122 protein-coding genes (2 of these 122 cut by a window edge) are annotated in these 109,867 nt (G+C 58.4%); 70 read left to right on the top strand and 52 right to left on the bottom strand.

The features are described from left to right. Both MJP36_RS18025 and MJP36_RS18020 read right to left on the bottom strand, forming a co-directional pair. A protein-coding gene (locus MJP36_RS18025; RefSeq protein ID WP_060757013.1) for a DUF1289 domain-containing protein crosses the window boundary here: on the bottom strand, positions 1-241 show its beginning. Its footprint begins 248 nt before the window's first position; 241 of the gene's 489 nt are visible here — the first part of the coding sequence; it begins with the start codon at positions 239-241; its stop codon lies off the left edge, out of view. Positions 242-250: 9 nt separating this feature from the next. After that, the gene (locus tag MJP36_RS18020; RefSeq protein WP_090371331.1) at positions 251-1,501 is read right to left on the bottom strand and encodes a ribonucleotide-diphosphate reductase subunit beta; all 1,251 of its coding nucleotides are present in this window, start codon (positions 1,499-1,501) and stop codon (positions 251-253) included. A 301-nt stretch (positions 1,502-1,802) separates the two neighbouring features. Here MJP36_RS18020 and fae point away from each other — a divergent pair, with 301 nt between their 5' ends. The 4 genes from fae (at position 1,803) to MJP36_RS18000 (ending at position 6,233) form a co-directional block, all read left to right on the top strand. Further along, a complete protein-coding gene (gene fae / locus MJP36_RS18015) occupies positions 1,803-2,315 on the top strand; it encodes a formaldehyde-activating enzyme (protein WP_060752763.1) in 513 nt (170 codons plus the stop codon). A 10-nt stretch (positions 2,316-2,325) separates the two neighbouring features. Next, positions 2,326-3,360 (top strand): aldo/keto reductase, encoded by a 1,035-nt coding sequence (locus tag MJP36_RS18010; protein WP_060752764.1) that lies wholly within the window; start codon positions 2,326-2,328, stop codon positions 3,358-3,360. Next, positions 3,357-4,790 (top strand): NAD-dependent succinate-semialdehyde dehydrogenase, encoded by a 1,434-nt coding sequence (locus MJP36_RS18005; protein WP_244383672.1) that lies wholly within the window; start codon positions 3,357-3,359, stop codon positions 4,788-4,790. Before MJP36_RS18010 ends, MJP36_RS18005 begins: the two co-directional genes overlap by 4 nt. A 72-nt stretch (positions 4,791-4,862) precedes the next feature. Further along, positions 4,863-6,233 (top strand): MFS transporter, encoded by a 1,371-nt coding sequence (locus tag MJP36_RS18000; RefSeq protein ID WP_244383671.1) that lies wholly within the window; start codon positions 4,863-4,865, stop codon positions 6,231-6,233. Positions 6,234-6,259: 26 nt separating this feature from the next. Here MJP36_RS18000 and MJP36_RS17995 read toward each other — a convergent pair whose 3' ends face one another. From MJP36_RS17995 to MJP36_RS17960, 8 genes are all read right to left on the bottom strand, one after another. After that, positions 6,260-7,135 carry a LysR substrate-binding domain-containing protein gene (locus tag MJP36_RS17995; protein WP_244383670.1) on the bottom strand — a complete coding sequence of 292 codons (876 nt, stop codon included), beginning with the start codon at positions 7,133-7,135 and terminating at the stop codon, positions 6,260-6,262. A gap of 140 nt (positions 7,136-7,275) precedes the next feature. Further along, positions 7,276-8,445 carry a hypothetical protein gene (locus MJP36_RS17990; protein WP_060752768.1) on the bottom strand — a complete coding sequence of 390 codons (1,170 nt, stop codon included), beginning with the start codon at positions 8,443-8,445 and terminating at the stop codon, positions 7,276-7,278. Positions 8,446-8,531: 86 nt separating this feature from the next. After that, positions 8,532-10,169 (bottom strand): dipeptide ABC transporter ATP-binding protein, encoded by a 1,638-nt coding sequence (locus MJP36_RS17985; protein ID WP_060752769.1) that lies wholly within the window; start codon positions 10,167-10,169, stop codon positions 8,532-8,534. Between the two features lie 2 nt (positions 10,170-10,171). Next, entirely contained in the window at positions 10,172-11,008 is an 837-nt protein-coding gene (locus MJP36_RS17980) for an ABC transporter permease (protein WP_244383669.1), read from the bottom strand. Then, positions 11,005-11,958 carry an ABC transporter permease gene (locus MJP36_RS17975; RefSeq protein WP_060752771.1) on the bottom strand — a complete coding sequence of 318 codons (954 nt, stop codon included), beginning with the start codon at positions 11,956-11,958 and terminating at the stop codon, positions 11,005-11,007. Before MJP36_RS17975 ends, MJP36_RS17980 begins: the two co-directional genes overlap by 4 nt. Positions 11,959-12,015: 57 nt before the next feature. Further along, complete coding sequence (locus MJP36_RS17970) at positions 12,016-13,650, bottom strand: ABC transporter substrate-binding protein (protein WP_244383668.1); 1,635 nt, start codon at positions 13,648-13,650, stop codon at positions 12,016-12,018. A gap of 293 nt (positions 13,651-13,943) precedes the next feature. Next, a complete protein-coding gene (locus MJP36_RS17965; protein ID WP_244383667.1) occupies positions 13,944-15,170 on the bottom strand; it encodes a M24 family metallopeptidase in 1,227 nt (408 codons plus the stop codon). A gap of 51 nt (positions 15,171-15,221) precedes the next feature. Then, complete coding sequence (locus MJP36_RS17960; RefSeq protein ID WP_060752774.1) at positions 15,222-16,103, bottom strand: HalD/BesD family halogenase; 882 nt, start codon at positions 16,101-16,103, stop codon at positions 15,222-15,224. 105 nt (positions 16,104-16,208) lie between these two features. Between MJP36_RS17960 and MJP36_RS17955 the strand changes: the two genes are divergently transcribed. After that, a complete protein-coding gene (locus tag MJP36_RS17955; RefSeq protein WP_244383666.1) occupies positions 16,209-17,123 on the top strand; it encodes a LysR family transcriptional regulator in 915 nt (304 codons plus the stop codon). Here the strand turns inward: MJP36_RS17955 and MJP36_RS17950 are convergent. Next, positions 17,061-18,293, bottom strand: coding sequence for an MFS transporter (locus tag MJP36_RS17950; RefSeq protein WP_104993528.1), 1,233 nt, complete (start codon positions 18,291-18,293; stop codon positions 17,061-17,063). The genes MJP36_RS17955 and MJP36_RS17950 overlap by 63 nt on opposite strands. Before the next feature lie 284 nt (positions 18,294-18,577). Here MJP36_RS17950 and MJP36_RS17945 point away from each other — a divergent pair, with 284 nt between their 5' ends. From MJP36_RS17945 to MJP36_RS17925, 5 genes are all read left to right on the top strand, one after another. Further along, positions 18,578-19,507, top strand: a complete 930-nt coding sequence (locus MJP36_RS17945) for a LysR substrate-binding domain-containing protein (protein WP_081086943.1) — start codon at positions 18,578-18,580, stop codon at positions 19,505-19,507. A 115-nt stretch (positions 19,508-19,622) separates the two neighbouring features. Next, positions 19,623-21,047 (top strand): aldehyde dehydrogenase, encoded by a 1,425-nt coding sequence (aldA, locus tag MJP36_RS17940; protein ID WP_244385643.1) that lies wholly within the window; start codon positions 19,623-19,625, stop codon positions 21,045-21,047. A gap of 75 nt (positions 21,048-21,122) precedes the next feature. After that, complete coding sequence (locus MJP36_RS17935) at positions 21,123-22,433, top strand: MFS transporter (RefSeq protein ID WP_104993530.1); 1,311 nt, start codon at positions 21,123-21,125, stop codon at positions 22,431-22,433. A gap of 1 nt (position 22,434) precedes the next feature. Continuing rightward, positions 22,435-23,652: a mandelate racemase/muconate lactonizing enzyme family protein gene (locus MJP36_RS17930; RefSeq protein ID WP_244383665.1), complete on the top strand. Its 1,218-nt coding sequence runs from the start codon at positions 22,435-22,437 to the stop codon at positions 23,650-23,652. Between the two features lie 25 nt (positions 23,653-23,677). After that, the gene (locus tag MJP36_RS17925; RefSeq protein ID WP_244383664.1) at positions 23,678-25,288 is read left to right on the top strand and encodes a GMC family oxidoreductase; all 1,611 of its coding nucleotides are present in this window, start codon (positions 23,678-23,680) and stop codon (positions 25,286-25,288) included. Positions 25,289-25,386: 98 nt separating this feature from the next. On the opposite strand, the gene MJP36_RS17920 is transcribed toward MJP36_RS17925, so the two are convergent. From MJP36_RS17920 to MJP36_RS17910, 3 genes are read right to left on the bottom strand one after another with little or no spacing between them, the layout of a single operon-like run. Next, positions 25,387-26,079, bottom strand: coding sequence for an ABC transporter ATP-binding protein (locus MJP36_RS17920; protein ID WP_412046863.1), 693 nt, complete (start codon positions 26,077-26,079; stop codon positions 25,387-25,389). Between the two features lie 20 nt (positions 26,080-26,099). Beyond that, complete coding sequence (locus tag MJP36_RS17915; protein WP_090371297.1) at positions 26,100-26,927, bottom strand: ABC transporter permease; 828 nt, start codon at positions 26,925-26,927, stop codon at positions 26,100-26,102. Between the two features lie 10 nt (positions 26,928-26,937). Then, a complete protein-coding gene (locus MJP36_RS17910; protein WP_244383663.1) occupies positions 26,938-27,894 on the bottom strand; it encodes an aliphatic sulfonate ABC transporter substrate-binding protein in 957 nt (318 codons plus the stop codon). Between the two features lie 315 nt (positions 27,895-28,209). On the opposite strand from MJP36_RS17910, the gene MJP36_RS17905 reads away from it, so the two are divergent. Further along, entirely contained in the window at positions 28,210-28,425 is a 216-nt protein-coding gene (locus tag MJP36_RS17905; protein ID WP_060752785.1) for a TOBE domain-containing protein, read from the top strand. 50 nt (positions 28,426-28,475) lie between these two features. Here MJP36_RS17905 and MJP36_RS17900 read toward each other — a convergent pair whose 3' ends face one another. The 4 genes from MJP36_RS17900 to MJP36_RS17885 are packed head-to-tail and all read right to left on the bottom strand — an operon-like array spanning position 28,476 to position 31,179. Beyond that, positions 28,476-29,621 carry a MalY/PatB family protein gene (locus MJP36_RS17900; protein ID WP_244383662.1) on the bottom strand — a complete coding sequence of 382 codons (1,146 nt, stop codon included), beginning with the start codon at positions 29,619-29,621 and terminating at the stop codon, positions 28,476-28,478. Between the two features lie 58 nt (positions 29,622-29,679). Then, positions 29,680-30,273 carry an FMN-dependent NADH-azoreductase gene (locus MJP36_RS17895; RefSeq protein ID WP_244383661.1) on the bottom strand — a complete coding sequence of 198 codons (594 nt, stop codon included), beginning with the start codon at positions 30,271-30,273 and terminating at the stop codon, positions 29,680-29,682. Next, the gene (locus MJP36_RS17890) at positions 30,270-30,710 is read right to left on the bottom strand and encodes a GNAT family N-acetyltransferase (RefSeq protein WP_090371290.1); all 441 of its coding nucleotides are present in this window, start codon (positions 30,708-30,710) and stop codon (positions 30,270-30,272) included. The genes MJP36_RS17895 and MJP36_RS17890 overlap by 4 nt, the downstream gene beginning before the upstream one ends. Further along, a complete protein-coding gene (locus MJP36_RS17885) occupies positions 30,703-31,179 on the bottom strand; it encodes a carboxymuconolactone decarboxylase family protein (RefSeq protein WP_060752789.1) in 477 nt (158 codons plus the stop codon). Before MJP36_RS17885 ends, MJP36_RS17890 begins: the two co-directional genes overlap by 8 nt. Before the next feature lie 131 nt (positions 31,180-31,310). Here MJP36_RS17885 and pdxR point away from each other — a divergent pair, with 131 nt between their 5' ends. Together pdxR and ggt are read left to right on the top strand one after the other, a co-directional pair. Beyond that, the gene (gene pdxR / locus MJP36_RS17880) at positions 31,311-32,696 is read left to right on the top strand and encodes a MocR-like pyridoxine biosynthesis transcription factor PdxR (protein WP_244385642.1); all 1,386 of its coding nucleotides are present in this window, start codon (positions 31,311-31,313) and stop codon (positions 32,694-32,696) included. 76 nt (positions 32,697-32,772) lie between these two features. Then, the gene (gene ggt, locus MJP36_RS17875) at positions 32,773-34,497 is read left to right on the top strand and encodes a gamma-glutamyltransferase (RefSeq protein WP_198762963.1); all 1,725 of its coding nucleotides are present in this window, start codon (positions 32,773-32,775) and stop codon (positions 34,495-34,497) included. 387 nt (positions 34,498-34,884) lie between these two features. Here the strand turns inward: ggt and MJP36_RS17870 are convergent, their stop codons facing one another. From MJP36_RS17870 to MJP36_RS17860, 3 genes are all read right to left on the bottom strand, one after another. Continuing rightward, complete coding sequence (locus tag MJP36_RS17870; protein ID WP_244385641.1) at positions 34,885-35,403, bottom strand: AAA family ATPase; 519 nt, start codon at positions 35,401-35,403, stop codon at positions 34,885-34,887. Further along, positions 35,400-35,963: a nicotinamide riboside transporter PnuC gene (pnuC, locus tag MJP36_RS17865; protein ID WP_060752793.1), complete on the bottom strand. Its 564-nt coding sequence runs from the start codon at positions 35,961-35,963 to the stop codon at positions 35,400-35,402. Before pnuC ends, MJP36_RS17870 begins: the two co-directional genes overlap by 4 nt. A gap of 162 nt (positions 35,964-36,125) precedes the next feature. Beyond that, a complete protein-coding gene (locus MJP36_RS17860; protein WP_060752794.1) occupies positions 36,126-37,760 on the bottom strand; it encodes a methyl-accepting chemotaxis protein in 1,635 nt (544 codons plus the stop codon). Between the two features lie 228 nt (positions 37,761-37,988). On the opposite strand from MJP36_RS17860, the gene MJP36_RS17855 reads away from it, so the two are divergent. Further along, complete coding sequence (locus MJP36_RS17855; protein ID WP_244383660.1) at positions 37,989-38,819, top strand: undecaprenyl-diphosphate phosphatase; 831 nt, start codon at positions 37,989-37,991, stop codon at positions 38,817-38,819. Next, complete coding sequence (locus tag MJP36_RS17850; RefSeq protein WP_060752796.1) at positions 38,816-39,199, top strand: DUF1294 domain-containing protein; 384 nt, start codon at positions 38,816-38,818, stop codon at positions 39,197-39,199. The genes MJP36_RS17855 and MJP36_RS17850 overlap by 4 nt, the downstream gene beginning before the upstream one ends. Here the strand turns inward: MJP36_RS17850 and MJP36_RS17845 are convergent. From MJP36_RS17845 to MJP36_RS17835, 3 genes are read right to left on the bottom strand one after another with little or no spacing between them, the layout of a single operon-like run. Continuing rightward, entirely contained in the window at positions 39,188-39,544 is a 357-nt protein-coding gene (locus tag MJP36_RS17845) for an MmcQ/YjbR family DNA-binding protein (RefSeq protein ID WP_060752797.1), read from the bottom strand. The two genes, MJP36_RS17850 and MJP36_RS17845, sit on opposite strands and share 12 nt — an antisense overlap. Continuing rightward, complete coding sequence (locus MJP36_RS17840) at positions 39,541-40,449, bottom strand: LysR substrate-binding domain-containing protein (protein WP_060752900.1); 909 nt, start codon at positions 40,447-40,449, stop codon at positions 39,541-39,543. Before MJP36_RS17840 ends, MJP36_RS17845 begins: the two co-directional genes overlap by 4 nt. 59 nt (positions 40,450-40,508) lie before the next feature. After that, a complete protein-coding gene (locus MJP36_RS17835; protein ID WP_244383659.1) occupies positions 40,509-41,888 on the bottom strand; it encodes an NAD-dependent succinate-semialdehyde dehydrogenase in 1,380 nt (459 codons plus the stop codon). A gap of 159 nt (positions 41,889-42,047) precedes the next feature. On the opposite strand from MJP36_RS17835, the gene MJP36_RS17830 reads away from it, so the two are divergent. The 3 genes from MJP36_RS17830 to MJP36_RS17820 all read left to right on the top strand — a co-directional run bounded on the left by MJP36_RS17830 (position 42,048) and on the right by MJP36_RS17820 (position 44,946). Continuing rightward, positions 42,048-42,974: an AraC family transcriptional regulator gene (locus MJP36_RS17830; RefSeq protein WP_244383658.1), complete on the top strand. Its 927-nt coding sequence runs from the start codon at positions 42,048-42,050 to the stop codon at positions 42,972-42,974. Between the two features lie 104 nt (positions 42,975-43,078). Then, positions 43,079-43,690 carry an FMN-dependent NADH-azoreductase gene (locus MJP36_RS17825; protein WP_090371274.1) on the top strand — a complete coding sequence of 204 codons (612 nt, stop codon included), beginning with the start codon at positions 43,079-43,081 and terminating at the stop codon, positions 43,688-43,690. A 206-nt stretch (positions 43,691-43,896) separates the two neighbouring features. Further along, entirely contained in the window at positions 43,897-44,946 is a 1,050-nt protein-coding gene (locus MJP36_RS17820) for an alpha/beta hydrolase family protein (protein ID WP_090371272.1), read from the top strand. Here MJP36_RS17820 and MJP36_RS17815 read toward each other — a convergent pair. The 3 genes from MJP36_RS17815 to MJP36_RS17805 form a co-directional block, all read right to left on the bottom strand. Then, positions 44,940-46,115 (bottom strand): MFS transporter, encoded by a 1,176-nt coding sequence (locus MJP36_RS17815; RefSeq protein WP_060752802.1) that lies wholly within the window; start codon positions 46,113-46,115, stop codon positions 44,940-44,942. The two genes, MJP36_RS17820 and MJP36_RS17815, sit on opposite strands and share 7 nt — an antisense overlap. A gap of 285 nt (positions 46,116-46,400) precedes the next feature. Further along, complete coding sequence (locus MJP36_RS17810; RefSeq protein ID WP_081086944.1) at positions 46,401-47,987, bottom strand: ABC-F family ATPase; 1,587 nt, start codon at positions 47,985-47,987, stop codon at positions 46,401-46,403. A gap of 20 nt (positions 47,988-48,007) precedes the next feature. Continuing rightward, the gene (locus MJP36_RS17805) at positions 48,008-49,201 is read right to left on the bottom strand and encodes a tyrosine-type recombinase/integrase (RefSeq protein WP_244383657.1); all 1,194 of its coding nucleotides are present in this window, start codon (positions 49,199-49,201) and stop codon (positions 48,008-48,010) included. Between the two features lie 314 nt (positions 49,202-49,515). On the opposite strand from MJP36_RS17805, the gene MJP36_RS17800 reads away from it, so the two are divergent. After that, on the top strand, positions 49,516-49,761 hold the full coding sequence (locus MJP36_RS17800) for a hypothetical protein (RefSeq protein WP_244383656.1): 246 nt from the start codon (positions 49,516-49,518) through the stop codon (positions 49,759-49,761). Positions 49,762-50,289: 528 nt separating this feature from the next. Here the strand turns inward: MJP36_RS17800 and MJP36_RS17795 are convergent. Continuing rightward, positions 50,290-51,105 (bottom strand): hypothetical protein, encoded by an 816-nt coding sequence (locus MJP36_RS17795; protein WP_244383655.1) that lies wholly within the window; start codon positions 51,103-51,105, stop codon positions 50,290-50,292. Between the two features lie 126 nt (positions 51,106-51,231). Here MJP36_RS17795 and MJP36_RS17790 point away from each other — a divergent pair, with 126 nt between their 5' ends. Together MJP36_RS17790 and MJP36_RS17785 are read left to right on the top strand one after the other, a co-directional pair. After that, entirely contained in the window at positions 51,232-51,564 is a 333-nt protein-coding gene (locus tag MJP36_RS17790) for a hypothetical protein (RefSeq protein WP_244385640.1), read from the top strand. Between the two features lie 100 nt (positions 51,565-51,664). Further along, on the top strand, positions 51,665-51,850 hold the full coding sequence (locus tag MJP36_RS17785; RefSeq protein WP_244383654.1) for a hypothetical protein: 186 nt from the start codon (positions 51,665-51,667) through the stop codon (positions 51,848-51,850). A gap of 578 nt (positions 51,851-52,428) precedes the next feature. On the opposite strand, the gene MJP36_RS17780 is transcribed toward MJP36_RS17785, so the two are convergent. From MJP36_RS17780 to MJP36_RS17765, 4 genes are read right to left on the bottom strand one after another with little or no spacing between them, the layout of a single operon-like run. Beyond that, positions 52,429-52,794, bottom strand: coding sequence for a DUF4406 domain-containing protein (locus tag MJP36_RS17780; protein WP_244383653.1), 366 nt, complete (start codon positions 52,792-52,794; stop codon positions 52,429-52,431). Further along, positions 52,791-53,102 carry a hypothetical protein gene (locus tag MJP36_RS17775; protein ID WP_244383652.1) on the bottom strand — a complete coding sequence of 104 codons (312 nt, stop codon included), beginning with the start codon at positions 53,100-53,102 and terminating at the stop codon, positions 52,791-52,793. The genes MJP36_RS17780 and MJP36_RS17775 overlap by 4 nt, the downstream gene beginning before the upstream one ends. A gap of 44 nt (positions 53,103-53,146) precedes the next feature. Beyond that, positions 53,147-53,515, bottom strand: coding sequence for a hypothetical protein (locus MJP36_RS17770; RefSeq protein ID WP_244383651.1), 369 nt, complete (start codon positions 53,513-53,515; stop codon positions 53,147-53,149). A 60-nt stretch (positions 53,516-53,575) separates the two neighbouring features. Further along, positions 53,576-54,328: an adenine nucleotide alpha hydrolase family protein gene (locus MJP36_RS17765; protein WP_244383650.1), complete on the bottom strand. Its 753-nt coding sequence runs from the start codon at positions 54,326-54,328 to the stop codon at positions 53,576-53,578. 75 nt (positions 54,329-54,403) lie between these two features. Here MJP36_RS17765 and MJP36_RS17760 point away from each other — a divergent pair, with 75 nt between their 5' ends. After that, positions 54,404-54,811: a hypothetical protein gene (locus MJP36_RS17760; protein ID WP_244383649.1), complete on the top strand. Its 408-nt coding sequence runs from the start codon at positions 54,404-54,406 to the stop codon at positions 54,809-54,811. Positions 54,812-55,409: 598 nt separating this feature from the next. Then, the gene (locus tag MJP36_RS17755) at positions 55,410-55,586 is read left to right on the top strand and encodes a hypothetical protein (RefSeq protein ID WP_244383648.1); all 177 of its coding nucleotides are present in this window, start codon (positions 55,410-55,412) and stop codon (positions 55,584-55,586) included. A gap of 32 nt (positions 55,587-55,618) precedes the next feature. Here MJP36_RS17755 and MJP36_RS17750 read toward each other — a convergent pair whose 3' ends face one another. The 9 genes from MJP36_RS17750 to MJP36_RS17710 form a co-directional block, all read right to left on the bottom strand. Further along, the gene (locus tag MJP36_RS17750) at positions 55,619-56,098 is read right to left on the bottom strand and encodes a hypothetical protein (protein ID WP_244383647.1); all 480 of its coding nucleotides are present in this window, start codon (positions 56,096-56,098) and stop codon (positions 55,619-55,621) included. 69 nt (positions 56,099-56,167) lie between these two features. Then, positions 56,168-56,761: a hypothetical protein gene (locus MJP36_RS17745; RefSeq protein ID WP_244383646.1), complete on the bottom strand. Its 594-nt coding sequence runs from the start codon at positions 56,759-56,761 to the stop codon at positions 56,168-56,170. Continuing rightward, positions 56,758-58,386: a YqaJ viral recombinase family protein gene (locus MJP36_RS17740; RefSeq protein WP_244383645.1), complete on the bottom strand. Its 1,629-nt coding sequence runs from the start codon at positions 58,384-58,386 to the stop codon at positions 56,758-56,760. Before MJP36_RS17740 ends, MJP36_RS17745 begins: the two co-directional genes overlap by 4 nt. Further along, positions 58,383-59,189 (bottom strand): phage recombination protein Bet, encoded by an 807-nt coding sequence (gene bet / locus MJP36_RS17735; RefSeq protein WP_244385639.1) that lies wholly within the window; start codon positions 59,187-59,189, stop codon positions 58,383-58,385. The genes MJP36_RS17740 and bet overlap by 4 nt, the downstream gene beginning before the upstream one ends. Before the next feature lie 94 nt (positions 59,190-59,283). Continuing rightward, positions 59,284-59,733: a hypothetical protein gene (locus MJP36_RS17730; protein ID WP_244383644.1), complete on the bottom strand. Its 450-nt coding sequence runs from the start codon at positions 59,731-59,733 to the stop codon at positions 59,284-59,286. Then, entirely contained in the window at positions 59,730-60,029 is a 300-nt protein-coding gene (locus MJP36_RS17725; protein WP_244383643.1) for a hypothetical protein, read from the bottom strand. The genes MJP36_RS17730 and MJP36_RS17725 overlap by 4 nt, the downstream gene beginning before the upstream one ends. A 478-nt stretch (positions 60,030-60,507) precedes the next feature. After that, on the bottom strand, positions 60,508-60,999 hold the full coding sequence (locus MJP36_RS17720) for an HNH endonuclease (protein ID WP_244383642.1): 492 nt from the start codon (positions 60,997-60,999) through the stop codon (positions 60,508-60,510). Between the two features lie 36 nt (positions 61,000-61,035). Then, complete coding sequence (locus tag MJP36_RS17715) at positions 61,036-61,821, bottom strand: hypothetical protein (protein WP_244383641.1); 786 nt, start codon at positions 61,819-61,821, stop codon at positions 61,036-61,038. Between the two features lie 557 nt (positions 61,822-62,378). Beyond that, positions 62,379-62,957 (bottom strand): hypothetical protein, encoded by a 579-nt coding sequence (locus MJP36_RS17710; protein ID WP_244383640.1) that lies wholly within the window; start codon positions 62,955-62,957, stop codon positions 62,379-62,381. 228 nt (positions 62,958-63,185) lie between these two features. On the opposite strand from MJP36_RS17710, the gene MJP36_RS17705 reads away from it, so the two are divergent. Next, complete coding sequence (locus tag MJP36_RS17705; RefSeq protein WP_244383639.1) at positions 63,186-63,383, top strand: hypothetical protein; 198 nt, start codon at positions 63,186-63,188, stop codon at positions 63,381-63,383. A gap of 382 nt (positions 63,384-63,765) precedes the next feature. Here the strand turns inward: MJP36_RS17705 and MJP36_RS17700 are convergent, their stop codons facing one another. The 6 genes from MJP36_RS17700 to MJP36_RS17675 all read right to left on the bottom strand — a co-directional run bounded on the left by MJP36_RS17700 (position 63,766) and on the right by MJP36_RS17675 (position 68,571). Further along, the gene (locus tag MJP36_RS17700) at positions 63,766-64,014 is read right to left on the bottom strand and encodes a hypothetical protein (RefSeq protein WP_244383638.1); all 249 of its coding nucleotides are present in this window, start codon (positions 64,012-64,014) and stop codon (positions 63,766-63,768) included. 211 nt (positions 64,015-64,225) lie between these two features. Continuing rightward, complete coding sequence (locus MJP36_RS17695) at positions 64,226-65,104, bottom strand: DNA adenine methylase (protein WP_244383637.1); 879 nt, start codon at positions 65,102-65,104, stop codon at positions 64,226-64,228. Positions 65,105-65,168: 64 nt separating this feature from the next. Further along, positions 65,169-66,914: an ATP-dependent nuclease gene (locus MJP36_RS17690; RefSeq protein ID WP_244383636.1), complete on the bottom strand. Its 1,746-nt coding sequence runs from the start codon at positions 66,912-66,914 to the stop codon at positions 65,169-65,171. 64 nt (positions 66,915-66,978) lie between these two features. After that, positions 66,979-67,224 (bottom strand): hypothetical protein, encoded by a 246-nt coding sequence (locus tag MJP36_RS17685; RefSeq protein ID WP_244383635.1) that lies wholly within the window; start codon positions 67,222-67,224, stop codon positions 66,979-66,981. A gap of 13 nt (positions 67,225-67,237) precedes the next feature. Continuing rightward, a complete protein-coding gene (locus MJP36_RS17680) occupies positions 67,238-67,819 on the bottom strand; it encodes a DUF4236 domain-containing protein (protein ID WP_244383634.1) in 582 nt (193 codons plus the stop codon). 20 nt (positions 67,820-67,839) lie between these two features. Next, positions 67,840-68,571 carry a S24 family peptidase gene (locus tag MJP36_RS17675; protein WP_244383633.1) on the bottom strand — a complete coding sequence of 244 codons (732 nt, stop codon included), beginning with the start codon at positions 68,569-68,571 and terminating at the stop codon, positions 67,840-67,842. Positions 68,572-68,670: 99 nt separating this feature from the next. Between MJP36_RS17675 and MJP36_RS17670 the strand changes: the two genes are divergently transcribed. The 14 genes from MJP36_RS17670 to MJP36_RS17605 all read left to right on the top strand — a co-directional run bounded on the left by MJP36_RS17670 (position 68,671) and on the right by MJP36_RS17605 (position 76,457). Beyond that, entirely contained in the window at positions 68,671-68,865 is a 195-nt protein-coding gene (locus MJP36_RS17670) for a helix-turn-helix domain-containing protein (protein WP_010566447.1), read from the top strand. 80 nt (positions 68,866-68,945) lie between these two features. Next, positions 68,946-69,371, top strand: a complete 426-nt coding sequence (locus MJP36_RS17665) for a phage regulatory CII family protein (RefSeq protein ID WP_244383632.1) — start codon at positions 68,946-68,948, stop codon at positions 69,369-69,371. A gap of 69 nt (positions 69,372-69,440) precedes the next feature. After that, positions 69,441-70,235 (top strand): Rha family transcriptional regulator, encoded by a 795-nt coding sequence (locus MJP36_RS17660; protein ID WP_244383631.1) that lies wholly within the window; start codon positions 69,441-69,443, stop codon positions 70,233-70,235. Next, on the top strand, positions 70,232-71,161 hold the full coding sequence (locus tag MJP36_RS17655; RefSeq protein WP_244383630.1) for a helix-turn-helix domain-containing protein: 930 nt from the start codon (positions 70,232-70,234) through the stop codon (positions 71,159-71,161). The genes MJP36_RS17660 and MJP36_RS17655 overlap by 4 nt, the downstream gene beginning before the upstream one ends. Beyond that, a complete protein-coding gene (locus MJP36_RS17650; protein WP_244383629.1) occupies positions 71,148-71,945 on the top strand; it encodes a hypothetical protein in 798 nt (265 codons plus the stop codon). The genes MJP36_RS17655 and MJP36_RS17650 overlap by 14 nt, the downstream gene beginning before the upstream one ends. Then, the gene (locus MJP36_RS17645; RefSeq protein ID WP_134657792.1) at positions 71,942-72,457 is read left to right on the top strand and encodes a hypothetical protein; all 516 of its coding nucleotides are present in this window, start codon (positions 71,942-71,944) and stop codon (positions 72,455-72,457) included. Before MJP36_RS17650 ends, MJP36_RS17645 begins: the two co-directional genes overlap by 4 nt. After that, a complete protein-coding gene (locus tag MJP36_RS17640) occupies positions 72,454-72,645 on the top strand; it encodes a hypothetical protein (protein ID WP_244383628.1) in 192 nt (63 codons plus the stop codon). Before MJP36_RS17645 ends, MJP36_RS17640 begins: the two co-directional genes overlap by 4 nt. Further along, positions 72,636-73,229 carry a recombination protein NinG gene (locus tag MJP36_RS17635; protein ID WP_244383627.1) on the top strand — a complete coding sequence of 198 codons (594 nt, stop codon included), beginning with the start codon at positions 72,636-72,638 and terminating at the stop codon, positions 73,227-73,229. The genes MJP36_RS17640 and MJP36_RS17635 overlap by 10 nt, the downstream gene beginning before the upstream one ends. Then, a complete protein-coding gene (locus MJP36_RS17630) occupies positions 73,226-73,771 on the top strand; it encodes a hypothetical protein (RefSeq protein ID WP_244383626.1) in 546 nt (181 codons plus the stop codon). The genes MJP36_RS17635 and MJP36_RS17630 overlap by 4 nt, the downstream gene beginning before the upstream one ends. Positions 73,772-74,027: 256 nt before the next feature. Continuing rightward, positions 74,028-74,540, top strand: a complete 513-nt coding sequence (locus tag MJP36_RS17625) for an acyloxyacyl hydrolase (protein WP_169903602.1) — start codon at positions 74,028-74,030, stop codon at positions 74,538-74,540. Between the two features lie 79 nt (positions 74,541-74,619). Beyond that, positions 74,620-74,805, top strand: a complete 186-nt coding sequence (locus MJP36_RS17620; protein ID WP_244383625.1) for a zinc finger domain-containing protein — start codon at positions 74,620-74,622, stop codon at positions 74,803-74,805. An 8-nt stretch (positions 74,806-74,813) separates the two neighbouring features. After that, positions 74,814-75,137 (top strand): hypothetical protein, encoded by a 324-nt coding sequence (locus MJP36_RS17615; RefSeq protein ID WP_134657787.1) that lies wholly within the window; start codon positions 74,814-74,816, stop codon positions 75,135-75,137. Between the two features lie 640 nt (positions 75,138-75,777). Further along, positions 75,778-76,116: an MFS transporter gene (locus MJP36_RS17610; protein WP_244383624.1), complete on the top strand. Its 339-nt coding sequence runs from the start codon at positions 75,778-75,780 to the stop codon at positions 76,114-76,116. Further along, positions 76,113-76,457 carry a hypothetical protein gene (locus MJP36_RS17605; RefSeq protein ID WP_244383623.1) on the top strand — a complete coding sequence of 115 codons (345 nt, stop codon included), beginning with the start codon at positions 76,113-76,115 and terminating at the stop codon, positions 76,455-76,457. The genes MJP36_RS17610 and MJP36_RS17605 overlap by 4 nt, the downstream gene beginning before the upstream one ends. Before the next feature lie 49 nt (positions 76,458-76,506). Here MJP36_RS17605 and MJP36_RS17600 read toward each other — a convergent pair whose 3' ends face one another. Next, a complete protein-coding gene (locus MJP36_RS17600) occupies positions 76,507-76,929 on the bottom strand; it encodes a hypothetical protein (RefSeq protein ID WP_244383622.1) in 423 nt (140 codons plus the stop codon). 74 nt (positions 76,930-77,003) lie between these two features. Here MJP36_RS17600 and MJP36_RS17595 point away from each other — a divergent pair, with 74 nt between their 5' ends. From MJP36_RS17595 to MJP36_RS17570, 6 genes are all read left to right on the top strand, one after another. Beyond that, on the top strand, positions 77,004-77,636 hold the full coding sequence (locus tag MJP36_RS17595) for a putative metallopeptidase (RefSeq protein WP_244383621.1): 633 nt from the start codon (positions 77,004-77,006) through the stop codon (positions 77,634-77,636). Beyond that, entirely contained in the window at positions 77,636-78,166 is a 531-nt protein-coding gene (locus MJP36_RS17590; protein WP_244383620.1) for an HNH endonuclease, read from the top strand. Before MJP36_RS17595 ends, MJP36_RS17590 begins: the two co-directional genes overlap by 1 nt. 120 nt (positions 78,167-78,286) lie before the next feature. Beyond that, the gene (locus MJP36_RS17585; protein WP_244383619.1) at positions 78,287-78,763 is read left to right on the top strand and encodes a DUF2280 domain-containing protein; all 477 of its coding nucleotides are present in this window, start codon (positions 78,287-78,289) and stop codon (positions 78,761-78,763) included. Next, complete coding sequence (locus MJP36_RS17580; protein WP_244383618.1) at positions 78,738-80,060, top strand: terminase large subunit; 1,323 nt, start codon at positions 78,738-78,740, stop codon at positions 80,058-80,060. The genes MJP36_RS17585 and MJP36_RS17580 overlap by 26 nt, the downstream gene beginning before the upstream one ends. Then, positions 80,057-81,475: a DUF4055 domain-containing protein gene (locus tag MJP36_RS17575; protein WP_244383617.1), complete on the top strand. Its 1,419-nt coding sequence runs from the start codon at positions 80,057-80,059 to the stop codon at positions 81,473-81,475. The genes MJP36_RS17580 and MJP36_RS17575 overlap by 4 nt, the downstream gene beginning before the upstream one ends. Continuing rightward, positions 81,450-82,538, top strand: a complete 1,089-nt coding sequence (locus tag MJP36_RS17570) for a minor capsid protein (protein ID WP_244383616.1) — start codon at positions 81,450-81,452, stop codon at positions 82,536-82,538. Before MJP36_RS17575 ends, MJP36_RS17570 begins: the two co-directional genes overlap by 26 nt. A gap of 14 nt (positions 82,539-82,552) precedes the next feature. Here MJP36_RS17570 and MJP36_RS17565 read toward each other — a convergent pair whose 3' ends face one another. Continuing rightward, the gene (locus MJP36_RS17565) at positions 82,553-83,128 is read right to left on the bottom strand and encodes a hypothetical protein (protein ID WP_244383615.1); all 576 of its coding nucleotides are present in this window, start codon (positions 83,126-83,128) and stop codon (positions 82,553-82,555) included. Between the two features lie 160 nt (positions 83,129-83,288). On the opposite strand from MJP36_RS17565, the gene MJP36_RS17560 reads away from it, so the two are divergent. The 10 genes from MJP36_RS17560 to MJP36_RS17515 all read left to right on the top strand — a co-directional run bounded on the left by MJP36_RS17560 (position 83,289) and on the right by MJP36_RS17515 (position 89,075). Continuing rightward, complete coding sequence (locus MJP36_RS17560) at positions 83,289-84,017, top strand: hypothetical protein (protein WP_244383614.1); 729 nt, start codon at positions 83,289-83,291, stop codon at positions 84,015-84,017. Between the two features lie 12 nt (positions 84,018-84,029). Beyond that, on the top strand, positions 84,030-84,995 hold the full coding sequence (locus tag MJP36_RS17555; RefSeq protein WP_042572010.1) for a major capsid protein: 966 nt from the start codon (positions 84,030-84,032) through the stop codon (positions 84,993-84,995). Between the two features lie 47 nt (positions 84,996-85,042). Next, the gene (locus MJP36_RS17550; RefSeq protein WP_244383613.1) at positions 85,043-85,627 is read left to right on the top strand and encodes a hypothetical protein; all 585 of its coding nucleotides are present in this window, start codon (positions 85,043-85,045) and stop codon (positions 85,625-85,627) included. Between the two features lie 59 nt (positions 85,628-85,686). After that, positions 85,687-86,190 (top strand): DnaT-like ssDNA-binding protein, encoded by a 504-nt coding sequence (locus tag MJP36_RS17545; protein ID WP_244383612.1) that lies wholly within the window; start codon positions 85,687-85,689, stop codon positions 86,188-86,190. A gap of 17 nt (positions 86,191-86,207) precedes the next feature. Beyond that, positions 86,208-86,576, top strand: coding sequence for a hypothetical protein (locus MJP36_RS17540; protein ID WP_244383611.1), 369 nt, complete (start codon positions 86,208-86,210; stop codon positions 86,574-86,576). Beyond that, positions 86,573-87,229 carry a hypothetical protein gene (locus MJP36_RS17535; RefSeq protein ID WP_244383610.1) on the top strand — a complete coding sequence of 219 codons (657 nt, stop codon included), beginning with the start codon at positions 86,573-86,575 and terminating at the stop codon, positions 87,227-87,229. The genes MJP36_RS17540 and MJP36_RS17535 overlap by 4 nt, the downstream gene beginning before the upstream one ends. Beyond that, a complete protein-coding gene (locus MJP36_RS17530) occupies positions 87,226-87,645 on the top strand; it encodes a phage tail terminator-like protein (protein ID WP_244383609.1) in 420 nt (139 codons plus the stop codon). Before MJP36_RS17535 ends, MJP36_RS17530 begins: the two co-directional genes overlap by 4 nt. A 72-nt stretch (positions 87,646-87,717) precedes the next feature. Beyond that, entirely contained in the window at positions 87,718-88,365 is a 648-nt protein-coding gene (locus tag MJP36_RS17525) for a phage tail protein (RefSeq protein ID WP_244383608.1), read from the top strand. Between the two features lie 3 nt (positions 88,366-88,368). Further along, positions 88,369-88,749, top strand: coding sequence for a phage tail assembly chaperone (locus MJP36_RS17520; RefSeq protein ID WP_244383607.1), 381 nt, complete (start codon positions 88,369-88,371; stop codon positions 88,747-88,749). A gap of 47 nt (positions 88,750-88,796) precedes the next feature. Then, on the top strand, positions 88,797-89,075 hold the full coding sequence (locus tag MJP36_RS17515) for a DUF1799 domain-containing protein (protein ID WP_244383606.1): 279 nt from the start codon (positions 88,797-88,799) through the stop codon (positions 89,073-89,075). Between the two features lie 189 nt (positions 89,076-89,264). Here MJP36_RS17515 and MJP36_RS17510 read toward each other — a convergent pair whose 3' ends face one another. Further along, positions 89,265-89,531 (bottom strand): hypothetical protein, encoded by a 267-nt coding sequence (locus tag MJP36_RS17510; RefSeq protein WP_244383605.1) that lies wholly within the window; start codon positions 89,529-89,531, stop codon positions 89,265-89,267. Positions 89,532-89,758: 227 nt separating this feature from the next. Here MJP36_RS17510 and MJP36_RS17505 point away from each other — a divergent pair, with 227 nt between their 5' ends. From MJP36_RS17505 to MJP36_RS17430, 16 genes are all read left to right on the top strand, one after another. Beyond that, positions 89,759-90,751: a PAS domain-containing protein gene (locus MJP36_RS17505; RefSeq protein ID WP_244383604.1), complete on the top strand. Its 993-nt coding sequence runs from the start codon at positions 89,759-89,761 to the stop codon at positions 90,749-90,751. A 257-nt stretch (positions 90,752-91,008) separates the two neighbouring features. Next, entirely contained in the window at positions 91,009-92,451 is a 1,443-nt protein-coding gene (locus MJP36_RS17500) for an ATPase domain-containing protein (RefSeq protein WP_244385638.1), read from the top strand. Positions 92,452-92,474: 23 nt separating this feature from the next. Further along, positions 92,475-92,837, top strand: coding sequence for a response regulator (locus tag MJP36_RS17495; RefSeq protein ID WP_244383603.1), 363 nt, complete (start codon positions 92,475-92,477; stop codon positions 92,835-92,837). 639 nt (positions 92,838-93,476) lie between these two features. After that, complete coding sequence (locus MJP36_RS17490; RefSeq protein WP_244383602.1) at positions 93,477-94,580, top strand: GAF domain-containing protein; 1,104 nt, start codon at positions 93,477-93,479, stop codon at positions 94,578-94,580. A 92-nt stretch (positions 94,581-94,672) separates the two neighbouring features. After that, entirely contained in the window at positions 94,673-94,957 is a 285-nt protein-coding gene (locus MJP36_RS28170; RefSeq protein WP_425226319.1) for a superinfection immunity protein, read from the top strand. A 55-nt stretch (positions 94,958-95,012) separates the two neighbouring features. After that, the gene (locus MJP36_RS17480) at positions 95,013-98,273 is read left to right on the top strand and encodes a phage tail tape measure protein (RefSeq protein ID WP_244383601.1); all 3,261 of its coding nucleotides are present in this window, start codon (positions 95,013-95,015) and stop codon (positions 98,271-98,273) included. Between the two features lie 2 nt (positions 98,274-98,275). After that, positions 98,276-98,614: a phage tail protein gene (locus MJP36_RS17475; protein ID WP_244383600.1), complete on the top strand. Its 339-nt coding sequence runs from the start codon at positions 98,276-98,278 to the stop codon at positions 98,612-98,614. A 10-nt stretch (positions 98,615-98,624) separates the two neighbouring features. Beyond that, positions 98,625-99,374: a phage minor tail protein L gene (locus tag MJP36_RS17470; RefSeq protein ID WP_244383599.1), complete on the top strand. Its 750-nt coding sequence runs from the start codon at positions 98,625-98,627 to the stop codon at positions 99,372-99,374. Between the two features lie 3 nt (positions 99,375-99,377). After that, a complete protein-coding gene (locus MJP36_RS17465) occupies positions 99,378-100,133 on the top strand; it encodes a C40 family peptidase (RefSeq protein ID WP_244383598.1) in 756 nt (251 codons plus the stop codon). Further along, positions 100,130-100,708, top strand: coding sequence for a tail assembly protein (locus tag MJP36_RS17460; protein ID WP_244383597.1), 579 nt, complete (start codon positions 100,130-100,132; stop codon positions 100,706-100,708). Before MJP36_RS17465 ends, MJP36_RS17460 begins: the two co-directional genes overlap by 4 nt. Positions 100,709-100,765: 57 nt before the next feature. After that, positions 100,766-104,632, top strand: coding sequence for a TipJ family phage tail tip protein (locus MJP36_RS17455; RefSeq protein ID WP_244383596.1), 3,867 nt, complete (start codon positions 100,766-100,768; stop codon positions 104,630-104,632). 334 nt (positions 104,633-104,966) lie between these two features. Further along, complete coding sequence (locus tag MJP36_RS17450) at positions 104,967-105,647, top strand: hypothetical protein (RefSeq protein WP_244383595.1); 681 nt, start codon at positions 104,967-104,969, stop codon at positions 105,645-105,647. A gap of 54 nt (positions 105,648-105,701) precedes the next feature. Beyond that, a complete protein-coding gene (locus tag MJP36_RS17445) occupies positions 105,702-106,475 on the top strand; it encodes a hypothetical protein (protein WP_244383594.1) in 774 nt (257 codons plus the stop codon). Then, positions 106,476-107,030: a tail fiber assembly protein gene (locus tag MJP36_RS17440; RefSeq protein ID WP_244383593.1), complete on the top strand. Its 555-nt coding sequence runs from the start codon at positions 106,476-106,478 to the stop codon at positions 107,028-107,030. Positions 107,031-107,086: 56 nt separating this feature from the next. Beyond that, the gene (locus tag MJP36_RS17435) at positions 107,087-107,620 is read left to right on the top strand and encodes a glycoside hydrolase family 19 protein (protein WP_244383592.1); all 534 of its coding nucleotides are present in this window, start codon (positions 107,087-107,089) and stop codon (positions 107,618-107,620) included. Then, positions 107,617-108,132, top strand: coding sequence for a lysis system spanin subunit (locus tag MJP36_RS17430; protein ID WP_244383591.1), 516 nt, complete (start codon positions 107,617-107,619; stop codon positions 108,130-108,132). Before MJP36_RS17435 ends, MJP36_RS17430 begins: the two co-directional genes overlap by 4 nt. Before the next feature lie 735 nt (positions 108,133-108,867). Here the strand turns inward: MJP36_RS17430 and MJP36_RS17420 are convergent. Then, positions 108,868-109,383: a GAF domain-containing protein gene (locus tag MJP36_RS17420; RefSeq protein ID WP_244383590.1), complete on the bottom strand. Its 516-nt coding sequence runs from the start codon at positions 109,381-109,383 to the stop codon at positions 108,868-108,870. An 81-nt stretch (positions 109,384-109,464) separates the two neighbouring features. Then, positions 109,465-109,867: the end of a methyl-accepting chemotaxis protein gene (locus tag MJP36_RS17415; protein ID WP_244383589.1), read on the bottom strand. 1,226 nt of this gene lie beyond the right edge of the window; the window shows 403 of its 1,629 coding nt (coding positions 1,227-1,629); its start codon lies off the right edge, out of view; its stop codon occupies positions 109,465-109,467.

Genomic DNA, 109,867 nt, shown 5'->3' with positions numbered 1-109,867 from the left:
GGATCTTGCGGGTTTCCAGTTGCTGACGCAGAACAGACGCGTCAAATACCTCCAGCTTGCTGGCCATTACCTGCACCAGCAGTTGCTCCAGGCGCAGCCAGACTGCCTGCTTCTCCTCGGCGTTGTAGCCGTTCCACTGGATCACTTCATGGTGATATCGCTTGCAGCCCCGGCAGACCAGGTCCCCGTAAACGGTGGAGCAGAGGCCGACGCAGGGCGTCTTGATGGTTTGATTGGGCATCCGTCTTGATCAATCCCAGCTCAGCGCGCCGCCGGTCTGGTACTCGATCACCCGAGTCTCGAAGAAATTCTTCTCTTTCTTCAAGTCCATGATCTCGCTCATCCACGGGAACGGGTTGGTAGTGCCTGGATACTCTTCCTTAAGACCAATCTGCGACAAACGACGGTTAGCGATGAACTTCAAATAGTCTTCCATCATCGCCGCGTTCATCCCCAGCACGCCGCGAGGCATGGTGTCGCGAGCGTATTCGATCTCCAGCTGCGTCCCTTGCAGGATCATCTGGGTCGCTTCTTCCTTCATCTCGGCATCCCACAGGTGCGGGTTTTCGATTTTGATCTGGTTGATCACGTCGATACCGAAGTTCAGATGCATCGACTCGTCGCGCAGGATGTACTGGAACTGCTCGGCGACGCCGGTCATTTTGTTGCGGCGGCCCATGGAGAGGATCTGGGTGAAGCCGCAGTAGAAGAAGATGCCTTCCAGCACGCAATAGTAGGCGACCAGGTTGCGCAGCAGTTCCTTGTCGGTGTCGACGGTGCCGGTTTCGAACTTCGGATCGGAGATCGAACGGGTGTATTTCAGGCCCCAGGCGGCTTTTTTGGCGACCGATGGGATCTCGTGGTACATGTTGAAGATCTCGCCTTCATCCATGGCCAGCGATTCGATGCAGTACTGGTAGGCGTGGGTGTGGATCGCTTCTTCGAAGGCCTGGCGCAGGATGTACTGGCGGCACTCCGGGTTGGTGATCAGGCGGTACACGGCCAGCACCAGGTTGTTGGCGACCAGCGAGTCGGCGGTGGAGAAGAAGCCGAGGTTGCGCATGACGATGCGGCGTTCGTCGTCGGTCAGGCCCTCGGGGTTTTTCCACAGGGCGATGTCGGCGGTCATGTTGACCTCTTGCGGCATCCAGTGGTTGGCGCAGCCGTCGAGGTATTTCTGCCAGGCCCAGTCGTACTTGAAAGGCACGAGCTGGTTGAGGTCGGCGCGGCAGTTGATCATGCGTTTTTCGTCAACGGCGACGCGGGCGGAGGCGCCTTCGAGTTCGGCGAGGCCTTCGGCGATGTCGAGTTTGTCGAGGGCGGCCTTGGCGCGCACGATGGCGGCGGAGTCACTGGCGGTGACGGCGCGGGCTTCAACCGCGGCGGCAGCGCCGGCGCCGTCGAGGCGGTCCATGTTGGCTTCGGTGGCGTGGCCGGCGTTGGCGCCCCTGATCACCGCTGCACCGGTGTCTTCGTTGTCGACTTCATCCCAACTCAGCATTGAAATTCTCCTTCCTGGTGCTCGAAAAAATAGGGGGTTGCAGGCTTCATGGCATTGAAATACTGCGCAGAGTGTGGTGGGGAAATTCCAATTCTGCACACTATATAGTGGTCTGTTCTGTTTGTGGGCACACTATATGGTGTGTGGCAGGCGGGGTCAACGCGCAGGAATGCGCGCAGGGGTCGCAGGGCTATGAGAAAAACTCACACCCCCATGACTTTTAATGGTTACGGCCGCTTCGAAGCTCAATGCTAAAAATTCGCCAACAAGCTCCCCATAACAACAATGAGCGTTTGCGAAAATGAAAGCACTTGATCTGTACATCGGCGAAGGCTTCGAAGGCCCAGGCGTCAATGCTGCCCATATCAACATTCTCATCGGCCCACGCAATGGCCCGGCCGGCCAGGCGTTCGCCAACAGCCTCGCGTCGCCAAGCCAGGGCCATTGCCCGTTCATGGTGATCGCCCAGCCGAACATCCCGGTCAAACCCATGACCCTCTACGTCAACAAAGCCGCCATCGGCAGCGACCTGCACGGCAATGCCACCTGGGGTGCGTCCCAGGCCGGGATCGCCAAAGCGGTGCTTGAAGCGTTGCTGGACGGCACCTTGCCGGCCGAGGCCGAAGACGAATGGGCGATTGTCACCGCCAACTGGGTCAACCCGGCCTGCGATGATCTGGACGCCGTCTACCTGAACAACTACAACGCCTGTCGCACCGCGATCCGCGCCGCCCTGAATGGCACGCCGTACACCGCGCAGTTGGCCGATGTGGTCAATCACATCAGCAATCCTTTCTACACGCCGAAAGCCTGAGGAGACTGCCATGCAATACATCCGTTTGGGCAACTCCGGCCTGCAAGTCTCACGCCTGTGCCTGGGCACCATGAATATGGGCACCCCGGACTGGAAACCGTGGATTTTCGACGAAAAGCAAAGCGAGCCGATCGTCGCCCATGCCCTGGCCAACGGCGTCAACTTCATTGACCTGGCCGACTTCTACTCCGCCGGTGTCGGCGAAGAAGTGGTGGGGCGCATCCTCAAGCGCGTGGCGCGACGTGACGAGATCGTGGTCACCACCAAGGTCGGCTACGGCACCCGCAGCGGTATCAACGCCAGTGGCCACTCGCGCAAGCACATCATGGACAGCATCGACGCGTCCCTGAGCCGTCTGGGCATGGATTACGTCGATGTGTTCATGCTGCATTACTTTGACGTGAACACCCCGGTGGAAGAGACGATGTGTGCGCTCAACGACATCGTGCGCTCCGGCAAGGCCCGCTACATTGGCGTGTCGACCATGCTCACGGGGCAGCTTGCCAAAATACTGATGGCCTGCGAGCGCAACGGTTGGGTCAAGCCTATCAACATGCAGTTGCAACTGAACTGCGCCTACCGCGAAGAAGAGCGCGAGATGATCCCGTTCTGCCGAGACCAGGGCCTGGGAGTCTCGGTGTTCAGCCCGCTGGCGCGTGGTTTGCTCACGGGTGAGGTGCAATCGACGCGTAACCAGACCGATTTCTTTACCCAGCAGATGTACAGCGACCAGGCCTCGTTCGATATCGCCCATTCGGTACAGCGTGTGGCCCGTGCCCGTGGCGTGTCCAACGCGCAGATCGCCCAGGCGTGGGTCGCCAACCATCCTGGCGTCGACGTCATGCTGGTCGGCGCCGATACCACCGCGCAATTCGACAGTGCGCTGGCGGCCCTCGACACCCGCCTGGATGCCGAAGAACTGCACGAACTGGAGCGCAACTACACCCCGTGCGATGTGATCAATGACTACACCGCCGGCAAGCGCATCCTGCGTGAGGCCCGCCCGGGCCTGGACCGTTTCAACCTGACCGAGGCCGTGGCATGAACCCGCTGATCCGTACTGGCAACTACATCGATGGCCAATGGTCCAGCGGTGGCCCCACCTATCCGGTACTCAACCCGGCCAATGGTGCGCTGATCGTTGATGTGCAGCGCGCCGCCGCTGAAGAAACCCAGTTGGCCATCGATGCTGCCCACCGTGCCTTGCCGGCCTGGCGCAAGCTCACCGCCAAGGAGCGCAGCCAGCGCCTCAAGCGTTGGAGCGAGCTGATGCTGGGCAACCAGAAAGACCTGGCTCAGTTGCTCAGCCTGGAACAGGGCAAACCCCTGGCCGAAGCCATGGGCGAAGTGGTCTACGCGGCAAGCTTTCTGGAGTGGTTCGCCGAAGAAGCCAAGCGCGCCTATGGCGATGTGATCCCGACCCACAAGGCCGATGCACGCATCATCGTGACCAAGGAAGCGATTGGTGTCGTGGCTGCGATCACGCCGTGGAATTTTCCCCTGGCGATGGTCACCCGCAAAGTCGGCCCGGCACTGGCGGCCGGTTGCACGATGATCCTCAAACCGTCGGAAGAAACGCCGTTGTCGGCTTTTGCCTTGGCGGTGCTGGCCGAGCAGGCGGGTATTCCAGCCGGTGTATTCAACATCGTTTCGGGTGACGCCGTCGCCATTGGTGGTGCGCTGCAAGCGTCTGGCGTTGTGCGCAAGCTGTCGTTCACCGGGTCCACTCGCACCGGCAAACTGCTGATGCGCCAGGCCGCCGACACGCTGAAAAAAGTCTCGCTGGAACTGGGCGGCAATGCGCCGTTTATCGTGTTCGACGATGCTGACCTGGACGCCGCCGTCAAAGGTGCCATGGCCTCCAAGTTCCGTAACACCGGGCAGACCTGCGTGTGCGTCAACCGCTTCTATATCCAGGACGGCGTGTACGAGGCCTTTACCCGTAAATTGGCCGAAGCGGTCAGCGCCATGCGTGTGGGCAGTGCGTTGGACGGCGACACCGAGCAAGGCCCGCTGATCAACGCAGCCGCTTTGGCCAAGGTCGAAGCCCATGTGGGCGACGCGTTGGAGAAGGGCGCCAAACTGCTCTGCGGCGGCCGTCGCCATGCACTGGGCGGCACCTTCTTTGAGCCGACGATTCTCACTGAAGCCAACGGCGACATGTTGATCGCCCAGGAAGAAACCTTCGGCCCCGTGGCGGCGTGCTTTCGTTTCACGGACGAAACCGAGGTGCTGCAACGGGCCAATGACACGCCGTTCGGCTTGTCCGCCTACTTCTACAGCCGCGATATCGGCCGCGTCTGGCGCATGGCCGAGGGCTTGGAGGCGGGCATGGTCGGCATCAACGAAGGGATCATTTCCACTGAAGTCGCGCCGTTTGGCGGTATCAAGGAGTCGGGGCTCGGCCGTGAGGGTTCCAAGTACGGCCTGGAGGATTATCTGGAGATCAAATACCTGTTGATGGGAGGCCTGTAGCCTCTGATTTGAACCGGTGCCCGCAGGGGCACCGGCTGTTACTCCGTCAAAAACAACAATATGGAGAACACCATGACTGTACAACCCGTCAAAATCGACGATCTGCCGATCGGTCGGTTTCACCTCAAGATTGCCGGCCTGACCTTCGGCGCGCATTTCACCGACGGCTATATTCTTGGCCTGATCGGTATCGCTTTCACCTTGCTCAGCCCACAAATGCAACTCGACGCCTTCTGGCAAGGCTTGATCGGTGCTTCGGCCCTGATCGGTCTGTTTTTGGGCAGCCTGTTTTTCGGCTGGATCTCCGACACCCTCGGCCGGCAGAAAATCTTCCTGGTCAGCTTCGTACTGATCACCGTAGCGTCGGTGATGCAGTTCTTTGTTGAAACGGCCATGAGCCTGTTGCTGTGTCGTATCTTGATCGGCATCGGCCTGGGCGGCGATTTCAGCGTGGGCCACGCCATGCTTGCCGAGTTCTCACCGAAGAAACACCGCGGTGTGCTGCTCGGCTCGTTCAGTGTGATCTGGACCTTCGGCTATGTGGCCGCGACCTTTGTCGGCACCGCCATGCTCAGCCTCGGCGACGACGCCTGGCGCTGGATGCTGGCGTCTTCGGCGATCCCCGCCGGGTTGATCCTGCTTGCCCGCATCGGCACCCCGGAATCGCCGCGCTGGCTGGTCAATCGTGGGCGCATCGCCGAAGCCCGCGCCATTGTCAAAAAACACCTGGGCGAGCACGTGCTGCTGGATGAAGAACCGTCCGCGCAGACCCGCTCCGGCTATGGCGTGCTGTTCAGCCCTGAGTACCGCAAGCGCACGGCCTTCAACTGCCTGTTCTTCGTGTGCATCGTGATGCCGTACTTTGCGATCTACACGTTCTTGCCATCGATCCTGCAGAAGATGGGGTTGTCCCAAGGGTTCGGCACTGAGTTGCTGCTCAACTTGTTGCTGATTGTCGGCGCGCTGCTCGGTATCTGGTGCACGGTGAAGTTCTCGCGCCGTGGCTTTTTGATCAACTCGTTCATCATCCTCGCGGCGGCACTATTCCTGCTGGCGGTATTGCCGGGTAGCCTGGCGTGGTTGATGGTGCTGACGTTTGGCGTGTTTACGCTGGTGTTGTCGGCGGTCAGCAATCTGGTGGGTGTGTTTCCGGCGGAAAGCTTTCCCACCGAGGTACGTGCCAGCGGCATCGGTCTGGCGACTGCGGTCAGCCGTTTGGGCTCGGCGATCAGTACGTTCCTGTTGCCGGTCAGCGTGGCCGGGATCGGCTTGAGCCCGACCATGGGCATTCTGGCGGCGATCCTGGTGTTCGGCGCAATCATTTCCTGGGCCTGGGCCCCGGAAACCAAAGCGCTGACGCTGAGCCAGGCGTGCAAGGCGCAGAGCCCGGTCGATCAGCACGCGGTGGTCGGCGTGAAAAGGGCGAATGCTGTCAGGGTGTAGGTGTATCCGGGGTGGGTGAGTGCCTGTCAGGGATTGCTCACACGCCCCAACCACTCAGTAAACAGACCAACCTTGGATAACCCCTGCTTGTCCGCTGCCACATCCAGCCAATAGCCATACGGCCCGATCACCTCCACCGGGGTGATCGGCAGCAAACTGCCGTTGGCCAGTTCGCGCTCGATCATTTGCCGGTCGATCACCGCCAGCCCACCGCCGGCCAGGGCGGTGTGGATCACTTGGTCCAGGGTGCTGAATTCCAGGCCCCGGCCCGCATCGATATCGTCTCGGCCCATCGCCGCCAGCCAGTTTTCCCAGACTTTCAAACGCTTGCCGTCGTGCAGGATATGCAGCAGCGGGAAGCGTCGCAGGTCGGGCGGTTGGCCGTCGATAAACAGCTCCGGGCTGGCTACGGCGATATGGCGCTCCATCACCAATAACTCACTGTGCCAATGCGGGTCTGCGTCCAGGCCGAAGCGAATGCGGCAGTCGATCTCGGCCAGGCTCTCCTGATGGCTCTGGTGGGTGACGCTGAGGTTGATATCCGGATAGTGCTCACAGAATCCGCGCAAGCGCGCCGACAGCCAGCGCGTGGCCCAGGTCGGTGGTGCAACGACACGCAGGCGCTGGCGCAGGTTGGGTACGCGCACGGCCTGCAGGGCGCGTTCGATATGGTCGAAGGCATCGCTCAAATGCGGTGAGAGGGCGAAGCCGGCTTCGGTCAGGGACAGGCCCTGGGGCGTACGGATAAACAGAGTGACGCCGAGATAGTCCTCCAGTTGCTTGATCTGGCGGCTGACCGCGCCCTGGGTGACGTTGAGGCCCACGGCGGCCTGGCTGAAACTGCGATGACGGGCGACTTCTTCGAAGACGCGAAGCATGTTGAGGGCAGGGAGGTGGCGCATGGTTCGGGTTCCACACATTGTTTTTATAGTGTTTTCACTGGCCTCCTCGCAGGCAAGCCAGCTCCCACATTTTTGACCGCGCCGCCGATCAAATGTGGGAGGGGGCTTGCCCCCGATGGCGTCAGCGCTGACGCCGCCTATTAGAAGTAATAACCAATGTTCATGTACAGCTGATTTTCCCACTGGTTACTGCCCCCGGCACCCAGGCTCTGGGTGTAGCTGCTGCCGCCGATGTAGGGGTCGTTCTTGCCGATCAACCACTCCGTGGCGATCCACAACTTGCTGAACGAGAATGAGGTACCGAGGATCACTCGTTGCGAGGTCTTGAAGGCATCGTCGGACTTGTCGAAAGCGCTGTAGTTGGCGTACAGCTTCACGCCGCTGATCTGGTCGAACAGGTATTTACCGGCCACGTCATAACTCAGGTCCGCCACATACAGATTGCCGCGGCTGGCGACGTTGAAGGTGCCGTCATAACCGCCCAGTGTGACCACGCCATTGGTGCCCTCGTTGCGCGGTGACATCTGTTGGCGCGCCGCCTGCAATTGCAGGCCCCATGGACCGTTTTTGCCCAGGTAGTGGATGGCTACGGCGTTGCGTCGGCCGTCACTGTCGGTGTCCTTGTTTTCCAGGGTCGAGGTCAGGCCCGACAGGCCGACTTCGGATTTCCAGCCGCCCAGGTCCATGGCTTTGGCGACGCGCACCACCACGGTGTTGCGCTCCTGGTTATTGCTGCCGTCGGCGACATAGCTGTCGGCTTCGGAGATCACACTGGAATAGGTCACGCCCTTGCTGGTGCCTTTGCCTTGCCACGCCGGGCGCAGGTAATAACCGGCCTGGACGTTCCAGTCGCCACTTTGCTGGATGTACTTGGTGCCGACCTGTTGCACATCTTCCAGGCCGATCACGTTGCCCAGGGTTTCATAGAAGGTACTGCCGAAATACGGCTGCAGGCCGAACGGCACGGTGTTCAAGCCCACTTGCACTTGCTGGTCCGGGTTGAACTTGTAGCCTACCCAGGCGAATTTGGCGAACTGGATGTCGCCGTAATTCTTGGTGTACTGGTAAGGGTAAGAGCGCCCATAAAATCGGTACTGTGCCTCACCAATCCAGGTGTCGGAGTTGTACTTGGCGCTGAGAAACACGGTGTCGAGCCCGAACTTTTGAATATCGCGGTCCGGATCATAGTCCCAGCGCGCACGCACGGCGCCGCCAAGGTCGAGGTTGTCGGTGACCTGATAGGCCATGGCCGGTGCCGCCAGGGCGCCGAGTACCGGGATGAGGGTGAAGTAGCGTGTCGTTGGTCGCATGGTTTTACTCTCGTTTTTAGTTTTTTTTGGGGCAACAGCAGCCCGTTGCCGCAGCGCATGCTGCGACGCAGGGAAAAGGCTTGGACTCAGTGCGCGTTGGGGTGGATCAGCCTCAAGGGCGGCCCGGCGGCGGGTAACTCGGAGGCGCCGGGTGCCGCCGCGAGAAGGGCCTGGGTGTAGCTGTTCCGTGGCCTGAGCAAGACCTGTTCGGCGCTGCCGTATTCCACCACTTCGCCTTGCCGCATCACCGCAATGTGGTCGCTGATCTGCGCCGCCACGCGCAGGTCGTGGGTGATAAACAGGATGCTCAGGTTCAATTGCTTCTGCAGTTCGGCCAGCAACTCCAGCACTTGCTTTTGCACCGACACATCCAGTGCCGACACACTTTCGTCGGCGATCAGCACTTCCGGGCGCATGGCCAGGGCCCGGGCGATGCCGATGCGTTGGCGCTGGCCCCCGGAAAACTGCCGGGGCTTGCGCTTGAGGGCGTCACGCTTGAGGCCGACCTGTTCGAGCAAGTCACCGGCTTCGGCCCAGGCATCTTTGGCGGACAACCCTCGCAGTTGCGCGGCGCGGGCAATAATGTCGCCCACCCGGTGGCGCGGGTTGAGCGAGCCGTACGGGTCCTGGAAAATCATCTGGATGCGGCGCCGATTGGCCGCCAGGGCCGAGCCGCGCAAGGCCAGGAAGTCGCTATCGCCGACCCACACATGCCCACTGTCGCTGTCTACCAGGCGGATTGCCGCCTTGACCAGGGTGCTTTTGCCTGAGCCGGACTCACCGACGATCGCCAGTGTCTTGCCCCGTGGCAGGTTCAGCGACACATTGCGCAGCGCCGCCACTGAGCTGCCGCCGACGTTATAGGTTTTGGTCAGGCGCTCGATACGCAGCGCCATTTCGCCGTCGGCACAAGGTGTGCGCAGTTCGGGATGCAGCGCCGGTACCGCGGCAATCAGCTTGCGTGTATAGGCGTGGGCGGGGGCATTCAACACCTGGTCCCGTTCGCCGATTTCCACCAGACGGCCACCTTCCATGACGGCGATGCGATCGGCAATCTGCGCGACGACCCCGAAGTCGTGGGTAATAAACAGAATGCCGTGTTGGCCGCGCCCTCGCAGGTCGCGCACCAATTTCAACACCTGGGCCTGGGTGGTCACGTCGAGGGCCGTGGTCGGTTCGTCAGCGATCAACAAGTCCGGGTTCATTGCCAGGGCCATGGCGATCACGACCCGTTGGCATTGGCCGCCGGACAGCTGGTGGGGGAAACTGTTGGCGATGCGCGGCGGGTCGGGCAGTTGGGTGGATTCGAGCAGCGCGAGCATGCGTTCCTGGCGTTCGCGCTGAGGCATCTGTGGCGCATGGATATCAAAGATTTCCTCGACTTGTTTGCCGATGCGAATCGCGGGGTTCAACGCAGCCATGGGTTCCTGGAAAATCATCGCGATGCGGTTACCGCGCAGTGCGCGCAAACGGCTTTCATCCAGGCTGCAGATGTCGTCACCGAGAAAGTCGATCACCCCACCGGCATGCCGCAGACCCTTGGCGTAGTCGCCCATGATCGCCGCCGACAGGACCGACTTGCCTGAACCGGACTCGCCTATCACGCAGAGAATTTCGCCCTTGCGCACCTCCAGGCTGATGCCGTGCACGGCGTGGCGGCGGTCGGCGCCGGTGGGCAGTTCAATCGTGAGGTCCTGCACACGCAATACGGGTTCTGGGTTCATGTTCAACTCCTTGCGCCTTGCTGGGCGTGTTCATCCAGGCCGTCCGCGAGCAGGCTCAGGCCCAGCATCAGCGTGGAGATGGCGATGCACGGAAAGATCACCAGGTGCGGAAAGGCGATGGCCATGGCGCGGCCGTCGTTGATCATGCCGCCCCAGTCCGGGGTCGGCGGCGGCAGGCCGAGGCCGAGAAAACCCAAGGCGCCGATCATGATCGCGGTGTAGCCGATGCGCAGGCAGAAATCGACTATCAAGGGCCCGCAGCAATTGGGCAGGATCTCCACCAACATGATGCGCAATGAACCTTCGCCTTGGGTGATGGCGCTGAGTACGTAGTCGCGCGAACGAATGTCGATGGTCAATGCGCGCATGATCCGGAAGATTGCCGGGGCACTGGTGAAAGTCACCGCAATCAGGATGTTCACGGCCGAGGCGCCGAGGGCGATGATGATCACGATGTACAGCACCAGCACCGGGAACGACAGCACGGTGTCGGCCACATACGAGAGCACCGCGTCGACCCAGCCATTGAAGTAACCGGCACACAGGCCCATGGCAATGCCGACGGCGAACGCGGTGAGGGTGGCGAGGATCGACCAGAACAACACCGTGCGCGTGCCCCAGATCAAGCGCGAGAGAATGTCTCGGCCGATCATGTCGGTGCCCAGCAGGAAGCTCTGGCCGTTGTCGCCGGCTGTCATTGGCGTGAGCAGTGGCGTGAAGCTTTCCAGTGGATCATGCGGCGCGAGCCACGGCGCCAGCAACGCGGTCACCACCCAACTGCCGACCAACAGCAGGCCGAGCAACGCCAAGGGGTGCTTGAAGGCTTGAAGACGGTTCATCGGGTACCTCCGCCGAGACTGCGTAGGGTGATGCGCGGGTTGAGCCAGGTGTAGGCCAGGTCCGAGAAGATCTTGGTGATGCCCACGACCACCGCACTGACCATCGCGCAGGCTTCGATCAGGTACACGTCATGGTTCAGGGATGCGGTGTAGAGCAGCGAACCGAAGCCCTTGTAGGCGAAGAACACCTCGACCACGATGACGTTGGACAGCAGCCACGGGATGTACAACATGATCACGGTGATGGGGGCGATCAGCACATTACGCAGGGCATGGCGCATCACGATGCGTGCGGTCGAGGCGCCTTTGAGGCGCGCCGTGCGGATGTACGGTGACTGCATCACTTCGACCATCGACGCCCGGGTAATGCGCGCCAGGTAGCCGATGCCGAACAGGCACAGCACCATCAACGGCAGTACCAGTTGCACCGCGCTGAAACCCTCGCTCATGCTGCTGACGCCGGGCAGCCAGTTGAGCCAGAACACAAAGAGTGCCGAGACGAACACCGCGCTGGCGAAGTCGGGAATCGACGTGGTGACGATCGACAGGAACGACACCAACCGGTCAAGCAGCGAGCCCTGGCGAATGCCGGCCAGCACGCCCAGGGTCAGCGCCACGGGCACCATCACCAGCAGGGCTAGCCCGGCGAGGGTCAGGGTCTGCGCCAGGTTGGGCAGCAGCAGTTTGATCACCGACTCACGAAAGTACACCGAGGTGCCCCAGTCGCCGCTGACAAAATCCTTGAGCCACAGCAGGTAGCGCCACACAAAGGGTTGGTTGTAGCCGTGTTCCACCAGCCACGCCGTGCGTTGGTCGGCGGCGGAGTAGGGACCGAGGACGTTGATTGCGACGTCTTCGATGTTCAGTTCCAGGGCCAGGAACACGATCAGCGACACCGATAACAGGGTTGCCACCAGCGCCAATAATTTACGCAACAGAAAATGAGCCATGGGCGCATGCTCCGACGGATGATGGGAGGTCTGCCCGCCTGTGCGGGCAGTGTTGACTCAAGCGCTCAGCCAGACGTTACCCATGGGATAGAAGTCAGAGGGGTGTACCTGGAAACCCTGGACCTTTTTGCTCACCGCCGTGAACTTGTCGCCCCAGAACGGCTGCACGATCACGCAGGCGTCTTGCAGGATCTGCTCGACGCTTTGCATGGCCACCGCGCGTTGCTGCGGGTCGATGATGCCCATGGCCTTATCCAGCGCGGCATCGAAAGCCGGGTCGCTGTAGTGGCTTTCGTTCCAGGCGCCGCCGCCGCGATAAGCCAGTTCCAATGACATCACTCCGAGCGGGCGATGGGCCCAGTAGGTGAGGCTGAACGCGGCCTTGTCCCAGATCGGCCAGTACTGAGCGGCGGGCACCACTTTGAGGTTGATGCGTATCCCGGCTTCCAGGCAATTCTGCTGCAGGATCTGTGCGCAGTCCTGCTCATAGCGCCCCTGGGTATTGCCGACGATCAGGTCGATGTCCAGGCCATTGGGAAAGCCGGCTTCGGCGAGCAATTTCCTGGCTTGCGCCACGTCGCGGTTGCGCTTGGGCAGCGGGAAATATTCAGGATGGGAGGGCGCTACATGGTGGTCCTCGCCCAGGGTGCCCATGCCACGGTAGGCGATCTTCAGCATCTGCGCGTTGTCGGCGCACAGCACCATGGCTTTGCGGATGCGCAGGTCGGTGAACGGTTTCTGGTCGCAGGCCATGCGCATCACGACGGTTTGCGCGGATTTGCAACTGAGCAACTGTGCGCCGGGCAGGCGCTTGGCCAGGTCCAGTTCGGCCACGGTCACCCGGTACAACACGTCAACCTGGCCGGCCTGCAAGGCCGCAAGGTGAGTGGACACGTCGGTGCCCATGTCGATGTAGCGCAGTTCGTCGAGGTTGGCGGGCTTGCCCCAGTAATCGGCACGCTTGGCGAAGGTGGCCTGCTTGTTCACCGCGAATGAGACCAGCTTGAACGGCCCGGTGGCCAGCGGATTTTTCGCCCAGTCATCACCCGCCTTGAAGCTGCGGTGCACAATGGCGCAGGTGAAGGCGTTGAGCATCTCCGGGATCGCCAGAATGGGCCGCTTGAGGTGCAGGCGGAACTGGTAGTCCCCGATTTTTTCGAAGGCTTTGATGTCCTGGAACGCAGTGCGGTTGACCGACTTGGAGTCGGCGGCAATCCAGCGTTCGATGTTGTGTTGCACGTCGTCGACGTTGAAACGCTCGCCGTTGCTCCACGTCACGTCCTGGCGCAGGTTGAAGGTCCAGGTGGTGAGGTCCTCGGACGGGCTCCAGCTTTCGGCGAGGTAAGGGTGGGTGATGTTGTCGGCGTCGACCCAGGTCAGGTATTCCAGGGAATTGCGCAGCAGGTTCGAAGCTTCGATCCAGGTGATCAGCATCGGGTCCTGGATTTCCTGGATCGCACAGGCAAAGCGCAGGCTGCCGCCTTGGCGCGCGGGCGTGGCATCAGCGGCCTGAGCCTCGTTTCCCAGCAGGGCCGAGCCCAGGAAGGTGCTGGCGCTGGCGACGGTAACGCCCAGCAGTGCGGCGGTACGCAGGAATTGGCGGCGGTTTATCTCACCGCTTTTGACTTGGGCACACAGGTCGTCAACGGCTGGATGCGGCAGGGTGCCGCCCAGGGTAGTCAGGTCTTTCATAAGCCTCTCCGGTACTTGCGAATATGCGTTTTTGTTGAACCGCAAGGGTCAGTGGCAGGCGCAGCAACGGCGCAGCACGGACCTCTGTGAAGCCGGCAGAAGAACAAGGCAAAACGAAGTCAGGAGGCGGGCAATGGGATAGGACATAGGGCAGCTCTCATGTTGTTTTTATTAGAGATGCCCGCAGTTTTGTCATTTGCGCAACGATGGACAAACGACAAATTCTGCGCAGTAACCTTCTATAAATGCATGTTACAGATCCGTCCCAGGGCCGCCTGTATTGCTGGATCGGTTCAGCGTGGCAACAGGCGCGCATCGAATGGGTAATCGGAGAGCAGCTCGATGCCGTGCTCGTGAATGTAGATCTGTTCTTCGAGCTTCACGCCTTCGCCGCCGTCGTCGTGGCCAATGTAACTCTCCACGCAGATGGTCATGCCGGCTTCGAACACACCGTCGTAACCCAGCGCATCGATGTCCTCACGGTGCACCACATAAGGGTATTCACCGGTCATGCCAACCCCGTGCACCAGCGCGAAATAACGATTGTTCTTGTAATGCTCGGGAATCTTCCAGGCCATCTCGGCGTATTCCTTGAAGCTGCGTCCGGCCTTGAGCATTTCAACGTTGGTTTGCACCTGCTCATAGGCGAGTTTGTACAGCTCCTGCTGTTTGGCGGTGGCCGCCTGGTCGCCGCACAGGAAGGTGCGGGAAAAGTCCGCGTAATAACCGAAGCGCCCAACCACATCGGTGTCCAGCGCCACCAGGTCACCGGCTTCGATCGGCCGCGTGCTGCATTCCTGGAACCATGGGTTGGTTCGTGGGCCGGATGACAGCAGGCGTGTTTCCACATAGTCGCCGTCGGTGGCGATGACATGCTTGTGCAGGTGCGACCACAGCTGGTTTTCGGTGATGCCGGGCACCAATCGGCTTTCCATCAGGCGCACTCCGGCTTCGGTGGCGCGCAGGCTGGCGCGGATCATCTTCAGCTCATTGGGCACCTTGATGCAGCGTGCTCGCTCCAGCGGCTCCTGGGCGTCGAACACTTGATAGCCGAGGCGTTGCAGTTCGAATGCGGCGGCTGAAGTGGCACTTTCAATCGCAATGCGTTTACCGCCACCGCACTGTCGCACCAGCTCATCAATCTCGGCGGCCCAGTCGGCGGTGACGTTGCTCAGGAAGCTGTCGCAAAAATAGTAGGAAATCGCTTTGGCCGGGCGGACTTCATCGACGGTGTTCAGGTTTTCGGCCAAGTGCAGGCAGCCGCCGAACTCGAAGACCACCACCGGGCCTTCCGCCGGGATAAACGCATAGCGTGCCGGGTTGCGGGCCGAGTACACCTGCATGTTGCGCGAGCCGGTGGCGTAGCGCATGTGGGTCGGGTCGAACAGCACACAGGCGGCGTAGTCGCGTTTTTTCAGTTCATTGCGTACCCGTTGCAAGCGGTCCAGCTGGATCTGCTGGATCTCGTCATAGGTGGGTTCACAGTCGGCGGGGTTGCGGTTCGGGCCGGACAGACTCATGGGGATTCCTCGCAGGGCAAATACGGTTTTTTGAGTTTTTAGAAAGGTCAATCAGTCGAGCAACTGGTCGCTGCGTACCAGGTTGCGTTCGGCTTGCAGATGCGCTTCGGACAGGCGTCCGTAAAGCTGTTTGGTGCGTTGGGCGCGGCCGATGATCCCGGGCTTTTCCGAGTAGGCGAAAATCGCCGTGTTGCGTTCGATGGTGCCTTCTACGCGGGTCACGCGGTGCACCGAGAAGCGGCCCTTGAAGATCTGCAAGTCGCCGGGGTTGAGCTCCAGTTCCTGCACGCGCGCGCGGTCTTCACCGCGCACCACTTTGCCGACGGCACCCAGGTTTTCCTGGCTGCGCGAGCGGATCATCGGCGCGTACTCGAACCGGCCGCCGGCCTCGGGCTTCTGGGTCATCATGCTGACGATGAATTCGTTGGTGTCGAAGTGCCAAGGCTGTTCGGTGCCCTCGGGCATGACGTTGATCACCAGCCCGGCGAAGGGGTCGGCGTATTCGAAAATCTCCGGTTCATCCAGGCAGGCGCCGATAAAGCGTTTCATCATGGGGGAGACGTACAGCCGGTGAATGATTGCGTCAGGAGCGATCATGTCGCGGGTCACAAAGCCGCTGGTGCGCTCCATGAATGTGCGACGCGGATCATCCTGGGGCAGGCTGGGGTCATCTTCGGTGAAGTAGGCGTTGACTTTGCGCACCGAATAAAAGGTCTTGCCCGACAGCGCCTGGCCTTCCTGGCGCGCCTGCTCCAGTACTTGTGGGCGCAGGAAGTTCTTCAGCAGGCAGCAACCGTCCTCAGCCAGTTCGGCGCGGGCGTGTTCAATGAGTGCGCGTAATTGAACATGGCCCGAATCATGTATGGGATAGAGTTCGGTATTAACGATGTCGCTGATATCGCCGGTTTCGGCATCGGCAAGTTTAAGACTCATACACGGCTACTGAAGTCGGTGGTGGTGTTGAGTCGATAGTTGCGTAAAGCGGTTTGAAGTGGAAATTACAAGTTGTGATCGAATCCATCGGCAGGGGCGATAGTTATGTCAGGCGAACTGGATGGCAGCTTACTTAAAGTGTTTGTGGCAATTATCGAGTGCCAGGGTTTTTCGGCTGCTGCCGAGCGCCTGCATAAAACCCAGTCCACCGTCAGCCAGAGTTTGCAACGACTCGAAGAGATTGTCGGTGCGCCACTGATCCATCGCACCAGCCGCTCCGTTGGCCTCACGCCAAGCGGGGAAACCTTTCTGATCTATGCCCGGCAAATCCTCAAGCTGCACGTCGAGGCGATCAGTGCCGCGCAATTGCCCAACGAGCAGGTGTGTATCCACTTGGGCATGCCCGAGGATTACGCCGAATACTGCCTGGGCGGGATGCTCAAGGATTTCCAGGCACAGTTTGCCCAGGTGCGTCCGGATGTCTGCTGCGAAATGTCGACTGCGCTGGTCGGCCGCTTGCTGCGCGGCGAGCTGGACCTGGTGCTGGGCGTTGAGCATGCCGGCTTGCAGCCCGGGGAATACCTGTGCGATGAGCCGCTGGCGTGGGTCGCAGCACCGAGCTGGAGTGCGGTGGGGCGCCAGTCGGTGCCGCTTGCGGTGTACGCCGAGGGCTGCGCATTCAGGGCCAATGCCGTGCAGGCGCTGGCCCACGCGGGGCGTTCTTGGCAAGTGGTCTACACCAGCCAGAGCCCGCGCGGGATTGCGATTGCCATCGAGCAAGGATTGTCCGTGGGCGTCATGGCGCGGCGTTTAGTGCCGCAGGGCTGGCAGATTCTGGACGAGCGCCAGGGCTTTCCGCCGATTGCCCCGGCGCGCCTGATGTTCTGGCGCTCAACCGGTTGCCAGGTACCGGAAGTGGACGCACTGGTGCAGATTCTACAACGTCAGTTAGGCGATTCAGGGAGTCGGCAACACCGGCACTTCGACAGCCTTCGCACGAGCCATGCGCTTGAGCAGTAGCAGGCTGGCCAGCACCCAGCCGGTGATCCAGGCATGCACCACGGCAAACTCGCCGCTGACCTGCAACAACCCGCCGCACAGTGCATTAGCCGCGGCGCTGGCCAGGCCATAGCTGACCATGCTCAGGCTCACCACCTGCAGGCTGTGCACCGGGTTCAGGCGGGCACTGAGGTAGGCCGCCATCAAGCCCCAGGACGGGAAATAAAACAGAGCGAACAAGGCGGCTGCCCACACACTGAGCAGCAGGCTGGGATGGCTCAGCAGGCCGAGCATGGCCAGGCCGAAGGCACCGATACTCAGCGCCATGACCCTCAGCGCGCCCCAGCGATCGGCCAGCGCCCCGAGCAGCAGCCCGCCGACGGCGCCTCCGATGCCGATCAGCGTCCACAGCGTACCGGTCACGGTGGCGCTGGCCTGCAATTGATCGCTGGCAAACGCCGATAGAAAATTGAGAAACGGCCCACTGATCGCGCCGATAAACCCGCTGAGCAGCACAATCTGCAGGGCCACCGGTTGCTCAAGGCACAGGCGCAGCCATTGCCTGGCGACCTCGCTGAAGGTGGGCGGCGTCGCGGAGCGGGGCGCCTGCTCTGCGTGGGGCGCCAAGGCCCAGAGCGTCAGCAGGGTGACCAGCAGCGTCAAACCTGCGCAAATCAACCAGAATTGGCGCAAGGTCAAGCCCTGCAAGGCTGCAATCAGCAGCCCGTTCAAGCAGATTGCAAAGGCCGCTCCCGACGATGCCAACCCTAATACACGGCTACGGTGGCTGGCGGGGATCACCTCACGGGCCAAGGCTGCAATCGCGTTCCAGTTCGACACCGCGCACGCCGACACCAGTGCCAGGCACAGTGCAAATGGCAGCACCCACGGCGTGGCGACGGCCAGCGCCAGCAGGACCGGGCTCAATACGATCGTCAGGCGCACCATGGTGCGCGGGCTTACCCACGCGGCGGCGATGCCGCTGGCAATCGAAGCGCCCATGTAGAACAGTTGCAGCAGCGCGGCAATCAGCGCGGCCTGGCTGTAGCTCAACTCGAATAACTCACGGATCTGCGGCAATAACGCCGAATACAGGAAAATACTGAAACCGTGGGTGGTTGCATTGCAGGCGGTGAACACAAGTGCCAGCAGCCCGATACTTCGTCGCGATGAGAAAGTTGTTGTCGACATGCTGCGGCCCGAAGTTAATAAGTGAGTAAGTTTTCAGCCAGACTAACTTTTGTGGCAGGTCAGTCACCAATGCTTAATTGTCTTAGTGTGCATGCGTAATACGCGTGCTATTTATTCGATAACGACGCTAACCGTCGAAAAACGACGCGGGAGATTAAAACCGAGTGTTTTTCAGCGATGCTGGGTGCTACCGCTGAACTGATACAAAAAGGTATGTTGTGTGAAAATTTTCCTGCGGTGCCGTGGGAATTCGCTTCCTTGTCAGTTGCTGTCGAGTGCCCTCCATGAAACGTAAAATGCCCGGTCTCAATGCCCTCAAAGCCTTCGAAGTCGCCGGCAGCACCGGCAGCTTTACCCGGGCGGCGGAACTGTTGAACGTGACCCAGAGCGCAGTCAGCCGCCAGGTGCGCCAGCTTGAAGAACAATTGGGCGAGAGTCTGCTGGAGCGCCGCCATCATCACCTCGAACTCACCAGCGCCGGGCGCGTGCTGCTGCGCGCGCTGCACCAGTCCTTCGACAAGATCGAGCTGACGGTGCGTAGCATCCAGCAGAAAACCCACTCCAACCGCCTGCACATCAACGCACCGCCGACGTTCACCAGTCGCTGGTTGATGCCGCGCCTGGGGCGCTTGCGTGAGGCGCACCCGGAGTTGGAACTGAGCATTACCACGTGCTTGCAAGACAGCCTGGCGCAGACCAGTACGCTCGATTGCGCGATTCGGTTTGGCAATGGTGAGTGGGACGGGCTGGACAGTTCCTTGTTGATCCAGGAGCGGCATATCGCGGTGTGCGCGCCCTCGCTGTATGCCCGCGAATGCAGCGATGGCGTGGATCTGAATCGCATGACCTTGCTGCATGTGCTGGCCAATGAGGACCAGCGTTACCTGACCTGGAAGCACTGGCTGGATGCGGCGCGGATTCATGGGGTGGATACGCAGGGCGGGTATGAATTCGACCTGCTGGACCTGGCGATCCGGGCGGCGACGGATGGGTTGGGGATTACCATCGCGGATTGGCATATGGTCGCGGCGGAACTGGCCAGTGGGCAGTTGACGCAGGTGTTGAATGTGCATGTGGAGGGGCATCAGTCGTATTGGCTGGTGACCCGACCCGAGCAGACGGATATGCCGCAGTTGCAGGTGTTCGAGCGATGGTTGCAGGAGGAGATCTGGTTGGCGCAGCGGCAGTTGGAGCCGTCTACGGCGGCGGGTTGATTACCCATAACCTGCATTTTTCGCATGTTACCCCACCCAATAAGTCGTTTGCCCGCCCTCCATACAACGACAAAACTGCATGTCACTCGCAAAACAACAACGTTGGGCAAACCACATGCAATTCGAGCGCAATTTCTACAACGGCCAGTTCGTCGAACCGGCCAGCGATGCCCTGATCGCCGTCTACAACCCTGCCGATGAAACCCTCGCCGGTCACGTCAGTGCCGCCAGCGCCGACGAGGCCATCGCTGCCGTCGACGCGGCTGCCGTCGCCCAGAAAACCTGGGGCAAGCTCACCAGCATCGAGCGCGCCGAGCACCTTCGCGCCTTGGCCGATGCCCTGGACAGCCACGCCGTAGCCATCGGCACGGCCCTGGCCAGGGAGTCCGGTAAAAGCGTCAGTGACGCGAGCAACGAAGCACGCTACGCCGCGCAGATCACCCGTTACCATGCCGAATGGGCGCGCCGTATCGAAGGCGAGATCATCCCCAGCGACACGCCGGACGAAAACCTGTTCCTGCAACGCGAACCGATTGGCGTGGTGGCTTGCCTGATTCCGTTCAACTATCCGGTGTATACCTTGCTGCGCAAGATCGCCCCGGCGTTGATCGCCGGTAACACAGTGGTGGTGCGCCCGAGCAACAACACGCCGCTGTCGGCGTTTGAAATCGCCAGAGCGGTGGTCAATGCCGGGATTCCAACCGGTGTGATCAACATCCTGACCATGGACCACGCCACCGCAGCCAACGTCTGCACCCACAAGGCGGTCGGCCTGATTACCCTCACCGGCAGCGTGAATGCCGGGCGTATCGTGCTCGATTACTGCAAGGCCAACATCGCCAAGCCGTCCCTGGAACTGGGCGGCAAGACACCGGCGATCATCGAAGCCGATGCCGACCTGGAAAAGGCCGCCAGCGCCATCGTCGCGTCCAAGACCACGCACTGCGGCCAGCTGTGTACGGCGGTGGAGCGGGTGTATGTGCACGAGGCGGTCCATGACGCGTTCCTCGCACTGCTGAAAACCAAAATCAGCGCAGTGAAATTCGGCGACCGTGCCAACGACGAAAGCCTGATGGGCCCGCTGGCCAACGCCAGTTCCCGCAAGAATATTCACGCCATGGTCGAGCGCGCCGTTGCCGCCGGTGCTGTACTGGAAACAGGCGGCGTGCTGCCCGACGGCCCTGGGTATTTCTATCCGCCGACCTTGCTCAGCCATTGCCGCCAGGACATGGAAATCATCCAGGAAGAAATCTTCGGCCCGGTGCTGCCGGTGCTCAAGTACCGCGACATCGATGAGGCGCTGGCGATGGCCAACGACCACCAGTTCGGTCTGTCGTCGGTGCTTTACACCGAGAACTACCGCACGGCAATGAAGGTGGCGAATGCGATCGAGGCCGGCGAGTTGTATGTCAATCGGACCCCGGCGGACCCCTACCAGGGTTTCCACGCCGGATGGAAACGCTCAGGGCTGGGCGGCGACGACGGCAAGCACGGGATGCTGGAATTCACCCAGACCCGTTTGGTGGTCATGAAGTACTGAGCCACGCACACCGCTGCACCTTTAATAAAAACAATTATCAGGGCACCCGCGCATCGGGCGCCCGAGGTCTACACGATGTCCAAGCCTGCACCTGTTGCCCAGGGTTCCGTTGCCGTGTCCGTGGCAAGCAGCGACAAAGCCAGTCGCTATTTCCAACTGCTATTACTGGTACTGGCGGCGGGGGCGATCTACCCGATCCTCTATCTGCGTCAGGTCTACCAGACCACCATGCTCGATGTGTTCCAGATCAACCACAGCGAGCTGGGTTACCTGTACTCCATGCTCGGCACGGTTTTTTTGCTCAGCTATTTGCCCAGCGGTTGGCTGGCCGACCGTTTGCCGCCGCGCTTTTTGATCTTCTTCTCGCTGGTCGCGACCGGTGCATTGGGCTGGTGGTACGCCAGCGTGCCGTCGATGACCGGCTTGATGATCATCTTCGCTTGCTGGGGGCTGACCACAGGCCTGACCTTTTGGGCCTCGGTGCTCAAGCGCGTGAAGATGATTGCGCACCCCTCTGAGCAGGGCCGTTTCTTCGGCATTCTCGACGGCGGGCGCGGCCTGGTGGAAGCCTTGTTGGCGACCGTGGCCCTGGGTCTGTTTGCCTATGCCACCGAAACGCAAAGCCGGTCGGCGGCTGAAGGTTTCAAGCAGGTGGTGTACCTGTACTCGTTTATCTGCATCGCCATCGGCTGCGGATTGGTGTTGCTCAAAGACCCCAAGTCCCTGGCCGAAACGGCAGCGGTGGAGAAGGGCAAGTTCAACCTGATCACCGACCTGACGACATTGGTGAAGATCCCTGAACTGTGGCTGGTGACCGCCATCGTGTTCTGCGGTTACCACATGTTCTGGGCCACCTACAGTTTTTCCGACTACCTGCAAGGCAGCGGCATGACCGCCGTGATGGCCGGCACCATCACGACCATCAAGCTGTGGATGCGCCCCATCGGCGGCATCGGTGGCGGTTGGCTGGGGGACAAGTTCTCGAACATTTCGGTGCTGATTGTCGCGCTGGTGCTGGTGACCCTGGCCATGCTCGGGCTGATCGTCTTCCCTGCGTTCAACAGCCTGGGGCTGCTGATCGGCACGGTGATCTTTATCGGACTGATGACCTACGCGATTCGCGGCCTGTACTGGGCGATCCTCGACAGCTGCGACATCCCGCTACGCATCACCGGCTTGGCCATCGGCATTGTGTCGGTGGTGGGTTACTTGCCCGACACCTTTATCCCCTTGATCAACGGCTACTTGACCGAGACCTACCCGGGCAAGGCCGGCTACACCCTGTATTTCGGCTACATCGCCTTTATCGGCGTGCTCGGGACCCTGGCGGCCCTGACCTTGCGCGCCCGGATCAACCGTAAAAAATTCAACCGGACAGGTGCCTGAGATGAAAATCGTCGCCCTTGAAACCCATATCGTTGCCGTACCACCGCCGCACATTGGCGGGATGTACTGGCTGTTCGTCAAGCTCAAGACAGACTGTGGCATTGAAGGCGTCGGCGAGATCTACGCCGCCACCTTCGGCCCCAAGGCCATGCTGCCGATCATTGAGGATGTGTTCGAGCGCTACCTGCTCGACCATGACCCGCACCACATCGAGCGGTTTTTCCGTCAGGCCTATTCCAGCGGTTTCACCCAGCGCCCGGACCTGACCATGATGGGCGTGGTCAGCGGCCTGGAAATGGCCTGCTGGGACATCATCGGCAAGGCCGCCAACAAGCCGGTCTACGAGTTGCTCGGCGGCAAGGTCAACGAGCGCTTGCGTTCCTACACCTACCTGTACCCGGTCAACAGCAAGGGCGAGTATGACTATGACGACCCTGACCTGGCGGCCGAATGCGCCATCGAGAACATGAACAAAGGCTTTACCGCGCTGAAGTTCGACCCGGCCGGGCCGTACACCGCTTATTCCGGTCACCAGGTCTCCCTGCAAGTGCTGGAGCGTTGCGAGACTTTCTGCCGCAAGATCCGCGAAGCGGTGGGCGACAAGTGTGACCTGCTGTTCGGCACTCACGGGCAGATGGTGCCGTCGTCGGCTATCCGCCTGGCCAAGCGTCTGGAGAAATACGACCCGCTGTGGTTCGAAGAACCGGTGCCGCCAGGCCAGGAAGACGCGATGGCCCAGGTTGCGGCCAAGACCAGCATCCCCATTGCCACGGGGGAGCGCCTGACCACCAAGTACGAATTTTTCAAGCTGCTGCAAGCGGGCGGCGCTTCGATTCTGCAAATGAACGTGGCGCGCTGTGGCGGGCTGCTGGAAGCCAAGAAGATCGCGAGCATGGCCGAGGCTTATTACGCGCAGATCGCGCCTCACCTTTACAACGGGCCGATTGGCGCGGCGGCGAGTTTCCAACTGGCGACCTGTACGCCGAATTTCCTGATCCAGGAAAGCATCATGACCTGGGGTGGTTTCCACGCCGAGGTGCTGACCAGGCCGCTGCACTGGGAAGACGGCTACATCATCCCGTCCACCGAACCCGGGCTTGGCGTGGAGCTGAATATGGACGTGGTGCGCAAGCACACGCCGTATACCGGCGAACGCCTGCACCTGCAAATGGCGCCAACCCCGGCTGACGTCAAAGACACTTCGCCCGCCAAGGGCTAAAAAACGACTTACGCGGTAACCGTGAATGACATATGACTACATCATCGCCGGTGCTGGCGCCGCAGGCTGCGTCCTGGCCAACCGGCTGTCCGCTTCGGGCAAATACTCGGTGTTGCTGCTCGAAGCCGGCGGCAAGGACAGTTCCTGGTGGTTCAAGATCCCGGTCGGTTTCGCCAAGATGTATTACAACCCGACCTTCAACTGGATGTACTACAGCCAGCCGCAAAAGCAGTTGGCCGATCGGGCTATCTATGCGCCTCGCGGCAAGGTACAGGGTGGCTCGGGCTCGATCAACGCAATGATCTACGTGCGCGGCCAGGCCCATGACTTCAATGAGTGGGCGGCGAACGGCAACGACGGCTGGAGTTTTGCGGACGTGCTGCCGTACTTTCGCAAGCTGGAAAACCACCCCTTGGGTGACACCGAGTATCACGGTGGCAGTGGCCCCATCAGCATCACACCGATGAAGGGCCATACCCACCCGATTTGCGACGTGTTTCTCAAGGGCTGCGAGCAACTCGGTTATGGCTTGAGCGATGACTTCAACGGCCCGAACTTTGAAGGCGCGGGCCTGTATGACGTCAACACGCGCAATGGCGAGCGCTGCTCCAGCAGTTTTGCGCACCTGCATCCGGCACTGGGCCGTACCAATTTGACGGTGGAACTGCACGCATTGGTCGACCGCGTGCTGTTCGACGACCAGCAGCGCGCCACGGGCATCAGCGTGACCCAGCACGGCGTGGCCCGCACCTTTACCGCACGCAAGGAGGTCATCCTGTGTGCCGGTGCGGTGGACACGCCGAAAATCCTGCAATTGTCCGGTGTGGCGGATCAACAACTGCTCGCTGAACACAATATCCCACTGGTCAAGCACCTGCCGGCCGTGGGCGAAAACCTGCAGGATCACCTGTGCGTCAGCTACTACTACAAGGCCAATATCCCGACGCTGAACGACCAACTCAGCTCGCTGTTCGGCCAACTGAAGCTGGGCCTCAAGTACCTGTTCACGCGAAAGGGCGCGCTGGCGATGAGCGTCAACCAGGCCGGCGGGTTCTTCCGTGGAAACGCCGAGCAGGCTGACCCTAACCTGCAGCTGTACTTCAACCCGCTGTCCTACCAGATTCCGAAAAACAACAAGGCCAGCCTCAAGCCCGAGCCGTATTCCGGATTCCTGCTGTGCTTCAATCCATGTCGGCCCACCAGTCGCGGCACCATCCGCATAGCCTCGAAAAACCCGCGTGATGCAGCGCTGATCGACCCCAACTACCTGAGCACCCAGAAGGACATCGACGAGGTGATCCAGGGCAGTCGATTGATGCGCAAGATCATGCAGGCGCCTGCGCTCAAGGGCATCACGGTGGCCGAGGTTCTACCCGGCGCGGCGGTGCAGAGCGATGAGCAGATGCTGCAATACTTTCGCGAAAACAGCGGCTCGATCTACCACCTCTGCGGCTCCTGCGCCATGGGCTCGGACCCGCGTACATCGGTGGTGGACAAGCGCTTGAAGGTGCATGGACTGGACGGATTACGCATTGTCGATGCGTCGATCTTCCCGAATGTGACTTCGGGCAATACCCATGCCGCGGTGTTGATGGTGGCGGAGAAGGGCGCGGATCTGATTTTGCAGGATGCTTGAGGCATTCCCGACACCGATGCACCAGGGGCAATGCCAGCCACAGTGACAGCGTTGCGCCTCGCCTGGCTGGCATTAGGGCCCGACCGCCCACTACTGGATCAGATCACGTGCGCTCGCTGCAATTGCGTCAGGGACAACGCTTTGAGCTGCGCCAGCATTGGGTCACGGCGGTCTCTGGGGTGCGGTAGGTCCACCGCCAATGCCTGGCGAATGCTGCTTGGCCGGTTGCCCATCACCAGCACCCGATCACTCAAGTACAGCGCCTCGTCCACATCGTGGGTGACCAACAGCAGCGCGATGGCATGGTGCTCGGCCAGTTGCAGCAGCAAGTCCTGCAGCTTCATGCGGGTAAACGCATCCACCGCGCTGAACGGCTCATCCAGCAGCAAGACCTGCGGTCGCGAATACAGGCCACGGGCGATGGCCACTCGTTGCGCCATGCCCCCGGACAATGCCTTGGGCAGAGCCTGGGCAAAGCCCTTGAGGCCGACTTCCTCGATCAATTGCGTGACCCAGGCTTTATCGTAGTGGTTATCGTCGCTGAAACCGATGTTCTGCTCCACCGTCAGCCAGGGCATCAGGCGCGGTTCCTGGAACACAAATGCGACTTCTCCATCCGGGCTGCGCAGTTCTCCCTGATAGTCCTTGTCCAGCCCGGCGACGATACGCAACAGCGTACTTTTGCCACAGCCGCTTGGCCCCAGCAGGCTTACGGTTTCGCGAGGTTGCAAGGCCAGACTCACGTCGCTCAACACCACGGTGTCGCTGAAGCTCTTTCGCTCCACGCGCATATCCAATAACGGCGATGCAGTCACTGCTCCGCTCCTTGACCGTTGAAGGTATCGCGCCACGCCAGGCAGCGCTTTTCCAGCGCCGCGAGCAGGCCATCGCTGACCTTCCCCAACAGCGCCAATACGATGATCGCCGCCAGCACGATGTCCGGCCGTGAGGTTTCGCGCCCATCGCTGAGCAGGTAGCCCAAGCCCTTGGTGGCTGCGATCAGTTCAGCCGCCACCAGAAACATCCACGCCAGGCTCAAGCCGCTGCGCAAACCGGTAAACAAGCCGGGCAGGGCGGCGGGCAGGAGGATGCGGCGTACCAATCGGCGTCGACTGAAGCCATACATTTGGCCCACTTCCACCAGCTTGCGATCGATATCGCGAATGGCCGCGACGCCATTGAGGTACACCGGGAAGAACGCGCCAATGGCGATCAGCACAATCTTCGAGGTTTCATCGATACCTAGCCACAACAGCAACAGCGGTACCCAGGCCAAGCTCGGGATCGAACGCAACCCGGCGAACGTCGGCTCCAGGTAAGCTTCGGCCTCACGGCTCAACCCTACCCAGGCGGCAAATACCAGGGCCAGCCCGGCGCCGATGGCAAAGCCCAGCAGCACCCGGCCCAGGCTGGCACTGATGTGCTTCCACAGTGCGCCCTCGGCCAGCTGCGTCAGGGTCACGGCAATTTCGCTGGGCGCCGGCATCTGGTACGACGGCAACCAACCCACCCGGACTACCCCTTCCAGGATCAGCAGGATCAGCACCGGCAACACCAGGCCCTTGAGCCTGCGTGGCCAGGCGCTGCGGTTGATCACCTGCGGTGCCGTCAGCGGCAAAATCTGGGTCTTGCTGGTCATCCCGCGCCCCTTATTGACTGAACGAGGTGTCGATCAACTGGTCGATCACCTGGTCCACGTTCACCCCGCGCCGCACCAGTTCTTCAGACACCAGGATCGGCGCCGCGGCCTTGGATGACACGACATCCTTGCTGCTCAGGAACGGTGTGCTCAAGTCGGTGCGCGACAGTTGCAACTTGGCCACTTCCAACGGCAAGCCCGACTCGTCGGCCAGCAGCTTGGCGAATTCATCCGGGTGCTTCACCGCCCAGTCACGGGCTTTCTCGTAGGCGCCGAGCACTTTGGTGATGGTCTGCGGATGCTCCTTGGCGAACGTCTCGGTAACGCTGACCACGCCATAACTGTTGAAGTCCTTGTTGCGATAGAGCAGGCGCGAACCGGCCTGGATTTCACTGGCGGCCATATGCGGATCGAGACCGGCCCAGGCGTCGACGTCGCCTTTCTCCAGGGCGGTGCGGCCATCCGGATGTTGCAGGTGCACCAATTCCACATCGTCCTTGTTCAGCCCGGCCTTTTGCAGGCTGCGCAAGGTGAACAGGTACGGGTCGGTACCCTTGGTGGCGGCGATTTTCTTGCCCTTGAGGTCGGTGAGACTGTTGAGCGACGAGTCCTTGCGCACCACCAGGGCCGTCCATTCGGCGCGACTGTATACGTACACCGATTTGATCGGGCTGCCATTGGCGCGGCTCAACACCGCAGACAGGCTGGCGGAAGACGCGAAGTCGACGCCGCCGCTGTTGAGGTACTCCAGGGACCGGTTGCTACCCTGGCTCAATACCCAGCCGACCTTGGAGTTCGGCAAGGCCTGCTCCAGCCAGCCGAAATGCTTGAGCACAAGGCTGACGGGCGAATAGTAGGCGTAGTCGAGGTTGACTTGGGCCGGATCTGTCTCGGCGGCAAAGGCCTGTGGTTGCAGGCACAGCGCGAGGGCGAAGACGCCCAATAAGCGTTGGGTAATGGGTTTCATGGAACCGCTCCGAAAGGCATGGGAAGGAGATTTTTCTTATGCTTAGAAAATTAGTCGGCATGTTCCATCATGCTTTTCGGGAATATGCAGTCTCTGTGCCAGCGGGTTCGGCAGCGTATTGGCGGGGGGTGGCGGGATGATTGCTGTGGTGAGAGGGGCAGATTGTTGAATCACTGTTTGCTGGGCAACACCTCTTGATATATCTATAAGGAATAAATAAATAGTTATATATTCCTTTTGTGTTTTTCTCCGCTGCTGCATCTTGAGGGCCTGCGCATTCGTGCGGATTGACCCAACAGCTGAAGGAAAGCCGACATGACCATTAAAGCGATCAACGTGCGCAACCAGTTCAAGGGCGTGATCAAGGAAATACTGCAGGGCGAAGTGGTGTCCGAAATCGACGTGCAGACCGCATCAGGCATCGTCACTTCGGTGATCACCACCCGTTCGGTGCGTGATCTGGAATTGAAGGTGGGCAGTGAGGTCATCGCTTTTGTGAAGTCGACGGAAGTGTCGATCGCCAAGCTCTGACCGCGCGTTCCCACGCCTTGCGTGGGAACACCGCCCAGGCGCTCTGCGTGTCAGCGATGACGCAGGGCGCGCTCCATGCGCTGCACACCTTCTTCCAGCATCGACCGTGGGCAACCGAAGTTAAGGCGCACGAATTGTTGGCTGTCATCGCCGAATTCGATCCCCGCACTCAAGCCGACCTTGGCCTGTTCCAGGAAGAATTGCTGCGGGTCGTCCAGGCCCAGGGCGGTGCAATCCAGCCAGGCCAGGAAGGTGCCTTGCGGAGCATGCATCACCACGCCAGGCAGGCGGGTTTGCACGGCGTCGAGCAGGTAGTCACGGTTGGCTTGCAGGTACTTGACCAAGGCCTCCAGCCATTCTGCGCATTCGCTGTAGGCGGCGCGGGTGGCTTCCAGTCCCAGGGGGCTGACGCTATCGACCATGCCGCAACGCGCGTTGTTGAAGCGTTCGCGGATCTCGGCGTTCTGCACCACGGCAAAACAGGTCTTCAGGCCGGCCACGTTGTAGGCTTTGCTCGCCGACATCAACGTGATGGTGCGCTGGGCAATCTCAGGGCTGAGGCTGGCGGTGGGGATGTGGCGGCGACTGTCGAAGCACAACTCGGCGTGGATTTCATCGCTGATGATCAACGCGCCGTTTTCCAGGCAGGCGTTGGCCACGGCCAGCAGTTCTTCGCGGGGGAAGACTTTGCCGATCGGGTTATGCGGGTTGCTCAACAGCAGCGCGCCGGCACCGTTCAGTGCCTTTTGCAGGGTCGCCAGCGGGGTGAGGTATTCAGCGCCGACCCGTTCAAACGGTACTTCGATGCGTGGCAGGTTCCAGTGGCCGGGTGCCAGGCGAATCGGGCGGTAGTTCGGGGTCTGCAGCACCACCGGCTGGCCCGGTTGCACAAAGGCATGCAGCGCCATATTGAAGCCGGGTTCGACGCCGGGCAGGAACAACAACTCCTCCGGCTGCACCCGCCAGGCGTACTTGGCCCACAGGTCGGCCACGATGGCTTCGCGCACATCCGGGCCGGCCACGCTGTAGCCCAGAACCTGCTGGTCCAGGCGCTGGTGCAAGGCGTGCAGCACGGCCGGTGGTGCGGCGATATCCATGTCGGCGATCCACATCGGCAACACGTCAGGTGGGTAACGGTTCCACTTGGTGCTGCCGGTGCCGAGGCGTGGGTGGATCGTGTCGAAATCAAAGCTCATGGGCGGCTCGTATCAGGAAGGCGGGCAAACAATGGCGCCGATTCTAGCGCCATTAATTTTATAGGCCAGTGCTGATTGCCGCAGACAGTTGTTGGTGGGCCTGTTCCAGGGCGTGATTGACCGCTGCTTCACCGCGCACCATGGCCGGCAGGTAGGCAAAGTCCACCGAGCGAATGCCGATCGTCGCCAGGACGGTGGTCAGGTACGGCGTGAGAAAGTCCGGCTCGTGGCCTTTGCGCGCATTGCCGGAGCTGACCAGCACAAAGGTGCGCCGGTCGTGCAACAGGCCGACCTTTTCAAACTGCGGGTTGACCGTGAAGCTGCGATGGATGCGCACCACATGGTCGATCCAGGCCTTGAGCGCTGCCGGCACGGTGAAGTTGTGTACCGGGGTGCAAAGGATCAGCAGGTCGCAGGCTTCCAGTTCAACAATCAGCTGTTCCGACACTGCCGTCGCGTCGCCATTCAGGCCGCCAGGCGTGGTCAGGGCATCGGCGTATTCGCGGGTCAGCGGCGGCAACGCCTGGCCGCCGTAGTCGCGTTCGGTGACCTCGGCCTGCGGTAGCAGGTCGCGCAGCAGGGCGCGGCCCAGTTTGAAGCCGTGTGCGGCTTTGCCATGGGGGCTGAAGCTGAGTAACAAGGCACGGGTCATGGGTTCAGATCCTGGGAGAAGTGCATGCCAAGCGGTAACAGGCCCTGGCGGAAGTAGAAGCGCTGGGCCAGGGCCATGTGCATGCCGGTGTCCAATACCAGGTAACGATAGCCGCGTGCGCGGGTTTCTTCGCGCACGCGGTCCAGCAACTGTTCGCCGAGGCGACGACGTTGCAAGGCGGCATCGACGACCAGATCGTCGACATAGATGAAGCGGCCATACAAGGTGTTTTCCGTCAGCCGGTAACCGATCAGGCCGATCACCTTACCTTGTTCTCGGGCGGCCAGCAGGTGGTAGCCGTTCTGCTGTTGGCGTTGGACCTGCTCGGCAAAGGTGACGGCATCCTTCAGGTGCGGGCGCAGTTGCTGCATTACCGCAAAGCTTGCGATGCAGTCGGCTTCAGTCTGCATCGGCACAAATTCGACCTGTTCATTCATGATCTTGATTCACCAGATGGGCTTTGACGGCGGCCGGCACCTTGCGAAAGCTGATGGCGACGCGGTTCAAGGCGTTCATCAGGGCGATCGCCAGGGTCAGGTCGGCCACTTCCTTGTCATTGAACAGCGCCGAGACCCTGGTGTAATCGGCGTCCGGCACCTGGGTCTGCGCCACCTGGGTGACCACCTCGGCCCAGGCCAGGGCCGCACATTCACGCGGCGTGAACAGCGGCGAGGCCTCATGCCAGGCGGCGACCAGCATCAGCTTCTCCAGATCGATGCCCTGTTTGAGCAGGTCGCGGGAGTGGGAGTCCAGGCAATAGGCACAGCCGTTGAGTTGGGAAACCCGCAGGTACACCAGGTCAATCAACTCTTTCTCCAGGCCGCAGCCGTGGATGTAGCGGTGCACTGAACCGAGGGCACTGTAGCCCGCAGGAGCGGCTTGGGCGTAATCGAGTCGGTGTTTCATGGGCGATCCTGTGTGGGGTAAGTGATGCGTCATTTTCAGTGGCTGACGGATCGCTCGACAGGGGCATGATTGGACAAGTGGGTTGGGACATGATCAGACTTCGCCGTGTATCCCTGCCGAGCCCGCCCGTGATGTCAGCCTTGCCCAAGTACCAGGAAATCTACCGGCGTTTTCGCTTGGCCATTGACCAGGGCCAGTTCGGCCCCGGTGACCGCGTGCCGTCCGTGCGCAGCTTGGCGCTGGAGCTCAAGGTGGCGCGGGGCACGGTCGAGACGGCCTATCAACTGCTGGTCAGCGAAGGTTTTTTTGAGGCCCGCGGTCAGGCGGGCACGGTGATAGCCGCGTCGCTGCCGACGGTGTCGGTCAAGCCGTTGCCGGTGGTTGAGCCTGTGGTACGCAGCCCCCTGGCCTTGCAGATGGGCCTGCCGGCCCTCGATGCCTTCCCGCGTAAGCTGTGGGCGCGGCTGGTGACCCAACAAGTGCGCCGCACCGATGCCGACAGCCTGGCGATGGGCGACGTGCGCGGCGCCCAGGCGCTGCGTGTGGCCATCGCCAACTACCTGGCGTTGTACCGCGGCGTGCAGTGCGCGCCACAGCAGGTATTTGTCTGCGCCGGTTATGCCGGATGCCTGACGCTGCTGTGCGATGCGCTGCAGATGGCAGGGCAACGCTGCTGGTTCGAAGACCCTGGCTACTTGCATGGGCGCCAACTGTTGACGCATTGCGGCGTGGATTTGGTGCCGGTGCCGGTCGACCGTGATGGCCTGGACGTAGCGCAGGGCATTCGACGCGACATGCAGGCGCGGCTGGCAGTGGTCACCCCGGCGCATCAAAGCCCGTTGGGTGTGGCCTTGAGCCGGGAGCGGCGGCAGGCCTTGCTGGCATGGGCCAGGGAGCAGGGCAGTTGGGTGGTCGAGGATGATTACGACAGTGAATTTCGCTACCGGGGCCAGCCGTTGGCGGCGCTCAAGAGCCAGGATCACGATGACCGGGTCATCCACGCCGGGAGTTTCAGCAAAATGCTGTTTCCCGGGCTGCGCCTCGGCTACCTGGTGGTGCCCACCGCCCTGGTGGCGGCATTTGAGCGCAGTGCCCAGGCGTTGCAGCAGCGCAGCGCGCAGTTATTGCAACTGACCACGGCAGACTTCCTGGAGCAGGGACATTTCACCCGGCATCTGAAGAAGATGCGCCAGTTATATGCGCAGCGGCATGGGTTGCTGGTCAATGCGTTGGCAACGCATTGCGCGGGTCTTTTGCGGGTAGATGAGCAAGCAGGGGGGATTAATCTGCTGGTGCGCCTGGAGGTGGCGGTATCGGACCAGGCCGTGGCTGAGGCGGCGAACGCGGCGGGCCTGGCGGTACAGGCGTTGTCGGTGTGGACCCTGGGGGCACATCGCGAGCAGGGCTTGTTGATGGGGTTCACGAATGTCGCCACGGCGCAACAAGCGTCGGAGCTGGCCTTGTTGCTGCGCGGCGTGATCGAGTCGTCATCGTTCTGTGACCGACAAGTTCTGTAATAAAAACGCCATTGCGCTGGGGATTAAAACCGGGAAGGGCTATTTTGGTGCACCTCAATAACTAGAGTAGCCATGGATGAAATACCAACCCTTCAGCCGCACTTTGATTGCTACTGCACTGGTGTTGACCGTCAGCGGTGTGCAAGCTGCGTCCCAGGCTCCGGTGGCCGGTGAAAATGGCATGGTGGTCACCGCCCAGCATTTGGCCACTCATGTGGGCGTGGATGTGCTCAAGGCCGGCGGCAACGCGGTGGATGCGGCCGTTGCGGTCGGCTATGCGCTGGCGGTGGTGTACCCGGCGGCGGGCAATCTCGGCGGCGGCGGTTTCATGACCGTGCAACTGGCCGACGGGCGCAAGACCTTCCTCGACTTCCGCGAAAAAGCCCCTCTGGCGGCCACCGCCGACATGTACCTGGACAAAGATGGCAAGGTCATCGACGGCCTCAGTGCCAAGGGCCATTTGGCGGTCGGGGTCCCCGGCACCGTGTCCGGCATGGAACTGGCGCTGAGCAAATACGGGACCCTCAAGCGCGCCCAGGTGATTGCCCCGGCGATCAAACTGGCCGAAAACGGCTTTGAGCTGGAACAGGGGGATATCGACCTGCTGCACACGGCCACCGGTGAATTCGAAAAAGACCCTGACCTGCGCGGGATCTTCCTGCACAACGGCCAGCCGATGCAGGTCGGCCAGAAGCTGGTGCAGAAAGACCTGGCCAAGACCCTCAAGGAAATTTCCGCCAAGGGCAGCGACGGTTTCTATAAAGGCTGGGTCGCCAAGGCGCTGGTGGATTCCAGCCAGGCCGGCAAGGGCATCATCACCCAGGCCGACCTGGACAAATACAAGACCCGTGAACTGGCGCCTATCGAGTGCGATTATCGGGGTTACCACGTCGTCTCGGCGCCGCCGCCAAGCTCGGGGGGCGTGGTGATCTGCCAGATCATGAACATTCTCGAAGGCTACCCGATGGCCGACCTCGGCTACCACTCGGCCCAGGGCCTGCACTACCAGATTGAAGCCATGCGCCACGCCTACGTGGACCGTAACAGCTACCTGGGCGACCCGGACTTCGTGAAGAACCCGATCGCCCACCTGCTGGACAAGGACTATGCCGCCAAGCTGCGTGCCGCCATCGACCCGCAGAAAGCCGGCGACTCCCAGGCGATCAAACCGGGCGTATCGCCCCATGAAGGCAACAACACCACGCACTATTCGATTGTCGACAAGTGGGGCAACGCGGTCTCGGTGACCTATACCCTCAACGACTGGTTCGGTGCCGGCGTGATGGCGAGCAAAACCGGGGTGATCCTCAACGATGAAATGGACGACTTCACCGTCAAGGTCGGCGTGCCGAACATGTACGGCCTGGTCCAGGGCGAAGCCAACGCCATCGCGCCGGGCAAGGCGCCGCTGTCGTCGATGAGCCCGACCATCGTGACCAAGGATGGCAAGGCGGTGATGGTGGTGGGCACGCCGGGTGGCAGTCGTATCATCACGGCCACCTTGCTGACCATTCTCAATGTCATCGACTACAAGATGAACATTCAGGAGGCGGTGGATGCGCCACGTTTCCACCAGCAGTGGATGCCGCCAGCCACCAACCTGGAACGGTTTGCCGTAAGCCCCGATACCCAGAAGATCCTGGAAAGCTGGGGCCATCAGTTTGCGGGCCCTCAGGATGCCAACCATTTGGCGGCGATTCTGGTCGGCGCGCCGTCACTGGAGGGTAAGCCGGTGGGTAATAACCGCTTCTATGGGGCGAATGATCCGCGTCGCAATACTGGCCTTTCACTCGGCTACTGATCACGGCGCAACACCTGCCTCTTAGCGGACTGTAGTGAGCGGGCTTGCCCCGCGCCGGGCGGCGCAGCCGCCCCAACAGGGACGCCTCGGTTTTTCAGGAAGACTGCGGTGCCTGGATTGGGGCGGCTGTGCCGCCCAGCGCGGGGCAAGCCCTAATGCCAGTCAGTTAAGGCTTAACGCGGTCATTGTGGGAGGGGGCTTGCTCCCGATAGGCCGCGCAGCGGCCTCTGAAGTGCGCCCAAAAGTTGGACACCCATCCGACCTTTGGGGCGCACTTCACTAAAAAATGGGCCTGCTACGCAGTCCATCGGGAGCAAGCCCCCTCCCACAGGTTATCTATCGTCTGCTCTATCGCTTAACTGACAGGCATTAGGGCAAGCCCGCTCACTACAAGAGCTGTTTGACGGCTTTGAATGCGGCGAGTCGGCGTTCTTGCCAGTTTCCCTGGATGATGACGAAGGGCTGTTGATGCGCTTGCATCCACGCCAGACTGTCCTGGAAAAATGCCCGTCGATCCGCCAGCTCGGGTTGGCAGCGTTGCCCGTCGGCGGTCCATTCCACATGCTCGGGCGAGAGCAGCAGGTGCAAGTCGTAGTGCCGGGCCAGCAGCTCAGTGTCGAGCCATACCGGGTAGTCGCCGAACAGGGTCTGGCTCCACAACCGATTGGTCAGCAAGTGGGTGTCGAGGATCAGCAAGTCGGGCTGTCGGGCGCGGGCGGCGTCTTCCCAGGCCAGTTGGCCGCGGGCAATGGCGGGAATATCGGCCAGGGTCGTGTCGCGCTGGTGATGGTCGATGAAGTCGCGCACATATTCGCCCACCATCAGCCCACCAAAATGGGCTTGCAGCTCGGCGGCCAGCCAGCTTTTGCCACTGGATTCGGGGCCTGCCAATACCACCACCTTCATGCGTGCAACGCCGGGTCGGCGCGCCATTCACGCCAGCCTTGCACGGCGATCACGGTGAACAGCGCATAAAGCGCGGCGGTGAGGTACAGGCCTTTGTAGAGGAACAGGCCGACAAAGATCACGTCCACGGCGATCCACAAGGGCCAGCATTGCACGCGTTTCTGTGCCATCCACATTTGCGCCACCAGGCTGAAGCCGGTGAGGGCCGCGTCGAGCCAGGGTTGGGCGGCGTCGGTCCAGTGGGCCATGGCGGCGCCCAGCAACAGGCTGAACAGCGCACCGACCGCCAGGCTGGTCATGATCGCGGGCCAGCCCAGGCTGGTCACCTGGCGGCCTTGCTTGACCTCGCCGGCGCGCGTCCATTGCCACCAGCCGTAGAGTTGCAGGGCGGCGTAGACCACCTGCAGCAGCATGTCGGAATAGAGCTTCACATCGAAGAATACCCAGGTGTAGAGCAGCACCATCACCAAGCCGATGGGCCAGCACCAGGGGTTTTGCTTGACCGTCAGCCAGACAGCGATCACCCCCAGGGCGGCGGCGAACAATTCAAGCCCGGACATGGCGGTTCCTTGGGAGAGTCGAAGAGGGCGGGGATTGTAACGTCAAAATGAACACCGACCAATGTGGGGGGGGCTTGCTCCCAATAGCGGTTCACCGGTCACTGACTTTTCAGCTGACCCACCGCCATCGGGAGCAAGCCCCCTCCCACAGGTTGAAACGAGCTAGACCTTGAACTGGCGCAGCAGGCCGTCGAGTTGTTCGCTCAAGGCGCGCAAATGTTCGCTGGCCGCGCTGGACTGTTGCGCCGCCAATGCGGTGCTGTGGGACAAGCCGGCCGCCTCGGTGACGTTCTGGTTGATGTCTTCCACGACATGCGCCTGCTGCAGGGTAGCGCTGGCGATTGAAGCGTTCAGCCCGTTGAGGTTGTGCAGCGCCTGGCCGATCGCCGTGAGGCTGGCCCCGGCCTGGCCGGCTTGTTCAATCGTCAGTTGCGAGGCGCTGTGGCTGTCACTGATGACCTTGACCGCCGCTTCCGAATGGCCTTGCAGACGCTCGATCATGACCTGGATTTCAGCAGTGGATTTCTGCGTACGCTGGGCCAGCAGGCGGACTTCATCGGCCACCACCGCAAAGCCTCGGCCTTGCTCGCCGGCACGCGCGGCTTCAATGGCCGCGTTGAGTGCCAACAGGTTGGTCTGGTCGGCGATGGAACGGATCACCTCAAGCACGCTACCTATCTGCGTGCTTTCGCTGGACAGCGTGCGGATCACTTCGACGGCCTGGCCGATGGTGCCGGAGAGTTGGTCGATCTGTTGCAGGCTGCCGTCGATATTCACCTGGCCCTGTTGTGCCTGCGCCTGCGCGTCGCGCATTTCGCTGGCGGCGTGCTCGGCGTTTTTCGCCACATCCTGCACGCCATAGGTGACTTCGTTGATGGCGGTCGCCACCAGTTCCATCTGCTGCGACTGTTGCTGGCTGCGGTCATGGGCCTGGCTGGCATTGGTGCCAAGCTCTATGGACGACTGGCCCAGGGCATTGGCGCACGCTTGCAGCTGGCCGACCACCTGGCTCAGTTTTCGCGTGAAGGCATTGAAGTGCTGGGACAGTTGGGTGACTTCGTCGCGCCCGTGGGTGTCGAGGCTGCGGGTCAGGTCGCTTTCGCCACTGGCGATATTGGCCATGGCGTTCACGGCCTGTTGCAACGGGTTCACGATGCTGCGGGCGATCAGCAGCACCAGCAGCGCCATCACCAGGGCGATCGCCAAGCAGATGAACGAGGCTTTCCACACCTGCACCTTGAATTCGGCCTGGACGTCATCCACGTAGACGCCGGAGCCAATGATCCAGCCCCACGGCTCGAACAGTTGGATATACGAGGTTTTCTCCACCGGGGCTTCGGCGCCGGGCTTCGGCCAGCGATAGCTGACGATACCCGCACCCTTGGCCTTGGCCAGGCTCACGAACTCGTTGAACACCGCAAACCCGTCCGGGTCGCGAATCGCCGACAGGTTCTGGCCATCCAGCTTGGGGTTGGCCGGGTGCATGATCATCACGGGCGTGAGGTCGTTGATCCAGAAATAATCATCGTGGTCATAACGCAACCCGCGCACCGCGCTCAGGGCTTGCTGCTGCGCCGCTTCGCGGGTCAGCACGCCGGTTTTTTCAAGATTCTGGTAATACGCCAATACGCCGCTGGCGGTCTGGACCACATGCTCGGTCTGTTGGCGCTTGGCCTGGTAGAGATCGCCATGGATCTGCTTGAGCATCAGCAGGCCCAAGGTCAGCAGCATCAGCACGGCGACTATCAGGATCAGCCAGAGACGGCGGCTGATCGACATGTTGCGCAAACTGTTCATCGTCCTGTCACTCCATGCTTTTTATAGTTGTAGCGCTGCTTCGCCATTTCCGGCGTGTCTGATAGGCTTTCGGCGCGTAATCGGAAAACCTGAGTACTGCCTGATTTTTCACGCAATTTTTGCAGCCCGGCGTGGATGATCCAACGCCTGGCCGCAAGCTCACTCAACATCATTGAATCACTGGAAAAAACAACGGGGTGTGCCTCGCGCATGACCTTTGGGGGAAATATGGATTTTTGGACCGCCATACAGGCATTGATACTGGGCATGGTGGAGGGGCTGACGGAGTTCCTGCCGATCTCCAGCACCGGTCACCAGATTATCGTAGCCGACCTGATCGGTTTTGGTGGCGAGCGTTTTGAAGCGTTCAACATCATCATTCAGTTGGGCGCGATCCTGGCGGTGGTGTGGGAGTTCCGGCGCAAGATCCTGGACGTGGTGATCGGTTTGCCGACGCAGCGCAATGCCCAGCGCTTTACCGTCAACCTGATGATCGCCGTGCTGCCGGCCGTGGTGTTGGGGGTGATTTTCGCCGACCTGATCAAGCACTACCTGTTCAACCCGATCACCGTGGCCACCGCGCTGGTGATCGGCGGCGTGATCATGTTGTGGGCCGAACGTCGCCAGCATGCCGTGCATGCGCACAGTGTGGATGACATCACCTGGAAGGAAGCGCTCAAGGTGGGCCTGGCCCAATGCCTGGCGATGATCCCGGGCACGTCGCGTTCCGGTGCGACCATCATCGGCGGCCTGTTGTTCGGTTTGTCGCGCAAGACCGCCACCGAGTTCTCGTTCTTCCTGGCCATGCCGACCATGGTCGGTGCGGCGGTGTATTCGGGCTACAAGTACCGTCACCTGTTCCAGCCGGATGACCTGCCGGTATTCGCGATTGGTTTCGTCACCTCGTTCATCTTCGCGATGATCGCGGTCAAGGCGTTGCTCAAGTTCATCGCCAGCCACAGCTATGCGGCTTTTGCCTGGTACCGGATCGCGTTCGGCCTGGTGATCCTGGCGACCTGGCAGTTCGGTTGGATCGACTGGTCCGCGGTCAAGCCATGAGCCTGCAGCACCCACGCTTGAAGGCGGCGATCTTTGCACTGCTGTGCGCCGCGCCGCTGTTGGGAGCGGCGCTGCTGGGGTATCGCGGCGAGACCCTGATCCCGCTGGTCGCCTATGGGGTGGTCAGCGTGGTGGCGTTTTTCCTGTACTGGAGCGACAAGCGCAAGGCGCAAACCGATGCGCGCCGCATCCCGGAAAACATCCTGCACGCTGTCGAGCTGGCAGGCGGTTGGCCGGGCGCGTTGATCGCCCAGCAGGTGTTTCGCCACAAAACCCGCAAAGTGTCCTATCAGGTGCTGTTCTGGGTGATCGTGCTGTTGCACCAGGTGTTCTGGCTGGACCAGCTGTTCCTGGGCGGTACCTTGTTGTCAGTCCTCTAGCCGCAGCCCGACCTGCGTGCGCTTGGGCAGTTTGCTGACCACCAGTTGATGGGAACGCTGCAACAAGCCACGCAGTTCATCAGCGCCCAGCGGGTAGGGCGTATCCATGATGATCCACTGCGCGCGGGCCAGGTACGGCGCCGGGTGGATACCCGGGCGATCGACATGGCCCAGGAACAATTCCTTGTCGACCTTGAAGGCCAGCGACGCACCCCGCAGGTTTTGCACGGCGAACATCTTGTTGCCGGCGATCGAGAACACCCGCACGCCACCCCATTTATAGTCTTCCCGTGCTCCGGGCAGGCCCAGGCAAAACGTCGCGACTTGTTCTTCGTTCATCTTCATAGCAGTCGATCTCCGCAACCTCTGAAGCCTTCTTCGAGGTAATCAATCCAGGCCCGAATGGCCGGCAGTACGCCACGCCGATGCGGGTACACCGCCTGCAACCAACCCCCCGGCAGCGACCACTCGGGCAGCAGTTGCACCAGGCGGCCGCTGGCCAGCTCCTCTTCGCAATACATCATCGGCAGTACGGTAAAACCCAGGCCCATGATGGCACTGGCCTTGCGCACGACGAAGTCGTCGATGCCCAATCGGGCCTCCATCACCAGCTCGTGGGGTTGCCCTTGTGGGTCAAGAATGCGCTGATGCACCATGCGGTCCGCCTCGAGGGCGCCCAGTATCGGCAGTTGCTTGAGGTCTTCAAGGGTGTTGATCTGCCTGCCCTGGATAAACGCCGGGCTGGCCACCAGCACCGTCTGGGCCTGGCGCAGGCGCTTGGTGACCAGCAGCGGGTCTTCATCGCCGTGTTCGCGCACGCGCAGGGCTACGTCGATACCTTCAGCCACCAGGTCGACACGGCGATTGACCAGGGTCATTTCCAGTTGTACCAGTGGGTGGGCGGCGAGAAATCCGGCGACCATGTCCGGCAGCATGTGCTGGGCCATGCCCACCGGGCAACTGACGCGCAGGCGGCCACGGGGTTCGCTGGACATGCTGGCCACGGCCTCATCGGCCATTTCCGCTTCGAGGAGCATGGCCTGGCAATGGCGCAGGTAGCGTTCACCCACGGCAGTGAGGGTCAGTTGCCGGGTGGTGCGCTGCAGCAGGCGCGCGCCCAGGCGTTCTTCCAGCTCGGCGATGCGCCGCGACAGGCGTGATTTGGGAATGCCCAGCACACGGCCTGCCGCCGCGAAACCGCCGGATTCGACGACTTTGGCGAAATAGTAAAGGTCGTTGAGGTCTTGCATGATCAACCTGTTGTCCTGTCAGTGGGGCGAACTATCCGCGTCTGGTGCAGGCAAATCCACTAAAAATGTGCACCCGCCATCAGCACATACTTCACATGCACATACTCCTCGATCCCGTAATAGCTGCCTTCGCGCCCGTAACCGGATTGCTTGATGCCGCCAAATGGCACCGACGCAGTGCCCACCGAACCGGAGTTCAAGATGACCATGCCGGCCTCAAGCCCGCTTGATAGTCGTAATGAGCGACCCAATGCGCGGGTGTAGGCGTATGCCACCAGGCCGAATTCGGTCTGGTTGGCGCGCCTGATGGCTTCCTCTTCATCCTCGAACGCATAGATGGCGAAGACCGGGCCGAAAATTTCCTCGGTGGCCAGCGGTGAATCATCCTGCAACCCCGTCAAGATCGTGGGCTCGTAGAACAGGCCGCCCTTGGCGTGGGGCTTGCCACCCATCAGTACATCGGCGCCGGCGGCCTTGGCCTGCTCCACCAGGCGCACCACTTTGTCGAAACCCGCCTGGTTGACCAGCGGCCCGACCACAAACCCCTCGCGCAGGCCCTGATCCACTTCGATATCGGCCACCGCTGCCTGTACCCGCTGCAAGAACGCTTGCAGGATGCTGCGTTGCACAAAAATCCGGTTCGGCGAAATACACACCTGGCCGCAGTTGCGCAGTTTGGCGCTGACCAAACCTTTGACCGCCTCATCCAGATTGGCGTCGTCGAACACGATAAACGGCGCGTTGCCGCCCAGTTCCAGGGTCATCTTCTTGACCGTCGCGGCGCATTGCGCGGCGAGCAGTTTGCCGACCGCGGTAGAGCCGGTGAACGAGATCTTGCGAATGCGCGGGTCGCTGGTGAGGATCAGGCCGATGGCCTTGGGATCGCCGACCACCACTTCCAGCACGCCTTCAGGGATACCGGCCTTGCGCGCGTACTCCAGCAGTTTCAGCGCCGTCAGCGGGGTGTCTTCGGCGGGCTTGATCACCATGGTGCAGCCGGCGGCCAGGGCCGTGGCCACCTTGCGGGTGATCATCATGAACGGGAAGTTCCACGGGGTAATGGCGGCGACCGGGCCGACGGCTTCCTTGGTCACCACCACCTGGGCGTTGCGATCGTGGGTGGGCAGGGTGTCGCCGTAGACGCGTTTGGCTTCTTCGGCATACCACTCGATAAAGCCCAGGCCATAGTCGATTTCACCACGGGCTTCGCTCAGGCATTTGCCGTTTTCGCGACACAGCAGTTCTGCGAAGGCTTCTTTGTCGGCTTTAACGCTGTCGTGCCAACGGCGCAGGATGTCGCTGCGTTCGCTGGCAAGCCTGGCTGACCAGGCGGGGAAGGCCGCGCAGACGCGGTCGAGCGCAGCCTTGACTTCGTCCGTGGAATGCGTGGCGACGCGACCGATTTCTTCTGCGGTGGCAGGGTTGTAGACGATGAGCATGGGGCAATCTCCGAGGGCTGAAAGGGCTGTTTCAGGCTACGCAAGGGAGTGCGTTGGGCGAATATCCATTCCAATGTGCTGATTGCCTATTCCTATGAGCGTGTAGCCAGGCTGCCGTTTGCCCAGTAACGTGCGGTTTTCCCCCAGGAGCCCCAGCCCATGGGCCGTACCCAGAAAATCATCGAGCTGATGGGCCGCCTGGCGCCTGTCGAAGGCTATAACCTCAGCGTGCTGGATGACGTGCGCTTCCTGCGCTCCAACCGGCCGCTGCATCGGGTGCCGGTGCTGTATGACCCCGGCATCGTGATCGTTTGCCAGGGCTCCAAGCGCGGTTATCTGGGCAGTGAGATTTACCGGTATGACGCCCAGCACTATCTGGTGGTCTCGGTGCCGGTGCCGTTCACCATGGAAACCGAGGCCAGTGAAGAAGAACCGATGCTGGCGGTGTACCTGAGGCTGGACTTCACCCTGGCGGCGCAATTGATGCTGGCGTTGGCGGACTTTACCGCACTGCTGGAGGCCGAGCCCCGGGGCATGTACTCATCGCCCATGGATGACCCGCTGAGCGATTCATTACTGCGTTTTCTCGAAGCCATGAGCGCGCCGATGGACGCGAAAATCCTCGGCCCCATGCTGATGCGCGAGATCTACTACCGGATCCTCACCGGCGAGCAGGGCGGTTCGATGCGTGCGGCGCTCAATCGTCAGGGCCAGTTCGGCAAGGTGGCGCGGGCGATCCGCAAGATCCATGCGGGTTATCACCAGCACCTGGACGTGGCGGCGCTGGCGGAAGAGGCGATGATGAGCGTGCCGAGTTTTCACGCGCACTTTCGCACCGTGACTGACACGTCGCCGATGCAGTACCTCAAGTCCACGCGCCTGCACCAGGCGCGGTTGTTGATGCTGCGCAGCGACATCACCGCCGCCACGGCCTGCGCCCAGGTCGGCTACGAAAGCGCCTCGCAATTCAGTCGTGAGTTCAAGCGCTTCTTCGGGCGCACGCCCCAGGAAGAGATTCAATGGATGAAGCGCACCTATGCATTGCCTGCGCCCACCTCGGCTTCGATTTACGTATCGTCCCATTAATAGGACGAACAATCGCATTTGTGCCATCTAATCGAGTATTGGCTTCATGTGTAGGATTAACCTCACTTGGTCGCCCCACCGCGATCCTCACTTGGAGATTCCGCATGAAACTGTTGCATATCGATTCCAGCATCCTCGGCGACAACTCGGCCTCCCGTCAGCTCAGTGCTGCCGTGGTCAAGGCGTGGCAAGCGGCTGAACCCGGTGTGGAAGTGACTTACCGTGACCTGGCCAGCGAAGGGATCAACCATTTTTCCGGCGCCACCCTGGGTGCACTGGGTACACCTGACGATCAGCGCAGTGCCGCACAAAAGCAGGAAGCCGACCTCAGTGCTTCCACCCTGGCCGAGTTCCTGGCAGCCGATGCCATTGTCCTGGCGGCGCCGATGTACAACTTCACTATTCCGACCCAGTTGAAAGCCTGGATCGACCGTATCGCGGTGGCCGGCCAGACTTTCCGCTACACCGAAGCCGGCCCTGAAGGCCTGTGCGGCAACAAGAAAGTCATCATCGTGTCCACCTCGGGCGGCCTGCATGTCGGCCAGGCCACGGGTGTTGCTCACGAAGACTATCTGAAAGTGCTGCTGGGCTTCCTGGGCATCACTGACATTGAATTCGTTCGCGCCCACGGCCTGGCCTACGGTGACGAGTTCCGGACCAAGTCCCTGAACGACGCCAACGTAGTCATCAACGAACAATTGTTCGCCGCCGCGTAAGGCTTGTGTAAATTTGCCGCTTGCTCGGTTTCAATCTGAATCCGGGCGCCTAAACTCTGTACTCTGATCGTGCGAAAACGATGGAGTACGGAGTTTTTCCGTTTTGCCGATGTCACTCATTTGGCCCAGGTTATGCATTCGTGGGTTTATCACCTGGACTTTTAATTCGACATGTCGGTTCTCATGCAGCAAAGGTGGACATCCCCATGATGCGTCTTTGTGCTGTTTTGGTTCTTTCTCTGCTCGGCGGCCTGGTTTCAGTGCACGCCGCGCCTGCACCGCATCCGCATTGGAGTGTGGGCTTTCATCGCATGACGTTTCTCGACCCGCTGGATTCGCAGCCGATGAAGGCTATCGCGTTCTATCCCTCCAGCGGCCCAGCCCTGGGCGTTGAACATATCACTCGGCTGGGGCCGTATGACGTTGCCGCCACTGAGGACGCGCGGGTTGCCATCGGCCGTTTCCCGATGCTGATGCTGTCCCATGGCAATACCGGCACACCGCTGGCCCTGCATGACCTCGCCACGTCTCTGGCGCGCAAAGGTTTTGTGGTGGTGGCGGTGCTGCATCCCGGCGACAACTACAAGGATCACAGCCGACTGGGCACCGTCAGCAATTTGTATGGCCGGCCTATCCAGATTTCTGCGGCGATTACGGCGACCTTGAACGAACCGATGCTGTCGCCGTTCGTCAATGTCGATCAGGTAGGTGTCATCGGTTACTCGGCCGGGGGCGAGACGGCGTTGATCCTCGCCGGTGCCAAGCCCGACTTCGATCGCCTGCGTCGCTATTGCCAGGAGCGTCCGGAGGACCGTGATGCCTGCACCACCAAAGGAGAGCTGGTGGTGGACCGTGATGACCTGCAACCGCAAGCCGACCCGCGTATCCATGCGTTAATGCTGATGGCCCCGCTGAGCCTGATGTTTGGCCGCCACACGCTGGCGGACGTGCATGTGCCGGTGCTGCTCTATAGCGGCGATGGCGACAAACTGGTGGCCGTGGACAAGAATGCTGCCGCCCTGGCGCGCAAACTGCCGCAACCACCGGATTTCAAACTATTGGCCGGGGCAGGGCACTTCGTCTTCATGGCGCCGTGCGACAGCGATCAACAGATGGCGATGCCGGCCGTCTGCACCGATGCGGATGGCGTCGACCGCGAAGGGATTCACCGCAACCTGATTTCCGAGGCGGGGCGCTTTTTCACGAACACCCTTGGCCAGGCGACCCGCGCCGGTTTGCAGACCGCCGATCAGTAGGCGCGGCGCTTGAGCTGCAAGGTCACGGCCAATGCCGTGATCGATAGCAGCGCAGCGCAGAAAAAGATCCAGCCGTAGCCGAGATTCAGCGCTACGGCCCCCATCAGCGGGCCGGCAATCGCCAGGGCCAGGTCAAAAAATACCGCATACGCGCTCAAGCCTGCGCCACGGCTGCTGTTGGGCACTTGCTTGATGGCTTCCACGCCCAGCGCCGGGTACACCAGCGACAAACCGAAACCGGTCAGCCCTGCGCCAATCAAGGCGACACCGGTGGACGGCGCGAGCCACAGCAGTGTCAGCCCCAGCGTCTCGATGGTCATGCAGGCGATGGCCGCCCGAAAGCCGCCGAAGCGGCTGATGGCGGAGATAAACACCAGGCGCGACAGGATAAAGCACACGCCAAACACGGTGAGACAATAGGCCGCGCCCGCCCAGCCGCGGTTGAGGTAGTACAGGGTGATAAAGGTGGTGAGCGTGCCGTAGCCGATCGATGCCAGGCACAGGCTCGCGCCAAACGGTGCGATACGACCGAACACCGCCCAAAACGGTAATCGCTCGCCACGCACCACGGGCACTGAAGGTTTGTTGCGAATCAGCCAAAGCCCCAGCGCCGCCAGCACCGACAAGGCGACGCCCAGGCTGGCATAGCCATAATCGGCCACCATCACCACACCCAACGGCGCACCGATAGCAATTGCGCCATAGGACGCGATCCCATTCCAGGAAATCGAACGGGCCGTATGCTCGGCGCCTACTGCCCCCATGCACCAGCTGATGGTGCCCACGCCGATCAGACCTTGGGCCACGCCCAGCAACAGTCGGCCGGCGATCAGAATGCCCAGGCTCAGGGCGGGCATGCTCTGCACCCATGTGGCAACAAGCGTCAACACGCCACTGACGAAAATGCCGGCCAGCCCCAGCACAATGGCGCGTTTGGTGCCCACGTTATCCGACATACGCCCAGCCATGGGGCGACTGAGCAGGGTGGCCAGGTACTGCGAGCCGATGGTGATACCGGCGACGACTGCGCTGAAGCCCAGTTGTTCATGCACATAGCCAGGGATCACCGCGATCGGCAGGCCGATGCAGATAAACGCGATAAAGGTGTAGAAGACGATGGAGACGATCTGCAAGGTGATCGACAGGGAGGAAGGGGCGGTGTCGGACATGGGCACTCGTTCGCGGGCGGGCGGTGAATGCATCATGGCAAGGGCCCGGGACAAAAGAAAGCACCCTATCTATTCTTCAGCCCTGCGATGAGCGGGCTCACCCCAATAAAAAACGCCGCATTCTATCTGAAAGAATGCGGCGCCTGTTGTAGTGAGCGGGCTCGCCCCGCGCTGGGTGGCGCAGCCGCCCTAAATCCAGACACCTCGGTCCTCCTGAAAGACCGAAGCGTCCCAGATGGGGCGGCTTCGCCACCCAGCGCGGGGCAAGCCCGCTCACTACGGGGGTTAAAACACCACGCCCTGGCTGCGCAGGTAGTCGTCATAGGTGCCGCTGAAGTCGATGACGCCAGTGGCGCTCAACTCGATGATGCGGGTGGCCAGGGACGATACGAATTCACGGTCGTGGCTGACGAAGATCAGCGTGCCCGGGTAGTTTTCCAGCGCCAGGTTCAGCGCTTCGATGGATTCCATGTCCAGGTGGTTGGTCGGTTCGTCCATGATCAACACGTTCGGCTTTTGCAGGATCAGCTTGCCGAACAGCATGCGACCTTGCTCACCACCGGAAATCACCTTCACCGACTTCTGGATCTCGTCGTTGGAGAACAGCATGCGACCCAAGGTGCCACGGATCATTTGCTCGCCCTGAGTCCACTGGCCCATCCAGTCGAACAGCGTGACGTCGTCTTCGAAATCATGGGCATGGTCCTGGGCGTAGTAGCCCAGTTCCGCTGCGTCGGTCCACTTGATGCTGCCGGCATCCGGCGTCAGTTCGTTGACCAGGGTACGCAGCAGGGTGGTCTTGCCGATACCGTTCGGGCCGATGATCGCGACGCGCTCGCCCGCTTCAACCTGGAAGCTGAAGTCCTTGAACAGCGGCTTGCCGTCGAAGCCTTTGGCCATGTTTTCGACGATGACCGCCTGGCGGTGCAGCTTTTTGTTTTGCTCGAAACGAATGAACGGGCTCACACGGCTCGACGGCTTGACCTCGGCCAGTTGGATCTTGTCGATCGCCTTGGCGCGGGACGTGGCCTGCTTGGCTTTCGAGGCGTTGGCCGAGAAGCGGCTGACGAAAGATTGCAGTTCGGAGATCTGCGCCTTCTTCTTGGCGTTATCCGACAGCAGCTGCTCGCGGGACTGGGTGGCCACCGTCATGTACTCGTCGTAGTTGCCCGGGAACAGGCGCAGCTCGCCGTAGTCCAGGTCAGCCATATGCGTGCACACGCTGTTCAGGAAGTGACGGTCGTGAGAGATGATGATCATCAGGCTGGAGCGCTGGGTCAGGATGTTCTCCAGCCAGCGGATGGTGTTGATGTCCAGGTGGTTGGTCGGTTCGTCGAGCAGCAGCACTTCCGGATCGGAGAACAGCGCCTGGGCCAGCAACACCCGCAGTTTCCAGCCTGGCGATACTTCGCTCATCGGGCCGAAGTGCTGTTCCAGGGGAATCCCCAGGCCCAGCAGCAGTTCACCGGCGCGGGATTCGGCGGTGTAGCCGTCCATCTCGGCGAATTCGGTTTCCAGCTCGGCCACGGCCATGCCGTCTTCTTCGCTCATTTCCGGCAGCGAGTAGATGCGGTCACGTTCGGCCTTGACCTTCCACAGTTCCTCGTGGCCCATGATCACGGTGTCGAGCACGGTGAATTCTTCGTAGGCGAACTGGTCCTGGCGCAGTTTGCCCAGGCGTACGTTCGGCTCCAGCATGACCTGGCCACCGGACGGATCGAGGTCGCCGCCGAGGATTTTCATGAAGGTCGACTTGCCGCAACCGTTGGCACCGATCAAACCATAACGGTTGCCGGCGCCGAATTTGACCGAGACGTTCTCGAAGAGCGGCTTGGCGCCGAACTGCATGGTGATGTTAGCTGTGGAGATCAATTACTTTACCTATCAATAGCTTAGGGTGCGCTTATTTCAACTGGGACCAATTTGGGACCAATCTGGAGCTTTTGCATTTCGCTCCAGTCCGAGCTTGAGTTGATCCAACGCGCATAAGTCGAGAGCAGCATCTGGACGCTGTGGCCGAGCTGCTGGGAGATGAAGGCGGGGTTCATGCCAGACATAATGCATATTGTCGCATAGGTGTGACGACAGTTGTATGGCGGCCGACGACGGATGTTCAGAGCCTTCAAGGTCGGAATCCACTGCTTGTGCAGGTCGGATGTCTGTTTCACGTACTCCGAATTCTTAGACGGCGGAAAAATGAAAGGTGTTTCTAGCATCTTGCCCTTTCCACTTTTCCGACGGTTTGCATAGTCCCTGGCAAACTTCAGGGCGTGCATGGCTCGGTCATTCAGTAAAACGAAACGGTCTCCCCCTGTTTTCGTCCGCTCCACCACTTCACCCAAGGCGATCCCTCGACAGACGTGGGCCGTCCTCTTCTCTTCGTCTACTGCATCCCAGCGCATCGCCAGGGCTTCAGATAGACGCATCCCCGTGAAAAACACAAACTCAAAAAATGCCGCATAAATCGTGCTGGGCCAGTGATCATGTTCGTACATCTTCGCGATGATCTGATCAGCTTCTTCCAGCGTGAAAGGGTCGATCTCCTTTTTGCTGCGTTTGGGCAACTCCAAGATTGCCGCCGGGTTCTTCGGGATCAGCTCCTCGGACACTGCTGAATTCAAGATGGTGGACAGCTTCGAGATGGCGTTGCGCTTAACACCCGGCGACTTCCACTCGTTGGCGGCCATTACCCGGCGGAGCAGGGTGGTGGTGATCAGGTCGATCCGCACCAGGGCCAGGGCAGGCATCCAATACCTGTTCAGCGCTCCCTTGTAGTTACCCTTCGTGCCGGCCACCACCTCGCGGCTATCCAGCCAAAGCTGGGCGTACTCGCCGAAGTTGATCTTCCCGCCGGCGACGTTGTTCGAGCTTGGGAAAAGCTCGGCGTACTTGTCGTCGTCGAGCAGCCCCAGCTTGATCAAGCTTTTTACCTGATCAACAACCTGTGAGGCTGATTTGATGCCTTTCTGTGTCGCGGGATAGGGGAGCGTTTCACTTCGCCGGCTGCCGTTCCACATAAAGCGGATGCGGATCGATCCGTGGTGGAGGTCCATTCCTGCGGGCAAACCCATTGGCTTTCGAGCCATTCGTAGTATCTCCTAATGCTGTACATGACCCGGCTGCCTTGCTTGTTCCAGACGCCGAGCGGGATTTGATTGCGGGCGCGCTTGGAGCGCATGGCGGCGAGGGTAGTGCCGAGTATTTCGGCCATTTGTGCCTCGGGCACTTTGTCGCCGGTGATACCGTCGTTGAGCTGTTCGGCTATTGACATGGAAGTGTCCTGGCCGCTAGAGCGGCTGCTTTGAAAAAAAGGGGGTAGTGGCCTTTCGCGTCAGTGGTGCAATCGACCGGGATAGTTGAAACTTGTAGTTATGCTTGGGAAAGCCCACAGGAGAGGGATATGCCGCACAGTTTGGATACGCCTATTGCTCACGAATACCGCGATCACCGGCTGTTCTTGAAATTTGATTGGAACAGGCCTAACGACGAGACGCCGGTTGCGGCGCATGTCATTGAGAGCAGTGACATTCCCGGATACGCCAAAACGGTTGCAGATCTATCGGGCCCGTGGCGGGATTATCAGAATGCACTGGCTGAGGCGATATTCACTGCTGAGCGCTGGGTCGACAGTCATCAACTGAAGTAACCGGCCGTCTGCAATTTCTAACTGGATTCTCTGGTGATGTCACACTGATGTCGCGTTACGAATGGCGAAACCTCGCCGCTCGGTCCCGAATAAGTGTGCCGAAATGCCTTCGATTGATGATTTCCGCTTCACCGCCCATCACGTCTTACTCGATCTCGATGCTGCTACAAATCACCTTATGCTGCTTGTAGTCTCTCGTGAGGTGGAGGGCAGTCGATGGGATGATGCCGTGGCACTCCATAGGCAATCCTACGAAGCTTGGGCTTCAATATTCACGGGAGTTATAACCGACCCGATGCCCGCACTTGATGGCCGACCGGCTGAAGTAAGCACTCCAACGGCACAGTAGGAATGCAACTCTTGATTGTGCATATAACCTATGCGGATTAGGTATCCCGATCTACGGCTTGTATGGTGCACCGTGTACCCCTGAGCAGTTCCCATAGCCGATAGCAAGGTAGGCTGTATCCTCCAGGATGGCGCGCACCATCGACGCCGAGAACAGGATCGGCCGTTCCTTGCTATTGGTCATTGGAGAAGCTCCAGTTCTTTGGTTGATTCGGCTGCGAGCATCTCGACGGCCAGGGCGTACACGTCCGGGTGCTGCTTGTCGAAGGCCGGCATGTGTTCTGTTTCGATCCAGGTACCGCGAACGGCGCCCTTTACCAGCCACGCCGGCTTGCTCCCGGGCGCCTGTGTCCACGCGGAGACACCGATGCCGTGGCTGGCGATCTGTTTGACGGTGATGAACCCTTGGCGCCTGAGCTGGGCCAGCACCTTCAAGGCCGACTCTTTCCACGGTGTCAGGCGAACAGGAGAGGGAACGCCGGCGGGCAAGTTCGTGACCAGCACCGGTACCTGGCAGCGCTCAGGCGGGTTCCAGTCGAACATGTACCAGTCATAAAACGGTTGGTGATTGCTGACCTCCAGCAGGGAATGAGCGAGGCTGAAAGTGAAAGCGTCACCGCGGCGCGTCCAGCTCGACCTTGGTACGAGGACTCTCACGCCGAGGCGTTCCAGCATCTTCACGATCCCTTTGCTGGCATCGGTGATTTTGCTCACGATCCCTTTGCTGGCATCGGTGATTTTGCTCACGATCACCAGCCGGTAATCCGGGCCGGCACGACCGTACAATTCTTCGCCGCGACACGGCAGGATCTGGTCCGCCACCTTGGCGTTCAGCTGCATCTTCGCCTCGACGCCGATCTGCCGGCCGTCTTCATGCACGACCAGCACGTCGAAGCCCGCGGCCTCGGGGTAGCACGTCCAGCTTGGCAGCTCGTTGAACTCCTGGATGAACAGCGCGCAGAGGTCTGCCTCCTTTTCGATTTTTTCGATAGGCATGTCTCGTCCTTGCCGCTATAGCGGCTGACTTTGAAGGGGGAGTGGTAAGAGAAAAATTCGTTTATGACTATTTGCCTGAACTGCATCGAGTCGCATAATCACGACCTTAAATTCAGAGCGGCTTACATGAGAAATAGAGGCAATGTTTACTGGGGATGGGCAGACCCTTCGCTTCACTGTCGCTCTGTGGATGAACGCCTAACTGATGGCACCCTGCTGAACGTCCAAGTACGAATGTCTCTACTGGGCAGAACGCAAATGTTTTTAGGCGTCTACGCTGTGAAAGGGCAGATGCTTTTCGAAGAGGCGTTCGACTCAATGCCCGGCGAGACTATGACTTCAGCCCTTGCTTGGGGGCTGGAGCGGGCAAGGTTAAATGCTCCTCGCAGTCAAACTCCAATTCTCACCGAAAAGCCCGCGAAACTACCTAGGGCTGGGTCAAAGCAGTCGAAGCATTAGCCGGTCATCTGCATTTTGAAACGTATGCTCGTACAGCCTGTCTTCCGCTTGACAGATACAACACGGAGCCTCCGGCTAGATCTGTCGCAAGGCGAACTGTATGAGCGGTATGGACGATTTTAGATTCCGATCCCACGAGCTATTGGTCGAGCTTGATGCAACGACTAACAAGATGATGATGCTCGTTATATCGAAGCAGGTTTCGGGAACGGAGTGGGACAAAGCTGTCAAAGCCCACCGCGATGCTTTCCAGGCGTGGAACACCTTCGTCAATTCCGGCCATTGAATGATCCACTTCTCGGTCTGAACGGCTGTTCAGGGGCTGATGTTGAAGGTGGGTTAAAGGTTTTGCAGGTGGGGTACGGATGTACTCTTTCTCGCGTTTGCGGTCTAGCCCATGTATCTAGAGGCACATCGTTGGGCTCCCATACCTCTTATCGGATATTCAGTGATGCGTAGTGGCAAAATGGAATTACTTGAGATAGAAATATCTCGCAGGTCGTCACTACAGCGCAAAAGAGGTGTGTATGAAGTGGATTCTTCGACTCATAAGCCCAGAGGGCGAAACTTTTTTCAGTGAGCCTGTAGATTTCCACGGCAATAGACGCTTGTGCCGCAATTCCCAGTTTGCGGAGCTTTTCGATACTTGCCAAGCAGCAGAGCGAGGGTTAGACGATTTTCAGTTGCTTTGGGAGTTTCGGGCATACATTCTGGATATTCTCGAAACTGGCGCTCGCGATAGCCTTGCCTTGATAGACATGTCATATCGACATTTGGCTGAAGCCTCTGCTCCCTGCTAGTCGAGCCGCTTCGGTGCGTATAGCGCCGCCCGAATCTGATCTATTCATTGTCGCCGTCCCATCCTCAACCACCACCGTCTTTCCGCATGAACGGCATGAGCGCCTGCCGTTCTGTGCGGACAACAGGCTCCCTCGTTACCAGATCATGGGCTTTCACAACCGTCATGCCGAGGCGTTCGGCGATCAGGACTTCCAGGCGGGCACCCTTTGAATGCTCCCAGCCGGGCAGGGTGGCCACGGTGTGGCAGTCCATCAGGGCGGCAATGTCGCGGCGCATGCAGTCGTTCCAGGTGCCGCCGTCGGGGTTGATCTCGGCAGGGTTGGTGACGGTATGGCCGCTGGCGCGCAGGCTGGCGGTCATGCTGTGGAAGGTGGGGAAGTTGAGCCCTGGCATTCCGCTCATGGGGCCGCTGAGGTAGATGCGCTTCATGCGGCCTCCTGAACTGGTCTGAACACGCACTTGCACTCATCAAAATGGGCAATCACCTTGCCTGCTGCGTCGAAGTACTTCACGTTCCAGGTTGGGTGGCAGTTATGCGTGTGCTTGCCGTACTGCAACTGGTTGGCGAATTGAACGTCGAGATTCGCTGAACCGTTCATCCCGACAATGGTCCCCAGGTCACCATCAACCTCGACCATCATGCCCAGCTTGGCGAACTCTATGCCGCGGCACCGGATCATGCTTTCGACGAACTGCTGGGCCTTGGATTTTTTTGGTGTGCGTTTTTCTGTAGGCATGGTGAGTCCTTGCCGGGCCATGCCCGGGCGGTGGAGTGAGGGAGTTAAAGCGATGCTTCTCCGGTGTCGATCTTGCGAAGTTCCATCACCTCAATGCGGTTGGTGCCGTCGGTGATCACCCAGCACGGCAGCTCAAGGTTGCGGAAGGTGCCGTGATAGTTGCGGTAGGCGCCAAGGGCCGCCTTCCTGAAACAGTCCGCGACGACTTTGCCAATAGGCATTGGCTGCCCCCCCCCTAGCAGACAGAGCTCGAACACAACAGCGTTTTGAATGCGTTTTGCCGCCGCGCGGATGGTGCTCGGTGCCAGCTGGAATTTCTTGGCGACCTCTACGACGTGCTTATAGACCAGGGCATCGTGGATTCGCTGATCGCGCTCGCCGTTGCGCAGGCCAGCGTATATGACTGCTTGCATGGGTTATCTCCAAGCGTGCGCCTGCCTCGTCGGCTGGCGTGATTGATTAAACTGAGTCTGTCAGGCAGAAAGCTCGACCAAGGGGATGCGGCTCATGTGCATCGTGTAGCCGGTCTTCTTCTCCATGGTGTCGTACTGGGCCAGCAGGCCGGGGTGATGCCGGCGACCATTGCGCAGATCCCCCTTGCTGCCGAACATGCAGTACACACAGCTGAGCCGCTCGTTGCCCTGGGCATATGCATAGTGGGGCGCCTGGCCGGCGGCGGCGATGGCGCTGAACACCTCTTCGGTCTTCATGTCGTGCACCACCAGCCACTCGTACCAGGTCAGCACCGAATTGCTGATGCCCATCCGGCCAAACTCTTTGCGCTTGGCCCGCCCAGGGGATTCTTCGGCGCGCAGGCCCAGGCAGTTGACCACCACCTTGTATCCGTTGGCCTTGGCATACCGGCGAACTTCGCGCTGGATCGGGCCCCGCTTGAGGTCGCTAGTGCATTGCCTGGTGGATGCGGAGGGCCAGCTCGGCACCTCCGGGCGACTTTCGAAACGCCGCTCGACCATTTCCAGCAGGGTCTTGGATGCTCTGGCGACTATGAAGGGGATGCATGCTGCTGCCGCCTGGTCGCGCGCCAGCTCAAGCGCGCCGGGCCATTCCATATCACCCAGGCAGGCATGGGCGACGATCAGCTGGCTGGCGGGTATCACCTCTAGCAGCTTGATCAGTTGGGCCTGTGAGTCCTTGCCGCCCGAATGATTGGCGACAAAAAGCGCGTCGGAAGCCACCAGGGCCTCAACGTCAGAATTGAGTTTCATGGATACCTCGCCGGCTGGCGTGATTCTTCGATTTGGGGTAATAGATAGTGGCGAGTTGCTTACTGGGAGTTTCGTATGAGCGAAGAAGATCAAAAGAGGCGTGGCTCGACAGGAATAGTTCTGGGGCCTGGGGCCAAGGGCAACAGTTTTATTGGAGTTAAAGTGTCGGGCTTCAAAAATGCAGTTGTGACCGAGAGCGACGGTGTAAATTTTCCAGAAGGAAACAGGTTTGTTGGGGGGGAATTCAATCGTTATCAGGCGAGAGATCCCACTCCGCTCAAGACAGCGCCACCTGCTGGAGAGGAGTTCAAACACTATAAGGTGGGGGTCTCTATCCCGCTGCAGAAGCCGCCACCTCTTAATGATTATGCCGCCTTGTTGCCGGAGCCTTGGTACAGGCAGTTGGTTGTCCAAATCGCCAGCGGCGTCATCGTAGTAGCAGTAATTGCGTTTCTCGTGTGGCTAGGGCTGCCTCTTAAATAAATATTGAGACGCTGCAGCCTTATCGATATGCGGTATTACGGGTGACCGGCATGGAGCCGGTTCAAGAGGGGTTCAGATTGAAACGGTTACTGCTTTTCCTGTGTGTGCTAGCACCTCTGCCTGCCCTGGCGCTTGTGCCAGAAGTTGAAATACAGGTTGAAGGCGGCAACTATCCGATTGTGCACGGAACAACAAACCTGCCGGATGGCACTGGGCTGTCGGTTACCGTAAAGGTTCTCGGACGCTATGGCTCTATGCAGAGCGCCGAAGTGAGCAACGGTAGATTTTCTACAGGAAGGTTTAGTGCCGAGGGATCTGGCCCAGTTCCTTCAGGCACCGCGATAATCGAGGTCGCCTCAGCTCTTCCGCCAACACAGCCGGACTCGGTTAGGGCGGTGATTGGCCAAAACGGGGAGAGCATGACGGGGCCACTGATTTACACGTTGCCAGGTATTCCAGGGCGCATGGTGAAGGTTACATCCTCGGTGAGCATTCCTTAGGCTTTCATGAGCCTCCCTGCGGCCACCGGATGCAGCGAGTAGATTGATGTAGTGGCGTATTGCAATTATGATCGCGTCCTTTTCAAGGGAGTGATTAGATGTTTCCAAGATATTTCCGCTGGATTTCCGTGCTGGGCATCCTTGCTGCTGTTGTCGTTTTCGTATTTGCTAGCCTGCAAATTTTCACCGGCATGGCGCCAGCGACAGATCTGATTCGACCAGTCATCGCGGCGGTCGCATTTGGATGGGCTTTCACGCAGTCGACTAAGGTCTGAGCCTGACCAAGGTTTTACTCAGATTTTTTGGGTTATTCGTCTTCTTCGGCGGTCATTTGGAGAGACTCGGCGAAGCCTGCTTGCCGTAATTTGCGCGCCACGCTATCGGATAACTCGTAAACGTGGCGCTTAATTTCGAACAGTGGCGATGAACTCTCGACACCCAGTGAATGGGCACGAGCGATCAGTCGCCAGATGGTTGCCCGGTCTTTCGTCTCGCCCATCTCCGCAGTCAGAGCCGCCAGCCGGTCCCGCATTCCCTGGCGGAAATAGTGACGGATGATTTCGGAAGGACCTTTGATCTTTGGCGGCGCCGGCGGAAGATCCACGACCCGGCCATTCAGCACCAGCAACTGCACTGCCTCGCTGACTTCCTCTATCTCATGCCAGAGCATCAGCTCGTCGAGCATCTGCCGGGTGCCGTACGGTACCGTGTGCCGCATTTCCTGCTCGCCCAGTTCCTGGCGCTTCTCGGCAAGCCTGGCCGTTCGTTCTTCCTGGGTCACAGCCATGGCCTACCTCTTCTATTCCGCTGGCCGGCATTGCGAGCCAGGTTTGACGTTTGCGTTGCTGAGTACGGGCTATGCGGCGCATGAAGTCTTGCCCTGGCGTGCTTTGGGGTAGTCGATACCGTGTGCAGCGATGATCCGCTCGAATGCCTTGTTGCTGATCGCCAGCTTCCCGCAGCATTGGCGCCGGGTTATTCCCAATTCCATAAATGCCCTGATGCGCTTGGCGAACTGGGCGTCGCGCTCTTCCAATAGTTTCTGGCGATCAGGGTCTTGGTTGCCGCCACGTACGGCCCGCTTGAACTTGATCCCGAAGTCTTTCGTCATGCCGCAGAGCGTCCTGCGGCAGACGTGGAGCATCTGAGCGACTTCGCTTTGGGTATGAGTCGGAGCCAGTTCAGCTACCTTCTCGATGAGCTTGTTGCGCTTTGCGGCGCGCTCATTGATAGGGATGCAGGGCAGGGGAGCCGCCTCTATCCGGCGCCGAACGAACGGCTTTGGAGCTGGAGGCATTTGGTTGCTGTAGGTGATGGGCTTGGGCTTGTAGCCGGTGGGCTCGGCCACTTCGATTTCGCCGCCGGCCGCCAGGTACTGCTCAACCTGTGCGGCCAGCTCGTAGCGTGCTGGTTGTAGCTGCTCGACCAAGCTTAGGTGGTTGCTGATCATGCTGCCGCCTTGCCGAGTGTCACCCCGGCCATGCTGAATTTAGAGCCCTGCGCTGCGACCATCGCGTCGAGCGCTTCCCAGTTGACCAAAAGGACAGTAGACGGCGCCTGACCATATGCCACCGCTTTGATCAGTGCCTCGAAGTCCGTCACGTTGGCCTGCAGCGTTACCTGCTCCACCGCTTGGCCGGATACTGGTTTCGCGGCCTGGGCTACGGGGGCCGTTGTTTGAATGGGCGCTGCGCGTACAGGTTCTGGTGTCGCCGTTTTCTCCATAACCGGCTCTGGCTTGATGGTCGCCAAGCGTTCCGCTTCACGCTCTTCGGCGATACGCTTCGCTTCGGCCTTTTCTCGCTCCACCTTCTGGTGTTCTGAGATTCGGAATTTGATCAGCGTTACCAGGTCGTCATTGGCCTTGGTCACCAGCTGCTGCACATCGTTGAAAAGGAAGGCGTAATCGACGGCGAGCTCCGCCAGACTGGTGAGGTTTAAGCGAATGCTGTCTGCTGCCTGACTTGCGTCAATCTTCGCCCGGGCCAGCTCGGTATCTACTGCGTCCTGGAGGCTGGCGATGGTCCGCTTGTTCTTCATGGCGCCGACGAAGTCAGAAACGACAGGAGGCAGTGTGACTTTGCCCAGAGTCTTGTTGATTGCAGCGATGTGATCTGCCAGTGCTATTTCGGCTTTTTGCTTAATGTTGGTCTTCACCAGCAGTTCTTGAGCCTTCACCAGCTTGTCGACTTTCAGGCGGGTCTCCCGGGCATGGGCACTGATGCGATGCAGCGACGAAAAGAGCTCATCGATGCTTTGAGTCTGCGACAGAGCCTGCTTCTTGGCGACAGCGACAGCCTCTTCAACATCGCCGCACCATTTGACCGCTTTTTTGGCGTCGGCGAAGTCCTGGTCAGTGGAAAGTGTGGTCTTCACCGAGTCGATGACGGCAAGGGCCGAATCCTCAAACACCTTCAGGTTGCTGGCGGTGACCATGCCGGTCAGTTCGATGCGCAGGGCTGGCAGTTCATCAGGTGCCTTGCCGACTACGATTGATGGAGCGTTGGCGACTTCGAAGTTGGCCAGGTCTGCTTCGAACTGTTTCCAGCCTTCGAGCAACTGGGCTCCGCGCCCGGCGACAGGCCGGTACTCCATGTGTACGAAATTCTCCGCAGTGCCGTCCGAGCAAACGAAGATCACCCGTTCAGCGCCGCTGACCAGCAGTTGCTGCTCAAGCTGCCAGTAATAGTGAGGTTCCAGCTCACCGGCTTTCACCTGGGCAACCACTGACTCATTCCAAAGCTTGTGCTCAAACAGGGTCTCACCGAGCATTGTGGCGCCGTCCATAGAGGCCAGCAGGTTGCCCTCGGTGGCAACGATCGGATACAGCTCTTCGCCGATCAACGCCTCAGTCAGCGGGCGAGCAAGGGCTTCAGTGGCGTGGCCCTTGTCGAAGATAAACTGTTGAGAGGGCGTGATGTCCGGCGTGATGCCGGTCTTTTTAGCCGCCAGAAGATCGGTCCGGGTTTGGTACTTCGAGGCGCCCATCATTGCCGGTGCTTCGGAGGCGGTACGATACTGAGCACGGAGGGCAAGCCACTCGGCGGAGCCTTGAGCTACGTTGTGAATTTTCATGCTGCATCTCCATCGAGGGCTTTGAGGTTGGTGATTTTTTCAATTTGCGCCGGGCTCAGCGTGTACTTGCTGCTGATCGTCGCAATGAGGTGTTCAGGGCTGGTGCGGTTCGAGTCGATAAGTGGCTGCCACTTCACGATGTTCTCGGTCAGCAGTTCGTCGGAGTAGGCGGGCAGCGCTTCCGGTTCAGGCTCGGCTTGCTGTCGTGGGCTGACATCGCGCGCCGGCTCCTCGAATGCCTTGCCTTCCATCTCGTCGGCCGTTGGGGCCGATCCGACTTCAGGGAATGCTTTGCGCAGCGCCTGCGCCTCGGCGCATTTGGCGAGCTGGGCAAATGCTCGGCGCTTCCACATTGAGTTGGGCGCTGCGGTGTCCTTGCTGGCTGTCGCGTAGTTCTCAAGCCAGCGCTCGTTTGCGGTGTACTCGGCCACAAGCCCGTTGCTCATCTGCCGCTTGACGGTCACGCGACACCATTCGGGATACGTTACTTCTACGCCGCTCAACTTGGCAGTTACTGGAGGCCCATATTCAGGCTCGCTGATTCCGGCGTACTGCCCGGTGCGCGCGGCCTGAATGCGATATAGGCCGATGCCCGGCATCACCGTGTCCTGCATCTTTTTCGTCTTCGAGTTCCAGATCGGGACGATGTGCACCGGCTTCAACATTGGGTCCAGGTGAGCGGCCTGGCAGTAAGCCAACACCATCACTACAGAGTTCTTTTCGGCGCCGGGATAGAGGCTGCTGCTCAGCACTTCTACGAGCGCGGCCTCCGACAGCGCGGGCACGTTGTCGTCCTGCTTCATTACTGCGGACATGGGGATTCCTTGCCGCGATGCTCGCAGCAGTTGAAGGTGTTGGTTATTGGGTTACTCGACCAGCAGTGGCGCCGACCTTATGTCACGCTGCGTCAGCCTTGCGCTGTTCAGCCAAGTCGGCGGCGCGGTCAGCGGCTAGCTCCTCGGCGCGGGTCCGCCCATATTCATTAGCGTGCGGTCTGATCAACGCCTCAGCAACATCGTGCAAGGCGGTTGGGCTGTACTTGCCTTTTGGCTGGCCCAGTGCTTCGCAGGCAAGATCATGTGCCGCCCCGTGTACTCGGCGACCGTCGGCGATGATGGTGCAGATCAATCGCTCGATAGGGTATTCACGATTGTCGGTGAGGAGCGGAGCAATGTGGTCCTGTGCGCCGAGATGTTCGGCCACCGCTTCCCACAACGACAGCGGAGTGACCAGAGCGACTGACTTGCCGTGCGCACGAGGCGCGGTTACGTTATCGCCGCAGATCAGTGCGTTAATCGCATCATGGAGCCAGTCAGGCCCCTCTGGCGTGTCGAGAAATTCAATCATGATTCACTCCCTTCGAGGCGGCGAGCCAGAGCACAGGCTTCGTTATGATCACGACGGAACCCCATCACTTTGTCGGTCTGAGTATCAACCACATGGAAGAAGCCGCGCCCGGCGGGCTTCACCGCCATTCGAAAGGGAGTCGCGGGCTCCGGACGACCAATTAGCCGGTAGAAATCGGCCGTGGCGATACGGGAGCGCTGACGTAACCCGTCGACAATGTCGCGTCGTGATTGAGTGCTTTGATGCATGGTCGCCTCCAGGGTGGCGGGTATGGATTCAACAAAACTCGGCTGCACTCATTCGCTCCTCTGGTTGCCGTTGGGCGCGGAGGGGAGTGCATGCGAGTGGTGTCGGGGTAATGCGGAGGGGATGCTGCGAGGAGGTGCCAACGGCCGGCTATCGAGCCAGGCCGTCAGCAAAATGGATCGTTACTCTACTGAGCAGATCCAGCGGTGATTTTTCCTATACGGGGCACGGATGAAGTGGACATCAGAAACTAGTTTCAGCCCGCGCTCCCGGAGTGCCTCAGTCAGTTGTACGAGTGTCTCTGCTTGGATAGTCATTGCTGTTACCTCGTCAGATTTACTGCGTTCATAATTCTTGACCGAAGGGACAACCGGCTAATTCAAATTTTCTACAGCGCTGATTGATACATGCGCATCGGGGTGTGATCGCCTACTGGGTCTGGTAGCCCTCGGCCCTTTGGAAGCGGGAACCCGGATTGCGTCCAGGCAGATCACACCCCGATGCGCTCTCATAGAGAGGATCGGGCAGTTAACCGTGATTCGAGAACTCGCCATGGAGACGAGCCCTTAAAGCAATGGCAACTGCTTCCGCCTCGGCGATATCTGCATACATACCGCCGTTGTGGATCTTTCGATTAACTGCAACCTGAACGTGCCATTTCTTTCTACGGCCAGACCACGAAACGCCCTTTACCCCAGACTTGTTATTGCGGCGCAAAGAGCTGTTATGGCAGTTCTGACTCCTATTGCACTCCCGAAGGTTTGCAATTCGATTGTCGGCGCGATCGCAGTTGATATGGTCAACGTCGCCAGCCGGCCACCTTCCGTAGTGAAGGGCCCAAGCAAGCCTGTGCGCCTTGAAGGTTCCTTTTGCGACGTTTATTCGAAGGTATCCATCATGGTCGAGGCGCTGCTTTACAGCGCTGTCACCGCCAACGATGTAGCGCTTCCTGACGAACAGCCCGGTATCGGGGTCGTAGTTCAGAAGCTCCGCTATTTTCTCTACTGGAACGTCTTTCACTCGCATCTCCCATCAGGCTGTCGTGGCGCTGGTTGTTCAGTCGTAGAGCCCGTAGCTCAGGTCGTCGGGGTCGCAGTCGATTACCAAAACGGCGTTGCCAAAGTACAGGGACGCCAACATGCGCTCCCACTTCGAATAAACCTGCATGTTGATGGCTAACTTTTTGTCATCCAGCTTTGCGCTGTAGACCTCGCCGAAGGCGATAGTGGGTTTCCAGCGATCGCCGGTTTCACGTTCGCCTTTGATGCTCACGTGCAGAGCATGTTTCAGGCTGTAGTTGCTGCGTGAGGATGACGAGTAGTGGCTGCTCCGGTAACTGCCTTCTGGCTCCGGATCGAAGTAGATGTGAAGTGTTTTGTGTGAGTAGCTGCCGTCTCCTTCCTCAACACGGATTTCCGGACGCTCCCATTGGCCTTCTGCGGCGCTGTCCTTGTGATGCTCGATGAATTCGTCGAGCAGGGCCTTCAGTGATACCTCGCCAGCTATCAGGCCATCGCCGGTAAGCACCTCACTGATCGACTTGTCAGCCTGCTCCAAGATGATTGCGCCCAGGCCGGCCGCTTCCCACCGCTGACGAAGCGCATTCGCGACGACCGCGTTGTAACGCTGAAGGTCGAACACGTCGGAGACGTTGGCCGGCAACGCAGCCTTGACAGCCTCCTTGATGGCTCCGCCGAAATCGCCGTAGGAGCGGAAAGTGTCGCTAACAACTTCTTTGAAAAGCTTCTCGATACCCTCGTCGATCAGTTCGCGCGGGCGGTCTGACTGGGCGTATGCAGTGACGCGCTCGGCAAGCAGCGCTTGAAGGGTTTGTTCGCTCATTTGAGGCTCCGTGCTGGATTGGTTGTTTTCCCAATGCCCACCGCTCTGGATGGGCATCAGTGAAAACTTCCGCCGTGACACGCTACTGGCGTCGGTCACCGGCTTGAATCTCGTTGGTACGCATCCGTTACCACCTGGCCCTGGTCCAGTTCGCACTCATCTGTCTGGTCACTCACCGCGCCGCCGGTAACCGGTGGGCGAAGCTCGATACCTCCCAATTACCGCCGGGGAAGGCGGGGCGCATTGCTTGTCGGGTCGTTCGCACGGTTCGAGCGTTTCGCTCTCGATCAGCCGTACAGGGTTCTCCTGTCGTGGGCGGGCTATCTGACCCGTCTGATCGCCGGTCGCCGGTAGAGGCAATGCGGTCTGTTGGTATTTCTGTATTGCGCTGACTATTAAAGAGCGGTCAGGCCCTGAGGCCCTGGCGAGTCGCTGTGGCGTCTCGATGGAGTGAACATTAGGCAATCCTTCTTTTGTGGTAAATAGGTATGCCTAATTATTTTTCGTTAGGCATGAAAAAGCCCGCTCAGTGGCGGGCTCAATGAGTTGCGTTTTCTTTAAAGCTTGCTGGCGCCGCTTGTTGCTCCGGAGTTCTTCTCCTGGGCTTTGCGCTCAGTGGATGCATTGCTCTGCAGGGACGCGGAAGTGGTGTTGATATCTCCGTCGTATTTAGTGATCACGATCGTTACGGCCTTACCCTTCCACAGCAGCAATTCATTCTGAAATTCAGCCCCGCCTTTCGTCTTCACCGTTTGAGGAATGCGCTGAGACGGATCACCGTATTTTTTGATGAATATAGTCACTAGGTCTTCAAACCGGTCAGGATTGGTCGTCAGATAAAAAGAGTCAACGGCGTTGTTAGAGGCCATGATGCCCAGTTGATAGCCGACGCCTATTTCCGGTCCATGCTGAATCCGGTAATAGGTCTGATAAGGCGCCTCCCGGCACATTGCGCCTGTAGCGGCGTAATTTTTGGGACAAGCAGGCAGGGACGATTCGAGATTTTTGTTAAAGCTAATACCCATGAAGCTGTCAGGCTCTCGGGTCCACGGGCCGGGCTCTGGAGCTTTCTTGGCCGCTAATGCCGGTGCCGCAACGAAAGCCGCAAAAAAGAAAAGCGCTATCTTCGATTTCATTGGATCCCTCCCTTAATTGAGCCCGCACTTTACCATTCGTGGCATGCAGCAACCATTGGCGGTCTACGGACTCAGACTAGAGAGAGCAGGCTCAGAAAAACGCTCTGTGGCGGGCGAGAGGCTTAGAAAACGTCACCTATCTCCGCCATTGCTACTGGCATTGGAAAAAGATGGAACAGTGAGTTATGTCTTTCTTCTAAAGCGAAAGGACTTGATTGGGGGATAGCTATGAGCAAGGACAGAAAAGCAGACTTTCTAGCGACATGGCGCCGTATGCTCAAGGAGCCTGAGCTTTACCTTGATCCAGAGGAGCTTTATGACATTCTCATCGGCATGGCCAATACTTTGGAGCGCGAGCGAGTGATAAGTACTGAGGAGTGGCTTCAGCTTGTTCGCGATGCCTCAACTCTTCTTGTCGATTCGTAGTTGGTGAAGGAAATGGCCCAAGTCAATGCGGTAGAGCCGAATTCATTCTCTGGCTGCTTGGCTTTACCCGCGTCAGTCCAGCTCTTTGGTTCGCAACCTCGCTAGCCCTTGTTCATTTTGGCCGGCGTTCTCTCCGATGGTTGCCAGGGCGCCGCGCACGTTCTCGTCTACGTGAAGGCCGCCATGGTTAGCGGTCCAGATCGACAATTCCATAATGGCGGCCTCCAGGGCAAGCTGTTTCTCTTACATACGTTCGAGCATATCGGGTAGGGAGTAGGCGGTAGGCATGGGAAGGCTCCAGGTAAGAGAAGCTAAAAGCGCAGCAGGACGGCTGGAGCAGGATGGGGTTGGGGCTAGAACCTGGTAGCGGAAACGGCAGTTTCTAGCCGGAGAATAACGAGCCTCGCTTGGTCAGCAGTATTGCTTCAGCAGACGTCAGGAGGAGCCCAAGCGGATCTGCAATCACCCCGTACCCGAACTCACCTGTGATCATCTCTAATTGCAGGAGATCCCTAAGGCCCATCAGGTTTTCGCTGGCGCTACCGGTCAGAGACAATGAAGATCGTCCGTCGGTACCCGACAGCTGAGATATCAGGCTCTGGAGAAGTGCCGAGTTTTCGAGAATGAGCATATCTGTTACTCAGGGGGCTATGCGAGCGTAGAAGCCGGTCTAACCGTTTAGTTCAGTTAATTTTAGATATGCGGAGGAACAAAAAGCCCGCCAATCGGGGAACGGTGATGGCGGGCTGGGCGCCAGTCCAGCTGGATTGGCGCCCGTACTGAGGATAGACCAGGTCGGGGAGGGCAGAAACAAGAAGCCCGGCGCTGGGCCGGGCTTGGAGTCATGCCGCCACAGTGGCTCTAGGGATTTTCGCATCAGGCACAGAGATGCCTTCTTTGAAGAACATTACCTCGTCGCCTACATATCGCGCTTGGGCGGTATAGTGCAGTCCGTAAGTCAGAGCCTCGTTCTGGCTGTACATCTCACAGATTTCTGGTGCGCTATCGTAGGAGACTACCCATGGTCTCTCAAAGCTGATCGACTGCAGCAATTCAGCAATTTGCAGATGATCATCGTGCTTGTAGAAGTTTCGGTACAGGCCGCGCCCTTTAACGTAGTACGGCGGGTCAAGGTAGATCAGTGATTCCTCTGGCAGAAACTCTGCTGCGCGACTGAGCAAAAGAAAGGCGTCCTCGCAATAAACTGAAATCCGATCTGCATTCAGAGCGATTCGTTCAAGCCTGGTTGCAATCATCTTCTTGCTGAATCGGGCATCGAGTTTGTAGGCGCCAGTCTGAGCCTTGCCCCCGATGACTCCACCCTTGAGGATGCCGGATCGGTTTGTACGGTTCACAAAAAGCGTAGCGAAACCCCTCTCGGCAAGGGAGAGCTCTGGGTCCTGGGCAAGCATCACGGAGCGCCAGTGATGCCATTGCTCCATGGTGATTGGCGTGTCCCGGAGTAGTTTTAGGATTCCGTCCGGATCGGTTGTCGCAGCTGACCAGAAGGCGAATACGGCCGGATCGAGATCATTGATATGAATATGCGAGGCATGCCCGTCGAAAAGAAGCTCTAGGGCAACTCCGGCTCCGCCAGCAAACGGCTCGAGATAGTGCCCGTCCGCCAGGCCATTAGCCCGCATCACCTCGGCAATGAAAGGCGCAAAGCGAGCCTTGCCGCCAGGGTAGCGTAGGGGGCTGTATAGCTTGTTGGAGTACATTAGATCTCATCCTTTGAGGTGCGCGCGACCTCAGTTTAACGGCCGGCAGTATACTTGGCCAGCCCTATTCCGGAACGGTAGCCACTGCTTTTTTTGCCTCAGGCGCGTCAAGAATTTTGAGCAGTGCCGAATCGATACCGTGACCATTGATCATGGTGCTCCGCAGGCTTTTCCGGAGACTTTCTCTGAACGCCTCCGCAGCCCCTGCGTTATGCTTAACCCAGGCTCTATAAGGATTCTTCGCTGCCCCCCCATTGACCATGCCCAAAAAGGTGGCGTTTTTTGCGAAAGCCTTAAAGTGACCCCGCAGACGCTGGTCCTCTGGGCCGGATTTTTTCCGGTAGCTAGCCACAAGCTGCGCCATGTCAATGACCTCGTCGGCAGGGTCGATCTGAAGCACCTCTGAAATTTTATCGCATAACGAAATGAAAACAGGCTTGTTGAATCCAGAGGAGTTTTTCCAATAAGGGTCTTCAGGTGGGAGGTTGTATAGAAACTCAAAGATAAGCTGATCTGGCGGTAGAGTTCCGGGCAGCTTAAGAATACTGTCCATACCTTTCACTCCCTCGACATCTCCGTCAAGAATGATAATGCTTTTACTGCAAAATTCCGGGATTTTTCGCTTAACGAGCTTTATGTACTCAGAGCAGCCGAGGGCTACATCTTTTAATGCGTTTGTGACTTTTTTGATGGTTCGATCGCTGACTATAGACGCATAAAGGTCGTAAGCTTCCTTGTCCTCGAAATACAAATTTATTTGTGGTAGAAGATTGGTATCTACTGCAATAGTTTGTACGTGAAGGTCGGCATATATTTGAGGCCAAGTTACATTCTCAAAGACTTGAATTGGTCCATAGCTGTCGCTTAAATATATATTTTGGTAGTTTTCTTTGTCGACCAAACTTAATTTTTGAAGGTCTTCAATCATTGTTGGTGAGTGGGATGTCATGATTACTTGCAGGTTTAAATCCTTGCATTCCTCGGTCAAGATCTTAATTAGTTGTTTTTGTGCTGCCGGAAATAGTCCTGCATCGGCTTCATCAATAAGTAAAAGTCCGCCTTTGTATTCGGCATACTCTTCTTTTAGTTTTCTAAACGAAAAGATGGCCAGCAATATTTGCCCTGCATTATCTTCGCCGGCTGAAACCGAGTCGTGATCATAGTTGTCCCCGTGCGCGGTAGCAGACTTTATCGTACCGGTGGTTGCCGTTACAGATGTCGCGGAGCGCTTGCTTAGCAGTCTGTTGCTCAGGGCTACGAAAGCACGACGATGCTCAGATAAAAACTCTATATCATGCTGCGAATATTTCGGACGTTGAGATATGGGTGTCAAACGCTTGAGGCTTAGATAAATGACTGGGTGCGTTGCATTGCGGCTCGTATTTTCTCCATCGGAAAGTGTATTTCCTCGGACGATAGGTCTAGGCTTGCTTCTATCTTTTGAGTCGTATAGTTTTAAAATTAAGTCAGCTTCTTCAAATGTATAACCGTCATGTATAGATACCGAAGTTTCCATTGAGTCGGGCTTGTCGAATTTCTTCGATAATCTGAAGTGCTCTGAAACTCTTGACTCAAACTTGGCGCCTGTAAGTGTTTGGAATGAAAGAAGCTTATCTTTGACGTAGTCTTTTTCGAAGCTGAAAACTTGAGCTGCAATTCCTAAGATGGAAGATTTTGAGGTGCCATTTTTCCCGCAGAGAAGCGTAATTCTTCTGCCTAGCGGGACAGTTAAATCTTTTAGGCCTCGAAAGTGAGAGATGTTTATTTTTTTAATATGGGTGTATTTATCTCTGTTGTTTTTCTGTCCCACTTTAGCGTCCCTGCAATAGATAGAATTTTGGTAAAGTCTTTTAATTTATAGTGGGCGGCGTCGTTTAGGAGGTATTATTGCTCAACCGAATAATATCTCCCGCCTTCACCTCATCCGCATACCCCGCCATCAGATCCTCGACCACCTGAAACCGTGTCGCGATTTTGATCAGCTCCTGGGCGTCATCTTCCTGGCCCGCCTCAGATAGCTTGACGGCAGCCTGCATCAGATCGACGCCTGACCACTTTAGGAGGGCCGCAGCCTCTTTCAGGTCGCGGCGAAGCTGCTGGTTGGGTTTGGTCAGGGGCATGGCGCCTCCAGGGTCATCGCGAGTATTGCCATTCGCCTGATTCGCGCTCATACCTATCAAAAGCTTCTCTGAGCGCGACTATGTCCAAGGGCGATTTAGGGGTGATAGCCCCAGGCTCTTCTGGAATAATTCCGTCAGCCTCCATCAGCTCCATCAATCTTCGACCTCGCGCAGCATCAACTTTTAGATAGTGAGAAACGAAGGCAGGGCTGAGGTGGTTGCCTGTAAGCGTTGCAATCACAGCTCGGCCATACATTGGATCTGCGGCGTAACTGCCTTGGTCAAGGTAATTTTCAAGCCATCCCGCGAACCTGCACTCAGCAAGCAGAACGTCTATATCTGCAATCGTTTTATCAGCGCTTGCCAATGCCTCTGCCAAGGCTTGCTCATGCGCCTGATCGTTGGCTTGCTCGCTCTTTATCAGGTGGCTCGTCGATAGGCCTGTCCCTGGAAGGCCGGCAGTGACCCTTACTCCCTTCCTGCTCGTGTTGACGCTCAGTCCTGGCGGGCCGAACGAAAAGCTGAAACCGGTTTTACTGATGTTTAGCCAGACCCAGGGGAGTATTTGAATCCGCTTTTGAAATCTCATAGCCATTCACCACCTCCTTGTGGTCGTTACAGCTTGCGAGCATTCCAAACAAGCAAAACACGAGCCTGGATATGCACTTTTGCGAGCATGTCACCTTCAATCATTATCGGCGGGTAAACCGGATTGTCTGAAATCATACGCAGAGAGCCGCCGGTCAAGCGCTGCAGGCGCTTAATGAAAAGCTCGCCCTCCAGCGTGAAAACATAGATCGCATCAGTGCGAATCTCAGTGATACCACGGTCTACCAGGAGAGCGTCACCATTTCGGAATGTGCCCTCCATACTGTCACCGTCCCCATCAATGATGGCTAGGTTCTCCAGCTTGGAATATGACAAGCCCTGCGTCTTCAGCCAGTCGAGATGCACCGTAATGTCTCTGATGACCTCGATATGGTCGGGCGGCACTCTGCCTGAACCCATCGAGCCGGCAACATCGAGCTGAGGGATCGTGATAAAGCTGGAGTCCTGCGATTTCCGGCGAGACTCAATCGGCACGACATTACTCTCCTTGCTTGCAGGCTGCGCTCCGTCATCCGAACCCTTCCTCATCGGCCCCTTTCCAGTAGCCAGCCACATCGGCATAACCTTTAGATAGTCGGCGGCGATCAAAAGATTCTCGCCCTCAATCGTTTTGGTTTTTCCTGAAATCCAATCATTAACAGACGGTGCGCGAATCCCGCAGGCGCGAGCCAGAGCTGCCTGCGTGACCTTTGGCGGGCCGGCCATCGCCAGCTTTAAACGTTCTTGAAGTGTCCTCATTAGGGGAGCCTAACACTAGGAATATAAGGTATTCCTATTGACCCAAATAAAAGGTATGCCTAGTATCTATACCTATGCGAATAGCCGGAGAAATCAGGCATGAACCCAAATGAAATTATTGATGCTCTCGGTGGCACTTTCCGTGTCGCCGAGCTGTGTGAAGTGCGACCTCCATCAGTAAGTGATTGGAGGAAATACGGCATCCCAAGGGCTCGGATGATGTTTCTGCGCATCGCCAGGCCGGATGTTTTCAAGGAACTGGACGCCCAAGGCGCCAAGAAAACCGCCGCCTGACATCCCTGTCCGCCGTTCCATTGAGCAAATGATCGCCTCTGCACCTGCAGGGCGCCACGTAAAGAATTTCGAGGTGTTACATGCAGGAATTGATGACAGCCATTTATGACGTGGTGGATACGCACGGGGCAGGTCGGATCGCGGAGGGTGCTGACTTCACCAGTCGCACGCTGGTTTCACAAAAAGCAAACCCGCACTACGAAACCCACCGCATGAACGTGGAAGAGCTGCACCGGATTATGAAGTTCACCCAGGATTTTCGCCCTTTGAAAGCGTGGGCCGATGCGTTTGGCTTTGACTTGGTGCCGAAGGACAAGCCCGAGGGAATCAACCTCAACTCCGCGCTTCTGCGACTCCACGCCGATCTGGCTGATGTGACCCGCCTCGCGTTCGACGCCCAGGCCGACGGTCGCGTCTGTTCTCGCGAGAAGTCCGAACTGCTCAAGGAGGCTGAGGAAGTGATCGTCAGCCTGGAAGTGTTCAAGCAGTCCGTGAAGGCCGCCTGAGTTACAGACACAAAAAAGCCACCGGACGAGGGTGGCTTTTTCTACAGCGGTAAACAACTGGAGCGAATCATGCACCAACACACCGAATCGATCAATAGCCCCAACAATCTCGCGCCACGTTTTTCGCAATCTGAAAACGTGGCGCAGACAATGTCTTCCGTTGAAATCGCGGAGCTTGCCAGGAAGCTACACAAGAATGTGCTGGCTGACGTCCGGTCCATGTTCGCCGAGCTTGAAACTGACTCGGCTGAATATTCAGCCCAGTACAGGGACAGCACCGGAAGGCTGCTTCCTTGCTTCAATCTCGACAGAGAGATGACCGACACGCTGCTTACTGGATATAGCGCGAAAATGCGTCTTGCGGTCGTTCGCCGCTGGAGAGAGCTGGAGGGGCAGATCGACAAGCCTCAACCGCTCTCTACCATCGAAATCCTGCAGATCGCCATGGAGTCTGAAAAGGCCCGTTTGATGCTCACTGCCCAGGTCGAGCAGCAAGCCACCAAGATCCACTCCTTGGAAAACCTGATCAAGGAAGGCATGACCCACACCCAGTTCTGCAAGGGCCTGAATGGGGTCAACGTCATGCAGGTGGGCAATTACCTGGAATCGCGCAGCTGGCTCTACAACGAGAGCAAGTCCGGTAACCGTCACCGTGTCGGCTCGTACGCCCGCGACAAGTACATGACCGAGCACCAGCACGAAGTCACACCCCACGGCAAAGACCCGTTCATCTCCTACACGCCCGTTCTGCTGAAGAAGGGCGCTGCACGCCTGTACGACCTGTACCTTGCCGGCGAGCTGCCCATGAAGAAGACTTGGGATGGGCTGTTCACCCACGATAAAGCAGTGCGAGGTGCCGCGTGAGCATGGGCCTTATGGTCGCCGCGATGAAGCTTCGCGTCGGCAATCCATTGCGCAAGCTTGTCCTGATCAAGCTGGCCGACAACGCTAGCGATGTAGGCGAATGCTGGCCGTCCTATCAGCACATCGCCGATCAGTGCGAGATTAGCAAGCGCTCCGTTATGAACCACATAGCAGCCTTGTGTGAATCGGGATTGCTGCGTAAGGAAATCCGTAAGGGTGGTCCGAAAGGAAACTCGTCGAACGTTTACTTCCTCACTCTTGATGGTGGTGGTGCACCTCCTGCACCAGGGGTAGTGCAGCAAATTCACCAGGGTAGTGCAGCAGGTTCGCCCCCTAGTGAATCTCCTGCACCAGGGGGTAGTGCAGCATTTGCACCCAGAATCAGTAACTCTCTTGAACCAGTCATGGAACCGGTCATTGAACCAATTGCACCCCCGGCTCCCGCCGAGGTTGCGCCCGCTCAGTCCCGCGGCTTGGTGCTGGTTGTTGATGGTACCGACACCCCACGGGTTGAAATCCCCGCCGACATGCCTGGCCCCAAAGACCATACCTGCAAAACCTTCAAGGTTTGGGCGAACTACGCCATGGCCTACCGCAAGCGCTACAGCGCCTGGCCGGTGTGGAACGCCAAGGTCGGCGGTCAACTCGGTCAACTGGTCGACCGTCTCGGCGCCGATGTCGCCCACCATGTTGCCGCACACTTCCTAAAGACCAGCGACGCCGCTGTGCTTCGCAAGTGCCACAGCCTCAACGAGCTGCTGGCCAACGCCGAGAGCTACCACACCCAGTGGGTGACCGGGCAACGCATCAACGGCACCACCGCCCGCCAGATGGAACGGACTGAGGCAAACCTGTCCGCAGCTGAGCAAGCGGCCCAGATGGTTCTGGCCAAACGCCAAGCAGGTGAACGCAATGAATACCTTTGAAATGAACGACCAGCAGGTCGCAGGGCTGGCCGCCGCCATCTGCGCGACTGCCGAAGCCATGGGCCAGGAAATGAACCCTGGCACCGCTGCAATGATGGCCGAAGACCTTTGCGCCTACCCGGTGCCCGTCGTCAAGGCCGCGCTGAAAGCCTGCCGCTTTGAGGTGAAGGGCAAGCTGGCAATGGCCGAAATCCTGCAGCGTGTCCAGTCCTCCGACGGTCGTCCCGGCAAGGACGAAGCCTGGGCCATCGCCATGACCACTAACGACGAATTCGAGACCGTGGTATTGACCGACGAGATCCAGCTGGCGCTGGCCGCTGCCAAGCCTGTCCTCGACGCTGGTGACAAGGTGGGGGCTCGCATGGCGTTCATCAGCGCTTACGAGCGGTTCGTCGGTCAGGCTCGCGAAGACGCCAAGTCGGTGAGCTGGCACGTCTCTGTAGGGTTCGACGCCAATCGCCGCGTTCAGGCCGTGACCAAGGCCATGGAGCTGAAGCGTATTCCCCGCGAGCACGGCCAGAAGTACCTGGCAGACCTGAGCCTCGAGCCGATCACCGAAGACGGGCGTGCCGTTGCGGGCTTGCTGACTGGAGCTGTTACTCGGCCAGAACCGGCACTACGCCAGAAGCTCGAGCTGGTGAAGAACTCCATGCTGGAAATGCGCAAGGCCAGCGCCGAGCGGAAAACTGAATTACGGATTGAAGCGGCCAACGAGTTGGCGGACCGCCGGGCGCTGCTGATCCAGCAGGCCCACGATTTGGAAGCGAAGAGGGCGGCGCAATGACCAAGTCAGCGAAACCCCGCCCAATGCCCGTTTACCTGGTTCTGCGCCGCCTTGTAGATCCCGCCACCGGCAAAGAGGTCGCCGCGTTCGTGCCGTCCTCCGACGCTGACCGGTCGATCCTGCGGGAGCGTGATTTTCGGATCAACACGAAGATTCGCGCCGATCTCAAGCAGCCGCGCAATCCGCGGTTCAATGGTTTGGTCCATGGCCTGGGCCGAGTACTGAGCCAGAACATCGACCGGTTCTCTGGCAAGCAATCCCACGACGCCATCAAAGCCCTGCAACTGGAGTCAGGCGTCTACTGCGACGAGGAGCTGTTCGACATCCCCGGCCTGGGCCAACTCACCCGCAAGACGCCCCGTAGCCTTTCCTACGACTCTATGGGGGAGGAGACATTCCAAGATTTTTGGCGCCAGTGCTGCGCGTACCTGGTGCTGCACGACTGGCCGACGCTCACGGAAGAGCGCCTGACCGAAATGGCAGAATTTGAAGCATTCAAGGAGGCTGCATGAGCCACGACAACGGATACGGAAAGCCTTGCCCTGACTGTGGCGAACCGATGACAAACCTGACGAGCCTGAACCTGCGCCAGTGCGCCACAGGTTGCAAAGAGAGATTCGACTGGATGCTGGACGAGGGGCAGGCACCGTTGTTCGGCAACAACCGACGAAAAGCCAAGGAGGGCAAAGCATGCGTGTAGCCATCAAGGAGAAGAGGGCGCCCAAGCCCAAGTCTTGTAAGAACCCTGCTTGCAGGGCCTCATTCGTCCCGAAGGTTAGTTTTCAGTCCTGGTGCTCGCCGGGCTGTGCCGTTGTCATCGCGCGGAACAAGCAGGACAGGCAGCGCAAGTCCCTGGCGAGCATCGAACGCCGAGAGATAAAGGTGCGCAAGGAGAAGCTGAAGAGCAGGGCGGATCACCTCAAAGACACTCAACAGGCGTTCAATGCCTGGGTGCGCACCCGTGACGCGGATCTGCCTTGCGTAAGCTGTGGTCGCCACCACGAAGGCCAATATCACGCCGGGCACTATCGGACGGTTGCATCCAATCCTGCTATCCGCTTCGAGCCCCTGAATGTGCACAAGCAATGTGCCCCCTGCAACAACCACAAATCGGGCGACATCGTTAACTACCGCGTTGAGCTGGTTAAGCGGATCGGCCCTGAAGCTGTTGAGTGGCTTGAGGGACCTCATGAGCCCAAACGGTACACCGTAGAACAACTCAAGGCGATGACTGCCCTCTATCGGGCAATGACCAGAGAGCTAAAAAAAGGAGAAGCCGCATGACCTATCGCAACGTTGTTTCAGCTGTAGTTAGGGCGCTCGCGGCCGAGACTATCAGCTCCGCCGGCGGCTGCGATTTTGAGCCCAAGGTGCAATGCGCCAAGCAGAAGGGGGAGATCGTCGGCAAGGAGGCGGCGTTTCTCCAAGATTGCTGGGTGTTTGGGCGGCTGCACAAGGCTTTGACCCCGTCGCACTGGAGGGCCTTGGTGGCGAAGTACTCGACGCATGTTGAGCGCAAGCATGCAGCTATATCTGAGCTGACTCGATCTGTACGATCACCGGCACCAGAGCGATTCGTGCACTGCGCCGTTGTGACCTGGGCACTGCCCAAGCTTCCAGGAGTGGACGGTAAGCGCTCCACTAACGTGCTGCCCGCCGGCTGGTATGAGATGGACAACTGGGCAGATGGGCCGCATCCGATCAAAACCCAGGAGCGGTGGCGACGCGATATTCGCAAGGTCCTCAATCGAGAAGTGGACGAGGCTCTGGTTTGTGCTCAAACACTACTGGACGCAGAAGACCTCATTGATACAAAAGCCGCTTGACACTAAATGATCCATTGAGCCAATATGTATCCATCCTGTCACTCCTGCGTGTGTAGGATTGAAATAAAAGCCCGGCCATCGCGCCGGGTTTTTTATTGCATCTAATATCTGAAATCCCTGCTTATAAGTGCATTCGGCCAAAATGCATGTGAAAAATGACAGGTTGAAAAATTATGGAACGATTTGGAAGCTGCCATCCTCTGAGGGTCTCCAAAATCCGTAATTACCTGATTTTTCAATACTAATTGGTCATAAAATGAAGAAAATAGTACTCGCTGCACTCGTGCTTTCCTGTGCAGCACTGAGTGTGCAGGCTGCTGAAATATCTGGCGCTATCGGTGCGACTAGTCAGAGTGGTTTGACTGCCCGAGCAGCGCTGGGTTTTGGCTGGGATAAAGCCTGGTTGCAAAGTTCGACAGGCAAGCTGACAGGTTATTGGGATCTGGGTTACACGTACTGGGAATCGGGCAAAGAAGCAGGTGCACGTCATTCTGTTTCCTTCTCGCCAGTTTTCGTTTACGAGTTTGGCCAAGGTGAAATCAAGCCATTCATCGAGGCCGGTGTCGGTGTCGCGATGTTCTCGGGCACGACCGCTGGCGATCAAAAATTTGGATCCTCCTTCAACTTTGAAGATCGGATCGGCGCGGGCTTGAAATTCGGCGACACGCAGCGAGTCGGTATCCGCGCTACTCACTATTCAAATGCGGGCATCAAACAGCCAAACGACGGCATTGAGTCTTACGCGCTTTTCTACAGCCACTCGATCTAAATAGCACACAGAAACCCAGCCTTCGCGCTGGGTTTTTTATTGCCCATGGAAAGGGCGATTCAGCAAAAGGAATTTGCAGATGTTGAAAGAATTTAGATGCGGAAACTGCAAAAGACTTCTCGCCCGTACGGGTGGGTTTACAGAGCTCCAGATCAAATGTTCCCGATGCGGGACGTTGAATCATGTGAAGGCCACGAGCCTCGAGCAATCGCCTTTGAGCGACATGAAAGCGGAATCCTCCGCGAACAATCATTCGACTCAATAGGTGAAAAAATGGAACCAGTACAAATCGGCAGCCGTTTCAAATCGATCGCAACCAGCTACGCAGAGGCAGTTTTCACTCCGGCGCAGAACGTCAATGGCGCGGTTGTTCGAACAGCTACCATGATCAGCCCTGTCGGGAACGGATTCATTAGTACCGGCACGACCATTCCGGAAGGGCGCTGGGTGACCAACGTGCCCGTTATCTTGTCCGCCGTTGGCGGTGCTTCCACTCTCCCGTTCTCTGTGACCATCCCTGCCGGTCAGGGCCTGTGGGTAGCAATGACTCAGAACGGCGGCGGTACTGCTTATGTGACCTACGACCTGCTGCCGTAAGTAGTAGTTTCTCGGGCCCAACAACCAGAAGGTCATGAGCCTCTCCCCATCGCCTTTGAGCGACATCAAAGCGGAATTTTCCGCGATAAATCATTCGACTCAATAGGTGAAAAAAATGGATGTACAACCAATCGGCTCTAAGCATTTTTCCGGTAGCGTATCTGGCGTGGTTCAGATTATTAATCCTGCAGAAAACGTTTCCGGGGCGATCATTCGTACTGCATCAGTCCAGAGTCTCAACTGGACTGTACTGGCCGCGGGTGCTACGAAACCTCAATCCGCCACGGATTTTTCGGTTCCGATCGTAATGCTCGGGGGTGGTAATACTTTGAGGGACTTGCAATACCCAATCTCGTTGCCAGCAGGCGCTGGGCTCTGGGGTGCCACCTCTGGCAGCGCCACTATGTTCGTGACCTACGATCTTCTCCCATAAATTCTATTGGGGTGAGTTGTTAGCTCGGAGAGCACCAATATGCCGGCGGCCACTATGCCTAACTAGAGGTCGTCGGCTGTACTCAATTTTATTGCCTCGCCTTTACGTAGGGCTTTTCGTTTTCAGCCCCACCACACCCATCGCTCTGAGCTGGGAGTGCAGTTGGAGCCATTCTAATTTCAAGTCATGCCCCACGGAGTCGAGCGCATGGAGTATTTACAGCGCCTGCTCGACAAGATCGACAGGTTCGAATTGTTGATAGCGGGCCTGGTAGGGGCCGTTGTTGCGAGCTGGTGGCACAAGGACGACTTGTCCGACTGGCGAGCCTGGATGGTGTTCCTGATCACCGGCATGGCCTGCTCGATCTATCTTACGAGCATGGTCAGCGCCTACCTGAACGTCACTGAGCCGAAGATCGTCGCCGGTATTGGATTTCTGTTGGGGGCCTTCGGCGGCTCACTCCTGGCGGCCATCAATCGAGCTATCAAATCCGCTGACCTCTGGGCGCTCATTCGCCAGCGGTTCGGGGGAGGCAATCCACCATGAATCTTGAACTGATCAACTCCATCGCCTGCGGCCTGATCGCGTTGTGGGCTGCCTGGTGCGTACTGAGCGGTAAGGTGAGGGACGGCATTCTCGGGAAGCTGATCTACACCACGATTGCCATCACAGGCTTCGTCGTATCGGTGCGTAGTCAGAGCATCTTCTTCGGTCCGACTACTGCTGGACTTACGCTGCACGTCGCCCTGGCACTGGCCGGCGCCCGCCACATCTTCATGGTCACGTACTGGCAGCGGTTAAAAATCTGGCTTTGCCGGACGCTGAACTGCGAGCACTGTCTGCACTGTGACAAGGCACCTGGTGGTATCGAGCGCCGAGCCAACTAATCCGCGCCACGTTTTCATTTGCTTAAAAACGTGGCGACGACTTCATCGATCAATTGCCGACGAGTTGCGTAGCGTGTGGGTCAGAAAATTCGTATTCGGTGTTCGCGGTAGCGATGGAGCCCCATAGGTGCTGAATGGAGTTCGCATTCTTCAGGCTGGTCAAAACGGGTACTGTTGCGAACCCCAAAGAATCTAGCGTGAGCGCGCGATGCCTGCCATCACTGAACTCAACGCTGCCGTCGTAGTTGACGTGCAGCATAGGAATGTAAAGCTGTCCTGTGGTTGAGAGTGTTCGGTGGTTCTCTGCCAGGCGTTTCGGCAGGGTTTCATTCGCGTGAAATTGGTCCATAGCGACCTTAGCAGCTGCCTTGGCGTCCATAATCAAAATCACCGGCTCATCCTCAGATGAAAAGTGGAGGACGGTAGCGGAGGGCGGCCAACTATTTTTAGTGAGACAAACCATCTTTGCCATATTACCGGAGCTCCTTTTTATGTGCGGGGTAGCGGATGGTGGCACACGCGAGTCACCTCAGCTAGGGCAGATAAATGGTTAGACCTTATCCCCCATCATCGTTACTTGAGATATCTGAACTTTGCGACTTCGCCATCCACTTGGCCCCTGCCCCTGAGGTGCGGGAATGGCTCCAAGCCGAAATCCTTGCCGACACCGGCAGCATTCACAACGAAGACCATGCCCATCTGCTGGATGCAGACATCCGAGTCATGTGGGCATCGTCGAGCTTCAACAAGCAGGGTAGGACGGTCCTGGGCCAGGCCGAGCAGGTAGCGTTCCGCGCCGGCGGTTGGCAGAAGGCCCGGATGGAGCAACAGATGCGTGATTGGTTCGGTGATGTGCCGGCATTCATCATCACCCTGGCTGCTGACTATTGCGCCCAGTGCAGCGATGTGGATTTTTTGCGATTGGTTGAGCATGAGCTTTATCACATCGCTCAGGCGACAGATCAGTACGGGGCTCCCAAGTTTACTCAGGAAGGCTTGCCCAAGCTCTACTTGCGTGGACATGACGTCAGCGAGTTCGTGTCGGTTGTTGAGCGATACGGCGTAGGGCATCCAGACGGTGATTTGGCCCGCATGGTCGAAGCAGCCAAGAATGCCCCGTCGGTAAGTCACGCATCTATCGCCAGCGCATGCGGCACATGTCTTATGAGGTCTGCGTAATGATTGAGCAATGGAAGGTTGTTCAAAGCCATCCTGATTATGCGGTTAGCAACTATGGCGCGGTCAAACGCATAGTAAAACCGAAGCGCGGTCGCGGCCGCATCGGGGCAATCCTCAAGCCCCGTATTCCGGGTAGCGGGGCGTATCCAGCCGTTGCGCTCTCCTGTGAAGGCGATGTCACGAATTGGTATGTCCATCGCCTTGTGGCCCATGTCTTTATCGGGCCATGTCCAGAGGGATTCGAGGTCAATCATGTCGACGGAAACAAGCAGAACCCGCGACTTGATAATCTTGAATACATCACGCGCAGCGAAAATATCCAACACGCATTCCGCAACGGACTCCTTTCTCGGAAGGGGGCGAGAAACAGCAAGGCCGTCCTAACCGACAATGACGTGCTCTACATACGCTCGGAATACACCGGGAAATACGGCCAGTGCGCTTCTATTGCGCGCCGCTATGGGGTTAGCCATGCAGCAATCCAAGACATCGTGCATGGCCGCAATTGGGCCCATCTGCTGGCCGTTTAGTAGGCAGAAGCTGCAAACAGCCCTGCCGGGGTGGGGAAAATTGAACATTGCGAGGGCCTGCGGAACCTGTCTGCTCAAGTTGGCCTGATCCTTGACAGGACCTTGACGGAATAAACCCATATGGCAGCCCTGAAAGATGAGGTGAAGCGCTTCATTGTGCAGGCCCTTGCCTGTTTCGATACACCCTCCCAAGTTGTCCAGGCCGTCAAGGATACCTATGGCCTCGAAGTGACACGTCAGCAATGCGAGATGTATGACCCTACGAAGTATGCCGGGCGCGATCTTGGTGTGAAGTGGAAGACGGTATTTGAAGATACCCGTAAACGTTTTCGGGAGGACACGGCCGAGATCCCGATAGCCAATCGTGCATTCAGGCTTCGCGGCTTGGGGCGGATGGCAGAGAAGGCCGAAAACATGCGCAACCTGGCGCTGACTGCACAGCTTTACGAGCAGGCCGCCAAAGAGGTGGGCGACGTGTACGTGAATCGCCGCCTCGAACCTGAAAAACCACTTGGCTCCCACGCGGACCAGCAGCACGCCGTTGCTGAATACACGCTGGAGCCTGATGAGCATGTCCCGACTTCCCCGTACCTTTGACCCGCCGGTAAAGCTGACGCCCAAGCAGGCGAACATTTACTGCTGGGGCTTCCAGCCTGAGGCTCGCTTCCGTGACGCGGTGTGCGGCCGCCGGTTTGGCAAGACGTTCCTGGGTAAGGCCGAGATGCGCCGGGCGGCTAGACTGGCTGCCGAGTGGGGTGTGAGCGTCGAGGACGAGATCTGGTACGGCGCGCCAACCTTCAAGCAGGCCAAACGCGTGTTCTGGCGTCGGCTGAAGCAGGCCATCCCCGAGGCGTGGCGTGCACACCGTCCGAACGAGACGGAATGCTCGATCACGCTCAAATCCGGCCACGTCATGCGCGTGGTGGGGCTCGACAACTACGACAACCTGCGCGGCTCCGGTCTGTTCTTCGTCCTGGTGGATGAATGGGCGGACTGCCCGTGGGCTGCATGGGAAGAAGTGCTGAGGCCGATGCTGTCGACCTGTCAGTACACGATTCCGGGCGTCGGCGTGCGCAAGGGCGGCCATGCGTTGCGAATTGGTACTCCGAAGGGCTTCAACCACTGCTACGACACTTATCTGGACGGTAAACCAGGCGGCGAGCCGGACCACAAGAGCTGGCAATACACGTCATTGCAGGGCGGCAACGTTCCTCCTGAAGAGCTTGAAGCAGCTCGCCGGAAGATGGACCCGCGCACCTTCCGGCAGGAGTACGAAGCTGGCTTCGAGAACTACGCGGGCGTCGTCTACTACACGTTCAATCGCGATGAGTGCCGAACCAGCGAGCGAATCAAACCGGGCGAAGCGCTGCACATCGGCATGGACTTCAACGTCATGAAGATGGCGGCCGTCGTCTATGTCGTGCGTAACGATCTGCCAATGGCCCTGGATGAGTTTCATGGCGTGCGGGACACGCCTGAGATGATCGAGAAGATCCAGACACGGTTCCCTGGTCACTCGGTGGCGGTCTATCCCGACGCCAGCGGGCAGAACACCAGCAGCAAAAACGCAAGCGAGTCCGACTTGTCGCTGCTGAAGAAAGCAAAATTCACGGTGATCGTCGACGCCACAAACCCAGGCGTGAAAGACCGCGTGAACTCGGTGAACGCCATGTTTCTGAACGCCTACGGCGAGCGGCGACTGAAGGTCAATATCGACCAGTGCCCTCAGCTCACCTTGTGCCTGGAGCGACAGACCTACACCGACAAGGGCGAGCCGGACAAAGACCCGAAAAAGGGTCACGACCATATGAACGACGCCGCCGGCTACTTCATCGCCAAGCGCTATCCGATCAAAGCGATCGTAACTTCTATCAAAATGGGATACGCCCGATGAGCAACGACGTCTCCTTCAAGCGGGCGGAATACACGGCAGTGCTGGACCGCTGGGCGACCGTTCGCGACGTCTGCGCTGGCCAGCACCGGGTAGTCGACCGGCTGCCGTACATCAACGCGCATGACAAATCGCCTGAGAACGAAGACCGTAACCAAGCTTACCGCGAGCGTGCGGTGTTCAAGAACGCGACCGGGCATACCCGTAATGGGCTGCTGGGCCTGGCCTTCCACAAAGACCCCACGTTGACCGTGCCCAAGAAGCTTGAATATCTGCAGGACAACGCCAACGGCTCCGGGGTGAGCATTTACCAGCACTCCCAAGGCACGCTGGAGAAGGTGCTTGAGGCTGGCCGCCACGGCCTATACGTCGACTATCACCAGGATGACGGCATCGGCGGTCACTCGGTGATCCTGTCCTATTGCGCCGAAGACATCATCAACTGGCGCACGGGCATGGTGAACGGTCACAGCGTGCTGACGCTTGTGGTGCTTCGCGAATCGCCTGAGATTCCCGACGGGTTTGGCTACAAAACGGCTGAGCAGTACCGGGAGCTGGCGCTTGAGGATGACGGGTTTGTGTGCCGGGTCTGGCGTCGGTCCGGGCCGAAAGGTGGCGGGCCGCTGGCGGTCATCGAAGAGTTCACGCCGGAAGGCGTTACCGGGCGTCTCAAGGAGATCCCGTTCACCTTCGTCGGCGCACAGAACAACGACCCAAGCATCGATGAGTCGCCTCTCTACGATATCGCCATGATCAACCTGGGCCATTACCGGAACAGCGCCGACTATGAAGACAGCGTCTTCTGGTGTGGCCAGGCCCAGCCGTGGATCAGTGGTTTGGATGAGCAATGGCGCGACTGGATGGAGAAAAACGGCGTCTACGTCGGCTCCAGGGCGCCAATGATGTTGCCGGCCGGCGGCCAGTTCGGTTACGCCCAGCCATTGCCGAACACTCTAGTCAAGGAGGCCATGGCCGACAAGAATCAGATGATGATCGAACTGGGCGCCCGGATGGTGGTTGCGTCACTTGCTACCAAGACCGCAACAGAGTCCCGCGGCGATCAGTCGGCTTCGACTTCGGTGCTGGCTGGGTGCGTGGCGAACGTGAGTGAGGCCTACACCCGGGCAATCATGTGGTGCTGCGCTTACATGGGCATCGCGGAAAAAAAGATCGCCTACCAGGTGAATCAGGAGTTCGTCGAGCTGACGGCTGATCCGCAGATGATCACGGCCTTGGTCGGCTTGTGGCAGAACGGCGGCTTCGCCAAGGCCGATTTGCGGGCGTACCTACGCAAACTGGGGCTAATCGCGCCAGAGCGCACTGATCAGCAGATTGACGGCGAGCTGGAAGAGCAGGGCGATGGACTGGACCTGGACGACGAGGACAAACCAAATGGCGGTAAATCCGGCAGTACTTGATGCCACCATCCGGCACGCGGTCTTCCTCGAAAAGCTCAAGGCGGGGGAGGTGGGCAAGTTTGCCCCCTTCCTCAAGGAGATTGATCGTTCGATCCGTGACCGGCTCACCCAGTCAGACCTGACCGAGTACAACGTCAAGCGCTTGGAAGCGTTGCTGAAAGAGGTAGATAGCCTCCTGTTGGGCATCTTCGACCGCTACAGCACGCAACTGAACCTCGACCTGGTGGATATCGCCAACTACGAGGCTGAGTTTGAGGCAACCAGTCTTGCCAGATCGGCGCCGGTTGGCGTGTCGCTGGATGTGGTCGCTCCGACGGCCGCTGCAATCCGCACCGCAGTACTGACGAATCCGCTCAGCGTGCGCGGCACCGTTGGCGGGAAGCTGCTGAAAGCGTTCATCAAGGGTTGGACCAGTGCCGAGCGCGAGCGCGTCACCGGCATGATCCGGCAGGGCTTCTTCGAAGGGCAGACGAACTTCCAGATCGTTCGCAACATTCGCGGCACCAAGACTGCCGGCTATAAAGACGGCATCCTGGCCACCACCAACCGCAATGCCAGCACGGTCGTGCACACCGCGATTCAGCATGTGTCGTCCCAGGCGCGAATGGAGGTGGCCAAGGCCAATACGGACATCGTGTCTGAGGTGGAGATGGTCGCTACCCTAGACAGCAAGACCAGTCAGCAATGCCGGTCGATGGATAAACGACGGTTTCCGGTCGATTCCGGTCCAAGGCCGCCGTTTCACCCGAATTGTCGTACTACCTTCATACTGCTGACCAAGCTCAGCGCAATGTTCGCCAAAGGCGCTACGCGGGCCTCGGTTGGCGCAGATGGAGGACGGCAGGTCAGTGCTGATCTTGATTACTACCATTGGCTCCAGCAGCAGCCAGCTTCGTTCCAAGACGTAGCCATCGGGCCCGTCCGGGCGAAGCTGTTCCGGGAGGGTGGGCTGACGGTCGAGCGCTTCGCCGAGCTGCAGCTTGATCGTAACTTCGCACCGCTGACGTTGGCTCAAATGAAGAACTTAGAACCACTGGCTTTTGAGAGAGCAGGCATTTTATAGCCTGCTGGCGTTGCTCACGGAGCTCTCAAGCTGACCACTGTAAAAGGATTGCCGGACGGGTCCTTTCCTTGGGAAACGATCTCATGTTGCTTTATAGACTTGATTTTGTACTCATCCGAACTGCCAGGAACATATTGCTTGTTCATGTCAGGGAGTGAAATTCCGCTCAATTTTTCCAGAAGTGGGATCGGCATTTCTACATCGCCACTTTTAAAGGTCGATGGTTCGGTATGAAATCCTGTCAGCGTAAACGTTAAGAACTCGTCGTCAGCCGTCCAAACACCTGAGCCTTTTGCGAGAACTACTGCAGAAAACGACTTGTCGGCAGCGCCGCCTGAGAACGTGAGTGTTCCGTTCACGTTGTATCGCCCGTTACGGAAATATTCAGTGATGCCGTTGAAGGCGATAGTTCCACCAGGGACTGGGTGTTGGTAGTTGCTTTCCCAGCGCCCGAGAAAGGCAGCGTTGTGCTTTGGACCTGACTCATAAAACGGGCCGTATATCGTCACTAGGCCCGCGATTAAAGTAATGACTGCAGCGGCAATGACATAGCCTCTACGAGTGAAGTGTTTGATCGTTTCTAGTTTCATATTGTGAGAACTACTCCGTTAGTTTTTGGGGTCCATTGACATCAGTCTACTCAATACCGTGACCGCTGCGGTAGCAAGTCATCTTTCTTCCGAGCCTCGCCTCTGCGGGGCTTTTTCTTGCCTGCAAAGCGGGCAAATCATACCCAAGGGGTACATTAACGTGGCAGAAGAAAACGAAATCGACCTGGAAAACCCGGCAATCAAGGCCGCTATCGCCACTGCCGTTGAAGCATCCGTATCCGGTTTGAAGACCAAGAACTCGGAGCTGCTGGGCAAACTGAAGGAAACCTCCGGCAAGCTGACCCAATTCGAAACCCAGTTTGAAGGCATCGACATCGACGCCGTCAGAGGCCTGCTCAGTCGCGCCGGGCAGGACGAAGAAACCAAGCTGCTGACCGAGGGCAAGGTGGACGAGGTCTTCAACCGTCGCACCGAGCGTCTGCGTGGTGACTACGACAAGCAGTTGAAGACCATCAGCGAGCGCGCCGAGAAGGCCGAGTCCTTCGCTGCCAAGTTCCAAGGCAAAGTCCTGGGCGATTCGGTACGCGGCGCAGCGCTGAAGGCCGGTGCTCTGCCGGAAGCAACCGACGACATCATCCTGCGCGCCAAAGGCGTGTTCACTCTTAACGAAGATGGCGATGCAGTCGCCGTTGATGAGTCCGGCCAGGTCATCCTCGGTAAAGACGGCAAGACCCCTCTGACTCCGCTCGAATGGGCGGAATCTCTGCGTGAAAGCGCACCTCACCTGTGGCCAAGGGCTTCAGGCACATTTGCCCCGGGCGGGGGTGGCGGCAAGGCTGCATTCAAGCGCTCCGAAATGACCTCCGAGCAGAAGCGCGACTTCCAGCGCAAGCACGGCCAAACCGCATACCTCGCATTGCCTAAATAAGGGGATTAACCCATGGCTACAACCGTTAACAGCGACCTGATCATCTATAACGATGAGGCGCAAACCGCATACCTGGAGCGTGTCCAGGACAACCTGGATGTGTTCAACGCATCGTCCAACGGCGCGATGGTGCTGGACAATGAGCTGATCGAGGGCGACTTCCGCAAGCGCGCCCTCTACAAGCTGAACGGCTCTCTGGAGCATCGCGATGTCAACTCGGACGGCAAGGTAACTGCCAAGAAAATCAGTGCCGGCGAGGCTGTCGGCGTTAAGGCTCCCTGGAAGTACGGCCCGTATCAGACCACCGAAGAAGCGTTCAAGCGTCGCGGTCGTCCCGTCGAGGAGTTCTCGCAGATCGTCGGTGCCGACGTTGCCGACGCCACTCTGGAAGGTTTCATCCAATACGCAACTGCTGGCCTGCGTGCCGCCATCGGCTCCAACGCTGACATGGTGGTTTCGGCCAACATCGAAACCGATGGCAAGAAGACCCTGACTCGCGGTATGCGCAAGTTCGGCGACAAATTCGGCCGTATTGCTCTGTGGGTCATGCACTCCAGCGCCTATTTCGACATCGTCGATGAAGCCATCACCAATAAGATCTACGAAGAAGCTGGCGTCGTGATCTACGGCGGCCTGCCGGGCACCCTGGGCAAGCCGGTACTGGTGACCGATACCGCGCCGGCGGACGTGATCTTCGGCCTGCTGCCAAACGCCGTAACCATCACCGAGTCGCAGGCGCCGGGCTTCCGTTCCTATGAAGTGAACGATGAAGAAAACCTGAGCATCGGCTACCGCGCGGAAGGCACCGTGAACATCGATGTGCTGGGTTATAGCTGGAAAGCCACCACTGGCGGTTCCAACCCAACCCTGGCTGCCGTCGGCTCCGCTGCCAACTGGGTCAAGCATGCGGGCAGCAACAAGGTCACCGCTGGCGTGATGATCACGCTCACCGCAACGCCTCCGGTCACTGGTGGCTAAGGCTCAAACTCAACGCGCGGTCAGAGATGGCCGCCTTGGAGAAACACATGGAACTGACTTACAGCAACCAACTGAACGGGTTCGATCCGGAGAAGCGTTACCGTAATCCCGAACACTTCGATAAGCCCGAAGCCGGTGTGACCAGTGTGCTGGTGATCGGCGATTGGCCGAGCGTGGTCAATGCGTACGAAGCAGCCGGCATCAATGTGTCGGTGAAGGAGGCCAAGCGAGTGCAGATTGTTGGCGCGGCCAACCAGGTCGAACTTGAAAAAGTCATCGCTGCTTTGCGTGCTGAGCATGGATCGATCCACATCCTTATTGACGACCTGAAGGCTGGCGAAATCCACCGTCCAGAGTCCGGCGAACTGGCGTTGCGCTTATTTGAAGTGCTGGGCACCATCCATAACTCTGTTGGCGATTTGACCACCGAGCGCGATGGGCTGGTCCAGACGGTCGACGCGTTGCGGGAAGAGATCGAAGCGCTCAAGAAGGACGCAATCGCGCCGCCTGCTGATGAGGCTGGTGAAGTTGAGGCACTGAAAGCAAAGCTTGATGAAGCCAAGGTGCCATACCGGGCCAACGCCTCGAAAGAATCCCTGGAAAAGCTCGTCGCCGAGCTGACCAAGGATTGATACTGCTGACTGTCGGTGATCCGGCGGCCAATCTTCAAAACATTTCAGCGAGTTAACGCATGACACTCATCATCGAGGACGGCACCGGCAAGCCTGACGCCGAAAGCTACGCGAGCGCCGAGGATTTGACTCGGTACGCCGTGAAGTTTGGTGTGGTCATTCCTGCCGGTGCCCCTGCGCAAGAGGCGCTGCTTCGCCGGGCCGCCTTGGCGATGGATGGCATGAAGTGGAAAGGGCGCAAGACCAGCAGCGAGCAGGCCTTGTCCTGGCCGCGTCGGGAGGTCCTGCTTGATCAGGAGATCAAGCCAAACAACTACCTACCGGCGCGCATCCAGTATGGGCAGATGGCCTTGGCAGCTGAGATTCATCAGGACGATATCGATCCGGTGGAGAAGCGCAAAGGCGCAGTGACACTTGAGCGGGTCGAGGGCGCCGTTACACGCGAATATGCGGCAATCCCGAACACCAGCAACCGGTTACTGCCAGCGGCGCCGGACCGCCCAAGCGCAACGCAGTTTGCCGACTACCAACAAAAGCGCGGCCTGTTCGCAGTACGCGCATAGCTGCAACGGAGACCACCATGGCCTTCTACGACGAAATGGCCGTGATGGCTCTGGAGATGATCACAGAGTTCGGCCAGTCGGTGACCATCAGCAAAACGGAGCCCGGCGAGTACGACCCAGAGACGGGCGGCGAAGCACCTGGCACCACTGTCGAGCAAGTCGCCCCGGGCATCCTGCTCGACTTCACTGGCCAAGAATTCCAAAACAACAGCCTTATCCGGCAGGGCGACAAGAAGCTCAAGATCGCTGCGCAGGGTTTGACCTGGGTGCCTGGTCTGCTAGACAAGGTGGTCGCCCAAGGTCGCACCTGGTCAATCGTCCCTCCGCTGAAAGAGGTCAACCCCGCCGGCACGCCGATCCTGTATGAGCTGCAGGTGCGGTCATGACGAACAAGTACGCGAGCATGAACGGCAGCTTTGCCGAGAATATCCGCGACTTCGCCGAGCGAGCGAAGGGTGGTATCGACGCGACCATCCGCGAGATCGTCATCGAGATCGGCAGCAGCATTATCCGCATGTCACCGGTGGGCAATCCAGAGATCTGGGCTGCGAACGTCGTTCACCGACAGGCGAACAAGCGAGCCGCCGATGACTATGACTTCAAGGTCGCGGTGCGCAACACAATCATCAACCTGAACGAATCGAACTTCACCAAAGCCGGCAAACTGCGAAAGGGTGTGAAGTACGCCAAGCCCCTGACCAAGACCGAGCGCGACCAGAACTTCAACGTGAACGGGTTGGTGGCGGGCAGGGACTACGTTGGTGGGCGGTTTCGCGGGAACTGGCAGTTTTCGATTGATACGCCGGCCGAGGGAGTGCTTGATCAGATTGATGCCAGCGGTAACGTCAGCATCGCCGTGTTCAAGGCGCAGGTTCAATCCCTGACAGCGGGGCAAACAGCCTACATCGTGAATAACCTTCCTTATTCTATCCCGCTGGAATATGGCCACTCGACCCAAGCACCCGGCGGTATGGTCCGAATCACTCTGGCTCGCTTCCAGCAGATCGTCGACGAAGCCACAAGGAACAACCAGGTATGAGCCACGCCATCATCGCTTCAATTTACGAGGCCAAGCTGATTGCCTGGAGCAAGGCCCGGACGGAGCCGATCAAGGTGGTGTTCGAAAATGTCCAATATGATCCGGCAGACGGCGAGACCTATCTGCGGGCGTTCATGCTCACGGGCGATATCGCGAGCAGCACGCTCGCTGGCGACCACCGCGCTTTCATCGGGGTCTACCAGATCAGCATCGTGGCTCCGGCCAATACCGGCAAGACCAAGACGAACCCGCTAGTGGGTGAATTGACCACGCTGTTCCCGCTTTATGCGCGAGATACAAAGGCCGGCCTCACCGTAGTTACGATGTCGCCAGTAGATCCTGGGCCGGGCATTCCTGATCCACCCACATATACCGTGCCGGTTTCGTTCGAGTATCGAGCCGACATCGCTACCTGAATACGCCCGTTGGGCAACCCCTGAAACCCGCCACTGTGCGGGTTTTGTCATTTCTGAAAAGAGGAAGCACCCATGCAAATGCCCAACGGCGCCACCCTTGAGATCGCGTCAATCTACGGCACGCCGATCCCATTCACGGCCCTGACGAACGCTAATCCAGCCGTCGCTACCGCTGCGGCGCACGGTCTGGCCGAGGGCGACATCATTGCCGTAAATTCTGGCTGGACCCGCCTTGATGGTCGCGGCGTTCGAGTTGGGACGATCGCCAGCGGCACGTTCGCGCTGGAGAACATCAATACGACCAGCATCCAGCAGTATCCCGCGGGCTCGGGGATTGGTTCCGTTCGCGAGGTGACAGCTTTCACCGAGATCTCGCAGATTACTGAGATGAATTCCAGTGGCGGTGATCAGCAGTTCCTGACCTTCGGCTTCCTGGCCGACGATGATGATCGCCAGATGCCGACCACAAAAAACCCGATCACGCTGACCTTTACCGTCGCCGATGATCCGTCCAAGCCGTATGTGGCCTTCTGTGAGGCTGCGGACGACGACAAGCAGGCTCGCTTGCTTCGCCTGAACCTGCCGGGCGGCAGCAGCATCATCTACAACGGTTATGTGTCGATCACATCGACCCCGACCATGTCCCGCAACAACCTGATGACCCGTGTGATCAGCCTGGCGCTGACCGGTCGCCCAGCCCGTTACGCAGCTGCGGTGTAACCGATGGCCAAGTTCAAGTTGATTCAGAAGCCGACCTTCAAGGCGCCGGTGATGATCCAGCGCGCCGGCTACAACGCTGAAAAGGTTGAGTTCGAGTTCAGGTATCTGGACCGTACCGCGCTTGCCGAACTGTATACCGGCTGGAACGAGCGGCATGACGAACTGGGCAAGCAGGTCGGGGATATGGATCTCAAAGCCTTCACCGCCGCCCAGATCGCACTGCAAGCAGACCAGTTGCTGGATGTGGTGGTGGGCTGGGATATCGAAGAGGAGTTCACGCCTGAAAATGTGCGCATCCTCGTCAACTCGATCAACTCGGCGCCAAAGGCGGTACTGAACGCGTACGCCGAAGCCTTCAGCGAGGCCCGCCTGGGAAACTCCTGAGCGCCTCCCGCGCGCTGTATGAGCCCGGGCCGTCAGATGCAGATCTGTTGGCCTTCGGCTTGTCTCGCCAGGACATTCCCGACCAGGAAGTAGGCATCTGGCCCGACAACTGGGACGCCTTCAAGGTCTTCGAAGCTATGAGCACCCAGTGGCGCACAGGTGCGTGCGGCGCGACAGGCATGGACTACAGCGTTCTCTCCGGTGTTATCCGAATGTGCGGCGTACCGATCAGCCAGCGACAAACCATTTTCAGCGACTTCCGGCGGATGGAGGCTGAAGCGCTGCAGGTGATGGCTGAACAGCGGGAGAGTGCGAGAGGCGCCTGATCCTCAGGCACAAAGACGCAAGACAACCGACATGACGCGGCATGGCCGTAGGAGGAATTATGGGCGCCAAAGAAAAGATCGAGAAAACCATCCGCTCGGACACTTTAATCCGATCCGTTAATTGGCGTGCTGGCGTAAGTGGTTGGGAGCTTACGCCAGATGGCTCATTCCATATCTACGGGAAACCGATCAAGCAACGCCGTTCTGCTTGAGCCAATCAATGACTTGAGACTGATCGTTCACCAAGAAGCGGAGAGGGCGCTCATACGCTTCTTTAGCAATGCTTCCCTGCACAGATGAAGGGGCATCGTGGATAAACTTTTCAGCCAAAGTTTTCAATGCTGTGTTATTAAAATTTGGCGAAGACTTCAGAGCCATGGCAATGGCATTTATTGCCATAAAAAGCCCAAGCTCAGTTGGCGTCATTACAGCTTCGATATCTGATTGGTTGCTCACATTGACCTCCAGGTCGTAGACGCGCCGATATTGGCGCTACCCCAGTCCTTGGGCTTGCAGGCGAAGGACTGGGAAATCCTTGCGTGTGGCAGAAGGCTACTATCTGCGGTGGCTGCAGCGTTACTGGCTTTCCGTCCACACTGGATGGGTAAACAGATCTTACGATTGTAGTACCCTCTCAATTCCTCTAGTCTTGGCTCAACGGTTAGGGGCTAAGCTGAAAAACGATGTATAAACATTATGATGATATTCCTGTCGCCCACCCCGATCTTCAGAGTGCAATGCTCGATGCGACTCCTGACTGCATTAAAATTCTCGATCTGAACGGTACGCTATTGGCTATGAGTAACGCTGGGTGTCTGGCGTTGGGAGTGACAAAGTCTCAGGTTAAAGGAAGTTCTTGGGTGGCCCTTCTACCCACATCAGTTCATGACGCTGCCACCGAAGCTTTAGCTCAAGCTCTAAGTGGAAATACCGCTCGTTTTGCAGGGTATAGTGAGTGCTCCGGAAAAGTTACTTACTGGGATAACTTACTAACTCCCGCAGCTGATCAGACGGGGAAAGTGAGCTCGATCGTATGCGTTTCTCGGGATATTACGGAACAGACATTGTTGCGGCGAGACCTAGATAGATCTTTAAAACGAGAGCAACTTCTTTCGGGCGAGATGCTTCATCGGATTAAAAATCTTTTCTCGGTTGTAAACGCAGTTGTGAGGATGTCCGATAGGGAAGCACGGTCCATCGGTGGGGATGGTGGGTTGGCTAACATTCTTACCGATAAACTGGGAGCATTAGCTCGGGCTTATGAGTCTGTGTTGGCTGGCCCGGAAATGTCGAACGCTGATATGAAAGCGTTCACGGGCTCAGTCTTGAACCCGTTTGGTTCGCAATGCAGGTTAATAGGCCCGCAACAGCAGGTTCCTCAGGAACTCTGTCAGACGCTCGCACTTTTCCTTCATGAGCTGGCAACCAACTCTGTGAAACATGGTTCTTTGAGCAGCCCTGACGGAGAGGTTCATGTTTGCTGGTTCACCACAGAGAAGTGCTTAACAATCGAGTGGCGCGAGATCAGCGGCCCTGCTGTAACAATTCCGACCAAGCAAGGGTTTGGTACGCATATGATTGATCGATTGGCAGAGTCGTCTGGCGGTTCTATCGCACGAAATTGGGACCCTGCGGGTTTGCACGTTTCACTAAAGATTCCGCTTGGTAAAGCGTAATCTAAAGCGCTGGGCTTTTTGCATTACCCCTCAGTGTGCTGAATGCCTGGGCAAGAGACAGAAACGTGGTGTGTGTTCGCTCTCATTCCTAAGCGGACACTCACTATCTAAGAAATACGGAACGATTCAGAAGAAGGCAACGGCGTATTCAGCTCTCTTTTTCAATCATGCGTTAGCCGAGAATGGCTCCTGAAGGCAAATGGCGTTAGCATTCCGCCTCACTCGGCTTATACAGCCTGTTTTCAGATCAGGGTCGCATCGTGGAAAAGCTCAAACGTCTTCAAACTGGGATCGAAGGGCTAGACGCTCTGCTCAAGGGAGGGCTAGTCGCAGGCGCTTCATACATCATCCAAGGGCGGCCAGGTTCCGGCAAAACGATCTTAGCCAACCAACTTGGGTTCCATCATGCGAACAACGGCGGCCGAGTTCTGGTCGCTACGTTGCTGGCCGAGTCACATGACCGTCTTTTTCAGTTTCTTTCTACTCTGAGCTTTTTCGACGTTTCCAAAGTCGGCGCACAAATTCAGTTTGTCAGCGCGTTTGATACTCTGGAAAACGAGGGCTTGGGTGAAGTGGTAAAGCTGCTTCGGCGCGAGATCATTCGTCAAAAAGCCACGGTGATGGTAGTAGACGGCTTGCTTAACGCGCGCTCAAAAGCCGATTCGCCCATCGATACCAAAAAATTTATTTCGGAGCTGCAAGGGCACGCCGCCTTTGCGGGTTGCACCGTATTGTTCCTCACCAGCTCACGTATCGATGATGGCAGCCCCGAGCACACTATGGTTGATGGCGTGATTGAAATGGGCGAAGAGTTAGTCGGCACCCGCTCAGTACGTCGTATTCAGCTGCGTAAAACTCGTGGTAGCGGCGCAATGACAGGTATTCATGAGTGTGAGATTAACGACAACGGATTGGTTGTTTACCCTCGACTCGAAAGCCTTTACAGCCATCCATCCGCCCCAGACAGTGCCGACATGACGCGCATTGCCAGTGGAATTGGCTCACTAGATGGCATATTGGGTGGGGGCCTTTACAGTTCCAGTGTCTCTCTCGTCATGGGACCTTCCGGAATTGGTAAAACGACTCTGGGATTGAAATTTTTGGCCGAGTCCACGGTAGATTCTCCAGGACTGCATTTTGGCTTCTACGAAAGCCCACAGCGGCTTCGACTCAAGGGCCAATCACTGGGTATCGATATCAAAAGCATGGAAGACAGTGGCGCCCTGAGCATTACCTGGCAGCCTACTACTGAAGGCTTACTGGATGGACTGGGCGCACGACTACTGACTATCGTTGAAGAAAAAGGTATCAGACGCCTGTTTATCGACAGCCTTAGCGGTATGACGCGAGTCTCAACGAATCCGGCGAGGATCACAGACTTTTTAAGCGCACTGATGAACGAACTGCGGGCCAGGGGGGTCACGGTATTCGCCTCTTGGGAAATGCGCGATCTGTTTGGTTCAGAGGTCAGTGCACCAAGCTCCGACCTGTCAAGCATCGTCGACAATCTGATGCTGATGAGATTCTCAGAAAATCACTCTGAACTATGCAGGACGCTTTCCATTCTTAAAGTAAGGGATAGCGCTTATGACCCCTCGCGTTTTGAGGTTGTCATCCATAATCAAGAAGTTTTATTGAAAAAGGCTTTAAGACATGAACCATCAGTGCACGCTGAGTCATTTCCCGGTTCAATTTCTTAAGCTTTTGAGTGGGTTAAACTAAAATGACCACCATCTTGGTCGTCGACGACGAATATTTGATCGCTGACATTCTCAGCTTCGCGCTGGAAGATGATGGGTTCATGGTGGTAACCGCCAGTAATGGTCAAAAAGGACTAGAGGTGCTTGATAGAGAAAGACCAGCATTGATCATCACCGATTTCATGATGCCGGTCATGGACGGCTTAGAATTCGCCACAGCTGTGCGAGCACTTCCTTCCACTAATCACTTACCGATTATTTTGATGAGCGGCGCCCAGGCGGATATTGGTAGGCAAAGACCAGATTTGTTTGATGCTGTATTACCAAAGCCATTCGATATCCACTTGATTATCACCGAGGTTAGAAAACTTCTAGCCTCAGAGTAGCAGGGGCATCAGTTACTGCGGCATTTGCAATCTCTACGTCCCAATCGACCAAGTGCGTACGCTGGCAATCACCGGACTCATACTGACCTGCGGCCTTTCCGGCATCGTCGATCGCTCCCACTGCTTCATGCACATATCCATGACTAGACCGGAAGCGCGCAGAGCCCAAGTGAAGCCTAGAGACCGCAATAAATTGCGCGTGATCGCAGTCGTCCAGGTGAACACGCCTCGAGATGACTTTACGAAGGCCCTAGCGGGAGGAAGTCGGCAGATTCGGACGATGCGCAGTTGTCTAGAAGTGGCTGGCGGATCACTCACCGCCTAGGATCCGTTCAGGAATGCTCCACCAGCCTTTGCTTGCGGGGATACCTGTCTCGCGTCTCACCTGTACCAAGCGTCGTACGCGCCTTGAACCTTCACCCAATTGATTTAAGATATCCAATCACCAACTAGACTTTTAAAGTCACCGGACTCGAACACAGCTTACCATTGGCCCCATTGATGCTTTCAACGGTGGTAGCTTACGAGGGCCGGGAATCTAGTGTAGGGGGTACCATCGATACAGAACTGAACACTTCATCCCCGTCCTCATCATGGAAGCAACTGCTTTCCGCTCAACGCCATGCCCTTGAGATGGCCATGTCGCGCAAGGGCCTGGATGAGCTTCTGCGTTTTATTTCGGGTGTCGGAAGCGACCACCTTGGGGGAAGGTCTGCAATATTCCTTGTTGACGAAGGCGGTAAGACCCTACGGTACGGAGCATCCTGCGGGCTTGATGCAGGCTACATCCAAGCTATTGAAGGTTTTGAAATCGGCCCCCACTCTCCATCTTGTGGGACGGCTGCATACACCGGTGACCTCGTTATAGTCGGCGACGTAGCCGCTGATCAACTGTGGGCACCTTTCCTGGAATTGGCTAATCAACATGGAATCGCTGCTTGCTGGTCAAAACCGTTGATGGATGCTCGGGGTGTGATCATCGGTACCTACGCAATTTACCATCGTGAATTGCGCAAACCGACATCATTCGAGCTTGAGGCGATAGAGTTGTTGGCTCACACCGCTGCAATGATGATTGAGCGATCAATTGCGGACACTACGTTGCAGGCAACCGTTGACGCACTTCAGCGCAGCGAAATGGCTACCCGTGAAGTTAGCCACAGGGTGATGAATACCCTCCACGTGCTCGAAGGCATCATGGCTGCCAAAATCCGCTCTATAGTTGATCCCCAAGCCAAACTTGTGACTACAGAAGCACTTGAGCGACTTCGATCTATGTCGCTTGTACATCAAAAGTTGTTCGCAATGACTCAACAACTTCAAGTCGACGTTGACGCCTCGGTTTTTCTCACCGGCTTGGTCAGTGATCTACGACAGACGTTTGTTGCAGGCAAGAACCTAACGCTTTCAATGATAAATGATGAGGGCATTTTGCTTACGGCAGAGCGGTGCGCATCGTTGGGACTACTGATGGTGGAACTTGTCCTTAACGCGATCAAGCACGCTTTTGGCCCTGACCATGACAACAGCACAATCAACATACGCTTTCGGCGTGACGGTGACGCCGTACTGTTGTCTGTGAGCGATAACGGAAAGGGCCTGCTTGAGGGTAAATTGGAGCCTAAGCCCAAGAGGCTTGGCGCCAAATTGATAGAATCTTTTTTGAAAGATCTCCATGCTGAACTCAGAATCCGGAATTTGATAGAGGGCGCAGAATTTACAGCCCGATTTCCCTTAGGCTGATCAAAGCAGTTCATTTGGATTGCACCGCTGAGGCCTGCTATGTCTAGTGAATCGGGAGTGATTGGCTCTCTAATGCTGTTTTTATTGGTGCGGTGCTTTATTTCTTGCCAACTATTAACGGCAAAAGCAGAAAGCACCCAAATACGGACTCCATATTTCTTCTTTACTTATTTTTGGGATGGACCCTCATAGGGTGGGTGGTTGGGCTGGTCTGGTCAGCATCCGCCATAAGCAAGCCTGTGGAAGCGAAGAACAGCGCCACAGCTCCAGAGATCGACAGATACGAAGCCCTTGAAAAGCTTGTGTTCATGAAGGAACGCGGATTTATTTCGGAAGATGAATTCCAAGCCGAAAAAGCAAGACTGCTTCGAAGCTGAACATCAATACAACCACTACCCGCTACGGCGGGTTTTTTTATGCCCGGAGAAAATAATGAGCACCAACTTCGCGTCCCTGGGCATTGCCGTTGAGTCCTCGCAAGCAGCAAAGGCCGCTGACGACCTGGATAAATTGGTTAACTCGGCAGAAGGTGCACAGAAGGCGATCGACGACCTAGGCAAGACTGGTGAAGGCTTGGCCAGCACGGGCAAGAAGATCACTCAGGCAGAAAATGATGTAGCCCAGGGCGTCGAGAAGTCCACTGCCGCGATAGATCGCAGGTCCGGTGCAAGTCGCAAAGCGACTGAAAGCGCCGCCGCAGAGATCACCGTTATCAGCCAACTCGACAAGGCGATAACGGGCAATATCGACACCATTGAATCCTTAGTGCGGGCAGAGGGTTTGTTGGAGCGCGCTCGCAAAGGCGGCTTGGTCACTATCGAGGATCAGGCAAAGTATCAGGATCAGCTGGGAAAGGCCTACGACAAGATTGAAAATGCTGAAGCCAAAGAGCTGGCGCAGAAGCAGAAGCTGATCGAAGCGGAAAATCGTCAGATTGAGGCGCTTAAGCGTACCGTTAACGGGATTGACCCAGTGACCGCCAAGTTGGCGAAGCTTGAGGCTCAGGAGAAGGCGCTCAACGACCTGCATAAAGCTGGTCAGATCGACGCTGAGCGCTACAGCGAGGCTCTGGCTAAGATCGGTAAGGACCGGGCGGGGCTGACTGAAGCCGCTAGCGCTTTCGACAAACTGAAGCTCGGCACACGCCAGGCTCAAGAAAACGTCATGCAGTTGGCTAACGCCATCCAGGCAGGCGATTTGGGCAGTGGGGCGCGCGCGATCGCTCAGTTGGGTGCTGGCGCCGGTGAATCAGCGAAAAGCCTCGCAGGGATGCTGATTCCGGCCAGCCTACTGGTCGCTGTAATCGGCTCGCTGGGCTACGCCTACTTCGATGCAATGAAGCAGGCGCGCGAGTTCAATGCCGCTATCAATGGCGGTACAAATGGTGCCGGGCAAACCATCGCCAGCCTGAAGGACATGGCCGACGGCGCTGGGCGTGTCACCGGGAACCTGTCTGGTGCGCGAGAGGCCGTTGTTTCGCTTGCGTCTGGCGCGGCCACCAGCGGCACCCAGATGCGCAATCTGGCTGAAGCTGCAGCCGCAGTCAGTGAAGTTACCGGTCAGGGGGCGGGTGAACTCGCCAAATCCTTTGCGAACGCTGGCGATACAGCAACAGAAGCCGCCAGCAAGATCAGCAGTCAGTACGGATTGATCACCCTCGAGCAGTACCAGGTGATCAAGGGACTGGATGACCAGGGCGAGAGCCAGCGTGCTCTGGATACGCTCAGCGAAGATTTGAATCAGGCCGCCTTGACGCGCCTGAAGACCTACCGTGAGTCGTTATCTGATGTAGAGCGCGACTGGGACAAGATCAAGAACGCCATCAAAGGCGCGTACGCAGAAGTCCGGTCGGAGATATTCCCTGACCTGGCCAAGCAGATCGAGATCACCCAGCGCGTTCTGGATACCCGCAAGGGCGGCGGAGTTGCGGGCGCTATCTCTAACGGGCTGAGTTCTTTGAACTCGGCTCTTGGGCTAGGCACCGGTGAGCATGACGACTCAACTGAGGCGCTTGAGAAGAAACTTGCCGACCTGAAGGCTAGGCAGACTGCCAGCGCTAACCTTGCAATCGTCACCGGTGAAAACGCCGACGCAAATCAGAAGGCAATCGAGGCTCAGAAAGCGCTGGATGCGCAACTCGACAACGTCAACCCTCTGAACAAGCGTAAAGCAGGACTGGAAAAGCTCAACAACCAGTTCAAAGCGCTTTACGAAAATGCAGAAAAGGCAGGACAGAAGTCGCCACTGCTTGACGGTGTGAGCTACGACGGCAAAAAGTTCTCCGGTGGCGCGTACGACATTCTTTTGAAGGGCCTTCAGGATAAAAACAAGGACCCGAAAGCCGCTGGTACTCAGGTCGATCTGACCAGCTTCAACAACGCCAAAAACGACCTGGCGGCGATCACCGACACCTACAAAAACTACCAGAAGGAACTGGAAGCAGCGCGGAAGTCGGGCTTGTTTTCCGAGGAAGACTACCTTCTGCGTCGTCAAGCATTGATCGGTAACGAACTCGACCAGACGACGGCAGCCTACGAGGCGGAGATCTCCGCACTGGAGGCAGCGAAGGGCAAGAAGACCACTTCGGCCGCGCAAAGCATCCAGCTCGACCAGAAGATCGCTGACGCGCGCGCAGGGATGGTAAAGGCGCAAAAGGACGCGGATAGCCAGCTTGAGGTGTTGGCGACGAATGAGACCGGTCGACTTGCCAAGCAGGAGCGGTCAATCAGCTCCTACGTTCAGGCGTTGGGGCAGCAACAGAAAGCTTTGGAGTTGGCCGGGCAACGTGCCGTGTTGGGCGTGGGCCAGGGTGACCGCCAGAACGCACTGAGTGCGCAGTTGAACAGCCAGCAAGATCGGTTTGCCCAGCAGTCGCTTGAGCTGGAAAACCAACGATCTGACCCATCGCGCAACATGTCGGAGGAGGAGTTCAAGCGCAAGTCACAGGCGCTCGCTGATGCGAACAAGGCTGCCACTGACCAGATCCGTCAGAACTACGGGGATGTGGAGAACGCCCAGGGCGATTGGACGAAGGGCGCAACGGCTGCTTGGGAAAACTATTTGGATTCAGCAAAGGACATCGCCGGCCAGACCAAGAGCTTGTTCGGTAACGCCTTCAGCTCCATGGAGGATTCCATCGTCAACTTCGCGTTGACCGGCAAGGCGTCGTTTGCTGACTTCACCAAATCGATCTTGGCGGATATGGCGCGTATCGCTACTCGGCAAGCTGCATCCAGCATTTTTTCGAGCATAGCGTCTGCGTTTGGAGGTGCCGGTGCCAGCTTCGGGTCCAGCATCGGCAGCGCTCTCGTAGAAGGTCGAGCATCCGGCGGCCCTGTCGATCCCAACACCTTGTACGAGGTGAACGAGAAGGGACCTGAACTGTTCAGCCAGGGCGGTCGTTCGTACCTCATGACCGGAGCGCAGGGAGGCAGCGTGACACCGCTCATGACTGGTGGGGCCTCGATCACGGCACCGTCTGGAAGTAGTGGCGGGGGAGGCGGTGGCAACACCTACAACTTCCCGGTGTCGGTGTCCGTGCAAACGGCAGGCGACGGCGGCAGTGCGACCAAGGAAGACACCACGGAACTGGGCAAGGGCATCCAGCAAGCGGCTAAAACTGAGGCTGAAGCCGCCATTGCCAAGGGCCTCCAGCCTGGCGGCTCAATCTGGCGCCTAATCAATGGAAGGTAACTATGGCGATTGAAACGTTCACCTGGCCCACCCAGCACGGGGAGGCACCCGATATCACCTATCGGGTGCGCACCTCCCAGTTCGGGGACGGCTACAAGCAGGAGGTCGGTGACGGGATCAACAACAAAGTTGATTCCTACCCGATTACCCATACCGGCAACAACACCACGGCCCTGGCCATTATGGCCTTCTTCGATCGTCACAATGGCGCCAAGGCTTTCCTGTGGACCACTCCGCTTGGCCAGCTCGGGCTGTTCACCTGCAAGAACCCAACCCCTACACCCATGGGTGGGGGCGTATTCAAAGTGACGGCGACGTTCGAGCGCGCCTTTCACCCGTAAAGGTCTTCCCATGTCGCTGATCAATGCTATCCAGACCCTTGAGCCTGGCAACGAAATCATGCTGTTCGAACTGGACGGCAGCGATTACGGCGCCGATGTTCTGCGCTTCCATGGCCACGCTATCCCGCACACTCCCGCGGAACTGATCGCCGCCGGCGCGAACGCTGACCAGCTACCGGCCAAATCGATATGGTGGAAGGGCGAAGAGTACGGCGCCTGGCCCATGCAGTACGAGGGCAGCGAGGCGAACGGTGACGGTACGGCGGTGCGGCCCAAGTTGTCGGTAGGCAACGTGAACGGGCGCATCACCGCGCTATGCCTGGCTTTCGAGGACCTGCTCGAGTTCAAGTTGACCATTCGCAATACCCTGGCCGAATTCATCGACGCGGCGAACTTCGAAGGTGGAAACCCGACGGCAGATCCCACTCAGGAATCGATTGAGGTTTGGTACGTCGACCAGAAGACGAACGAAGACGGCGAGACGGTCAGCTGGGACTTGGCCAGCCCGGGCGACGTCGGCGGCGAAACGATTGGCCGGCAGATGACAACCCTTTGCCACTGGTGCCTTACCGGCGGCTATCGCGGCCCCAACTGTGGTTACACCGGGCCCTACGTCACCAAGGACGGGATCGTTACCGACAACCCTGAGCTTGATGTGTGCGATGCCACCCTTGGCAAGGGCTGTATCCCGCGCTTCGGCGATGGCAACCCTTTGCCATTCGGCGGTTTCCCCGCTGTTTCACTCATTGCCCGGAGCTGAAGAATGCGCAAAAACATCATTGCGGCTGTCCAGGAACATGCGGCGGCCGAGTACCCGAAAGAGTGCTGCGGCCTGGTACTGGCCGTTGGCCGGGCGCAGAAGTACTTCCCATGCCGCAATATCGCGACCGAGCCAAACGAAGAGTTCAGGTTGGACCCAGAGGACTACGCCGCGGCGGAAGACCTGGGCGAGGTGATCGGCATTGTGCACTCGCACCCGGACGCCACCAGCCGCCCGTCATCGCGCGACCTTGCCATGTGCGAGGCCACGGCGCTGCCCTGGCATATCCTGTCGTGGCCAGAAGGCGACCTGCGAACGATCACGCCAACCGGCAGCACACCATTGCTCAAGCGTCCATTCGTGCACGGCGCCTGGGACTGCTGGCAGGTCTGCGCTGACTGGTACCGGCGTGAGTGGGGCCTTGAGTTCGAGGCCTTCCAGCGCACCGAGGGTTGGTGGGAGAGCACAGATAGCATCAGCCTGTACGAGGCGAACTATGCCGCCGTCGGCTTTGAGCGCGTCGACAGCCCGCAGCGCGGCGACATGATCGTGATGGAGGTCGGCCGCACGGCTCACCCAAACCACGCGGGGATATACCTGGGCACTGACCCGGCGCTGCCTGGCGAAGACGCCGGCATTTTCGGGCCTGGGCCGTTTGTGCTGCACCACCTGTATGGCCGGCCGTCCGAAGTATTCGTCTACGGCGGCCCGTGGCTCCAGCGCACCCGCCTAATTCTTCGACACAAGGAGGCCAGATGAGCGCCATCGTTTATTCGCCGATGACCACTATCAAACTGTCCGGCTCGCTGGCCCAGAAGTTCGGCAGGCTGCATCGGCGCCAGGTTGGGTCGGGCGATACCTGGGAGGTGTTCAGGGCGCTGAAGGCAACCGTTGACGGGTTCGAAGCCGAGATCCGGCGACTTGACCGGCTCGGTCTTCGCTTTGCCATCTTCCGCAACCGGAAGAATGTCGGCGCCGATGATTTCAACATGGGCGGCACCAGGGAAATCAGGATTGTCCCCTTGGTGGAGGGCAGCAAGCGCGGCGGCATTCTGCAGATCGTGCTGGGCGTGGTGTTGATCGCTGCCAGCTACTTCGGTGCTCCGACGGCGCCGGCGGGCATTGCGCTGCTGGCCGGTGGTGTTATCCAGATGCTCAGCCCGCAGGCTGCCGGCCTCAAACAGAGCGCATCACCGGAAAACATGCCCAGTTACGCGTTTGGCTCAGCCAAGAACACTACGGCCAGCGGCAACCCGGTACCCATCTGCATCGGTGAGCGACGGTGGGGTGGGGCAATCATCTCTGCATCTATTTACGCCGAAGACAAAACGTAGGCGCAACGAACGAAACAAGCCGGCCATGAGCCGGTTTTTTATTGCCTGGAGGAAAGCATGGGCGCAGCACAAAAGCTGGAAATTCATGGTTCCAAGGGTGGGGAGAGCAAGCCAAAGTCGCCTGTAGAGTCACCCGACAGTCTGCGCTCCACCAACGTGGCCAAGATCCTGATCGCGGTTGGCGAGGGTGAATTTGACGGCACGCCCACCGCGCGCGACATCTTCCTCGACAACACTCCCATCCAGGATGCCAGCGGCAACTTCAACTTCACCAACGTGAAGTGGGACTGGCGGCCGGGCTCCGTCGAGCAAACCTACATTCCGGGTATCCCGTCTGTCGACAACGAGACATCGCTGAATATCGAGTTGCGCAGCGGAACGCCGTGGGTTCAGTCGCTGACCAACCTGCAGCTGTCGGCAGCACGTATCCGCCTTGCCACGCCGCGGCTTGCGAGCCAGGACAACGAAGGGAACATTGGTGGTTACAGCATCCAGTACGCTGTCGACGTTGCCACTGATGGCGGGGCCTATCAGGAAGTGTTGGTCGGAGCCATAACCGGCAAGACCACAACTCGCTACGAGCGCTCCTTGCGCGTTGATCTGCCGCCGGCAACAAGTGGCTGGCTGATCCGTGTTCGCCGAATCACCCCAAACCAGAATACCGACAAGATCGCAGACAGCCTCTTCATCGCCGGCTACACCCAGGTGATCGACGCAAAGCTGCGCTACCCAAACACTGCGCTGCTGTTCGTCGAGTTCGACGCCGAGCAGTTCACCAACATTCCAGCGGTGACCGTGAAGTGCAAGGCCCGCCGCTGGCAGGTGCCGAGCAACTACGACCCGGTGTCCCGTACCTACTCTGGCGCCTGGGACGGCACAATGAAGGAGGCCTGGACCAATAACCCGGCCTGGATCACCTACGGAATCTGCACCCAAGACCGTTTCGGCCTGGGCCGCCGCATCAAGCCGTGGATGGTGGACAAGTGGGAGCTTTACCGCATCGCGCAGTATTGCGACCAGATGGTACCGAATGGTGCTGACGGCGTTGAGCCGCGCTTTCTCTGCGACATGAATCTGCAGGGCAAGGCCGACGCCTGGTCTTTGCTGCGCGACATCGCCGGCATCTACCGCGGCATGACGTACTGGGCCCAGGGCCAATTGGTCATGCAGGCTGATATGCCTCGCTCGCAGGACATCGACTACGTCTTCACCCGATCCAACGTCATCGACGGCAAAATTTCCTACGGCAGCGCGTCGGCGAAGACCAGATTCACCCGCTGCCTGGTCAGCTACGACAACCCACTGAACAACTACGACACTGACGTCACCGTATATGCAGACCTGCCGCTCCAGCGCCGTCTTGGTGACAAGCCGACGGAGATCAGTGCGATCGGTTGCACTCGGGCATCTGAGGCTCAACGCCGCGCCAAGTGGCTGGTGCTGAGCAACAACCAGGACCGTACGATAAGCTTCAGGACCGGCATGGAAGGCCGCATACCTCTGCCTGGATTCATCATCCCGGTGGCCGACTCGCTCTTGGCGGGCCGGGAGATAGGCGGGCGCATTGCCGCGGCGACGAGCAAGGTCATCACTTTGGACCGCGATACTCTGGTCAAGGCTGGTGACCGGCTGGTGATCAACCTTCCAGGCGGCCGTGCGGAAGGGCGCACCGTGGAAAGCGTGAGCGGCCGTAATATAACCGTGACCATTGCCTACAGCGAGGCGCCGGCTGCACAGCTTCAGTGGGCAATCGACGCCGACGACCTTGCAATCCCTCTGTATAGAGTGATGAGGACTGCGCGTACGCCGGAGGGTGACTACGACATCAGCGCTTTGCAGTATGAGCCGGGCAAGTTCCCCAGTATCGACACCGGCGCACGTCTCGAAGAGCGCCCAATCAGCGTAATTCCAATCACAGTGGTTCCGCCGCCGGCCAGCGTCACGCTGACGTCGAGCTACGCCGTGAACCAGGGCATTGCCATCAGCACCATGAACATCTCGTGGCCCGCCGTAACCGGTGCCGTCGCGTATGACGTGGAGTGGCGCAAGGACAATGGCAACTGGATCAAGGTGCAACGCACCGGCTCGACCAGTGTCGACGTCACCGGGATTTACTCGGGTGCATATCTGGCCAGGGTGCGGGCTGTGAGCGCCTTTGAGATTTCTTCGATCTGGAAAAGCTCCAGCCTGACCAATCTTGAGGGTAAGACTGGCCTACCGCCGGCGGTGTCATCGCTGACCACCACCAGCCTGGTCTACGGCATCGGTATTCAGTGGACTTTTCCGCCGGGTGCCGAGGACACGCAGCGCACGGAGATCTGGTATAGCCAGTCGGCAGATCTGGCAACGGCGGTAAAACTGAGCGACTTCAGTTACCCCCAGGCTTCGCACGAAATGCATAGTCTGCTGGCCGGCGCGAGCTTGTTCTTCTGGGCGCGCTTGGTGGATCGGACCGGCAACATCGGCCCGTTCTCCCCGGTGACCGGTGCGGTCAATGGCCACGCGAGCACCAATCAGAGCGATTATGAGGCGTACTACGCCGAGAAAATCGGCAAGGGCGCCCTGTATCAGAGCCTGCGTGAGGAGATCGAGCTGATTTCAGGCGATGGGCCAGGCTCTGTAAATGAACGCCTTGAGGAAGCCAAACAAGAGCTAGAGAATTTGATCAAGCAGTTGAGCGATGCGCTTGCCTACGACCCGACGAAGCCATACGCGAAGGGCGACATTGTGCGGCTTTATCAGCGCCTCTACCAAGCCAAAGGACCGGTGCCGGTGGGGGCCTCGCCGCCCGACGCGGCGTACTGGATCGATATCGGCACCATCCTTGAGACGACCGATGCACTGGTGTCTCAAGTTCAGATCATCGAGACCAAGATCGAAGAGATCGACGGCAAGGTGTTGGCTACTGCGACCTCAGTCGAGGCTCTGCGCTCAGCTGCTCGCGGTGATGACGGCGCCGGCGATTTGGCCGACGCAATCAAGGGCTGGACGTCCACGGCAGATCTCGCCGTGGAGCGTAAAACGCGAGCCGGTGAAACGGATGCGATGGCCCAGCAACTGTTGACCCTCGGCGCGCAGGTGGGCGACAACAAGTCGTCGCTCACCGTTCTGGAACAGGTGGTGGCCAGCAACCGCGAAACTTCAGCGGCGCAGATCACACAGCTGAAAAGTGATCTATCGGACGTCGATCAAAAGGCGATCGGCAATGCCCAGGCCATCACAAGCCTGGACACAAAGGTCACCAACCTGGACGGGAAGATCACATCGCAGGCGTCGAGCAATGAGGCTCTGCGGGCATCGGTCCGTGGTGATGACGGTTCTGGCGATTTGGCTGGCGCTCTCAAAGCTTGGGATTCCACGGCAGCTATCAGCACCGAGAAACGGGTGCGAGCATCTGAAATCGAGGCTCAGGCCAAGGTATCGGAAACGCTGCAGTCGAGCATCGGCGAAACGAGCGCATCCGTCAGGTCGGTGAGCGAGACAGTGGTCGGCCTCGACAACAAAGTTTCAGCCCAGGTCACGCTGCAGGCACAAACAATTGTCGGTGGCCGGCGAGTCACTACTGGCCTTGCCTTTGGTTCAAATGGGTCGCAGTCGGAGTTCCTGATCATGGCCCAGCGTATGGCAGTCGTGAACGAGATTGACGGCAAGGTCATTCCGATGTTTGTGATCGAGAACGGCCAAGTCGTTTTCAACACGGCGATCATCAGCAAAGCGATCATCCAGGAAATCATCCTGGGGATGGTGTTGCGTTCCCCTACGCTCGACTCGAAGGGTCGCCCACTGCTGGAGATCAACATTCCAGCGGGCACATTCACTGTTCGAGGCGAGGGAACTGGTGGATCAACGCTGCTTGATAACACAGGCGTCACCGTTTACGACGGCTCTGAGAAGCGTCGAGGGAAGTTCGGGAGGCTTTCATAATGGCCGAATTCGGACTTGGAACATGGGACGAAAACGACGTGCAACTACTTGGGCCCGCATCCTTCACGATGCGGCCAGTACTTTCAGTGTTGGTAACCTTTTCCGGCGGTGGAGCATCGTCGCAAACATTCGATGTCCCTGGTATTACACCTGAGAATGGTTTTGCCATTGTCGTTCCAATCGCAAGTTATAGCGTGGGCGGTCAGTTACACCAGATCCAGTTCGAGCCGGAAATGCTAACAGGTGCGGTTAGGGTGTGGAGAGGTCATAGAACAGCCGTAAACGGATTGTACGGATCTGGAACGCAGCGACTCATCGTTGCGAGGGTACGATAATGGGATATGGATTTGAGTTTATTAATAACGATGATGCAGTAAGCGTTGACTCTGAATTTTCGAGGATCGTTGTTTACTCAAAAGGAAGGTATGCCCCCACGCAAGAGTCAGGTTTAGGTTCCATCACCTATTTCCCGAAAGCGGTCACAACACAAGAGCCGCCGCTTGTCTTCGTGAAGCCCGACACGGTAAACGCCGTGGCAGGGCTTTGTCGGGCGTTAATCATCGGCTCGCCTGGAAACTGGACAGGGTTCTATGTCAGAGCCTACAGCACTACGTCGGCACAGCCGAATGGAAGGTACTTCGCGGCCGGGTTTCAGGTTACTCCAAGCGATCAGTATGGGGCTCAACTTTTCGACGCGTCAGAGAACCTTGTATTCGATACTGGTAGTCCTGTAGCGGTGTTCACAAAGGCTTTGCAGTCTTGGACGTATGTAATGTCTGGATCTGATGCTCAAGGCATACCAATGGCTTACTTTAGTGTGCCTTTTGATTTCTCATCTGATGATTATATGCTGATTAACAACTTCGCCATGGATATGGCCGGATCTCAGATTAGAGACGTCAGCTTGTATTGCTGGTGGGACTTTCCAAGTAATCGCTTGTGGGCGATTACTATCGGGGTGGGAGTGCAAACCAGTCTCTATTTACCTGTTGTTTTTTCTAAGATGAAAGCTTAATCGTCAACGGCTGCCATGCGTTTTGTGGCTGAACATTTAAATATGGAGTGAATCATGGCTTCTTGGTTTTCAGAAGGAACCGTCAGCGTTACTAACGGCAGCGCCACTGTGACGGGTGTTGGTACGAAGTTTTCTAATTCCCGATCTGGCGATATGTTTGTTGGTCCGGATAACGGTATCTATCAGGTTATCAATCCATCGAGTGACACCTCTGTTTCGATATCGCCGGCTTACCGTGGCGCCACCTCGGCAGGCGCCGTTTACGGGATTGTTCCGGTGAACGGTTACCCTAAAGCACTTGCTGACGCCGTCAATCTTTTGGTTCAGCAGTGGGGCGCCACTCTTGCCGGGCTGGGGCCTCTCGCAAGCGCGACTATCGCGCCGGTGGCGAACGGTGGTACCGGTGGCAGTACTCAGGCAACGGCCCGCGCTGGACTCGGCCTCGGCAGCGCGGCCACGGCCTCCATCGGCCTGAACCCTGGCAACGTGCAGGCAGTCGGCGCCTTCGGCAACGGTATCGATTACGCCGCTGGCCTGACGCTGTGCACGGACATCAGCGGTAGCCAGGTATCGAAGACCGGTATCTACCGTTATTCCTCAACGACTTCTGGTAAGCCGGATGTCGGCTCGGGTTTCGGAGCGCTGCAACAGTTCTCCGCTACCTTCGACGGCACCTACAACTTCGGCGCTCAGTTGGCCGTTGATTACGCATCTACGGAAATGATGATGCGTCGCCTCACTGGCTCATCAGGCTGGTCAGCCTGGGCGAAGTTCTACAGCACCGCCAACACCACCCGCGCCGCTGACGGCACACTTAAGGCGATCTAAATGACAACTCGAGCAGCAGTAAACATCCTCGGCGCTAACGGCGCAGTTATCGACATCACGTCCCTGGGGGTGGACACCATCACCACGGAACACCCAGGCCCAGGGCAATACCTGGTCTACGGCACGCTTGGGATGGCGCCGGCTCCTGAAGGTTGGGGCTACGTCGTGAATCAGATCGATGCGGCCTGCTCGGTTGCTATCAGCTACCACGACGGGGTGCTGGGGGTCAGCATTGCCAAAGACGGCGAGCCTGCTGATCTGGAACACAGCATTACGCTGCATGTTGCGGTCGAGTCTTTGCCGCCTCAGGAGCTGCCGCAATCGGATCTGCCAGCAGTTGACCCGCTGGAAGCCGCCCAAGAGGAAATCACCAGTCTCCGATCAGCTGCCGACTACGCAATCGCACCACTTCAAGATGCTGTAGATGTTGACGAAGCCACCGATGCAGAACTTGCAGCTATAAAGGCCTGGAAGAAATATCGGGTGGCGCTCAGCCGTGTGGTTGACCAGGCGGATTACCCGCAAGCCATTCAATGGCCTGTCATTCCGGCGTAACCGCTGCTGCCTACCAACAGCCGCCTTGAGCGGTTTTTTTGTGCCTGGAGAAAGCCATGCCGATTACTGAGCAGCAGTTGCTGCAGATCCTCCCGAACGCCGGCCGCCAAGCCGGCGTTTTTGTTCCTGTGTTGAATGCGGCCATGGGTCGCTATGGAATCGTCGGCACGGCTCGGGCCGCCGCGTTTATCGCCCAGGTAGGGCATGAGTCGGGCCAGTTGCGTTACGTCCGCGAGATCTGGGGGCCGACAGCGCAGCAACTCGGCTATGAGGGGCGCGCTGACCTGGGCAACACCGTGCCGGGCGACGGCTCCAAGTTCCGTGGCCGTGGCCTGATCCAGATCACCGGACGGGCCAACTATGCCGCGTGCGGCGAGGCCCTGGGCTTCGACCTGATCAACAACCCCCAGCTTCTGGAACTCCCACAACACGCCGCGATGTCGGCGGCCTGGTTCTGGTCGACGCGCGGTTTGAACACCCTGGCCGACCAGGGCGAGTTCGTGAAGATCACGCGGCGCATCAACGGTGGCGTGAATGGGTTGGCCGACCGCCAATCGCTGTACGACAAAGCGCTCAAGGTGTTGGCATGACGCCGGTGCAGAAACTGGCCGGCCTGGCGGTGCTGATCCTTGCGCTCATGGCCGGGGCCGCCGGCGTTACCTGGCAGGTTCAGGACTGGCGCATGGGCAAGAAGCTCGCCGAGCAGGCCGGGCTGCATCAGGGTGACCTGGACAGAATCAGCATGGCCGCCGCCGCACAGGCCCGCGCCGAACAAGAAAAGCGCCTGACCCTGGAGCAACAGCTGGTAGGCCAGGACCAACAACACGCCCGAGAACTTTCCGATGCCCAACGTAACCAGGCTGCTCTGCGCGATCGCCTTGCCACTGCTGATGTGCGGCTGTCAGTCCTCCTTGCCGATGATACAGCCGGTGGCTGCAACGTGCCTTCCACCCCCAGCGCCGTCGGCGTGGTTCATGCAACCCATCGAGCCCAACTTGACCCAGCGCATGCTCAAAGAATTATCGCCATCACCGACGACGGCGATAACGCCGTGATCGCCCTGCGGGCATGCCAGGCGTATGTGAGAGCGATTGCACGCTGAATACGCTGAACTATTATTGCCGGTAGTTTTCCTACTGCGATCGTGTACTTATTGGTAAGGCGACATGGATAAAGAGCTTGCAGGTCTTTCGTTTCTGCTTACGCTTGGCTGGGTTGTCGCCGTGGTATTCGTGATGTGGTATTTCTCCACGCCCTAGCTGATAGGCCGATGAGTTCAGGCCCCTTGTTGCGAACACTACCCACGGTCGTAACTACCTTGAATCACTCAAAGTTCTCAGCCGGTCCGCCCTGTTGCAGCACTATCTGCTCGGCGCGTTCCTGGGGTCTGGCCGGGTCCAACCATTCCTGAGTCAGTTCGGGCCTCAACACTACCGGGCGGCAAGTGTGAATATCCGCCATGTCGCAGTGCGACCTACTAGGTCTACGACCGGCGCATGCGCAAGAGACTCGACGAGCAGGCCAGGACCAACAGCACGCCCGAGACCTTCCGGTACCCTACGTAACCAGGCTCTCCTACTTGATCCCCTTGCAACTGCTGATTTCCGGCTTTCAGTCCTTCTCGCCGTCACAGATACTGCCGGTGGCCGCAACGTGCCTGTCACCCCCGGCGCCTTCGGTGTGCATACAACCCGTCGAGCTCAATTTGACCAAGCGCATGCTCAAAAAAATATCGCAATCACCGACGACGGCGATACCGCGGTTTATTCGTTGAGTGCTTGTCAGGCATGTATCTCCGTTATTCTTCAATTATATGTCGTAGGACTAATTCGCTAAGCTAGAGTAGCTGTCGTAGCTTTTCGGTAATATTGAAAGAAAATATGCAGCCTATAAGATCTGCAAATAAAACTAAAGTCCCCTCAAGATCAGGATCTTCAAATAATATCGGTCTTGAATCTAATGCGCAAAGAGCGCCATATAACTGTCCGTTAGGAAGGAAGATTGGCGCTCCGGCATAACTTTCTAAACCGTACCGCTTAACGACGCTGCGCTCTGAATACCTAGCATCGCTACTAATATTGGAAATGAAGAGCGCTTTTGGGTTTCTTCTCAACTCACTACATAGAGTGATTTCAATTTCTAAAATGTTTCCCGTTTCTATGCCTAGATGCGTTGGGTCAAACACTGAGCATACGATCCAATGCTTTTCTGTAAATTTAGCTATACCAGCAAACCGCATGCCTGTGAGTCGAGTTACTAGTTGCAAAATCGAGTTGACGGCATCGCTCTCGACTAGTGCCGAGTTTTTATCCGCGCTCAGCTCGGAAAGCAAGACAGCTTCATTAGAGTCCATTTTTTCTCTTCAATCTATAACTGAGCGCATGATGGTTGGTTTTTATATCTGCTTTGCAAGTTTTGCAGAATATTAATTTAATTACTGGGTCTTAAAGCGGAGAACCAAGTCGTTCAGGTTTATGGCAAGTCGAGACAACTCATTGCTCGCAGCTAAAGTCTGACGAGCGCCTTCGGTGCTCTGAGTCGCGAGGTCTCGGATGCTAATAAGACTACGATCTACGTCCCTCGCTACGTGAGCTTGTTCCTCGGAGGCGGTTGCAATTTGTATATTGCGGTCGTTTATTTCTAGCACCGAATCAATGATTTGGCGTAACGATTCACCGGCTTGTTCCGCAGTGTCTCGGGTTTTGTGAACCTCAGATGTACTCTTCCGCATCGATTCGACCGCAGATGAAGAGCCTGTTTGTATGGTTGATATCATCTGTTCAATTTCTTGGGTTGAGGTTTGTGTACGGTGCGCCAAAGCCCTAACCTCATCTGCA

The sequence above is a fragment of the Pseudomonas palleroniana genome (assembly GCF_022836895.1).
GTDB lineage: Bacteria > Pseudomonadota > Gammaproteobacteria > Pseudomonadales > Pseudomonadaceae > Aquipseudomonas > Aquipseudomonas palleroniana.
The sequence above is the reverse complement of the archived record's forward strand: the minus strand, read 5'-3'. Positions and strand labels throughout refer to the sequence as shown.

What these genes read in the sequence shown, in the direction of transcription:
- MJP36_RS17595 (WP_244383621.1), top strand. Translation starts at nt 77,004, where the DNA reads ATGGTTAGACCTTATCCCCCATCATCGTTACTTGAGATATCTGAACTT.
- MJP36_RS18010 (WP_060752764.1), top strand. Translation starts at nt 2,326, where the DNA reads ATGCAATACATCCGTTTGGGCAACTCCGGCCTGCAAGTCTCACGCCTG.
- MJP36_RS17755 (WP_244383648.1), top strand. Translation starts at nt 55,410, where the DNA reads ATGTTTCCAAGATATTTCCGCTGGATTTCCGTGCTGGGCATCCTTGCT.
- MJP36_RS17615 (WP_134657787.1), top strand. Translation starts at nt 74,814, where the DNA reads ATGGAACCAGTACAAATCGGCAGCCGTTTCAAATCGATCGCAACCAGC.
- MJP36_RS17570 (WP_244383616.1), top strand. Translation starts at nt 81,450, where the DNA reads ATGGCGGTAAATCCGGCAGTACTTGATGCCACCATCCGGCACGCGGTC.
- MJP36_RS17545 (WP_244383612.1), top strand. Translation starts at nt 85,687, where the DNA reads ATGACACTCATCATCGAGGACGGCACCGGCAAGCCTGACGCCGAAAGC.
- MJP36_RS17470 (WP_244383599.1), top strand. Translation starts at nt 98,625, where the DNA reads ATGTCGCTGATCAATGCTATCCAGACCCTTGAGCCTGGCAACGAAATC.
- MJP36_RS17970 (WP_244383668.1), bottom strand. Translation starts at nt 13,650, where the DNA reads ATGAAAGACCTGACTACCCTGGGCGGCACCCTGCCGCATCCAGCCGTT.
- MJP36_RS17775 (WP_244383652.1), bottom strand. Translation starts at nt 53,102, where the DNA reads ATGCCTACAGAAAAACGCACACCAAAAAAATCCAAGGCCCAGCAGTTC.
- MJP36_RS17505 (WP_244383604.1), top strand. Translation starts at nt 89,759, where the DNA reads ATGTATAAACATTATGATGATATTCCTGTCGCCCACCCCGATCTTCAG.
- MJP36_RS17770 (WP_244383651.1), bottom strand. Translation starts at nt 53,515, where the DNA reads ATGCAAGCAGTCATATACGCTGGCCTGCGCAACGGCGAGCGCGATCAG.
- MJP36_RS17525 (WP_244383608.1), top strand. Translation starts at nt 87,718, where the DNA reads ATGCAAATGCCCAACGGCGCCACCCTTGAGATCGCGTCAATCTACGGC.
- MJP36_RS17860 (WP_060752794.1), bottom strand. Translation starts at nt 37,760, where the DNA reads ATGAACAGTTTGCGCAACATGTCGATCAGCCGCCGTCTCTGGCTGATC.
- MJP36_RS17800 (WP_244383656.1), top strand. Translation starts at nt 49,516, where the DNA reads ATGCCGCACAGTTTGGATACGCCTATTGCTCACGAATACCGCGATCAC.
- MJP36_RS17870 (WP_244385641.1), bottom strand. Translation starts at nt 35,403, where the DNA reads ATGAAGGTGGTGGTATTGGCAGGCCCCGAATCCAGTGGCAAAAGCTGG.
- MJP36_RS17750 (WP_244383647.1), bottom strand. Translation starts at nt 56,098, where the DNA reads ATGGCTGTGACCCAGGAAGAACGAACGGCCAGGCTTGCCGAGAAGCGC.
- MJP36_RS17930 (WP_244383665.1), top strand. Translation starts at nt 22,435, where the DNA reads ATGAAAATCGTCGCCCTTGAAACCCATATCGTTGCCGTACCACCGCCG.
- MJP36_RS17695 (WP_244383637.1), bottom strand. Translation starts at nt 65,104, where the DNA reads ATGTACTCCAACAAGCTATACAGCCCCCTACGCTACCCTGGCGGCAAG.
- MJP36_RS17850 (WP_060752796.1), top strand. Translation starts at nt 38,816, where the DNA reads ATGAGCCTGCAGCACCCACGCTTGAAGGCGGCGATCTTTGCACTGCTG.
- pdxR (WP_244385642.1), top strand. Translation starts at nt 31,311, where the DNA reads ATGTCAGCCTTGCCCAAGTACCAGGAAATCTACCGGCGTTTTCGCTTG.
- MJP36_RS17820 (WP_090371272.1), top strand. Translation starts at nt 43,897, where the DNA reads ATGATGCGTCTTTGTGCTGTTTTGGTTCTTTCTCTGCTCGGCGGCCTG.
- MJP36_RS17715 (WP_244383641.1), bottom strand. Translation starts at nt 61,821, where the DNA reads ATGAGCGAACAAACCCTTCAAGCGCTGCTTGCCGAGCGCGTCACTGCA.
- MJP36_RS17610 (WP_244383624.1), top strand. Translation starts at nt 75,778, where the DNA reads ATGGAGTATTTACAGCGCCTGCTCGACAAGATCGACAGGTTCGAATTG.
- aldA (WP_244385643.1), top strand. Translation starts at nt 19,623, where the DNA reads ATGCAATTCGAGCGCAATTTCTACAACGGCCAGTTCGTCGAACCGGCC.
- MJP36_RS17540 (WP_244383611.1), top strand. Translation starts at nt 86,208, where the DNA reads ATGGCCTTCTACGACGAAATGGCCGTGATGGCTCTGGAGATGATCACA.
- MJP36_RS17925 (WP_244383664.1), top strand. Translation starts at nt 23,678, where the DNA reads ATGACATATGACTACATCATCGCCGGTGCTGGCGCCGCAGGCTGCGTC.
- MJP36_RS17825 (WP_090371274.1), top strand. Translation starts at nt 43,079, where the DNA reads ATGAAACTGTTGCATATCGATTCCAGCATCCTCGGCGACAACTCGGCC.
- MJP36_RS17685 (WP_244383635.1), bottom strand. Translation starts at nt 67,224, where the DNA reads ATGCCCCTGACCAAACCCAACCAGCAGCTTCGCCGCGACCTGAAAGAG.
- MJP36_RS18020 (WP_090371331.1), bottom strand. Translation starts at nt 1,501, where the DNA reads ATGCTGAGTTGGGATGAAGTCGACAACGAAGACACCGGTGCAGCGGTG.
- MJP36_RS17630 (WP_244383626.1), top strand. Translation starts at nt 73,226, where the DNA reads ATGACCTATCGCAACGTTGTTTCAGCTGTAGTTAGGGCGCTCGCGGCC.
- MJP36_RS17665 (WP_244383632.1), top strand. Translation starts at nt 68,946, where the DNA reads ATGCAGGAATTGATGACAGCCATTTATGACGTGGTGGATACGCACGGG.
- MJP36_RS17675 (WP_244383633.1), bottom strand. Translation starts at nt 68,571, where the DNA reads ATGAGGACACTTCAAGAACGTTTAAAGCTGGCGATGGCCGGCCCGCCA.
- MJP36_RS17915 (WP_090371297.1), bottom strand. Translation starts at nt 26,927, where the DNA reads ATGACCAGCAAGACCCAGATTTTGCCGCTGACGGCACCGCAGGTGATC.
- MJP36_RS17730 (WP_244383644.1), bottom strand. Translation starts at nt 59,733, where the DNA reads ATGATTGAATTTCTCGACACGCCAGAGGGGCCTGACTGGCTCCATGAT.
- MJP36_RS17845 (WP_060752797.1), bottom strand. Translation starts at nt 39,544, where the DNA reads ATGAAGATGAACGAAGAACAAGTCGCGACGTTTTGCCTGGGCCTGCCC.
- MJP36_RS17580 (WP_244383618.1), top strand. Translation starts at nt 78,738, where the DNA reads ATGTCCCGACTTCCCCGTACCTTTGACCCGCCGGTAAAGCTGACGCCC.
- MJP36_RS17965 (WP_244383667.1), bottom strand. Translation starts at nt 15,170, where the DNA reads ATGAGTCTGTCCGGCCCGAACCGCAACCCCGCCGACTGTGAACCCACC.
- MJP36_RS17465 (WP_244383598.1), top strand. Translation starts at nt 99,378, where the DNA reads ATGCGCAAAAACATCATTGCGGCTGTCCAGGAACATGCGGCGGCCGAG.
- MJP36_RS18005 (WP_244383672.1), top strand. Translation starts at nt 3,357, where the DNA reads ATGAACCCGCTGATCCGTACTGGCAACTACATCGATGGCCAATGGTCC.
- MJP36_RS17670 (WP_010566447.1), top strand. Translation starts at nt 68,671, where the DNA reads ATGAACCCAAATGAAATTATTGATGCTCTCGGTGGCACTTTCCGTGTC.
- MJP36_RS17440 (WP_244383593.1), top strand. Translation starts at nt 106,476, where the DNA reads ATGACAACTCGAGCAGCAGTAAACATCCTCGGCGCTAACGGCGCAGTT.
- MJP36_RS17490 (WP_244383602.1), top strand. Translation starts at nt 93,477, where the DNA reads ATGTCGCGCAAGGGCCTGGATGAGCTTCTGCGTTTTATTTCGGGTGTC.
- MJP36_RS17480 (WP_244383601.1), top strand. Translation starts at nt 95,013, where the DNA reads ATGAGCACCAACTTCGCGTCCCTGGGCATTGCCGTTGAGTCCTCGCAA.
- MJP36_RS17935 (WP_104993530.1), top strand. Translation starts at nt 21,123, where the DNA reads ATGTCCAAGCCTGCACCTGTTGCCCAGGGTTCCGTTGCCGTGTCCGTG.
- MJP36_RS17640 (WP_244383628.1), top strand. Translation starts at nt 72,454, where the DNA reads ATGAGCCACGACAACGGATACGGAAAGCCTTGCCCTGACTGTGGCGAA.
- MJP36_RS17995 (WP_244383670.1), bottom strand. Translation starts at nt 7,135, where the DNA reads ATGCGCCACCTCCCTGCCCTCAACATGCTTCGCGTCTTCGAAGAAGTC.
- MJP36_RS17980 (WP_244383669.1), bottom strand. Translation starts at nt 11,008, where the DNA reads ATGAACCGTCTTCAAGCCTTCAAGCACCCCTTGGCGTTGCTCGGCCTG.
- MJP36_RS17600 (WP_244383622.1), bottom strand. Translation starts at nt 76,929, where the DNA reads ATGGCAAAGATGGTTTGTCTCACTAAAAATAGTTGGCCGCCCTCCGCT.
- MJP36_RS17625 (WP_169903602.1), top strand. Translation starts at nt 74,028, where the DNA reads ATGAAGAAAATAGTACTCGCTGCACTCGTGCTTTCCTGTGCAGCACTG.
- MJP36_RS17555 (WP_042572010.1), top strand. Translation starts at nt 84,030, where the DNA reads ATGGCTACAACCGTTAACAGCGACCTGATCATCTATAACGATGAGGCG.
- MJP36_RS17910 (WP_244383663.1), bottom strand. Translation starts at nt 27,894, where the DNA reads ATGAAACCCATTACCCAACGCTTATTGGGCGTCTTCGCCCTCGCGCTG.
- MJP36_RS17645 (WP_134657792.1), top strand. Translation starts at nt 71,942, where the DNA reads ATGACCAAGTCAGCGAAACCCCGCCCAATGCCCGTTTACCTGGTTCTG.
- MJP36_RS17605 (WP_244383623.1), top strand. Translation starts at nt 76,113, where the DNA reads ATGAATCTTGAACTGATCAACTCCATCGCCTGCGGCCTGATCGCGTTG.
- pnuC (WP_060752793.1), bottom strand. Translation starts at nt 35,963, where the DNA reads ATGTCCGGGCTTGAATTGTTCGCCGCCGCCCTGGGGGTGATCGCTGTC.
- MJP36_RS17985 (WP_060752769.1), bottom strand. Translation starts at nt 10,169, where the DNA reads ATGAACCCAGAACCCGTATTGCGTGTGCAGGACCTCACGATTGAACTG.
- MJP36_RS17990 (WP_060752768.1), bottom strand. Translation starts at nt 8,445, where the DNA reads ATGCGACCAACGACACGCTACTTCACCCTCATCCCGGTACTCGGCGCC.
- MJP36_RS17855 (WP_244383660.1), top strand. Translation starts at nt 37,989, where the DNA reads ATGGATTTTTGGACCGCCATACAGGCATTGATACTGGGCATGGTGGAG.
- fae (WP_060752763.1), top strand. Translation starts at nt 1,803, where the DNA reads ATGAAAGCACTTGATCTGTACATCGGCGAAGGCTTCGAAGGCCCAGGC.
- MJP36_RS17435 (WP_244383592.1), top strand. Translation starts at nt 107,087, where the DNA reads ATGCCGATTACTGAGCAGCAGTTGCTGCAGATCCTCCCGAACGCCGGC.
- MJP36_RS17535 (WP_244383610.1), top strand. Translation starts at nt 86,573, where the DNA reads ATGACGAACAAGTACGCGAGCATGAACGGCAGCTTTGCCGAGAATATC.
- MJP36_RS17945 (WP_081086943.1), top strand. Translation starts at nt 18,578, where the DNA reads ATGAAACGTAAAATGCCCGGTCTCAATGCCCTCAAAGCCTTCGAAGTC.
- MJP36_RS17780 (WP_244383653.1), bottom strand. Translation starts at nt 52,794, where the DNA reads ATGAAGCGCATCTACCTCAGCGGCCCCATGAGCGGAATGCCAGGGCTC.
- MJP36_RS17445 (WP_244383594.1), top strand. Translation starts at nt 105,702, where the DNA reads ATGGCTTCTTGGTTTTCAGAAGGAACCGTCAGCGTTACTAACGGCAGC.
- MJP36_RS17765 (WP_244383650.1), bottom strand. Translation starts at nt 54,328, where the DNA reads ATGAAACTCAATTCTGACGTTGAGGCCCTGGTGGCTTCCGACGCGCTT.
- MJP36_RS17635 (WP_244383627.1), top strand. Translation starts at nt 72,636, where the DNA reads ATGCGTGTAGCCATCAAGGAGAAGAGGGCGCCCAAGCCCAAGTCTTGT.
- MJP36_RS17920 (WP_412046863.1), bottom strand. Translation starts at nt 26,079, where the DNA reads ATGCGCGTGGAGCGAAAGAGCTTCAGCGACACCGTGGTGTTGAGCGAC.
- MJP36_RS17530 (WP_244383609.1), top strand. Translation starts at nt 87,226, where the DNA reads ATGAGCCACGCCATCATCGCTTCAATTTACGAGGCCAAGCTGATTGCC.
- MJP36_RS17705 (WP_244383639.1), top strand. Translation starts at nt 63,186, where the DNA reads ATGAGCAAGGACAGAAAAGCAGACTTTCTAGCGACATGGCGCCGTATG.
- MJP36_RS17660 (WP_244383631.1), top strand. Translation starts at nt 69,441, where the DNA reads ATGCACCAACACACCGAATCGATCAATAGCCCCAACAATCTCGCGCCA.
- MJP36_RS17830 (WP_244383658.1), top strand. Translation starts at nt 42,048, where the DNA reads ATGGGCCGTACCCAGAAAATCATCGAGCTGATGGGCCGCCTGGCGCCT.
- MJP36_RS17420 (WP_244383590.1), bottom strand. Translation starts at nt 109,383, where the DNA reads ATGGACTCTAATGAAGCTGTCTTGCTTTCCGAGCTGAGCGCGGATAAA.
- MJP36_RS17815 (WP_060752802.1), bottom strand. Translation starts at nt 46,115, where the DNA reads ATGTCCGACACCGCCCCTTCCTCCCTGTCGATCACCTTGCAGATCGTC.
- MJP36_RS17495 (WP_244383603.1), top strand. Translation starts at nt 92,475, where the DNA reads ATGACCACCATCTTGGTCGTCGACGACGAATATTTGATCGCTGACATT.
- ggt (WP_198762963.1), top strand. Translation starts at nt 32,773, where the DNA reads ATGAAATACCAACCCTTCAGCCGCACTTTGATTGCTACTGCACTGGTG.
- MJP36_RS17760 (WP_244383649.1), top strand. Translation starts at nt 54,404, where the DNA reads ATGAGCGAAGAAGATCAAAAGAGGCGTGGCTCGACAGGAATAGTTCTG.
- MJP36_RS17895 (WP_244383661.1), bottom strand. Translation starts at nt 30,273, where the DNA reads ATGACCCGTGCCTTGTTACTCAGCTTCAGCCCCCATGGCAAAGCCGCA.
- MJP36_RS17700 (WP_244383638.1), bottom strand. Translation starts at nt 64,014, where the DNA reads ATGCTCATTCTCGAAAACTCGGCACTTCTCCAGAGCCTGATATCTCAG.
- MJP36_RS17710 (WP_244383640.1), bottom strand. Translation starts at nt 62,957, where the DNA reads ATGAAATCGAAGATAGCGCTTTTCTTTTTTGCGGCTTTCGTTGCGGCA.
- MJP36_RS17785 (WP_244383654.1), top strand. Translation starts at nt 51,665, where the DNA reads ATGAGCGGTATGGACGATTTTAGATTCCGATCCCACGAGCTATTGGTC.
- MJP36_RS17620 (WP_244383625.1), top strand. Translation starts at nt 74,620, where the DNA reads ATGTTGAAAGAATTTAGATGCGGAAACTGCAAAAGACTTCTCGCCCGT.
- MJP36_RS17805 (WP_244383657.1), bottom strand. Translation starts at nt 49,201, where the DNA reads ATGGCTCGAAAGCCAATGGGTTTGCCCGCAGGAATGGACCTCCACCAC.
- MJP36_RS17650 (WP_244383629.1), top strand. Translation starts at nt 71,148, where the DNA reads ATGAATACCTTTGAAATGAACGACCAGCAGGTCGCAGGGCTGGCCGCC.
- MJP36_RS17430 (WP_244383591.1), top strand. Translation starts at nt 107,617, where the DNA reads ATGACGCCGGTGCAGAAACTGGCCGGCCTGGCGGTGCTGATCCTTGCG.
- MJP36_RS17905 (WP_060752785.1), top strand. Translation starts at nt 28,210, where the DNA reads ATGACCATTAAAGCGATCAACGTGCGCAACCAGTTCAAGGGCGTGATC.
- MJP36_RS17835 (WP_244383659.1), bottom strand. Translation starts at nt 41,888, where the DNA reads ATGCTCATCGTCTACAACCCTGCCACCGCAGAAGAAATCGGTCGCGTC.
- MJP36_RS17575 (WP_244383617.1), top strand. Translation starts at nt 80,057, where the DNA reads ATGAGCAACGACGTCTCCTTCAAGCGGGCGGAATACACGGCAGTGCTG.
- MJP36_RS17960 (WP_060752774.1), bottom strand. Translation starts at nt 16,103, where the DNA reads ATGAGTCTTAAACTTGCCGATGCCGAAACCGGCGATATCAGCGACATC.
- MJP36_RS17840 (WP_060752900.1), bottom strand. Translation starts at nt 40,449, where the DNA reads ATGCAAGACCTCAACGACCTTTACTATTTCGCCAAAGTCGTCGAATCC.
- MJP36_RS17565 (WP_244383615.1), bottom strand. Translation starts at nt 83,128, where the DNA reads ATGAAACTAGAAACGATCAAACACTTCACTCGTAGAGGCTATGTCATT.
- MJP36_RS17550 (WP_244383613.1), top strand. Translation starts at nt 85,043, where the DNA reads ATGGAACTGACTTACAGCAACCAACTGAACGGGTTCGATCCGGAGAAG.
- MJP36_RS17680 (WP_244383634.1), bottom strand. Translation starts at nt 67,819, where the DNA reads ATGGCTATGAGATTTCAAAAGCGGATTCAAATACTCCCCTGGGTCTGG.
- MJP36_RS17975 (WP_060752771.1), bottom strand. Translation starts at nt 11,958, where the DNA reads ATGGCTCATTTTCTGTTGCGTAAATTATTGGCGCTGGTGGCAACCCTG.
- MJP36_RS17790 (WP_244385640.1), top strand. Translation starts at nt 51,232, where the DNA reads ATGAGAAATAGAGGCAATGTTTACTGGGGATGGGCAGACCCTTCGCTT.
- MJP36_RS17900 (WP_244383662.1), bottom strand. Translation starts at nt 29,621, where the DNA reads ATGAGCTTTGATTTCGACACGATCCACCCACGCCTCGGCACCGGCAGC.
- MJP36_RS18000 (WP_244383671.1), top strand. Translation starts at nt 4,863, where the DNA reads ATGACTGTACAACCCGTCAAAATCGACGATCTGCCGATCGGTCGGTTT.
- MJP36_RS17890 (WP_090371290.1), bottom strand. Translation starts at nt 30,710, where the DNA reads ATGAATGAACAGGTCGAATTTGTGCCGATGCAGACTGAAGCCGACTGC.
- MJP36_RS17885 (WP_060752789.1), bottom strand. Translation starts at nt 31,179, where the DNA reads ATGAAACACCGACTCGATTACGCCCAAGCCGCTCCTGCGGGCTACAGT.
- bet (WP_244385639.1), bottom strand. Translation starts at nt 59,189, where the DNA reads ATGAAGCAGGACGACAACGTGCCCGCGCTGTCGGAGGCCGCGCTCGTA.
- MJP36_RS17585 (WP_244383619.1), top strand. Translation starts at nt 78,287, where the DNA reads ATGGCAGCCCTGAAAGATGAGGTGAAGCGCTTCATTGTGCAGGCCCTT.
- MJP36_RS17955 (WP_244383666.1), top strand. Translation starts at nt 16,209, where the DNA reads ATGTCAGGCGAACTGGATGGCAGCTTACTTAAAGTGTTTGTGGCAATT.
- MJP36_RS17745 (WP_244383646.1), bottom strand. Translation starts at nt 56,761, where the DNA reads ATGATCAGCAACCACCTAAGCTTGGTCGAGCAGCTACAACCAGCACGC.
- MJP36_RS17460 (WP_244383597.1), top strand. Translation starts at nt 100,130, where the DNA reads ATGAGCGCCATCGTTTATTCGCCGATGACCACTATCAAACTGTCCGGC.
- MJP36_RS17740 (WP_244383645.1), bottom strand. Translation starts at nt 58,386, where the DNA reads ATGAAAATTCACAACGTAGCTCAAGGCTCCGCCGAGTGGCTTGCCCTC.
- MJP36_RS17795 (WP_244383655.1), bottom strand. Translation starts at nt 51,105, where the DNA reads ATGCCTATCGAAAAAATCGAAAAGGAGGCAGACCTCTGCGCGCTGTTC.
- MJP36_RS17455 (WP_244383596.1), top strand. Translation starts at nt 100,766, where the DNA reads ATGGGCGCAGCACAAAAGCTGGAAATTCATGGTTCCAAGGGTGGGGAG.
- MJP36_RS17475 (WP_244383600.1), top strand. Translation starts at nt 98,276, where the DNA reads ATGGCGATTGAAACGTTCACCTGGCCCACCCAGCACGGGGAGGCACCC.
- MJP36_RS17950 (WP_104993528.1), bottom strand. Translation starts at nt 18,293, where the DNA reads ATGTCGACAACAACTTTCTCATCGCGACGAAGTATCGGGCTGCTGGCA.
- MJP36_RS17590 (WP_244383620.1), top strand. Translation starts at nt 77,636, where the DNA reads ATGATTGAGCAATGGAAGGTTGTTCAAAGCCATCCTGATTATGCGGTT.
- MJP36_RS17450 (WP_244383595.1), top strand. Translation starts at nt 104,967, where the DNA reads ATGGGATATGGATTTGAGTTTATTAATAACGATGATGCAGTAAGCGTT.
- MJP36_RS17520 (WP_244383607.1), top strand. Translation starts at nt 88,369, where the DNA reads ATGGCCAAGTTCAAGTTGATTCAGAAGCCGACCTTCAAGGCGCCGGTG.